This is a genomic window from Promicromonospora sp. NPDC050262 (assembly GCF_040655935.1).
GTDB lineage: Bacteria > Actinomycetota > Actinomycetes > Actinomycetales > Cellulomonadaceae > Promicromonospora.
Map to the genome: position 1 here is coordinate 170,574 of NZ_JBFAKX010000001.1, position 115,343 is coordinate 285,916.

96 protein-coding genes (2 of these 96 cut by a window edge) are annotated in these 115,343 nt (G+C 73.3%); 39 read left to right on the forward strand and 57 right to left on the reverse strand.

Annotated elements, in window-relative coordinates; translation table 11 throughout:
- The 4 genes from AB0I29_RS00790 to dut form a co-directional block, all read right to left on the reverse strand.
- Positions 1–110, reverse strand: partial view of a DUF3159 domain-containing protein gene (locus tag AB0I29_RS00790; protein WP_285103588.1) — the 5' end (the start) only. Its footprint begins 658 nt before the window's first position; the window shows 110 of its 768 coding nt (coding positions 1–110); the start codon lies at positions 108–110; the stop codon falls past the left edge of the window.
- Positions 111–115: 5 nt separating this feature from the next.
- On the reverse strand, positions 116–502 hold the full coding sequence (locus AB0I29_RS00795) for an OB-fold nucleic acid binding domain-containing protein (RefSeq protein WP_357476834.1): 387 nt from the start codon (positions 500–502) through the stop codon (positions 116–118).
- A gap of 15 nt (positions 503–517) precedes the next feature.
- Positions 518–1,243, reverse strand: coding sequence for a DUF3710 domain-containing protein (locus AB0I29_RS00800; protein WP_285103586.1), 726 nt, complete (start codon positions 1,241–1,243; stop codon positions 518–520).
- Between the two features lie 125 nt (positions 1,244–1,368).
- Positions 1,369–1,845: a dUTP diphosphatase gene (dut, locus tag AB0I29_RS00805; RefSeq protein WP_285103584.1), complete on the reverse strand. Its 477-nt coding sequence runs from the start codon at positions 1,843–1,845 to the stop codon at positions 1,369–1,371.
- A gap of 77 nt (positions 1,846–1,922) precedes the next feature.
- Here dut and AB0I29_RS00810 point away from each other — a divergent pair, with 77 nt between their 5' ends.
- Positions 1,923–2,366 carry a DUF3093 domain-containing protein gene (locus tag AB0I29_RS00810; RefSeq protein WP_285103582.1) on the forward strand — a complete coding sequence of 148 codons (444 nt, stop codon included), beginning with the start codon at positions 1,923–1,925 and terminating at the stop codon, positions 2,364–2,366.
- 95 nt (positions 2,367–2,461) lie between these two features.
- Here AB0I29_RS00810 and AB0I29_RS00815 read toward each other — a convergent pair whose 3' ends face one another.
- On the reverse strand, positions 2,462–2,761 hold the full coding sequence (locus tag AB0I29_RS00815) for a DUF4193 domain-containing protein (RefSeq protein WP_020014531.1): 300 nt from the start codon (positions 2,759–2,761) through the stop codon (positions 2,462–2,464).
- 310 nt (positions 2,762–3,071) lie between these two features.
- Positions 3,072–3,935: an inositol monophosphatase family protein gene (locus AB0I29_RS00820; RefSeq protein ID WP_357476840.1), complete on the reverse strand. Its 864-nt coding sequence runs from the start codon at positions 3,933–3,935 to the stop codon at positions 3,072–3,074.
- Between the two features lie 120 nt (positions 3,936–4,055).
- Between AB0I29_RS00820 and sepH the strand changes: the two genes are divergently transcribed.
- Complete coding sequence (gene sepH, locus AB0I29_RS00825) at positions 4,056–5,225, forward strand: septation protein SepH (protein ID WP_357476843.1); 1,170 nt, start codon at positions 4,056–4,058, stop codon at positions 5,223–5,225.
- Between the two features lie 13 nt (positions 5,226–5,238).
- Here sepH and AB0I29_RS00830 read toward each other — a convergent pair whose 3' ends face one another.
- The 5 genes from AB0I29_RS00830 to AB0I29_RS00850 all read right to left on the reverse strand — a co-directional run bounded on the left by AB0I29_RS00830 (position 5,239) and on the right by AB0I29_RS00850 (position 11,050).
- The gene (locus AB0I29_RS00830) at positions 5,239–5,871 is read right to left on the reverse strand and encodes a thymidine kinase (protein ID WP_285103576.1); all 633 of its coding nucleotides are present in this window, start codon (positions 5,869–5,871) and stop codon (positions 5,239–5,241) included.
- A gap of 9 nt (positions 5,872–5,880) precedes the next feature.
- A complete protein-coding gene (locus AB0I29_RS00835; protein WP_357476846.1) occupies positions 5,881–7,086 on the reverse strand; it encodes a nucleotide pyrophosphatase/phosphodiesterase family protein in 1,206 nt (401 codons plus the stop codon).
- On the reverse strand, positions 7,083–7,661 hold the full coding sequence (locus tag AB0I29_RS00840) for a DUF5998 family protein (RefSeq protein WP_357476849.1): 579 nt from the start codon (positions 7,659–7,661) through the stop codon (positions 7,083–7,085). The genes AB0I29_RS00835 and AB0I29_RS00840 overlap by 4 nt, the downstream gene beginning before the upstream one ends.
- Before the next feature lie 34 nt (positions 7,662–7,695).
- Positions 7,696–10,512 carry a GNAT family N-acetyltransferase gene (locus AB0I29_RS00845; RefSeq protein WP_357476852.1) on the reverse strand — a complete coding sequence of 939 codons (2,817 nt, stop codon included), beginning with the start codon at positions 10,510–10,512 and terminating at the stop codon, positions 7,696–7,698.
- Positions 10,513–10,594: 82 nt separating this feature from the next.
- Positions 10,595–11,050, reverse strand: coding sequence for a hypothetical protein (locus AB0I29_RS00850; protein WP_357476855.1), 456 nt, complete (start codon positions 11,048–11,050; stop codon positions 10,595–10,597).
- 175 nt (positions 11,051–11,225) lie between these two features.
- On the opposite strand from AB0I29_RS00850, the gene AB0I29_RS00855 reads away from it, so the two are divergent.
- The 5 genes from AB0I29_RS00855 (at position 11,226) to AB0I29_RS00875 (ending at position 16,478) form a co-directional block, all read left to right on the forward strand.
- Positions 11,226–13,703 carry a DNA topoisomerase IV subunit A gene (locus tag AB0I29_RS00855; RefSeq protein WP_357476858.1) on the forward strand — a complete coding sequence of 826 codons (2,478 nt, stop codon included), beginning with the start codon at positions 11,226–11,228 and terminating at the stop codon, positions 13,701–13,703.
- 90 nt (positions 13,704–13,793) lie between these two features.
- Positions 13,794–14,174, forward strand: a complete 381-nt coding sequence (locus AB0I29_RS00860; protein ID WP_357476861.1) for a hypothetical protein — start codon at positions 13,794–13,796, stop codon at positions 14,172–14,174.
- Positions 14,175–15,413 (forward strand): DUF6596 domain-containing protein, encoded by a 1,239-nt coding sequence (locus AB0I29_RS00865; protein ID WP_357476864.1) that lies wholly within the window; start codon positions 14,175–14,177, stop codon positions 15,411–15,413.
- Between the two features lie 76 nt (positions 15,414–15,489).
- On the forward strand, positions 15,490–15,957 hold the full coding sequence (locus tag AB0I29_RS00870; protein WP_357476867.1) for a GNAT family N-acetyltransferase: 468 nt from the start codon (positions 15,490–15,492) through the stop codon (positions 15,955–15,957).
- The gene (locus AB0I29_RS00875) at positions 15,954–16,478 is read left to right on the forward strand and encodes an O-acetyl-ADP-ribose deacetylase (RefSeq protein ID WP_357476870.1); all 525 of its coding nucleotides are present in this window, start codon (positions 15,954–15,956) and stop codon (positions 16,476–16,478) included. The genes AB0I29_RS00870 and AB0I29_RS00875 overlap by 4 nt, the downstream gene beginning before the upstream one ends.
- On the opposite strand, the gene AB0I29_RS00880 is transcribed toward AB0I29_RS00875, so the two are convergent.
- The 3 genes from AB0I29_RS00880 to AB0I29_RS00890 are packed head-to-tail and all read right to left on the reverse strand — an operon-like array spanning position 16,468 to position 19,186.
- The gene (locus AB0I29_RS00880) at positions 16,468–17,157 is read right to left on the reverse strand and encodes an HAD hydrolase-like protein (protein ID WP_357476873.1); all 690 of its coding nucleotides are present in this window, start codon (positions 17,155–17,157) and stop codon (positions 16,468–16,470) included. The two genes, AB0I29_RS00875 and AB0I29_RS00880, sit on opposite strands and share 11 nt — an antisense overlap.
- Positions 17,158–17,177: 20 nt before the next feature.
- On the reverse strand, positions 17,178–18,767 hold the full coding sequence (locus AB0I29_RS00885) for a multicopper oxidase domain-containing protein (protein WP_357476876.1): 1,590 nt from the start codon (positions 18,765–18,767) through the stop codon (positions 17,178–17,180).
- The gene (locus AB0I29_RS00890; protein ID WP_357476879.1) at positions 18,764–19,186 is read right to left on the reverse strand and encodes a hypothetical protein; all 423 of its coding nucleotides are present in this window, start codon (positions 19,184–19,186) and stop codon (positions 18,764–18,766) included. The genes AB0I29_RS00885 and AB0I29_RS00890 overlap by 4 nt, the downstream gene beginning before the upstream one ends.
- Before the next feature lie 131 nt (positions 19,187–19,317).
- Between AB0I29_RS00890 and AB0I29_RS00895 the strand changes: the two genes are divergently transcribed.
- Complete coding sequence (locus tag AB0I29_RS00895) at positions 19,318–20,511, forward strand: sensor histidine kinase (protein ID WP_357476882.1); 1,194 nt, start codon at positions 19,318–19,320, stop codon at positions 20,509–20,511.
- Positions 20,512–20,520: 9 nt separating this feature from the next.
- Positions 20,521–21,180: a response regulator transcription factor gene (locus tag AB0I29_RS00900; RefSeq protein WP_285103550.1), complete on the forward strand. Its 660-nt coding sequence runs from the start codon at positions 20,521–20,523 to the stop codon at positions 21,178–21,180.
- Positions 21,181–21,223: 43 nt separating this feature from the next.
- On the opposite strand, the gene fgd is transcribed toward AB0I29_RS00900, so the two are convergent.
- The 4 genes from fgd to AB0I29_RS00920 all read right to left on the reverse strand — a co-directional run bounded on the left by fgd (position 21,224) and on the right by AB0I29_RS00920 (position 26,801).
- Positions 21,224–22,225 (reverse strand): glucose-6-phosphate dehydrogenase (coenzyme-F420), encoded by a 1,002-nt coding sequence (fgd, locus tag AB0I29_RS00905; RefSeq protein WP_285103548.1) that lies wholly within the window; start codon positions 22,223–22,225, stop codon positions 21,224–21,226.
- 103 nt (positions 22,226–22,328) lie between these two features.
- Positions 22,329–23,285: a hydroxymethylglutaryl-CoA lyase gene (locus AB0I29_RS00910; RefSeq protein ID WP_357476886.1), complete on the reverse strand. Its 957-nt coding sequence runs from the start codon at positions 23,283–23,285 to the stop codon at positions 22,329–22,331.
- Entirely contained in the window at positions 23,278–25,242 is a 1,965-nt protein-coding gene (locus AB0I29_RS00915; RefSeq protein ID WP_357476889.1) for a biotin carboxylase N-terminal domain-containing protein, read from the reverse strand. The genes AB0I29_RS00910 and AB0I29_RS00915 overlap by 8 nt, the downstream gene beginning before the upstream one ends.
- Positions 25,242–26,801, reverse strand: a complete 1,560-nt coding sequence (locus tag AB0I29_RS00920; protein ID WP_357476892.1) for a carboxyl transferase domain-containing protein — start codon at positions 26,799–26,801, stop codon at positions 25,242–25,244. The genes AB0I29_RS00915 and AB0I29_RS00920 overlap by 1 nt, the downstream gene beginning before the upstream one ends.
- Positions 26,802–26,873: 72 nt before the next feature.
- Here AB0I29_RS00920 and AB0I29_RS00925 point away from each other — a divergent pair, with 72 nt between their 5' ends.
- Positions 26,874–27,479, forward strand: coding sequence for a TetR/AcrR family transcriptional regulator (locus AB0I29_RS00925; RefSeq protein ID WP_357476895.1), 606 nt, complete (start codon positions 26,874–26,876; stop codon positions 27,477–27,479).
- Here the strand turns inward: AB0I29_RS00925 and AB0I29_RS00930 are convergent.
- The gene (locus AB0I29_RS00930) at positions 27,445–28,623 is read right to left on the reverse strand and encodes an acyl-CoA dehydrogenase family protein (RefSeq protein ID WP_285103539.1); all 1,179 of its coding nucleotides are present in this window, start codon (positions 28,621–28,623) and stop codon (positions 27,445–27,447) included. The genes AB0I29_RS00925 and AB0I29_RS00930 overlap by 35 nt on opposite strands.
- A 60-nt stretch (positions 28,624–28,683) precedes the next feature.
- On the opposite strand from AB0I29_RS00930, the gene AB0I29_RS00935 reads away from it, so the two are divergent.
- Both AB0I29_RS00935 and AB0I29_RS00940 read left to right on the forward strand, forming a co-directional pair.
- Complete coding sequence (locus AB0I29_RS00935; protein WP_357476898.1) at positions 28,684–29,454, forward strand: enoyl-CoA hydratase-related protein; 771 nt, start codon at positions 28,684–28,686, stop codon at positions 29,452–29,454.
- A gap of 42 nt (positions 29,455–29,496) precedes the next feature.
- Complete coding sequence (locus tag AB0I29_RS00940) at positions 29,497–30,312, forward strand: TrmH family RNA methyltransferase (RefSeq protein ID WP_285103535.1); 816 nt, start codon at positions 29,497–29,499, stop codon at positions 30,310–30,312.
- Between the two features lie 22 nt (positions 30,313–30,334).
- Here AB0I29_RS00940 and AB0I29_RS00945 read toward each other — a convergent pair whose 3' ends face one another.
- The 3 genes from AB0I29_RS00945 to AB0I29_RS00955 are packed head-to-tail and all read right to left on the reverse strand — an operon-like array spanning position 30,335 to position 33,537.
- Complete coding sequence (locus AB0I29_RS00945; protein WP_357476901.1) at positions 30,335–31,465, reverse strand: GNAT family N-acetyltransferase; 1,131 nt, start codon at positions 31,463–31,465, stop codon at positions 30,335–30,337.
- A gap of 26 nt (positions 31,466–31,491) precedes the next feature.
- Positions 31,492–32,592 carry a GNAT family N-acetyltransferase gene (locus AB0I29_RS00950; RefSeq protein ID WP_357476904.1) on the reverse strand — a complete coding sequence of 367 codons (1,101 nt, stop codon included), beginning with the start codon at positions 32,590–32,592 and terminating at the stop codon, positions 31,492–31,494.
- 9 nt (positions 32,593–32,601) lie between these two features.
- Positions 32,602–33,537, reverse strand: a complete 936-nt coding sequence (locus AB0I29_RS00955; protein ID WP_357476907.1) for a helix-turn-helix transcriptional regulator — start codon at positions 33,535–33,537, stop codon at positions 32,602–32,604.
- Between the two features lie 48 nt (positions 33,538–33,585).
- Here AB0I29_RS00955 and AB0I29_RS00960 point away from each other — a divergent pair, with 48 nt between their 5' ends.
- Entirely contained in the window at positions 33,586–34,269 is a 684-nt protein-coding gene (locus AB0I29_RS00960) for an SDR family NAD(P)-dependent oxidoreductase (RefSeq protein WP_285103528.1), read from the forward strand.
- Positions 34,270–34,282: 13 nt separating this feature from the next.
- Here the strand turns inward: AB0I29_RS00960 and AB0I29_RS00965 are convergent, their stop codons facing one another.
- From AB0I29_RS00965 to AB0I29_RS00985, 5 genes are read right to left on the reverse strand one after another with little or no spacing between them, the layout of a single operon-like run.
- The gene (locus AB0I29_RS00965; protein ID WP_285103527.1) at positions 34,283–35,341 is read right to left on the reverse strand and encodes a hypothetical protein; all 1,059 of its coding nucleotides are present in this window, start codon (positions 35,339–35,341) and stop codon (positions 34,283–34,285) included.
- A 47-nt stretch (positions 35,342–35,388) separates the two neighbouring features.
- A complete protein-coding gene (locus AB0I29_RS00970; protein WP_357476910.1) occupies positions 35,389–36,462 on the reverse strand; it encodes an extracellular solute-binding protein in 1,074 nt (357 codons plus the stop codon).
- The gene (locus AB0I29_RS00975) at positions 36,459–37,526 is read right to left on the reverse strand and encodes an ABC transporter ATP-binding protein (RefSeq protein WP_357476913.1); all 1,068 of its coding nucleotides are present in this window, start codon (positions 37,524–37,526) and stop codon (positions 36,459–36,461) included. The genes AB0I29_RS00970 and AB0I29_RS00975 overlap by 4 nt, the downstream gene beginning before the upstream one ends.
- Positions 37,523–38,359: an ABC transporter permease subunit gene (locus AB0I29_RS00980; RefSeq protein ID WP_357476916.1), complete on the reverse strand. Its 837-nt coding sequence runs from the start codon at positions 38,357–38,359 to the stop codon at positions 37,523–37,525. The genes AB0I29_RS00975 and AB0I29_RS00980 overlap by 4 nt, the downstream gene beginning before the upstream one ends.
- A complete protein-coding gene (locus AB0I29_RS00985; RefSeq protein WP_357476919.1) occupies positions 38,356–39,177 on the reverse strand; it encodes an ABC transporter permease in 822 nt (273 codons plus the stop codon). The genes AB0I29_RS00980 and AB0I29_RS00985 overlap by 4 nt, the downstream gene beginning before the upstream one ends.
- A 160-nt stretch (positions 39,178–39,337) precedes the next feature.
- On the opposite strand from AB0I29_RS00985, the gene AB0I29_RS00990 reads away from it, so the two are divergent.
- Positions 39,338–40,279, forward strand: a complete 942-nt coding sequence (locus tag AB0I29_RS00990; RefSeq protein ID WP_285103521.1) for a LacI family DNA-binding transcriptional regulator — start codon at positions 39,338–39,340, stop codon at positions 40,277–40,279.
- 49 nt (positions 40,280–40,328) lie between these two features.
- Here the strand turns inward: AB0I29_RS00990 and AB0I29_RS00995 are convergent, their stop codons facing one another.
- Together AB0I29_RS00995 and AB0I29_RS01000 are read right to left on the reverse strand one after the other, a co-directional pair.
- Complete coding sequence (locus tag AB0I29_RS00995) at positions 40,329–41,156, reverse strand: DUF554 domain-containing protein (RefSeq protein ID WP_357476923.1); 828 nt, start codon at positions 41,154–41,156, stop codon at positions 40,329–40,331.
- 200 nt (positions 41,157–41,356) lie between these two features.
- Positions 41,357–42,136, reverse strand: a complete 780-nt coding sequence (locus tag AB0I29_RS01000) for an SDR family oxidoreductase (protein WP_357476926.1) — start codon at positions 42,134–42,136, stop codon at positions 41,357–41,359.
- A gap of 144 nt (positions 42,137–42,280) precedes the next feature.
- Here AB0I29_RS01000 and metH point away from each other — a divergent pair, with 144 nt between their 5' ends.
- Positions 42,281–45,823, forward strand: a complete 3,543-nt coding sequence (gene metH, locus AB0I29_RS01005) for a methionine synthase (protein WP_357478084.1) — start codon at positions 42,281–42,283, stop codon at positions 45,821–45,823.
- Between the two features lie 158 nt (positions 45,824–45,981).
- Complete coding sequence (locus tag AB0I29_RS01010; RefSeq protein WP_357476929.1) at positions 45,982–46,830, forward strand: alpha/beta fold hydrolase; 849 nt, start codon at positions 45,982–45,984, stop codon at positions 46,828–46,830.
- A 23-nt stretch (positions 46,831–46,853) separates the two neighbouring features.
- Here AB0I29_RS01010 and AB0I29_RS01015 read toward each other — a convergent pair whose 3' ends face one another.
- The gene (locus tag AB0I29_RS01015) at positions 46,854–49,634 is read right to left on the reverse strand and encodes an AAA family ATPase (protein WP_357476932.1); all 2,781 of its coding nucleotides are present in this window, start codon (positions 49,632–49,634) and stop codon (positions 46,854–46,856) included.
- A gap of 424 nt (positions 49,635–50,058) precedes the next feature.
- Between AB0I29_RS01015 and AB0I29_RS01020 the strand changes: the two genes are divergently transcribed.
- Positions 50,059–50,772 carry a sigma factor-like helix-turn-helix DNA-binding protein gene (locus AB0I29_RS01020; protein ID WP_357476935.1) on the forward strand — a complete coding sequence of 238 codons (714 nt, stop codon included), beginning with the start codon at positions 50,059–50,061 and terminating at the stop codon, positions 50,770–50,772.
- Here AB0I29_RS01020 and AB0I29_RS01025 read toward each other — a convergent pair.
- Positions 50,763–51,032 carry a hypothetical protein gene (locus AB0I29_RS01025; RefSeq protein WP_357478087.1) on the reverse strand — a complete coding sequence of 90 codons (270 nt, stop codon included), beginning with the start codon at positions 51,030–51,032 and terminating at the stop codon, positions 50,763–50,765. The genes AB0I29_RS01020 and AB0I29_RS01025 overlap by 10 nt on opposite strands.
- 265 nt (positions 51,033–51,297) lie before the next feature.
- On the opposite strand from AB0I29_RS01025, the gene AB0I29_RS01030 reads away from it, so the two are divergent.
- Positions 51,298–51,828 carry a DUF1269 domain-containing protein gene (locus AB0I29_RS01030; RefSeq protein ID WP_285103508.1) on the forward strand — a complete coding sequence of 177 codons (531 nt, stop codon included), beginning with the start codon at positions 51,298–51,300 and terminating at the stop codon, positions 51,826–51,828.
- Between the two features lie 124 nt (positions 51,829–51,952).
- The gene (locus tag AB0I29_RS01035; RefSeq protein ID WP_357476938.1) at positions 51,953–53,023 is read left to right on the forward strand and encodes a hypothetical protein; all 1,071 of its coding nucleotides are present in this window, start codon (positions 51,953–51,955) and stop codon (positions 53,021–53,023) included.
- A gap of 148 nt (positions 53,024–53,171) precedes the next feature.
- On the opposite strand, the gene AB0I29_RS01040 is transcribed toward AB0I29_RS01035, so the two are convergent.
- Positions 53,172–54,368 (reverse strand): Gfo/Idh/MocA family oxidoreductase, encoded by a 1,197-nt coding sequence (locus tag AB0I29_RS01040; protein WP_357476941.1) that lies wholly within the window; start codon positions 54,366–54,368, stop codon positions 53,172–53,174.
- A 154-nt stretch (positions 54,369–54,522) separates the two neighbouring features.
- Here AB0I29_RS01040 and AB0I29_RS01045 point away from each other — a divergent pair, with 154 nt between their 5' ends.
- Positions 54,523–55,383: a helix-turn-helix domain-containing protein gene (locus AB0I29_RS01045; RefSeq protein ID WP_357476944.1), complete on the forward strand. Its 861-nt coding sequence runs from the start codon at positions 54,523–54,525 to the stop codon at positions 55,381–55,383.
- Here the strand turns inward: AB0I29_RS01045 and AB0I29_RS01050 are convergent.
- The 6 genes from AB0I29_RS01050 to AB0I29_RS01075 all read right to left on the reverse strand — a co-directional run bounded on the left by AB0I29_RS01050 (position 55,364) and on the right by AB0I29_RS01075 (position 62,067).
- Entirely contained in the window at positions 55,364–56,692 is a 1,329-nt protein-coding gene (locus tag AB0I29_RS01050) for a sugar ABC transporter substrate-binding protein (RefSeq protein WP_357476947.1), read from the reverse strand. The genes AB0I29_RS01045 and AB0I29_RS01050 overlap by 20 nt on opposite strands.
- A gap of 20 nt (positions 56,693–56,712) precedes the next feature.
- Positions 56,713–57,594, reverse strand: coding sequence for a carbohydrate ABC transporter permease (locus AB0I29_RS01055; RefSeq protein WP_357476950.1), 882 nt, complete (start codon positions 57,592–57,594; stop codon positions 56,713–56,715).
- A gap of 11 nt (positions 57,595–57,605) precedes the next feature.
- The gene (locus AB0I29_RS01060; RefSeq protein ID WP_357478090.1) at positions 57,606–58,442 is read right to left on the reverse strand and encodes a sugar ABC transporter permease; all 837 of its coding nucleotides are present in this window, start codon (positions 58,440–58,442) and stop codon (positions 57,606–57,608) included.
- A 104-nt stretch (positions 58,443–58,546) separates the two neighbouring features.
- The gene (locus AB0I29_RS01065; protein ID WP_357478093.1) at positions 58,547–59,716 is read right to left on the reverse strand and encodes a hypothetical protein; all 1,170 of its coding nucleotides are present in this window, start codon (positions 59,714–59,716) and stop codon (positions 58,547–58,549) included.
- Positions 59,667–61,250, reverse strand: a complete 1,584-nt coding sequence (locus AB0I29_RS01070; protein WP_357476953.1) for a carbohydrate-binding protein — start codon at positions 61,248–61,250, stop codon at positions 59,667–59,669. Before AB0I29_RS01070 ends, AB0I29_RS01065 begins: the two co-directional genes overlap by 50 nt.
- 76 nt (positions 61,251–61,326) lie before the next feature.
- Positions 61,327–62,067: a YdcF family protein gene (locus tag AB0I29_RS01075; protein WP_357476956.1), complete on the reverse strand. Its 741-nt coding sequence runs from the start codon at positions 62,065–62,067 to the stop codon at positions 61,327–61,329.
- A 134-nt stretch (positions 62,068–62,201) separates the two neighbouring features.
- Between AB0I29_RS01075 and AB0I29_RS01080 the strand changes: the two genes are divergently transcribed.
- Both AB0I29_RS01080 and AB0I29_RS01085 read left to right on the forward strand, forming a co-directional pair.
- On the forward strand, positions 62,202–63,083 hold the full coding sequence (locus AB0I29_RS01080; protein ID WP_357476958.1) for an NlpC/P60 family protein: 882 nt from the start codon (positions 62,202–62,204) through the stop codon (positions 63,081–63,083).
- Between the two features lie 21 nt (positions 63,084–63,104).
- Positions 63,105–66,341 carry a BTAD domain-containing putative transcriptional regulator gene (locus tag AB0I29_RS01085; RefSeq protein ID WP_357476961.1) on the forward strand — a complete coding sequence of 1,079 codons (3,237 nt, stop codon included), beginning with the start codon at positions 63,105–63,107 and terminating at the stop codon, positions 66,339–66,341.
- Between the two features lie 27 nt (positions 66,342–66,368).
- Here AB0I29_RS01085 and recD read toward each other — a convergent pair whose 3' ends face one another.
- The 6 genes from recD to AB0I29_RS01115 all read right to left on the reverse strand — a co-directional run bounded on the left by recD (position 66,369) and on the right by AB0I29_RS01115 (position 76,568).
- Positions 66,369–68,201, reverse strand: a complete 1,833-nt coding sequence (recD, locus tag AB0I29_RS01090) for an exodeoxyribonuclease V subunit alpha (protein WP_357476965.1) — start codon at positions 68,199–68,201, stop codon at positions 66,369–66,371.
- Positions 68,198–71,593, reverse strand: coding sequence for a UvrD-helicase domain-containing protein (locus AB0I29_RS01095; RefSeq protein WP_357476967.1), 3,396 nt, complete (start codon positions 71,591–71,593; stop codon positions 68,198–68,200). The genes recD and AB0I29_RS01095 overlap by 4 nt, the downstream gene beginning before the upstream one ends.
- Positions 71,593–75,000: an exodeoxyribonuclease V subunit gamma gene (recC, locus tag AB0I29_RS01100; protein ID WP_357476970.1), complete on the reverse strand. Its 3,408-nt coding sequence runs from the start codon at positions 74,998–75,000 to the stop codon at positions 71,593–71,595. Before recC ends, AB0I29_RS01095 begins: the two co-directional genes overlap by 1 nt.
- 75 nt (positions 75,001–75,075) lie before the next feature.
- Positions 75,076–75,315: a hypothetical protein gene (locus AB0I29_RS01105; protein WP_285103487.1), complete on the reverse strand. Its 240-nt coding sequence runs from the start codon at positions 75,313–75,315 to the stop codon at positions 75,076–75,078.
- A 57-nt stretch (positions 75,316–75,372) separates the two neighbouring features.
- Positions 75,373–76,239, reverse strand: a complete 867-nt coding sequence (locus AB0I29_RS01110) for an aminoglycoside phosphotransferase family protein (protein WP_357476974.1) — start codon at positions 76,237–76,239, stop codon at positions 75,373–75,375.
- 89 nt (positions 76,240–76,328) lie between these two features.
- Positions 76,329–76,568 carry a hypothetical protein gene (locus tag AB0I29_RS01115; protein WP_357476976.1) on the reverse strand — a complete coding sequence of 80 codons (240 nt, stop codon included), beginning with the start codon at positions 76,566–76,568 and terminating at the stop codon, positions 76,329–76,331.
- 114 nt (positions 76,569–76,682) lie between these two features.
- Between AB0I29_RS01115 and AB0I29_RS01120 the strand changes: the two genes are divergently transcribed.
- The 3 genes from AB0I29_RS01120 (at position 76,683) to AB0I29_RS01130 (ending at position 81,796) form a co-directional block, all read left to right on the forward strand.
- Positions 76,683–76,928, forward strand: a complete 246-nt coding sequence (locus AB0I29_RS01120; protein WP_182617375.1) for a hypothetical protein — start codon at positions 76,683–76,685, stop codon at positions 76,926–76,928.
- Between the two features lie 192 nt (positions 76,929–77,120).
- Positions 77,121–80,969, forward strand: coding sequence for a S8 family serine peptidase (locus tag AB0I29_RS01125; RefSeq protein WP_357476979.1), 3,849 nt, complete (start codon positions 77,121–77,123; stop codon positions 80,967–80,969).
- A 257-nt stretch (positions 80,970–81,226) separates the two neighbouring features.
- A complete protein-coding gene (locus AB0I29_RS01130; protein WP_357476981.1) occupies positions 81,227–81,796 on the forward strand; it encodes a hypothetical protein in 570 nt (189 codons plus the stop codon).
- Here the strand turns inward: AB0I29_RS01130 and AB0I29_RS01135 are convergent.
- The 5 genes from AB0I29_RS01135 to AB0I29_RS01155 form a co-directional block, all read right to left on the reverse strand.
- Positions 81,769–82,839: a Gfo/Idh/MocA family oxidoreductase gene (locus AB0I29_RS01135; RefSeq protein WP_357478096.1), complete on the reverse strand. Its 1,071-nt coding sequence runs from the start codon at positions 82,837–82,839 to the stop codon at positions 81,769–81,771. The genes AB0I29_RS01130 and AB0I29_RS01135 overlap by 28 nt on opposite strands.
- Positions 82,840–82,894: 55 nt before the next feature.
- The gene (locus AB0I29_RS01140) at positions 82,895–83,725 is read right to left on the reverse strand and encodes an ABC transporter ATP-binding protein (protein WP_357476984.1); all 831 of its coding nucleotides are present in this window, start codon (positions 83,723–83,725) and stop codon (positions 82,895–82,897) included.
- The gene (locus tag AB0I29_RS01145) at positions 83,722–84,789 is read right to left on the reverse strand and encodes an ABC transporter substrate-binding protein (RefSeq protein ID WP_357476987.1); all 1,068 of its coding nucleotides are present in this window, start codon (positions 84,787–84,789) and stop codon (positions 83,722–83,724) included. Before AB0I29_RS01145 ends, AB0I29_RS01140 begins: the two co-directional genes overlap by 4 nt.
- A 66-nt stretch (positions 84,790–84,855) precedes the next feature.
- Positions 84,856–85,728: an ABC transporter permease gene (locus AB0I29_RS01150; protein WP_357476990.1), complete on the reverse strand. Its 873-nt coding sequence runs from the start codon at positions 85,726–85,728 to the stop codon at positions 84,856–84,858.
- Between the two features lie 266 nt (positions 85,729–85,994).
- Complete coding sequence (locus AB0I29_RS01155) at positions 85,995–86,309, reverse strand: hypothetical protein (RefSeq protein ID WP_285103471.1); 315 nt, start codon at positions 86,307–86,309, stop codon at positions 85,995–85,997.
- A gap of 137 nt (positions 86,310–86,446) precedes the next feature.
- On the opposite strand from AB0I29_RS01155, the gene AB0I29_RS01160 reads away from it, so the two are divergent.
- From AB0I29_RS01160 to AB0I29_RS01175, 4 genes are all read left to right on the forward strand, one after another.
- Entirely contained in the window at positions 86,447–87,475 is a 1,029-nt protein-coding gene (locus AB0I29_RS01160; RefSeq protein WP_357476993.1) for a LacI family DNA-binding transcriptional regulator, read from the forward strand.
- A gap of 272 nt (positions 87,476–87,747) precedes the next feature.
- The gene (locus tag AB0I29_RS01165) at positions 87,748–91,092 is read left to right on the forward strand and encodes a family 16 glycoside hydrolase (RefSeq protein ID WP_357476996.1); all 3,345 of its coding nucleotides are present in this window, start codon (positions 87,748–87,750) and stop codon (positions 91,090–91,092) included.
- A gap of 38 nt (positions 91,093–91,130) precedes the next feature.
- Entirely contained in the window at positions 91,131–92,303 is a 1,173-nt protein-coding gene (locus AB0I29_RS01170) for a sugar phosphate isomerase/epimerase (protein ID WP_357477000.1), read from the forward strand.
- Positions 92,304–92,366: 63 nt separating this feature from the next.
- Entirely contained in the window at positions 92,367–95,138 is a 2,772-nt protein-coding gene (locus AB0I29_RS01175) for a PKD domain-containing protein (RefSeq protein ID WP_357477003.1), read from the forward strand.
- A gap of 76 nt (positions 95,139–95,214) precedes the next feature.
- Here AB0I29_RS01175 and AB0I29_RS01180 read toward each other — a convergent pair whose 3' ends face one another.
- Positions 95,215–96,618: a sugar ABC transporter substrate-binding protein gene (locus AB0I29_RS01180; RefSeq protein WP_357477006.1), complete on the reverse strand. Its 1,404-nt coding sequence runs from the start codon at positions 96,616–96,618 to the stop codon at positions 95,215–95,217.
- A 274-nt stretch (positions 96,619–96,892) separates the two neighbouring features.
- Between AB0I29_RS01180 and AB0I29_RS01185 the strand changes: the two genes are divergently transcribed.
- Positions 96,893–98,872, forward strand: a complete 1,980-nt coding sequence (locus tag AB0I29_RS01185) for a chorismate-binding protein (RefSeq protein ID WP_357477008.1) — start codon at positions 96,893–96,895, stop codon at positions 98,870–98,872.
- A gap of 29 nt (positions 98,873–98,901) precedes the next feature.
- On the opposite strand, the gene AB0I29_RS01190 is transcribed toward AB0I29_RS01185, so the two are convergent.
- Positions 98,902–100,119 (reverse strand): M20 family metallopeptidase, encoded by a 1,218-nt coding sequence (locus AB0I29_RS01190; protein ID WP_285103458.1) that lies wholly within the window; start codon positions 100,117–100,119, stop codon positions 98,902–98,904.
- Between the two features lie 123 nt (positions 100,120–100,242).
- Here AB0I29_RS01190 and AB0I29_RS01195 point away from each other — a divergent pair, with 123 nt between their 5' ends.
- Complete coding sequence (locus AB0I29_RS01195) at positions 100,243–100,794, forward strand: hypothetical protein (protein ID WP_357477012.1); 552 nt, start codon at positions 100,243–100,245, stop codon at positions 100,792–100,794.
- Positions 100,795–101,028: 234 nt separating this feature from the next.
- Positions 101,029–101,733 (forward strand): class I SAM-dependent methyltransferase, encoded by a 705-nt coding sequence (locus AB0I29_RS01200; RefSeq protein ID WP_357477015.1) that lies wholly within the window; start codon positions 101,029–101,031, stop codon positions 101,731–101,733.
- Positions 101,734–102,080: 347 nt separating this feature from the next.
- Here AB0I29_RS01200 and AB0I29_RS01205 read toward each other — a convergent pair whose 3' ends face one another.
- From AB0I29_RS01205 to AB0I29_RS01220, 4 genes are all read right to left on the reverse strand, one after another.
- Positions 102,081–103,808: a DUF222 domain-containing protein gene (locus AB0I29_RS01205; protein WP_357478099.1), complete on the reverse strand. Its 1,728-nt coding sequence runs from the start codon at positions 103,806–103,808 to the stop codon at positions 102,081–102,083.
- 416 nt (positions 103,809–104,224) lie between these two features.
- Positions 104,225–104,851 (reverse strand): LysE family transporter, encoded by a 627-nt coding sequence (locus AB0I29_RS01210; protein ID WP_357477018.1) that lies wholly within the window; start codon positions 104,849–104,851, stop codon positions 104,225–104,227.
- Between the two features lie 518 nt (positions 104,852–105,369).
- Positions 105,370–105,855 (reverse strand): DUF1269 domain-containing protein, encoded by a 486-nt coding sequence (locus AB0I29_RS01215; RefSeq protein ID WP_285101438.1) that lies wholly within the window; start codon positions 105,853–105,855, stop codon positions 105,370–105,372.
- A gap of 124 nt (positions 105,856–105,979) precedes the next feature.
- Positions 105,980–106,813 carry a mechanosensitive ion channel domain-containing protein gene (locus AB0I29_RS01220; RefSeq protein WP_357477022.1) on the reverse strand — a complete coding sequence of 278 codons (834 nt, stop codon included), beginning with the start codon at positions 106,811–106,813 and terminating at the stop codon, positions 105,980–105,982.
- 208 nt (positions 106,814–107,021) lie between these two features.
- Between AB0I29_RS01220 and AB0I29_RS01225 the strand changes: the two genes are divergently transcribed.
- Complete coding sequence (locus AB0I29_RS01225; RefSeq protein WP_357477025.1) at positions 107,022–108,878, forward strand: LamG-like jellyroll fold domain-containing protein; 1,857 nt, start codon at positions 107,022–107,024, stop codon at positions 108,876–108,878.
- Between the two features lie 39 nt (positions 108,879–108,917).
- A complete protein-coding gene (locus tag AB0I29_RS01230) occupies positions 108,918–109,109 on the forward strand; it encodes a hypothetical protein (protein ID WP_357477028.1) in 192 nt (63 codons plus the stop codon).
- A 52-nt stretch (positions 109,110–109,161) separates the two neighbouring features.
- Here the strand turns inward: AB0I29_RS01230 and AB0I29_RS01235 are convergent, their stop codons facing one another.
- Positions 109,162–109,659: an NUDIX domain-containing protein gene (locus tag AB0I29_RS01235; protein ID WP_285101432.1), complete on the reverse strand. Its 498-nt coding sequence runs from the start codon at positions 109,657–109,659 to the stop codon at positions 109,162–109,164.
- A 39-nt stretch (positions 109,660–109,698) separates the two neighbouring features.
- Between AB0I29_RS01235 and AB0I29_RS01240 the strand changes: the two genes are divergently transcribed.
- Both AB0I29_RS01240 and AB0I29_RS01245 read left to right on the forward strand, forming a co-directional pair.
- Positions 109,699–109,821 carry a hypothetical protein gene (locus AB0I29_RS01240; protein ID WP_357477033.1) on the forward strand — a complete coding sequence of 41 codons (123 nt, stop codon included), beginning with the start codon at positions 109,699–109,701 and terminating at the stop codon, positions 109,819–109,821.
- An 11-nt stretch (positions 109,822–109,832) separates the two neighbouring features.
- Positions 109,833–110,237 (forward strand): DUF664 domain-containing protein, encoded by a 405-nt coding sequence (locus AB0I29_RS01245; RefSeq protein ID WP_357478102.1) that lies wholly within the window; start codon positions 109,833–109,835, stop codon positions 110,235–110,237.
- A 37-nt stretch (positions 110,238–110,274) separates the two neighbouring features.
- On the opposite strand, the gene AB0I29_RS01250 is transcribed toward AB0I29_RS01245, so the two are convergent.
- Entirely contained in the window at positions 110,275–110,940 is a 666-nt protein-coding gene (locus tag AB0I29_RS01250) for a DUF4333 domain-containing protein (protein WP_357477036.1), read from the reverse strand.
- Between the two features lie 228 nt (positions 110,941–111,168).
- On the opposite strand from AB0I29_RS01250, the gene arfB reads away from it, so the two are divergent.
- From arfB to AB0I29_RS01265, 3 genes are all read left to right on the forward strand, one after another.
- A complete protein-coding gene (gene arfB, locus AB0I29_RS01255) occupies positions 111,169–111,615 on the forward strand; it encodes an alternative ribosome rescue aminoacyl-tRNA hydrolase ArfB (RefSeq protein WP_357477039.1) in 447 nt (148 codons plus the stop codon).
- Positions 111,616–111,749: 134 nt separating this feature from the next.
- Positions 111,750–114,071 (forward strand): helix-turn-helix domain-containing protein, encoded by a 2,322-nt coding sequence (locus AB0I29_RS01260; RefSeq protein WP_357477042.1) that lies wholly within the window; start codon positions 111,750–111,752, stop codon positions 114,069–114,071.
- Positions 114,068–115,343: the 5' portion of a helix-turn-helix domain-containing protein gene (locus AB0I29_RS01265; RefSeq protein WP_357477045.1), read on the forward strand. It continues 902 nt past the right edge of the window; 1,276 of the gene's 2,178 nt are visible here — the first part of the coding sequence; it begins with the start codon at positions 114,068–114,070; its stop codon lies beyond the right edge, outside the window. Before AB0I29_RS01260 ends, AB0I29_RS01265 begins: the two co-directional genes overlap by 4 nt.

The following is a 115,343-nucleotide window of genomic DNA, read 5'->3' on the forward strand; positions in this document are numbered from 1 at the left end:
TCGTCGCCGGTGAGGGCACGCATACCGCGCGCGGGGGTCTCTGCGGGCTGTGCCGCGGACTGCGCCACGGGCTGCTCCGGGGGCACGTCAGGACGTGCGGGATCGCTCATGGGGGCTATTGTGCCTCGCCCGGCCGGGGCCTCAGCTCGTACCGCGGGTTGAACATGGTGCGCCGCCCGTCGACGTCGCAGACCATGCCCTCGACCCGGATCCGGCGGCCCGGCTCGATGCCCTCGATGGTGCGGCGGCCGAGCCACACGAGGTCGAGGGCGCCGGAGCCGTCGAACAGCTCCGCCTCCAGGGTCGGCACGCCCTCGCGCGGGCGCAGCACGACCGAGCGGAGTACGCCCGCGACCTTGCCGCGGGAGCGGGTGGGCACGGACGTGACCGCCGCACAACCGATGTTCTTGGACGCGTCGGCGCGCTCCGCGGTGTCGCTGACCTCCTCGTTCGAGGCCAGCGTCGCCGCGATGCGCGAGGCGAGTGCCGAACGGAGACCCATCAGTGGTTCACCTCGTCAGCCGATCTGGGTGATCTCAGGGCCGCGGCGCAACGGGTTGAAGTCCGACATCTGCGGTGCGGCGCCCTGCGGACCGGCCGGCTCCTGCGCCGGCTGTGCACCATCCTTGCGCGCCGACTTCGGCAGCGCCAGGGGCAGCAGGTCGCGCGGTGGGCGCGGGCTCTGGTCCCGCACCACGACGATGTTCGCGAACACGGACTCCAGCGGCTTGGCCGCCTCGGCGTCCAGCGCCGCCCGGCCCGCGAGCACGCCGCGGATGAACCAGCGGGGCCCGTCCACGCCCACGAACCGCGCCGGCCGCTGGCCGGACTGCCCGTCGGGGCCCGTCACGGGCATGCGGACCAGCAGCTCGCGGCCGAACACGCCGGGCACGTCGTCCACGATGCCGCCCTGCCCGCTCACGGACTGCGCGATCTCGTGCCGGATCTCGTCCCAGATGCCCTCGGTGCGCGGCGCGGCGAACGCCTGGATCTGGAGGTTGGACCCCTCCAGCGCGGCCGTCACCCCGGTGACCTTCTGCGTCTTCTTGTCGATCTCCATGCGGAGCTCGAGCCCGGGCATCACGGGCAGCCAGATGGCGCCGAGGTCGACCCGCGGGCCCATCTCGTCCACCTGGGACCGGTCGAAGGGTCCGTGGGGCCGCTTCTGCTGCTCGGCCTCCACCGACGCCCACTCGACCGAGGCGGCCTCATTCGCCGTGCCTCGTCGGCTGAACAGACCCACAGCCACACTCCTTCGTCGTTCGTCCGTTGCTCGCCTCACCCGGGCGCGCGCTTTGCTCCGCCGGGCGGCGTTATCCGCTCGTTACTTACAGCCTAGACCTGTCCGGCGCCCAGCTGGACACGCGTTCAGCGCCCGGCGAAACCGCCGCTGGAGCCGAAGCCGCCGTCACCCCGGTGCGAGCCGGGCAGGGTCTGCGCGGGCAGGAACCGCGCGCGCTCGACCTTCTGGATCACGAGCTGCGCCACACGGTCGCCCCGGACCAGCTTCACGGGCTCGGTCGTGTCGGTGTTGAGCAGCGTGACCTTGATCTCGCCGCGGTAGCCCGCGTCCACGGTGCCCGGCGCGTTCACGATGGTCACGCCGTGCTTCGTCGCGAGGCCCGACCGCGGGTGCACGAACGCCGCGTAGCCGTCCGGCAGCGCGATCGAGATGCCGGTGGGCACCAGCACCCGCCCCTGCGGCGGGATCTCGACGTCGACCGTGGTCACCAGGTCGGCGCCGGCGTCGCCGGGATGCGCGTACGAGGGGACGGGAACGTCGTCCAGGAGGCGGATGAGCACGTCGACCGTGCTGCCGTCGTGAGCTGGCTCAGGGGTGGGCACGCCGGAAGAGTACGCCACCTCGGCCCGCGTCGCCGCAAGAGTGCCGAGGCAGTGTCCAGGACTGGGATGATGTGTCCATGACGGCGACCACCCTCACCTTCCACGAGCGTCTCCTGCCCGGGCCCGGTGGCTGGCTCGGCACGGTCGGTCTGGGCGCCATCGCGGCGATCGCGCTGTGGCCCGTGCACGCGGCCACGGCGGTCGCCGTCGGGCTGCTGGTGTGCGTGGGGTCGGCGGTCGCCCTGGCGGTGACGTCGCCCGTCGTCGAGGTGTCCGACGGCGTCCTGCGCGCCGGGAGCGCCCGGATCCCGGTCGCGCTGCTCGGCACGGCGCAGGCCCTGGACGTGGCCGCCATGCGGCACGAGCTGGGCCCCGGCCTCGACGCGCGCGCCTACGTCTGCCTGCGCGCGTGGGCGCGGACCGGGGTGCGGGTCGCGCTCGACGACCCGGCCGACCCCACCCCCTACTGGCTGGTCTCCACGCGCCGCCCGGAGCTGCTGGTGCAGGCCCTGGCTGACTGAGCCCTCCCAGGCCTCTCCCGGGCCCGGACACGACGAAGGCTGCCATGCTCCGCATGACAGCCCGGTCGTGTCGTCAGTGCCGAAGGCCTGGTGGATCAGGCGGCGCACTCCGTGCAGATCATCTGGCCGGCCTTCTCGTAGGCCAGCTGGCTGCGGTGGTGCACCAGGAAGCAGCTCGAACACGTGAACTCGTCCGCCTGACGCGGCAGCACCCGTACAGCGAGCTCCTCGCCCGACAGGTCGGCGCCCGGGAGCTCGAAGCCCTCGGCCGCTTCTGTCTCGTCCTCGTCCACAACGCCCGAGGACTTGTCGGAACGACGTGCCTGCAGCTCCTGGATCGAGTCCTGCTCGACATCCTCGTCGTTCTTACGCGGGGCGTCGTAGTCAGTTGCCATGTGGTGTTCTCCGTCGGTAGGTGGTCGCGCCGGAAGGGTTCGGGACATCCGGGGTTCGACGCCGCCCCGGCCGGGACACCGCAAGCACCGTCGAACAGCGACCGCAAGCGGGTGTACGCGCAGATAATGCACACGGCCCCGGTTTTGTTCCCGAGTCGGCCCACGGATTGTGCACCATTTCTGTCAGGCGCGCTACATCTACCGGTGTAACCCCCGTCACGTACGCTCTGACCTGCAACAACGGCCCGTTTTCGGCCTTTTGGACCTGGTCAGCAGTGACCAGCCTTGCGGGGGTGTGTCATAAAAAAGATCACCCGAGATCTACGCCGCCGGCCCCGTCCGCGTCGGCCTCCTCCAGGATCCCGGCGAGCTGCGCGACGAGCTCCGCCGGCCCCGCGACCGTCATCGCGTTCCCGGCGGGCCGGCCCCGCAGACCGGTCACCACGGCGCCCGCCTCGGTGGCCACGATCACGCCCGCCGCCATGTCCCACGGGTTCAGGCCGCGCTCGTAGTACAGGTCGAGCGAGCCGTCCGCGAGCAGGCACAGGTCGATCGCGGCGGAGCCGAGCCGGCGGATGTCCCGGATCCGCGGCAGCACCTGCGCCAGCACCTGGGCCTGCTCGGCACGGCGTGCGGCGTCGTACCCGAAGCCCGTGCCCACCAGGGACGTGCTCAGGGACGCCGGCGCACCCGCGTGGACGGGCACGCCGTCGCGCGTGGCGCCCTCGCCCAGCCCGGCCGACCAGGTCCGCCCGTCGGCGATGCTGTGCACGCACCCGGCCAGCACGGTCCACGACGCCGGCTCGGGCGGCCCCGCCACCACCGCCACCGACACGGCCCAGGACGCCACCCCGTACAGGTAGTTCACCGTGCCGTCGATCGGGTCGAGCACCCAGGTCAGCCCGCTGGTGCCGGGCACGTCGTCGCCCTCCTCGCCCAGGATCGCGTCGTCCGGGCGCTCCGCGGCGATCATCTCGCGCAGCAGGTCCTCCGAGGCGCGGTCCATGACCGTGACCGGGTCCACGTCGCTCGACTTGGTCGCGGCCACCTCGACCCGCTCCGGTCTGCCCTCGCGCACGAGGGTCCCGGCCGCCGTCGCGAGGCGGACGGCGAGGTCGCGGAGGGTGGTGACGGTGACGCCGTCGGGCAGCTCGTGCGGTGCGGGTGAGATCACGCGCCCATCCTGCCCCACCCGCCGGCGGGCTACGATCCGGCGGCACACCGACGCGCCTGCGCCGCGCCGCCCCCGCTCGGTGGCAGGCTCGGCACACAGGACTACCCCGGGAGGACTGGCATGGACGAGCTGGAGCTGGTGAGGCTGCACGAGGACGGTGAACGCCTCGTCCTCGCCGCACGCGACGGCACCCAGAGCACCCTGCCGATCACCGACGCCCTGCGCGCCGCCCTCCGGGGTGACCGGCCGCGCCTGGAGTCGATCCGCGCCCAGGAGGAGTCCACCCTGCGTCCGCGCGAGATCCAGGCGCGCCTGCGCGCGGGCGAGACGTGCGAGGACCTCGCCGAGGCCTCGGGCCTGCCCGTGGAGCACGTGCGGCGCTTCGAGTACCCCGTCATCTCCGAGCGCGAGCACGCGATCTCCCGGGTGCGCGCCAAGGCCGTGCTGAACGACGACGACACCGCCACCACGCTCGGCGAGGTCGCCGACGAGCGGCTGCGCTCGCGCGGCGTGCGGCCCGACGACGCGCGGTGGACCGCCACCCGGGAGGGCACCCACCCCTGGATCGTCCAGGTCGAGTTCACCGCGGGCGAGCGGGCGCGGGAGGCCCGCTGGTCCCTCGAGCCGCGCGGCGGCTTCGTCACGGCGCTCGACGACGAGGCCCGCTGGCTCGGCCTCCCGGAGGACGACGGTGGCCCGGCGCTCGCCGGCGTCGCCACGCTGCCGCCGCAGCGGCTCGGCCAGCGCGGCTCCCGGCCGGCACCGCCCGAGCCGGACGACACGGACCTGCTCCTGGACAACCTCTCCGAGAGGCGCGGCCAGCGGCCCTCGCGGCGCTCCGCACCCGACGTCGGGCCGCCCGACCTGCTGGAGCTCGACCACCTGGACGGGGGACCGGCAGGCCCGGGCCCCGGGTCGGCGGCGAGCCCGGACGAGCCCGACGAGTCCACGCCGGAGCCGGCCGCGGCCGTCGTCGACATCGGCGCGCGGCGGGGCGGGTCGCGGCCGAGGATGCCGTCCGTCAAGGTGCCGGACTCTCCCGCCGACCTGGAGTGGGAGGGGCCGAGCCAGTGGGAGATCCCGGGGCCCGTACCGGCCACGCCCCCGCCGTCGGACCAGGAGGCGAAGCCCGAGGCGGAGCCTGCGCCCGCCCCGGTCCCGGAGCCGGCGAACGTGCCGGACAAGGAGCCGGCGGCCGCCAAGCGGCCCGCGCCCAAGCGCGGCCGCAAGTCGCGCGCGCAGGTACCGAGCTGGGACGAGATCGTGTTCGGCTCGCGCCCGGAGGTCTAGCCCCAGGGTCTCGCTAGCCCCAGAGGGACTCGTCCGCCGACCGGCGGCGGGCGGTGAGCGCGGTCATGCGGCGCATGTGGTGGCGGCGGCACAGCACCTCGTACGCGACCTCGGCGAGACCGACGTCGCCGATCACCACCTGCTCCCCCTCGGTGACCATGATCCCGTCCACGGTGCGCGCGTTGTGCGTGGCGCGCGCACCGCACCAGCACAGCGACTGCACCTGGAGCAGCTCGACACGGTCGGCGAGCTCGATGAGGCGGGCGGAGCCGGGGAAGAGCCGGGTGCGGAAGTCGGTGGTGATGCCGAAGGCGAAGATGTCGATCTCCGTCTCGTCGACCAGCCGGGCGAGCTGCTCCACCTGCGCGGGCGAGTAGAACTGCGCCTCGTCGCACACGAGGTAGTCGACGGCCTCGCCGCCGGCGCGCCGGCCGCTGATCTCGACCCAGAAGTCGGTGTCGTCGGTCACCTCGACCGCCGCGACCTCCAGGCCCAGCCGGCTGGAGACCCGGTCCGCGCCCGCCCGGTCGCCCCGGCTGAAGATGAGCCCCTCGCGCCCGCGGGCGCGGAAGTTGTGGTCGGTCTGCAGGGCGAGCGTGGACTTGCCGGAGTCCATGGTCCCGGAGAAGAAGACGAGCTGGGCCACGAGAGCTTCCTAGGAGAGGGCGGTCAGGAACGGCACGAGCATCTCGTGCGGCGTGAGGGAGCCGTGCACGCCGGGCAGTGCCCGCGCGTTCGCGGAGTGCACCCGGGAGTCGACGACGGTGGCGGCGCCGGTCATCGCCACGACCACGTCCCCGATCGCGGGCAGCACGTGCTCGGCTACCGGCCCGAACCAGCCGTCGGCCACGGCCCGCTCCCGCAGCACGACCAGGGCGTGGTCGCCCAGCCGCTCGGTCCACCGAGCCGCGACGTCGGCCGGGTCGGTGCCCGGCTCGGTGTAGACGTGCAGGGCGCGCGGCTCACCGCCCACCATCGCCACGCCGGGGTGCAGGGCCGGGTCGGTCGCGACGTCCCACTGGGTGGTCAGGTCGGCCGTGATCTGGCCGTGGTCGGCCGTGACCAGCACCAGGGTGCCGCGCGGCACGCTGCGCAGCAGGCGGCGCAGCTCCCGGTCGGTGGCCTCCAGCGCGTCGCCCCACTGCCAGGAGTCCCAGCCGAAGCCGTGGCCGGTCTTGTCGACGTCGCCCTGGTACAGGTACACCAGGCTCTGCCCGGTGCCGGCCGGGTCGGCCGGCCGGCGCAGCGCCGCGACGGTGGCGTCCACGCGCTGCTCGAACGTCTCGGCGGCCACGTGGGCGGGGCCGCGCAGCGCGGCCTGGCTCATGCCGGAACCCGCGAACTTCCGCGGGCCGGGGGCCACCACCCGCGTGCCGGCGGCGGCGAGCGTTTCCAGGACGGTGGGCTCGCGCTGCACGTCGGCGGGGTCGCCGAGGTCGCGCCACTGCACCACCGCGGCCAGCTTCCCGGTCTCCGGGTTGCGCTGCGTGTAGCCGAGCATGCCCGTGAGCCCCGGGGCGGTGCCGGTCCCGAGGATGCTCAGGCCCGCGGCCGTCGTGGACGGGAAGCTGGAGGTGAGCGTGGCGGCGTCCTCGCCCCGCTCGCGCAGGAGGCCGCGCAGGAACGGCGCGTGGCCCCCGCGCTCGGCGAGGTTGCGGATGCCGAGCCCGTCCACCAGCACGACGACCACGCGGTCGGCGTCGGGCAGGCCGAGGGCCGCGCGGCAGCCGGCCGCGGTCAGGCCCGTGGCCGTGGTGAGGTCGTGGCCCAGCGCGCCCGCCGCGGCGGGCAGCACCGCGGCGAGGCTCGCGGTGTCGTAGGACGGCGCGACGAGCCCCTCGGGGAGGTGCGGAGCGCTCACGCAGACGTGGCCCGGGACAGTGCCCGGGCGAAGTCGACGGCCGCCCGGACGGCGGCGTCGCCCTCGGCCTCGCCGGAGACGCGGACCACCACGTCGTCGGGCGTCACCTGGCCGGTCAGGCCGTGGTCGGCCGTGCAGTTCGGGTCCACGCAGGAGGCCGGCTCCAGGTCGACGCGCGAGACCGCGCCCCAGCCCACGGCGAGCGTGACCTCGCGCGTGGCCCCGCGCTGCGGGTACTGCGCCGGGTCCGCGATCACGTGGGTGAGCGCCACGGAGCGGATCTCGCGCACCGGCACCACCTCGGTGGTGGCGGACGCCGAGCCGGACCGGGCCGGGTCCTCCCCCGTGTGGTCGTCGACGTGCGCGGTGACCAGGCGGGTCGGGGTCAGCACCAGGACCGTGAGGTGGCGGCGCACCTCCGAGTCGAAGGTGGTCTCGGCCTGCACGAGGTGGGCCACCACCTCCTCGCCGGCCAGGGCCACGTCGAGCACGTCCGCGACGAGCTCCGGGTAGTAGCCGGCCCGGTGCAGGTGGGCGGTCAGGTCGTCACGGGCATCGGTAGGGGCATGGGGCACGAGGGGAATCATCCCATGAGAGGGGCTCTCGCCGTTAGCCCGGCAGCGCCCTGCGCAGGGCGTCCGTGCGGCGTTCGGCGGGGCGCAGCCGGATCGTGGCGTGCAGCACGGAGGCGCCCCGCTCCGCGACGGCCACGGGGTACAGCTCCACGGACGCGAGCTCGGGCAGGTCGTCGGCCATGACCGAGACGCGGGCCAGCACGTCCTCCAGCGCCGCGACGTCGGCGGCGGGCGCGCCCTGGTACCCGAACAGGCGGGGCGCGGCGCGCACGCCGCGCACCATCCGGGCCACGTCCACGTCGGTCAGCGGCGGCACGCCGTGGGTCACGTCGTCGAGCAGGTCGACGGCGTCGCCCGCCACGCCGAACGAGACCACGGGCCCGAACAGCTCGTCCTCCACCGACCGCACCACGCACGCCACGCCCGTGGGGGCCATGGCCTGCACCTCCAGCACCGGGTCGGGTGCAGGCAGCAGGGCCGACGCCGCGGCGAGCATGCGCTCGGCGTCCTCGGTCAGGTCCTCGGCGTCGGCGATGTCGAGCCGCACGCCGCCCAGGTCGGCGCGGTGCCGCAGCGCGGGCGAGGCGATCTTGAGCGCCACCGGCCAGCCCAGCTCCTGCGCGGCGGCCACCGCCTCCTGCGGCGTGCGCACGCTCCGGGAGCCCCACAGGGACAGGCCGTAGCAGGCCAGCAGCTCGGTCGCCTCCTCCTGGTCCAGGACCGTCCCGTCGGGGTGCCGGCCGAGCAGCGACTCGACGAGGGTACGCGCCTGGGTGCGGGCCACGCCGTCGGACACGCCCTCCCGCAGGGCCGGGCGGACCGGGCTGCCGTGGTCCTGGGTGCGCCACCGCGCGTAGCGCACCACCTCCCCGAGGGCCCAGACGGCGTCCTCGGGCGTGGAGAAGGCGGGCAGGCGGACCTCGCGCCCGTCGTGGCTCGCCGCGAGCTCGTCGGGCATGCCGTGCAGGCCCAGCGCGCTGACCACGGTGGTGCGGCCCGTGCGGGCCGCGGCCGCGGCCACGGCGCGGGCCATCGCCTCGGTGCGCGGCAGCACCACGGGCACGGAGACCATGACGACGGCGTCGCACGCGTCCGGCGCGTAGAGGGCGTCGACGGCGGCGGCGATCTCGTCGTCGGGCGCCCCGGCCGACAGCGACTCCGGCGGCCCGACGACGGTCAGGCCCGCCGCCGCGACGGCGTCGGCCACGAGCGCGGCGAGCGACGGCGAGCTGGCAAGGATGCCCACCCGGCCGCCCGCCGGCAGCGGCTGGTGCGCCAGCACCTGCGCGACGTCCATGAGCTGGTGCGTGTTCTCCGCGCGGATCACGCCGGACTGCCGCAGCACCTCGTCGAGCATCCGGCGCGGGGCGCGCGTGGCGCGCACGGTGTGCCCGGGCGGCACCACGCTGCCGTGGCGCCCCGCCACGACCACGACCACGGGCTTGACGAGCGCGAGGCGGCGGGCGATGCGCGAGAACTTGCGCGGGTTGCCGAGCGTCTCCAGGTACAGGCACACGACGTCGGTGTGGGGGTCGTCCTGCCAGTACTGCATGACGTCGTTGCCGGACACGTCCGCCCGGTGCCCCGCCGACACCAGCGTGGACAGACCCAGGCCGCGCCGCTTGACGGTCTCGGCCGCCGTCACGGCGGTCGGCGCGCTCTGGCTGAACAGGCCCACCCGCCCGGCGCGCGGAGCGGTCAGGGCGAGGCTGGCGCGCAGACGCGCGCCCGGCACGTTGGTGAGCAGGCCGTAGCTCGCCGGGCCCACCACGCGCATCCCCTCGCCGTGCGCGGTGCGCAGCAGCTCCCGGCGGCGGGCCACGCCGGCCGGCCCGGCCTCGGCCCAGCCCGCCGACAGCACGACCACGCCGTGAGCGCCCGTGCCGCGCAGGCGGCGGACGGCGTCGATCACCTCGTCGGGCGGGGCGGCGACGACGGCGAGGTCGATGCCGTGGGGGGTGTCGGGGCCGGTGCTGCCGCCGCTGGTGCCGCCGTTGCTGCTCTCCGGGGCGAGGTCCGCCCAGGTCACGTCGTCGCCGAGCACGAGGAGCTCGGTGTCGCCGGGGTCGGCGGCGTGGGCCTCGCGGACGCGGGCGACGAGCAGGTGGTCGATGTCCGGGGCGTCGGCGGTGCCGGCGTCGGCAGGGCCGACCAGGAGCACCCGCCGCGCCGAGAGCAGGCCCTGCATGGAGCGGGCCTCGGTACGGTGCTCGCGGTCGGCCATCACCTCCCGGGACCGGTCGGTCGGGTCGAGGTCGACCGAGACGCTCACCACGCCGTCGTCCAGGTGCTGCTCGACGTCGTAGCCCGCCTCGCGGAACACGCCCAGCATCGCGCGGTTCTGGGGCAGCACCTCGGCGATGAACCGGTGCACGCCCCGCTCGCGCGCCGCCGCGGCGATGTGCTCCAGGAGGACCGAGCCGAGGCCCTGGCCCTGGAGCGCGTCCGCGATGTTGAACGCGACCTCGGCGGTGCGCCGCCCCGGCTGGTCGTCGGTCACGTCGTAGCGCGTGACGCCGACGATGTCCTCGCGGCCGGCGCCGTCGTCGTCCGTACCCGGCCGGACCGCGACGAGCGCCGCGCGGCGTACGTGGTCCACCGTGACGAGCTGGGTGAGCAGCCGCTCCGGGATGCGCTGCAGCGCGGCGAAGAACCTCAGGTAGGTGGAGCGCTCGGACTGGGCCATCTGGAAGCGCTGGAGCGCGTCGGCGTCCTCGGGGCGGATGGGGCGCACGTGCGCGGTCGAGCCGTCGCGCAGCACCACGTCGGCCTCCCACTCGACGGGGTAGCCGGTCGCGTAGGGCGAGCGCACCGTGCCCACCTTCCGGTCGGCCCGTTCTGGCTGGTCCACGGGACAAGGCTAACGACCCCGCGGGAGGTGCCGCCGTACCGGGGCGGCAGCCCGCTGGTCAGCCCGCTGGTCTGCCCGTCGGTCAGCCCACCAGGACCATGCCCACGAGCAGCATCACGGCGAAGCCCACGAGCACGAGGCGCTGGCGCCGGTTGGGGCCCGACGCCGTCAGGATCGCCGCGACGGCGGGACCCGCCCCGAGCAGGAGCCATGCGCCGACGGCCGGCGCCACGTTCACGGCGACGGCGCCGACGGCGACGACCACCAGGCCGTGCACCACGCCGAGCCCGACCCGCATCGCGACCACGATGTGCAGCACCGCGGCGAGGATCGCCAGGCCGGCCCACACGGTGATGCCCTGCTCCAGGCAGCCCCACTCCTGCTCGGCGCACCGCCAGGACTGCATCCACCACGTGACCAGGGCGCCGAGCACCAGGACGGGCACCACGCTGAGCCCGACCACACCGTAGGCGAGGCCGATCCGGGCCAGCCAGCCCGGGACGGTCGTCGACCTGCTGACCAGCGGCAATTCGGGCATACCTGAATACTGCCAGGTGGGACGAGGTCTGTGCACACGGCTCGGCGATGACCTGGTGAGACGTCCGTGAAGAGCCTCCTGTGCGGAGGGCGTGTGCGCGACCTGGAGTGTGGGTGGCGCGAGGTACGGTTTGCCTGTCCCCGTCCAGCCCCAGAGCCCAGGAGCCCCACGAACCATGGCGCGCAAGCCGTCGCAGCCGCTCGACGAGAGCGAGATCCACGAGAAGGTCGTGGACATCGACGTCGCCTCGGAGATGGAGGCCTCGTTCCTCGAGTACGCCTACTCCGTCATCTACTCGCGGGCGCTCCCCGATGCGCGCGACGGCCTCAAGCCGGTGCAGCGACGCATCCTCTACATGATGTCGGACATGGGGCTGCGGCCCGACCGCGCGCACGTGAAGTCGTCGCGCGTGGTGGGCGAGGTCATGGGAAAGCTGCACCCGCACGGTGACGCCCCGATCTACGACGCGCTCGTGCGCCTGGCGCAGGACTTCTCGCTGCGGCTGCCGCTCGTGGACGGGCACGGCAACTTCGGCTCGCTCGACGACGGCCCCGCCGCCCCCCGGTACACCGAGGCGCGGCTCGCGGCGCCGTCGATGGCGATGACCACCGGGCTCGACGAGAACGTCGTGGACTTCGTGCCGAACTACGACAACAAGCTCACCCAGCCCGAGGTGCTGCCCGCCGCGATCCCGAACCTGCTGGTCAACGGCGCGTCCGGCATCGCGGTCGGCATGGCCACGAACATGGCGCCGCACAACCTCGTCGAGGTCGTCTCGGCGGCACAGCACCTGATCAAGAACCCCGAGGCCACGCTGGAGGACCTGCAGCGGTTCGTGCCCGGGCCGGACCTGCCCACGGGCGGCAAGATCGTCGGGCTGGAGGGCGTGCGCGACGGCTACCGCACCGGCCGCGGCAGTTTCCGCACCCGTGCCACCGCGCGGATCGAGAACGTGACCCCGCGCCGCAAGGGCATCGTCGTCACCGAGCTGCCGTACCTGGTGGGGCCGGAGAAGGTGATCGAGAAGATCGCCGACGGCGTCAAGGCCAAGCGCATCCAGGGCGTGGCCAACGTCCAGGACCTCACCGACCGCACGCACGGCCTGCGCCTCGTGATCGAGGTCAAGACCGGCTTCGACCCCGACGCCGTGCTGGAGCAGCTCTACCGCGTCACGCCGCTCGAGGACTCGTTCGGCATCAACAACGTGGCCCTGGTCGACGGCCAGCCGCGCACGCTCGGCCTGCTCGAGATGCTGCGGGTCTGGGTGGACCACCGCATCCTGGTGGTCCGCCGCCGCTCGCAGTACCGCCTGGACAAGCGCCTGGAGCGGCTGCACCTGGTGGACGGCCTGCTCATCGCGATCGTCGACATCGACGAGGTCATCCAGGTGATCCGCTCGTCCGACGACGCCGCCATCGCCCGCGACCGGCTGCGCGAGATCTTCGACCTGTCCGAGCCGCAGGCCTCCTACATCCTCGACCTGCAGCTGCGCCGGCTGACCAAGTTCTCCCGCATCGAGCTGGAGAAGGAGGCCGAGGAGCTGCGCCGCGAGATCGCGGAGCTGGAGCAGATCCTCGGCGACGAGAAGCTGCTGCGCCGCCTCGTGAGCACCGAGATGGGCGAGGTGGCCAAGACCTACGGCACGCCGCGCCGCACCGTGCTGCTCGACGCCGCGGGCGGGTCCGTCGGCTCGGTGGCCGTCGCCCCCGCGAACGGGCGCAAGAAGAACGTGGAGCCGATCGACCTGCAGATCAAGGACCAGCCCACCCGCGTGGTGCTGTCCGCCACCGGCCTGCTGGCCCGGCTCCCCGACGACGTCCCGGTGCCGCGCGAGGGCAACCGCGCCGCGCACGACGCCCTGCGGGGCGACGCCGCGGCGTCCACCCGCGGCCACGTGGGCCTCGTGACGTCCGCCGGCCGGATGCTGCGCATCTCCGTGCTCGACCTGCCCTCGCTCCCGCCGACGGACGGCGCGCCCTCGCTGTCCGGCGGCATCCCGGTCAGCGAGCTCGTGGAGCTGGAGCGCGGCGAGAGCGTGCTCGCGGTGACGGGGCTCGGCGCCGACGCGCCGACCGTCGCCGTCGGGACGGCACAGGGCGTCGTCAAGCGCGTCGCGCCGTCCGACGCCCCGGCCAAGGGCGACGAGTGGCCCGTCATCGGGCTCAAGGACGGCGACACCGTGGTCGGTGCCGCCGTCGTGGCCGACGACGACGAGCTGGTCTTCGTGGCCGACGACACCTCGCTGCTGCACTTCCCGGCGTCGTCCGTGCGCCCGCAGGGCCGCGCGGCCGGCGGCATGGCGGGCATCAAGCTCGCCGAGGGCGGGCGGGCCGTGTTCTTCGGCGCGGTCCCGGCCGGGGTCGACGCGACCGTCGTGACGATCGCCGGCGCCGGTGACGCGCTGCCCGGGATCGAGCCGGGCGCGGGCAAGGTGACGCCGTTCGCGCTGTACCCGGGCAAGGGCCGGGCGACCGGCGGCGTCCGGTCGCAGCGGCTCCTGAAGGGCGAGGACGGCCTGATCCTGGCCTGGGTCGGCGCCACTCCCCCGCGTGCGCTCGGCGCCGGCGGCCAGCCGGTCGACCTGCCCGAGGTGGACCAGCGCCGGGACGGCTCCGGGACGCCGATCGCGGTGCCGGTCGCGGTCATCGGGTGATCTCGGGAGAGTAGTTCTGTGGGAGGTGTCGATTCCGGCGCGGCTCGCCCGTCCAAGGCGTGTCAACATCCCACGAACGAGGAGCTTGTCATGACCGACACCTGGGTCTTCCTGATCCGCGAGAACGACTGGGACTCGGACGCGTACCTCCCCGAGAACATGGGGGGCCGCGACCTGTCCGAGGACGAGGACATGGCCGCGCACCAGCGCTTCGGCGACGCTGTGGCCGCGCTCGGGGCGAAGATCACCGGCAGCAACGCCCTGCAGAACGCCAAGTACGGCGGATGGGTCGCCGCCGGCGCGGGCGGCGGCGAGCCGGTGTACACCGATGCCCCGTTCACGGACACGAACGAGGTGATCACCGGTTACTACGAGATCGAGTGCGACGAGGCCACCGCCCGCAAGATCGCCGGGCTCGTGCCGAGCTCGAACACGGTCGAGTGGCGCAAGGTCGTGCGGTTCGGCTCCTGAGTGCCGATCGATCCCGCGGCGTTCCGCACCGCCTGGCCCCAGGTGGTGCGGTCGCTCGCGGTGACCACCCGCAGCCTGGACCACGGTGAGGAGTACGCCGCGGAGGCCTTCGCGCGCGCCGCCGCCCAGCCTGACGGCACCATCGACGACCTCGTGGGCTGGTGCGTGCAGGTCGGCCGCCGCACCTGGCTCGACGCGCTGCGCCACCAGGGGGTGTTCGATCGGATCCAGCCCCAGCTCGCTCGCCCGGAGGTGGCCGACGTGGACGCGCCGCACGCCCCGGGCGACGAGCTGGACGACCGCCTCGCGCTGCTCTTCGTCGCCTGCGACGACGCCCTCGCGCCCGGCGCACAGCTGGTGCTGGCGATGCGTGTGGTCTGCGGGCTCACGATCCGGCAGATCGCGGAACACCTCGGCGTCGCCGAGGCGACCGCGGCCGCCCGGCTCACCCGCGCCAAGTCCGCGCTGGCCCGGGCGCGGGACGAGTTCGCCGTGCCCGACGGGGCCGCGCGGGCAGTGCGGCTGCCCGTGGTGCTCGGGTGCGTGGCCGGACTGTTCACCGTGGGTCAGCGGGAAGAGCTGCAGCCCGAGGACGCGACGCGGGATCCGGCCCGTGACGCGCTGACGCTCGCCGAGGCACTGGTCGCGGAGTACCCGGACGACCCCGAGGTGCTCGGCCTGCGCGCGGTCTGCCGGCTCGGCCTGGCCCGGCGGCCCGGCCGGGTGCGCGACGGCGTGGCGCTCCCCCTCGACGAGGTGGACCGGTCGGCGTGGGACCGGCGGCTGCTGCGCACGGGGCTCGACGACGCCACGACCGCGCTCACGTGGTCGACGTCCCCCGGGGCACCCGAGTCGCCCGGCCGCTTCGTGCTGGAAGCCGCGATCTCCGGCGTGCACGCCACGGCACCGGACGCCGCCGGCACGGACTGGCCGCGGCTGGCACAGCTCTACGACGCGCTGGCGGGCACCTGGCCGTCCCCGGCGACGCGCGTCGCGCGGCTGGTGGTACTCGGCCGGCTGGCGCTGCGCGACGGCGGCGATCTCGTCCCGGTCGAGCGCGAGCTCGAGGCGCTGGTCGCGGACGGCCCGCCGTACGCCGCCCGCGACGCGAGCCTCACGCTCGCCGACCTGGCCCGCCGGACCGGCCGCACCGACGAGGCCGCCGGCCGGTACCGCGAGCTGCTCGACGTGGTGCCCGAGGGCCCGTTGCGCGAGTTCTGTCGCCGGTACGCGGGGTGACGGGGCGGCGACGGGCAGCGTCCGGAACCCGAAATCCCCTCAGCCGATGTCGGTGTCCGGTGGTTGACTCCAGCGCATGACCGACGACCTGACCTACGAGTTCTCCGCCGACCCCGCCCGCATCGACGCCACGCGCGTGCACGAGCTCGTCTCCCTGCACACCTACTGGGCGAAGGGCCGCCCGCGCGAGGTGATGGACGCCGCCATCGCGGGCTCCCGGCCCTACGGCGTCTACCGGCGGGACACGGGCGAGCAGGTCGGGTTCGCCCGCGTGGTGACCGACGGCGCGACGTTCGCGTGGCTCGCCGACGTCATCGTCGACCCGGACCTGCGCGGGCAGGGCATCGGAAAGCTGCTGGTCGCAGGCGTCGTCGCCGAGCTCGACCAGCTCAGCGGCCTGCGCCGGACGATCCTCGCGACGGCCGACGCCCACGGGCTGTACGAGCAGTTCGGCTGGACGCCGGTCACCGAGGAGTACACATGGATGGAACGCCCCGGCAGCGCCGCCGGCGCGCCGGCACCTCAACCAGGAGCAGCCACATGAGCCTGTCCGTCGAGATCGGTGACCTCACACGCGTCGAGGCCGACGCCGTCGTCAACGCCGCCAACGCCCTGCTCCTGGGTGGCGGCGGGGTCGACGGCGCGATCCACGCAGCCGCCGGACCCCGCCTCCTGGAGGCCTGCCGACGGCTCAGGAACACGACGCACCGCGATGGCCTGGCCGTGGGCGACGCCGTCGCCACCCCCGCGTTCGACCTGCCCGCGTCCTGGGTGATCCACACGGTCGGGCCGAACCTCCATCGCGGTCAGGACGACCCGGCCCTGCTCGCGTCGTGCTTCGCGCGGTCGCTCGACGTCGCCGCCGAGCTCGACCTGCGCTCGGTCGCCTTCCCGGCGGTGAGCGCAGGCGCCTACGGCTGGCCGGTGTCCGACGTCGCGCGCATCGCCGTGGTGACCACCCGGAACTGGCTCGCCGAGCACTCCGAGGCGGACCTGCAGGACGTGCGGTTCGTCGTGATCGACGAGCGCGTCCGGCGGGCGTTCGACGACGTGCTCAGCTCGTGAGCAGCTTGCGCAGCTCCTCCGGCGTCGTCGCGACCGCCGCCGCGCCCGCCGCCTCCAGCTCCCCGGGCGCGGCGTAGCCCCAGGTCACGCCCACGGTCGCGACGCCGTGGTGGGCGGCCGCGTGCACGTCGTGCTCGCGGTCGCCCACCATGACGACCTGCGCGACGTCGGCCCCGAGGGCCACCGCGTGCTCCACCGCCCGCTCCACCACGACCTCCTTGCCCTGCACCAGCCCGGCCGCCTCCGCGACGGCGCCGTGCACGCCGTCGAGCCCGCCCTCGAGGTAGCCGTCCAGCCCGAAGTGCTCCACGATCTGCCGCGCGTAGTGCTCGGGCTTGGCCGTCGCGACCAGGAGCGTCAGCCCGGCCTCCCGGAGCCCCGCGAGCGCCTCCGGGATGCCGGGGATCACCGAGTTGTCGAACATGCCGTGCACCTCGAAGTCGCTCCGGTAGGCGGCGATCACGGCGGTGGCGTCGGCGTCGGACAGGCCGATCCGGGTCATGCTCGCCCCCAGGGGCGGGCCCACGAAGGTGCGCAGGACCTCGTCGGAGGGGATGTCGAAGCCGGCGTTCGTGAAGCCGGTGCGCAGCGACGCGATGATGCCGGGCGCCGAGTCGGTGAGGGTGCCGTCGAGGTCGAGCAGGACGTGCGTGGTACGGGCGGGGAGCGAGAGAGTCACCCGGCGAGCGTGCCACAGGTTCAGTGGTGCCCGTGGTGCGCGTCCGCGCCGGGAGGCAGGTCCGGCCCGGTGCCCCCGACGTCGGGCTCCCCGCCGCCCTCGCCGGTCCCGTGAGCACCGTGCCCGGCGTCGCCGTCGTGGTCCGGCACCGTCCCCGGCTCCTGCCCCGGCTCGACGACGACGAACTGCCCCATCATCCCCTCGTCCTCGTGCAGCAGCATGTGGCAGTGGAACATGTAGGGCACGTCCGGGTCGGTGTAGTCCTCGAACCGCATGAGCAGCCGGTAGGTGCGGTTCGGTTCCAGGTAGACGGTGTCCTTGGGCCCGGCGAGCTCGGGGGGCGGCGGGTCGCCGTCGACGGACAGGACGCGGAACTGGACGTCGTGCACGTGGAAGCTGTGCGGCATCGGCACGATGCTGCGCACCTCCCACACCTCGGTGTCGCCGACGGTGGCGGCCTCGTCGATCCGTCCCATGTCCATGGTCTGCCCGTTGATGCGCCGGTCGTCGAGCTCGAAGGTGCGCGTCACGGCCACGTCCTCCTCGTGCAGCGCGTCCTGCGCGGCGTGGGCGGACGGCGTCCAGGCGGGCTCGGGCGACGGCGCGAGCCGGTCGGCGGCCCGCAGCTCCAGCACGTCGAACGCGTCGTTGCCGCCCATCGCGAACGGGACGACGACGCCGCCCAGGTCGGCCTCGAACGAGTGCAGGCGCGTGGACTCCCCCGGCGCCATGCGCACGACGACCTCGGCGCGCTCGCCGGGCGCGAGCCGCACCTGCTCCAGCCGGACCGGGGCGTCGAGCAGCCCTCCGTCGGTCGCGACCAGGTCCATCTCCCGGTCCGGGAAGCCGAGCTGGTAGGTGCGCGCCGTCGACCCGTTGAGCAGGCGCAGGCGCACCCGCTCCGTGGTCACCTCGTGGTACGCGCCCACGGTGCCGTTGGCCAGCACGATCCCGCCGAGCGTGCCGGGCTCGCTGCCGCTGTCGTCGAGCTCGAGCTGGCCGTCGTCGTCGAGGGTCTTGTCCTGCACGATGACGGGCACGTCGTCGACGCCGTACTCCTGGGGCAGGTCGGCGCCGCGGGACGCGTCGTCGTCCAGGAGGAACAGGCCTGCCAGGCCGCGGTAGACGTGCTTCTCCGTGGCGCCGTGCGGGTGCGGGTGGTACCAGAGCGTGGCGGCGGGCTGGTCGATCCGCCAGGTCGGGCGCCAGGTGGCGCCCGGCTCGACCTCCTGATGCGGCCCGCCGTCCATGGCGGCGGGCAGGTGCATGCCGTGCCAGTGCACGCTGGTCGGCTCGGCCAGGTCGTTGGTGACCTCGACGGCGACGCGTTCGCCGCGCTCGGCCCGCAGGGTCGGCCCCAGGTAGGAGCCGTCGAAACCCCAGGTGCGCGTCTCGACGCCGGGCAGGAGCTCGCTGGTGCCCTCCTGTGCCGTCAGGGAGAAGACACGCGTGCCGTCCACGACCCGCGACGGCGCCAGCGGCGGGATCGCGAGCTCGTTCGTGAACTCCACCTCGTCCACCGGGGTGACCGAGCCGGGAACCAGGGCGCAGCCCGCGAGCGCGAGCAGCGGTGCGGCGAGGGCTGCGAGCCCGGCGGCGCCGCGCCTCATCGGACACCCCCGCGCAGCCGCTGCACGCCCGCGGCGGCGAGGCCCGCGAGCGCGCCCCACATCGTGTCGAAGGCCAGGGCCGGGACGAGGGTCCACACCGGGCCGCCGCCCGGGCCGCCGAACCCCGAGAGCACCGGGACCATCGTGCCGATCGCCGTGGCGACCAGCCCGTAGGCCAGACCGGTCAGGGTCAGGGTGAGCACGGGGCGGGGCACGCGGCCCAGCCCGACGACGCCGATCCAGACGGCGGCGGTGATGCCGATGATCGCGAGCGCCCGGGGTCCGCCGCTGCCGAGCGCACCGGTCAGGCCGGTGAGGGGCCAGAGCAGGGCCAGCGTGGACAGGCCGGCGACGAGGGTCCACGAGACGGCGGCGGGTTCGGCGGGTACGGGCCGGCCGGGAAGGTGTGGTGAGGTCATGCCCCGACGGTGCCCGCCGGGCCCACCTCGCCACATCGGCCCGGGATCGTCTCCTGGTGTCGCCCGGAGGCGACACGACCCTGAGACCGTGGTCTGATGCCTCAGGGGCGGGCCGTCCGTAGGGTGTCGGTGTGCCCGAGCAGAGCGAGGTCCCGCGGACCGTCGACCCACGCGTGACCGTCGACCCGCGCGTCACCGACGTCGCCCTGGCGATCGCCATGGCGCTGGTGGTCGCCGTCGTCATCGCCGCGGACCCCGACGCCCCGGCGCACGCCGGGCCGGGGGCGTACCTGTTCGCGGTGGGTTTCGGGGCGCTGGTCCTGCTGCGGCGCCGGATACCGCGCACGATGGTCGTGCTCACGGTGCTGGGCGTCTTCGCCTACTACACGTTCCAGTTCGCGCCCATCGGCATGGCGCTGCCGGCGGTCGCGGCGCTGTACTCGGCCGCGGAGATGCGCCGTACCGGCTGGGCGATCGGCGGGGGCGCCGTGCTGGTCGCCGTCGCGACGTACTACCGGGTGACGGGCACCGCGGAGGAGTACCTGGCGCCGTACGACCTGGTCACGAACCTCGCGCTGGTCGCGGCGGCGATCGCGCTGGGCGTCGCGGTGCGCCTCTCGCGGGAGGCGCGCGTGCACGAGGCGCACGAGGCCGAGCAGCGGCTGCAGGCCGAGCGGCTGCGCATCGCGCGGGACCTGCACGACGTGGTGGGGCACAACCTGTCGGTGATCGCGCTGCACTCGGGTGTCGCCGCGGAGGCGGTGGGGCGGGACGACGACGCGGCCCGGGGCGCGCTCCACCACGTGCGGGAGGCGACGTCGGGCACGCTGCGCGAGCTGCGCTCGACGGTGCGGGTGTTGCGGGCGCCGCTGGACGCCACCGCAGGTCCGGCAGGCCGAGGCCCGGCCGCGCCCGACGCCGGGTCACCCGAGGTGACGCCGACCGGTCTGACGGGAGTGGAGGCCCTGGCGAGGTCGGCCCGGGCCACCGGCCTGTCGGTCGAGGTGACGCTCGACGTGCCGCCTGGCTCCCTCGACGGCTCGATCGACGCCGCCGCCTACCGGATCGTGCAGGAGTCCCTCACCAACGTGCTGCGGCACGCCGACGCCTCACGCGTGACCGTGTCCGCGCGGGTCACCGGCGCGCGCCTCGCGCTGCGCGTGTCCGACGACGGCCGGGGTGCCGGCCCGGACCTCGTCGCCGGCTCCGGGCTCTCCGGGATGCGCGAACGCGTCGCGCTGCTCGGTGGCACCCTGAGCGTGGGCGACGACCCGGACGGCGGGTTCCTCGTCGACGCCGACCTGCCCCTGCGACTGGAAGGTTGAGGCCGGCCCATGATCCGGATCGTGCTGGTGGACGACCAGGAGCTCGTGCGCGCGGGCCTGCGGGCCCTCGCGGAGAGCGACGGCGACATCACGGTGGTCGGCGAGGCCGCCGACGGGCTCGCGGGGGTCTCACGGGTGCGGGAGCTGCGCCCCGACGTCGTGCTGATGGACATCCGGATGCCCCGGCTGGACGGCCTGGCCGCGACCCGTGAGATCGTCGCGGACCCCGCGCTGGCGGGCACCCGTGTGCTGGTCCTGACCACGTTCGACGAGGACGAGCACGTCTTCGAGGCGGTCCGGTCGGGCGCGGCCGGCTACCTGCTCAAGGACGTGGCCCCGGCCGAGCTGCGCCGCGCCGTCCGCGTGGTCGCGGCGGGCGACGCGCTGCTCGACCCGGCCGTGACCGCCACGGTGCTGCGGGCCGTCGCCGCCGGCCCGGCGCCCCGCACCGGGGACGACGATCGCCTGGCCGCGCTCACGGAGCGCGAGCGCGAGGTGCTGCAGCAGCTCGGCCGCGGCCTGACGAACGACGAGATCGCCGCCGAGCTCTACCTCAGCCCGGCCACCGCGCGCACGTACGTGAGCCGGCTGCTCGCCAAGCTCGGCGCGCGGGACCGGGCGGCCCTGGTGATCCTCGCCTACGAGACGGGCCTGGTCAGGGCACCCTGACCAGGCCCGTCCGGGCCGACCGGGACCTCAGGGCGCCCGGGCCTCAGAGCGCCCGGAGCCGCGGCAGCACGTCCTCGCCGAACTGCGTGAGGAAGCGCTCCTGGTCGTGGCCGGGGCCGTGCACCACGAGGTGGTTGAGCCCGGCGTCGACGTAGGGCTTGATCATCGCGACGGCCTCGTCGGGGTCGGACGCGACGATCCAGCGCTTGGCGACCTGCTCGATCGGCAGCTCGTCCGCGAGCTGCTCCATTTCGGTGGCCGACGTGACGCTGTGCTTCTGCTCCGGCGTGAGCGACAGCGGCGCCCAGAACCGGGTGTTCTCCAGCGCGGCGGCGGGGTCGCGGTCGTAGGAGATCTTGATCTCGATCATCTTGTCGACCTGCGCGGCGTCGCGCTCCGCCTTGGCCGCGCCCTCGGCGACCGCGGGCAGCAGCTTCTCCGTGTACAGGTCCATGCCCTTGCCGGAGGTGCAGATGAAGCCGTCGCCCGCGCGGCCGGCGTACTTCGCCACGAGCGGCCCGCCGGCCGCGATGTACACGGGCACGGGGTTCTCGGGACGGTCGTAGATGTTGGCGCCGACCAGCTCGTAGTAGTCGCCCTTGAAGTCCACGGACTCCTCGGTCCACAGGGCCCGCATGAGCTGCACGGCCTCGCGCAGGCGCGCGAACCGCTCCTTGAACTCGGGCCACTCCATCCCGGAGACGGCCGTCTCGTTGAGGGCCTCGCCCGTGCCGACGCCGAGGATGACCCGGTTCTCGGTGAGCAGGGCCAGCGTGGCGAACTGCTGCGCGATCACCGCGGGGTTGTACCGGAACGTGGGGGTCAGCACGCTCGTGCCCAGCTGGATGCGGGAGGTGCGCTCCCCCGCGGCGGCGAGCCAGGCGAGGGCTGACGGCGCGTGTCCCCCCTCGTGCCGCCACGGCAGGAAGTGGTCGGAGACCATCGCGCTGTCCAGTCCCACCTCCTCGGCGCGTACTGCGAGCTCAACCAGCTCGCGCGGCCCGAACTGCTCGGCGGACGCCTTGTACCCGATCTTCAGAGTCACGGTTGCGACCCTACGCCGCATCGCCCGCGTGCGAGCCCGGTCGTCGCGCACATCACATCCGTGCTGCTCAGGGCAGAAGAACCCGACGGACCCGACGGCACGGTCACCGCAACGCCCGGTACGTCCGGCTCGTCAGCTCGTGGTCCAGGTGCGGCTCCAGCCACCCGCTGGTCTCCACCACCCGTGGCAGGGACACCCCCGTGGTGATCCCCAGCCCGTCCAGCATCCACAGCAGGTCCTCCGTGGCGAGGTTGCCCGTGGCCGACTCCGCGTACGGGCACCCGCCCAGGCCCCCTGCCGACGTGTCGAACGTCGTCACCCCGTGCCGCAGCGCGGCCGCGACATTGCCCAGCGCCTGCCCGTAGGTGTCGTGGGCGTGCAGGGCCAGCACGTCGTCGGGCAGGCCGGCGGCGTTCAGCGCGTCCAGCAGCGCGACGACGTGCCCCGGCGTCCCGACGCCGATCGTGTCGCCCAGGGAGAGCTGCTCCGCGCCCAGGTCCATCAGGCGCCGGGCCGCGGTGACCACCTGCTCCAGCGGCACGTCGCCCTCCCACGGGTCGCCGAAGCACATCGAGACGTACGCCCGCACCCGCATCCCCGCGGCGCGCGCCCGCGTCATGACCGGCTCGAACATCGCGTACTGCTCGTCCAGGGACCGGTTCAGGTTCCGGCGCGCGAACGAGTCGGTGGCGCTGGCGAAGACCGCGATGTGCCGCAGCCCCAGGTCGTAGGCGCGCTCCAGGCCGCGCTCGTTCGGCACGAGCACCGGCAGGTCGCGGGCGCGGTCGCCGAGCCGGTCCACCAGCGCGCCCAGCACCTCGGCGGCGTCGGCGAGCTGCGGCACCCAGCGCGGGTGCACCAGGCTCGTGGCCTCCACGTACGGCAGGCCGGCGTCGAGCAGCCGCTCGACCAGGTCGATCTTCACCGCGGTGGGGACCACCGCCTTCTCGTTCTGCAGCCCGTCGCGCGGGCCCACCTCGTAGACGGTCACGCGGTCCGGCAGGGCCGGGTCGCGCACCACCTGCGGACGGCGGTAATCCCGGGGCGCCTGATCAGGCATCGGCCACCTCCATGACGAACAGCACCTGCCGCGCCGCGACCTGCTCCCCGGCAGCGGCGCGGACCCGCACCACACCGTCGGACGGCGCCACGAGCGCCACCTCCATCTTCATCGCCTCCAGCACGCCGAGCGCCTGCCCGGCGGTCACCACCTCACCGTCGCGCACCTCGACCCGGGCCAGGGCGCCGGGCATCGCGGCCACCACGACGCCGTCGGACAGGTCGGTCTCTGCCGCGCGGGAGCCGCCCGGCCGGGCGAACCGGAAGGTGTGCCCGCGCGTGCTCACCTCCACGGACCGCGGCCGCACGTCCACCACGAACCGGGCGGTCACGCCGTCCAGCTCCAGCAGCGTCGCGCCGTCCCCGGCACCCTCCACGGCACCACCCACGGCCCGGCACGACGTCGGCGGCTCGCCGCCGCGCCGCACCTCGCCCCGGGCGACGCTCACGCGGAGCACCGCGTCGTCGAGCTCGACCCACGTGTCCGCGGGCGGGCCGCCGAGCCGCCAGCCGTCGCCGCCGCCCTGCGCCGCGGCGGAGGCCACCGCCCAGGCGGCCGCCACGAGCGCGGGTCCCGGGTCCGGCGCGGGCAGCGGGTGGGTGTCCAGCCAGGCGGTGTGCACCTCGCCGTCGCGGAACGCGCCGGAGTCCGCGAGCGCCCGCACGAACCCGGTGTTGGTGACCAGGCCGCCGATCGCCGTGTCGTCGAGGGCGTCGACGAGGGCGTGCCGGGCGGCCTCGCGGTCGGGGCCGCGCGCGATGATCTTGCCGACCATGGGGTCGTAGGCGGCGGGGACGACGGTGCCGTCCTCCAGCCCGGCCTCGACGCGTACGGTGGTCGGGCCGGTCGAGACGGGCCAGCGCACGCGGGTGGCGGTGCCGGCCTGCGGCAGGAACCCGCCGAACGCGTCCTCGGCGTAGATCCGGGCCTCGATGGCGTGCCCGGTGACGGTGACGTCGTCCTGCGTGAAGCCGAGCGGTTCGCCGGCGGCGACGCGGAGCTGCTGCTCGACGAGGTCGATCCGTTCGCCGCGGACGCGCACGACCTCCTCGGTGATGGGGTGCTCGACCTGGAGCCGGGTGTTCATCTCGAGGAACCAGGCGCCTTCGATGCCCTGGCGGGTGTCGACCAGGAATTCCGCGGTGCCGGCGCCGGTGTAACCGACCTCGCGGGCCAGGTTCACGGCCCACAGGTGCAGCGCGTCGCGCACGGCCGGGTCGAGGTCGGGTGCGGGGGCTTCTTCCAGCACCTTCTGGTGGCGGCGCTGGGCGGAGCAGTCGCGTTCGTGCAGGTGGAGCACGTTCCCGTGCTCGTCGGCGAGGATCTGCACCTCGACGTGCCGCCCGTGCTCGACGTACCGCTCCAGCAGCAGCGTGTCGTCGCCGAACGCCGCGGCGGCCTCGCGGCCGGCGGCTGCGATGGCGGCGGCGAGCTCGTCCTCGCCGCGCACGACGCGCATGCCCTTGCCCCCGCCGCCGGCGGCGGCCTTGACCAGGAGCGGGTAGGTGCGGCTCCCCTGCATGGCGAACCATCCGCCGCCGCTGACGTTCCCGAGCGACCCCAGGACCGGCACGCCCGCCTTCCGGGCGATCTCGCGCGCGGTGTCCTTGCGGGCCATGGCGTCCATCGCCGCGGGCGGCGGTCCCACCCAGGTGAGCCCGGCGCCGAGGACGGCGCGGGCGAACTCGGCCTGCTCGGACAGGAACCCGTAGCCGGGGTGGACGGCGTCGGCGCCGGTCTCCTTCGCGGCGGCGAGCAGCGCGGGGATCGACAGGTAGGACTCGGCGGCCGGGGTGGGGCCGATGCGGACGGCGACGTCGGCGGCACGGGTGTGCGGGGCGCCGGTGTCGGCGTCGGAGTGGACGGCGACGGTGCGCAGCCCGAGCCGGCGGGCGGTGCGGATGATCCGCAGCGCGATCTCGCCGCGGTTGGCGATGAGCAGGGTGTGCATCGTCATCACATCCGGAAGATGCCGTAGGAGGGTTCGGGGATCGGGGCGCCGGCCGTGGCGGCCAGGCCGAGGGCCAGGACGCGGCGGGTGTCGGCGGGGTCGATCACGCCGTCGTCCCACAGGCGCGCCGTGGCGTAGTAGGGGTTGCCCTGGGTCTCGTACTGGGCGCGGATCGGGGCCTTGAACGCCTCGACGTCTTCCGTGGGGGCGTCGGCGAGGTCCTTGCGGACGGTGGCCAGGACGGAGGCCGCCTGCTCGCCGCCCATCACGGAGATGCGGGCGCCGGGCCACATCCACAGGAACCGGGGGTCGTAGGCGCGGCCGCTCATGCCGTAGTTGCCGGCGCCGAACGAGCCGCCGAGCACGACGGTGAACCGGGGCACGGAGGTGCAGGCCACGGCCGTGACGAGCTTGGCGCCGTCCTTGGCGATGCCCCGGTGCTCGTACTCCTTGCCGACCATGAACCCGGCGATGTTCTGCAGGAACACCAGCGGGATCCGCCGCTGGTCGCAGAGCTGCACGAAGTGCGCGCCCTTGAGCGCCGACTCCGAGAACAGGATGCCGTTGTTGGCCACGATCCCGACCTGGTAGCCGTCGATCCGCGCGAACCCGCACACGAGCGTCTCGCCGTAGCGGGCCTTGAACTCGGCGAGCTGGGAGCCGTCGACGATCCGCCGGATCACGTCGTGCACGTCGTACGGGGTGCGCGGGTCGGCGGGCACGTCGTAGAGCCCGTCGGGGTCCAGCTCGGGCTCCTCGGGCGGCACGCGGTCCAGCACCGGGGCGGCGGCCGGGGTGGTGGCGATGATCTCGCGCACGATGCGCAGGGCGTGGGCGTCGTCGTCGGCCAGGTGGTCCGCGACGCCGGAGGTGGTGGTGTGCACCACGCCGCCGCCCAGCTCCTCGGCCGTCACCACCTCGCCCGTGGCGGCCTGCACCAGGGGCGGGCCGCCGAGAAAGATCGTGCCCTGGTCCCGCACGATGACGGCCTCGTCGCTCATCGCCGGCACGTACGCGCCGCCCGCGGTGCAGGACCCCATGACGGCGGCGACCTGCGGGATGCCCCGGGCGGACAGGTTGGCCTGGTTGTAGAAGATGCGCCCGAAGTGCTCCCGGTCGGGGAACACCTCGTCCTGCATGGGCAGGTAGGCGCCGCCGGAGTCCACGAGGTAGACGCACGGCAGGTGGTTCTCGGCCGCGACCTGCTGCGCGCGCAGGTGCTTCTTGACCGTGACCGGGTAGTACGTGCCGCCCTTGACGGTCGCGTCGTTGGCGACGACGACGCACTGCCGCCCCGCGATGCGCCCGATCCCGGTGACGATGCCCGCGCTGGGCACCGCCCACTCGCCCCCGTACATGTCGTAGGCCGCCAGGGCTCCGATCTCCAGGAACGCCGCTCCCGGGTCGAGCAGCCGGTCCACCCGGTCGCGGGCGAGCAGCTTGCCGCGCCCGGTGTGGCGGGCGCGCGCCTCGGGCGAGCCGCCCTGGCGCACGCGCACCAGCCGCTCGCGCAGCTGCGCGGTCAGGGTGCGCAGATCCGGTCCAACGCCGACGTCGGTGGTCATGTGCCGCAGCATAGCCCGCTGGTTAATGATCGTTAACCCCTCGTTCCGGCAGGTCGCTCCTAGACTGCTCCGGTGACCCCGCGCAGGCAGCAGATCCTGAGCACGGCGGCCGACCTGTTCGCCGCCCGTGGCTTCCACGGCGTCTCCATGGGAGACATCGGCGCGGCCGTCGGTGTGTCCGGCCCCGCCCTCTACAAGCACTTCGCGGGCAAGGAGGACATCCTCGGCCAGTGCCTCCTGCACGCCTCCGACCAGCTCCTGGCAGGGGCGCGGGAGCTGCTGTCCGACGACGGCGTGCCCGCCGCCGGACCGCACGAACCGAGCGGACCCGACGGCGCCCTCGCCGCCCTGATCGCCCGGCACGCCGACTTCGCGCTCGACAACCCCGCCCTCATCGTGATCCAGGAACGGGAGTGGGGCGCGCTGGGCGCCGACGCCCGCGCGCAGGTGCGGGAGCACCAGCTCGCGTACATCGACGTCTGGACCGACGCGCTGCGCCCCCTGCGCCCCGACCTCGGCGGCACCGAGGCCCGGGCCGCCGTGCAGGCCGCCTTCGGCCTGCTCAACTCGACGCCGCACAGCGCGCGCATCGGACGCGCGGCCATGCGGGCCCTCCTGACCCGCATGGCACGCGCCGCCCTGCTCACTCCACCGGCAGGCCCAGCCCTCGCGCGATGAGCATGCGCTGCAGCTCGGACGTCCCCTCGCCGATCTCCAGCACCTTCGCGTCCCGGTAGAAGCGGGCGATCGGCCCGTCCTCCATGACGCCGTAGCCGCCGAAGACCTGCGCCGCGATGCGCGTGGCCGTCACGGCGGACTCCGTGGCGTAGAGCTTGGCGACCGAGGAGGCCCGCCGGAACTCGTCGAGCGGCGCCCCCGAGTCCTTCAGCGCGGCGGCCCGGTAGGTGAGCGCACGGCTCGCCTGGAGCATGACCTCGACGTCGGCGATCTGGAACGCGACGCCCTGCTTGCGGCCGATCGGCCCGCCGAACGTGGGGCGCACGCCGGCGTGCTCCACCGCGAGCTCCAGCATGGCCTGGATGCAGCCGGTCGCGAGCGCCGCGACGGCCACCCGCCCCGTGTTCAGGCAGATCATGAGCTGCTTGAACCCGTTGCCGCGCTCCCCCAGGAGGTTGGCCTCGGGCACGCGCACGTCCTCGAACCGCAGCGCGTGGGTGTCGCAGGAGCGCCAGCTCATCTTGTCGTGCAGGGGTTCGACGACGTACCCCGGGGTGTCGGTGGGAACGATGATGGCGCTGAGCTCCGGGCTGCCGTCCGGCCGGGTGCCGGTGCGCGCCGCGACGGTGCAGACGCTGGTGATGGGCGTGCCGGAGTTGGTGATGAACTGCTTGGCGCCGTTGACGACCCACTGGCCGTCGCGCAGCTCCGCGGTGGTGGTCATGGCGTTGGCGTCGCTGCCCGCGCCGGGTTCGGTCAGGCCGAACGCGCCCAGCCGCCGTCCGGCGACCAGGTCGGGCAGCCAGGTCTTCTTCTGCTCCTCGGTGCCGTAGCCCAGCAGCGTGCCGACGCCGAGGCCGACGCCGGCCCCGAGCGTGATACCGACGGACTGGTCCACGCGGCCGATCTCCTCGACGGCGATGCAGAGCCCGGTGAGCCCGAGCCCGGACCCTCCGTACTCCTCCGGGGCGGTCAGGCCGAACAGGCCCAGCTCTCCCATCTGGTGCACCACCTCGACGGGCAGGCGACTCTCCCTGTCCCATCGGGCGATGTGGGGCGCGATCTCGCGGTCGGCGTAGTCACGTACCGCGTCCCGGAGCTTGGTGAGCTCCGGGTTCTCTGGTGGGGTATGCATGTTGCGCATGTCACAGAGGTTAACCACCATTAACCTCACAGCGCCAGGCCCCACCCGGAGGACTTCTCGATGACCACCCCCAGTCAGGTCGCCTACGACGTCGTAGCGCTCGACCGACCCGACGCGCCGCCCGTCCCGTACGCCCGGATCACGCTCGACGCGCCCCGGCGGCGCAACGCCCTGTCCCTCGCCCTGCTCGACGAGCTGCGGGCCGCCCTGGACCGCGCCGCGCACGACGACGTGCGCGCCGTCGTGCTGGCGGCCAGCGGCAGCGCGTTCTGCTCGGGGGCCGACCTCACCGAGGCCCTGGCCCAGGGCATGACCGTCTCCGCGCGCCGGCTCGCCGACGTGCTGCGCGACCTGCTGGCCCTGCCCAAGCCCGTCGTGGCGCGCGTGCACGGGCCGGTGCGGGCCGGCGGGATCGGGCTGGTCGCCGCGTGCGACGTCGCCGTCAGCGCCGACCAGATCACCTACGCCTTCACCGAGGCCCGCCTCGCGCTCGCGCCCGCCGTCATCTCGCTCGCGGTGCTGCCGCGGATGACGCCGCGCGCGGCGTCGCACACGTTCCTCACCGGGGCGCCGTTCACCGCGGCCGAGGCCGCGGCCTGGGGCCTGGTGACCAGCACGGTCCCGCTCGCCGACCTCGACACGGAGGTCGACGCCGTGCTGGCCGGCCTCGCGGCGGGCGACCCGCAGGGGCTGGCCGCCACCAAGGAGCTGCTCAACGCGGACACCCTGGCCCGCTTCGACACGCACGTGGACCACGCCGTGGCGCTCTCGGCGGAGCTGTTCGGCTCCGAGCGCGCCCGGGCGGCGATGGAGCGGCTGCTGGCCCGCTGACCGGATGAGGCCTGAGGGGGCGAGGGCTGATTGGATGGGGGCGTGGCCACCCGGATCTCCCAGCGCAACGCACGCTTCCAGCAGCTCCAGACTCTCGTGACGAACCGCAACAAGCGGCACCGCGCCGGCGAGTTCCTGGTGCAGGGCGTGCGGCCCGTCAGCATGGCCGTCGAGCACGGCTGGGAGGTGCGCGCCCTGCTGTACGACGCCGAGCGCCGGCTCTCGCAGTGGGCCCGGGACCTGCTCGCGGCCCACCCGCACACCGAGCACGTCAAGATGGCGCCCGACCTGCTGGCGGAGCTCGCCGAGAAGGAGGACCCCGAGCTGCTCGCCGTGCTGGCGATGCGGCCCGACGACCTCGATCGCATCGAGGCCGGCCCGGACTTCCTCGGGGTCGTGTTCGACCGGCCCACCCAGCCGGGCAACATCGGCGCGATCGTGCGGTCGGCCGACGCGTTCGGCGCTCACGGCGTGATCACCACGGGACACGCCGCCGACGCCTACGACCCCAAGTCCGTGCGGGCGAGCACGGGGTCCTTCTTCGCGACACCGGTCGTGCGGGCCCCCTCCACGGCGGAGGTCATGGACTGGGTCCAGCAGCGCCGTGCGGCCGGCCTGCCCGTGGTCGTGGTGGCCACGGACGAGCACGGCGACGCCGACGTCTCCGCCTACGACCTCACCCAGCCGGTGCTGCTGCTGGTCGGCAACGAGACCACGGGCCTGACCCAGGCGTGGCGCGACGCCGCCGACGTGACGCTGGGCATCCCGATGACGGGCTCGGCGAGCTCGCTCAACGCCGCGAACGCGGCCACGGTCGTGCTGTACGAGGCCCGGCGCCAGCGGCTGGCCGCCCGCTGACGCCGGACCGCGGCGCCGGTCGTCAGAGCTCGATCGAGAGCATCCGCGAGCCCGTCGTGCGCACGTAGCCCAGGCTCGCGTACAGGCCGTGGGCCCCGCTCGGGTTGGCCGTGTCGACGTCGAGCACCGCGTACTGCATGCCCTCGGCCGCGAAGGCCCGCATCCCGGCCGCCAGCGCCGCGAGCGCCGCCTTGCGGCCGCGGTAGGCGCGGCGCGCGCCGAGGATGTCGGTGTAGCCGAACGTGTAGCCGCGCACCTCGAAGTCCTCGGTGTACCGGCCCGCGAGCTCGTAGCCCACCACGAGCGGCTCGCCGGCCCGCAGCGCGGCGGCGGTGTCGGGGTCGGTGTCGGGCGAGGCGAGCAGGGCGTCGACGTCGGGGGCGTCGTCGAGCACGAGGAACGACCACTCCGGGGCGAAGCCGGCCCGCTGGGCCCACTGCTCGCGGGTCTGCGGCTGGCTGCCCCAGTGGTCGCGGAACGCGTCGTTGTGCGCCAGACGGGCGGCCTCGGCCAGGTCCTCGGACCACGGCACCAGGCGCAGCGAGCCGGTCAGCTCGACGTCGGGCACCGGCGGCACGTCGGGGCCGGTCAGGGGCCGCGCCAGGTCGGAGTAGTACCGGCGCGGCTCGAGGCCGGCCCGCTCGTAGAGGCGCACCTTGGTGGCGGGCGAGTTGTCCTCGGCGAACACGGCGACGCGGGCGGGCACGTCCTTGCCCGACGCCGCGAGCTTCTGCCGGGCGCGCCCGGTCTCCCAGGCGAAGAGCTGCCGGCCGATGCCCTCGCCGCGCCGGTCGGGGTGCACGCCGCCCCAGCAGAAGGTGCGCACCTCGGTCACGTCACCGGGCGGGCTGTCCACCAGCGCCCAGGCCACGAGCGCCCCGTCTCCGTCGAACCCGAGCAGGGAGTCGGCGGCCATGTCGCGCCAGGCGCCGTCGAACAGCTCGTCGATCTCCTCGGCGGTCTCGACGTACGGCTCGGCGTCGGCGCGGGCGATGTGGTTGCGCAGGGCGAGCCACACGGGCACGTCATCGCGGGTGGCGGGGCGCCAGGTCAGGCCGCCCGCCGTGGGCAGGGTCAGGGTCGCCGGGGCGGCGGCCCGCTCCGCGATCGGGGCGAGGGCGGCCGGCGCGGGGCCTTCGGTCTCGGTGGTCATGGTGCGTCCTTCAGGTTCGGTGTGGTTCAGAGCTCGATGGCGTACAGGGTCGAGCCGTCGCTCTTGGCGTAGCCCAGCCGGGCGTACAGGGCGGGCGCGCCCGTGGGGTTGTCGGTGTCGACGTCGAGCTCGGCGTGCTGCATGCCGTCGCCCGCGTAGACGCGCATGGCGTGCGTGAGCAGGGCGACGCCGATGCGGCGGCCGCGGTAGGCGCGGCGCACGCCCAGCAGGTCGGTGTAGCCGGCGGTGTAGCCCTGCGTCGCCCAGTCGTGCTCGTGCCGCCCGGCGCGGTGCAGCCCCACGACGTACGGGGTTCCGGGCGCGACCGTCGTGTCCCCCGGCTGCTCGTGCTCGGAGCCCGGGTAGCGCACGGACTCGTCGACCACGAGGAACGACCAGTGCGGCGCGAACGAGCTGCGGTGCGCCCGCCAGGACTCGGGCGTGCGCGGCTGGCTGCCCCAGTGGTCCCGGAACGCGTCGTTGCGGGCCAGCCGGGCGGCGTCCTCCAGGGCGTCGGTCCACGGCACCAGGCGCAGCGGGGGTTCGAGGCCGACGGCCGGCACGGGCGCGCTCAGGTCGCGCAGCAGGTTGGCGTAGTAGCGCACGGGCTCGAATCCGCCCGCGCGCAGCAGGTCGCGCCGCTCGGCCGGGTCGGTGTCCACGAGGTCCACGGCGATCCGCGCGGGCAGCCCGGCCAGCCGCGGGTCGCCGTCGTGGGCCGCGAGCGCCTGCCGCGCGCGGCCCACGGCCCAGGCGAACAGCTCGGTGCCGATGCCCTCGCCGCGGCGGCTCGGGTGCACGCCACCGAGGAGCCAGGCCCGCAGGACGGTGGCGCCCTCGGTGGGGAACTGCTCGGCGTAGGCGTACGCGAGCGGCGTGCCGTCGGCGTCGAGGCCGAGGAGCGTGTCCGCCGGGTCGTACGCGGGGGCGTCGAGGCTCTCGGCGACCTCGTCGGCCGGCGTGAACCAGTCGCGGCCGTCGGCCTCCTGGACGGCGCGCACGAGCTCTGCCAGCGCGGGCACGTCCGCCCGCGTCCAGGGACGCCAGGTGAGGCCGCCCGCGGTCGGGTGCGTCAGGACGGCCGGCGCGGCGGCGCGGTCGGCGATGGTGGCGCGCACGGGTGACATGCCGCCACGCTAGGCGACCCGGGCGCCGTCTTCCACGGGATTTGCGGTCGCCGACGCGGGATGCGCGCTCGCGGACGCGAGGAGGGCCAGCTTGCCGGCGTCGTCGGACCCGCTGTCGGGGTGGTAGACGACGAGCATCAGGTGCTCGGCGCCGCCGATACCGAGCCGTTCCCGGTTCACGGTCAGCTCCCCGACCTGCGGGTGGTCGATCCGCAGCGGGGTGCCGCGCTGCCCGCGCACCTCGTGGCGCGCCCAGAGGTCGCGGAACCTCGCGCTGGCGGAGAGCTGCCCGACGAGCTCGACGAACCGCGGGTCGTCCACGTCGGTGCCCGCCGACTGCCGCAGGCTGGCCACGAAGCACTCGGTGACGTTCTCCCACTCCGGGTAGAGCGCCTGGGCGGACGGGTCGAGGAACAGGTCGCGGAGCTGGTTGCCGCCCACGTCCAGGCGCGGGTCGACCGCGCGGGCCAGGGCGTTCGAGGCCACGACGTCGAAGTACCGGCCCTCGACGAACGCCGGCTGCACCAGGGAGTCCAGGAGCTTGCGCGCGCCGTCGGGCAGGGTCTCCTCGCCACGCCCGCGCTGCCGGGCACGCTGCCCGGGGGCGTCGGCGACGAGCGTCAGCAGGTGGGCGAAGTGGTCGTCGTCGAGGTGGAGCACGCGGGCGAGGGACTCCAGCACCTGCACCGACGGGTTGCGGTCGCGCCCGCGCTCCAGGCGCAGGTAGTAGTCGGCGCTGATGCCCGCGAGCATCGCGACCTCCTCCTCGCGGCGCAGCCCTGGCACGCGCCGGGTGCCCGCCTCCGGGAGGCCCGCCTGCCGGGGCGTGACCAGCTCGCGCCGGGCACGCAGGTACGCGCCCAGCGGGTTGGTCTGCTCGCGGAGAGGGGGTCCTGCCGCACCCCTGTCCCAGGAGGGCTCTGGTTCGCCGGTGTGACCGCTCATAGCGTTCCCAACGGCCCGGTCGGGCCGCATATTTCGGAAGGAACACGGATGACCGTCACGCTGATCACCGGTGCCAACAAGGGCATCGGCTACGAGACCGCCCGGCAGCTCCTGGAGCGGGGCCACGACGTCTGGCTCGGCGCCCGCGACGCCGAGCGGGGTGCGCGGGCCGCCGCGACGCTGGGCGCCAGGTTCGTCCAGCTGGACGTGACCGACGACGCGTCGGTCGCCGCCGCGCTGGCGACGATCGACGCGGCCGAGGGCCGGCTCGACGTCCTGGTGCACAACGCGGGCGTCCTGGACACCACGCTGGACGGCCCCACCGCGCTGCGGTCCTTCGACACCAACGCGGTGGGGATCGTGCGCGTCACCGAGGCGGCGCTCCCCCTGCTGCGCCGGTCCGCGAGCCCGAACGTGGTGACCGTCTCCAGCAGCGCCGGCTCGTTCTGGGCCGTGACCCACCCCGAGCGGCCGGAGCACGGCCTGCCGATCGCCCTGTACGCGGCGTCCAAGGCGGCGGCCACCATGCTGACCGTCCAGTACGCCAAGGCGCATCCCGGCATCCGGTTCAACGCCCTGGAGCCCGGCACCACCGCCACCGACATGACCGCGTCGTTCGGCATCGGCCGGTCGCCCGCCGAGTCCGCCGCCGTCGTCGTGCGACTGGCGACCCTCGGCGCGGACGGGCCGACCGGGACCCTCCAGGACGAGAACGGGCCGCTGCCGTTCTAGACACCCCGGGCGCTCAGGCCAGGTCCGCGAGCTCCTTCTCGAACCGGGTGCGCAGCGCCGCCTTCTCGGCGGGCGGCAGCCACGCGGCCTCGACGCCGGCCAGCGCCATGGTGCGCAGCCGGTCGTCGGGCACCGCGAGGTCGTCGGCCAGGATGCGGTACTCGCCGGCCAGGGTCGTGGGGAACATGCCCGGGTCGTCGGACGCCGGGATCACGTTGAGCCCCGCGTCCAGCATCGCGGCGATGGAGGCCCGCCGCCACGGCCGCCACGAGCGGCGCGACGTCGTGGAGATCACCGTGAACGGCACCTGCTCGTCGCGCACGCGCGCCACGACGTCGTCGTCCTGCAGGACGAAGTAGCCGTGGTCGATGCGGTCGCAGCCGAGCACGTCCAGGCAGGTGATGGTGTTGACCGCGACCGGGGCGTGCTCGGAGGAGTGCGCCGTGCGGCCGAGACCCGCCTCGCCGGCGAGCCGGTAGGCCGCCGCGAACCGCTCCGGCGGGCCCGCCGTCTCCAGGTTGTCCAGGCCGATCCCCGCGACGTACTCGTGCGGGTGGTCGACGACGGTGCGCACGCGCTCCAGCGCGTCCTCGCCGGAGCCGGACCGGTCGATCGCGGCGATCAGCCGGCCCGACATGCCGAAGTCGCGCTCGGCCATCCGGATGCCCTCGGCGTACGCCTCGACCGACCCGAGGTAGCCGAGGGCGGCCAGGTGCTCGGGCACGGCGTCGAACGACACCTCGAGGTGGCGCGTCGCGCTCGTGCGGTGCGCCGCCTCGAAGGCCTCGTAGGTGATCCGGGTCAGGTCGTCGGCGTCGCGCAGCACCTGCGTGACCCAGCGGGAGGCCTGGAACAGCGAGTACGAGACCTCCGGCTCGTCGGCGCCACGGCCCTGCGGCACCGGGATGCGGGTGTCGCGGTACAGGTCGGGGTCCGGCGGCAGGGAGTTGATGTCCGCGTAGACGCGCTCGGGCTCGGCGGGCAGGTCGAGGCCCTCCCGCCGGGCCAGCTCGGCGAACGTGCTGGCCCGGACGGTGCCGATGAGGTGGCAGTGCAGGTCGACCTTGGGCATGCGGTCCAGGGTCGTGTGGTTCGTGTGCGTCATGGTGTCGGGCCCGGTCAGCCGGCCGTCACCTCACGGGCGAACCGGTCCACCCACTCGCCGCGCGTGGGCACGAGCTCCGCCGGGTCGAGCGTCGAGTAGCCGGCCTCGACCGGGTCGGCCGCGATGTCCCCCACGACCGCCGCGATGGAGTCCGGCACCGTGGCGGAGGGGTTGACCGGCAGGTCGCCCACGAGCTCGGCGGACTTCGTCTGCGCCTCGGCCGAGAGCAGGTAGTCGATGAACTGGTGCGCGCCGTCCACGTTCGGGGCGCCGGCCGGGATCATGGCGCGGTTGGTGGCCATGTACCGTCCGGTGGCGGGCGGCGTCCACGCGTAGGGCTCACCCGAGGCGACCAGGTCGGTCGCGAAGCCGCTCAGGGAGTCGGCGGCGACGATCTCGCCCTGCGTCAGCAGGTTCGTGACCTCGGTGGACGACGAGTAGAACTGCAGGATCCCGGGGGCCCAGCCGCCGAGGGTGCCCAGCGCGGTGTCGATGTCGTACGGCCCGTCACCGTAGGTCTCCCCCACGCCCGAGACCATGAGCTGCCCGGCCGTGACCGAGATGTCCGGCAGCGCGAGGCGGCCCGCGAGCTGGTCGTCCCCGTACAGGTCCCACTGCGCGGCCTCCTGCGCCGACAGCGCCTCGGTCGAGTAGATGGTCCCGTTGAGCTGGTAGCTGTAGGCGGGACCGGCGTAGCCGTCCTCGAGCGCGAAGTCGGCCACCTCGTCCAGGGACGGCACCTTCGCGGCGTCGACCTCCTGGAACAGGTCGCTCTCCTGGCCGAGCGCGGCGTAGTAGTCCGAGATCAGCATGACGTCGATGCCGGAGTCGTCGCCCGCCACCTGGAGCTGCGAGAGCCGGTCGGCGTTCGAGCCGGTCTCCACCTCGACCTTGATCCCGGTCTCGGCGGTGAACGGGTCGATGACCGCCTCCTGGAACTCCTCCACGCCGAACGGGAACGTGGAGACGACGATCGTGTCCTCGGCCGCGGCGTCGTCCCCGGCGGAGCAGCCGGAGACCAGCAGGGCGGTGGCCGCGAGGCCGGAGGCGAGGGCCGCGGCGCGGCGGGCAGGCACAGCGTGGGTCATGACAGTCCTTCGGTTGCGGGTTCGGCGGTCAGGAGGGCCAGGCGCGCCCGGGGCGCGAGCAGGCGGACGCGGTCGCCGGCCGACGGCGTCGGCCCGGTCGCGGCGTCGGAGTGGTCGGACCGGTGGTCGGCCCTGTGGTCGGCGACGAGGCGCACGGGCGCGCCGGCCGGGTCGGTGGCGTCGAGGGTCACGAGCAGGTCGACGCCGCGGTAGGCGACGTCGGCCACGACGGCGTCGAGCACGACGGCGCCGTCCGCCGCCCCGTCCAGGGGCGCGCCCGCGGGGACGATCCGCAGGTGCTCGGGGCGGACGGCGGCCTCGCGGCCGTCGGCCAGCGTCAGGAAGTTCTCATAGCCGAGGAACTCGGCGACGAACCGGTCGGCCGGCGCGGGAAAGACGTCGCGGGGCGCGCCGGTCTGCACGACCTTGCCGGCGCGCATGAGCACCATCTCGTCGGACATCTCCAGGGCCTCGTCCTGGTCGTGCGTCACGAGCACGACGGTCAGCCCGGTCTCCGACTGGATGCGGCGGATCTCGGCGCGCATCTGCACGCGCAGCCGCGCGTCCAGGTTGGACAGCGGCTCGTCGAGCAGCAGCAGGCGCGGGCGGATGGCGATGGCGCGGGCCAGCGCGACACGCTGCTGCTGGCCGCCGGAGAGCTGCTTGGGCCTGCGGTCGCCCAGGTGCCCCAGGCCCACGAGCTCCAGGGCCTCCCCGGCCCGGCGCCGCCGCTCGGGCGCGGGCACCTTGCGCATCGTCAGGCCGTAGGCCACGTTGTCGGCGACCGTCAGGTGCGGGAACAGCGCGTAGGACTGGAAGACCATGCCCAGGTCGCGCTTCTCCGGCGGGGTGCGGGTCGCGTCCTGGCCGTCGATCAGGATGCGGCCCGACGTCGGCGAGGCGTACCCGGCGAGCATGCGCAGCGTCGTCGTCTTGCCGCAGCCGCTGGGGCCCAGCAGCGTGGTCAGGCGGCCGCGCGGGATCCGCAGGTCGATCGAGTCGACGGCGGTGAAGCTGCCGAACCGCTGGGAGACGCCGACGAGCTCGGCGGCGGGGGTGGTCATCGGTTGATTCCTCCGAAGATCTTGGCGAAGCCGACCGTGCGCTCGGCGACGACGGCCACCACGACGGTCGCGGCCAGCACGAGGGTGGACGCGGCGGCGACCATCGGGTCGTAGCTCTGCTGGACGTAGTCGAGCATCGTGACGGGCAGCGTCCGGAAGTCGCGGGTCTGCAGCAGCAGCGACAGCGGCACGTTGTTGAACGAGGTGACGAAGCCGAGCAGGCCCGCCGAGATGAGGCCCGGGCGCAGCATCGGGAGCGTGACGGTGACGAACGCGCGCAACGGCGAGGCGCCCAGGCCGCGCGCCGCCTCCTCCAGGGCCGGGTCGGCCAGTGCCAGGGACGCCCCGGTGACGCGCACGGCGTAGGGCAGCAGCAGCGCCGTGTGGCCCAGCAGCAGGGTGGTGAAGTTGTCCAGGTGCAGGCCGATCATGAGCTGCTGGTACAGCGCGAGGCCCACCACCAGCTCCGGCACCACGAGCGGCGACAGGAACAGGCCCTCCAGCAGTCCCTTGCCCGGGATCCGGCCGCGGTGGATCGCGAGCGTCACCGGCACGCCCAGCACCAGGGCCAGCGCGGTGGCGAGCACCGCGAGCTCCAGGCTGGAGACCACGGCCTCCGTGAACGGCGAGTACGCCACCGCCTCGCCGAACCACTTCAGCGAGAGTCCCTCGGGTGGGAAGCGCAGCGTGCTGCCGGCGGTGAACGCCGTGGCCACGACGAACAGGATGGGCACGATCATGATCACGTAGCCCGCCACGGCGAGCGTGCCGGCCACGGGGTGGCGCAACCGCAGGGAGCGGCCCGCTCCCTGGTCCAGGGTCTGGCCGGTCATGAGGTGGCTCCCTTCCGGCCCACCAGGGCCGAGATCCCGGAGACCAGGAAGACCAGCACCGTCATCACGATCGCCGTGGCCGACGCCGCCGCCCAGTCGACCGTGACGCTCGCGTAGGAGAAGAGCTGGGTCGAGAGCATGCGCTGGCTGGACCCGCCGAGCAGGTACGGGGTGGTGTACGCGGTCACGGAGCCGGCGAACACGAGCGTGGCCGCGACCACGATGCCGGGCAGCGAGAGCGGCACCAGGATGGTCCAGAAGGACCGGGTGCGGCTGGCGCCCAGGCCCCGGGCCGCCTCGTCGAGGCCGGGGTCGACCTGCGCGACGGCGGAGTAGCAGGTGATGACGGCCAGCGGCAGGAAGAGCTGGACCAGGCCCAGCACGATCGCCAGCTCGGTGTACAGGAGCTGGGGCGCCTTCTCCACGATGCCCAGGCCCGTCAGGAGCTGGCCGATGACGCCGTTCGATCCGAGCACCACGAGCCAGCCGAAGGTGCGCACCACGTTGCTCAGCAGCAGCGGGAAGATCGCCAGCGCGAGCAGCACGCCCGCCCACCGGGACTGCGACCGGGCCAGCAGCGAGGCGATCGGGAACCCGAGCGCCACGCACAGGGCGGTGACGATCAGGCCGATGCGCACGGTGCGCCAGATGATCCCGAGGTCGTAGGGGTCGGTGAGCATCACGCCCATGCGCTCGATCACCTGGGCGAACGTCACGCCGGGCGGGGCGAAGAGCATCGCGACCGCCGGCAGCAGGAAGCCGACGAGCAGGAACGCCAGCCCCGGCAGGAGCAGCAGAAGTGTGGAACGTGCTCGCACGAGCCGTCTTTCGTTGATGGAACCGGTTCCATCGGACCCTAAGGCATGTGTGGCCGAGCTCCTGCAATCCCGCGTTAACTTCCTGTTACGCGCACGGGCAGAGTGGGCGGAAACGGTTGCATCGGCCGTCTAGAGTGTGCGCAACGACCAAGGAGGTACGGTGCCTGATCTGTCCGACGTCGCCGCGGTGGCCGGCGTCTCCAAGGCGACCGCGTCGCGCGCGCTGAACGGGAGCGGCCTGGTGGCCCCCGAGACCGCGGTGCGCGTGGTGGCCGCGGCCGCCCGGCTCGGCTACGTGCCCAACCGCGCGGCCCGCGAGCTCGCCCGTGGGCGTACCGGCATCATCGCCATCGTCGTCCCCACCCTGGACAACACCTTCTTCACCCCGATCATCGCCGGCGCCCAGGCGCGCGCCGAGGAGGCGGGCCTCCAGCTCACGGTGGCGGTGCACGCCCTGGACTCCGCGGACGCCGTCGAGCGGCTGTCCCGGCAGGTCGACGGGTTCCTCGTCGTCGCGCCGCGCGGCACCGACACGCTCGTGGCCGGGGTCGGCGCGACCAAGCCCGCCGTCCTGGTGGACCGCGAGATCGACGGGATGACGTCGGTCGTGGCCGACACCGCCACGGCCTTCGGCGCCCTGACCACCCGGCTGGCCGCCGAGGGACATCCGCGCATCGTCTACGTGGGCGGCCCCGAGGGGTCCTGGCAGGACCGGCAGCGCACCGCCGCCGTGCGGGACGCCGCGCAGCGGGCCGGCGCCGAGCTCACCGTGCTCGGCCCGCGCCCGGCCACGTTCGTCGCGGGCGTCGAGGTGACGCCGTCGGTGCTGGAGACCGGCGCCACCGCCGTCGTGCCGTACGCGACGTCCATCGGGCTGGGGCTGCTGCTGGCGCTGGGCACGCGCGGCGTCGAGGTGCCGCGCGACCTGGTGGTGAGCACGGAGCCCACGGTCATCGAGGCGCTCGGCCTGGAGCACACGCCCGCCATCGACGTGGACGGCGAGGAGCTGGGCCGCACCGCGATGGACCTGCTGGCGCGGCAGCTCGACGGACAGGACGAGCCGGGACGTCAGGTGCGGCTGCCGGTGCCCGTGCGGGGCTGACGCCGGGTGCCCGGCGCCCGGCGCCCGGTACCCGGGCCCGGGCGCGCGCTCAGCGCAGCACGATCACGAGCTGGGTGAGCAGCGGCGCCACCACGAGGGCCGGCAGCAGGTCGCCGACCGGGATCTGCTTGAGGTGCAGCAGCCGCAGCCCGATACCCACCAGCATGAGACCGCCCGTGGCCGTGAGCGCGGCGATGTGCGCGTCGGGCAGCACGGACCCGAGCAGCACCCCCGCCAGCGTGACGAGACCCTGGACCACACCGACCGACACCGCGGAGAGCAGCACCCCGACGCCGAACGACGACGCGAACGCCAGCGCCGCGAAACCGTCGAGCACCGACTTGAGCAGGAGCTGGTCGATGCCGCGGCCCAGCCCGTCGGACAGCGACCCCAGGATCGCGAGCGGCCCGACGCAGAACAGCAGCGACGCGGTGAGCCAGCCCTCGATGAAGCGCTCGCGCGCCGCGTGGTCCTGGCCGGTCTCGGTCGCGTCGATCAGCACGGGACGGTGCGAGGCGCGCCGGCCGCTCGAGCGCCGGGCGTCGGTGCGCCGGGCCAGCCAGCCCTGGATGGTGCCGGCCAGTCCCTCCAGGCGGTCCTCGATCCGCAGCAGCGAGCCGGCGATGCCGCCGATCAGCAGGGAGCCGAGCACGATCAGCACGGGCGCGCCCGAGCCCGTGGCAGCGACGAACGCGGCGTCGGTGACCGCGACCGCCGACAGCGCGGCGACCAGCAGGGTCACGAGGCCGAGGATGTCGGTCACCACCGCGTGGGTGCGCTGGGGAAGCCGGTGCCCCACCGCCATGCCGAGGAGCGACCCGACGACGAACGTCCCGACGTTGACGAGAGTGCCCAGGCCCGGGAAGTCGACGTTCACCGAGCGAGCCTACTGCGGCGCGCGGCGTCGACGGCGCCGCGGCAGCCGCACACCGCCCAGGGAGAGAGCCTTCGCAGCGGGAAGGGTAACGAGCACGTAGCAGTGCTACCTCTCCGTTACCCCTCCGGCCGAGTAGGCCTTGCCCCCCACCCGCCGCGACGGCACGACCGACACCGCGACTGCACGACCGCGCCGCGCGCTCAGTGCACCGAGAAGCCGCCGTCCACGAACAGCGAGTGGCCCGTGACGTAGCCCGAGGCGGCGCTGGCGAGGAAGACGGCGGCGCCCGCGAAGTCCTCGGGCACGCCGTTGCGGCCGACGGTGGTGCGAGCGGCGAGGGCCGTGACCTTCTCGGCGTCGTCCTGCAGGTGCTGGTTCAGGGGCGTGAGGACGAACCCGGGCACGAGGGTGTTGGCGGTGACGCCGCGCGCGGACCAGGCCTCGGACTGGGAGCGGGCGAGCGACTCGAGGGCGCCCTTGGAGACGCCGTAGACACCGCTGTCGACGAACGACCGGTGGGCCTGCTGCGAGGAGATGTGGATGAGGCGGCCGAAGCCGCGGGCTGCCATGCCGGGCGCGAACCGCTGCCCGAGCATGAACGGCGCCTCCAGGTTGACCGTCATCGTGACCTCCCAGGTCTCCTGGTCGACCTGGCCGAGGTGGGGGCGCAGGTTGATGCCCGCGCTGTTGACGAGGATGTCGGGCTCCCCGGTGGCCGCGACGATCCCGTCGGCGGCGGCGCGGATGCCGTCGCGGCTGGAGAGGTCGGCGACGACGGTCTCCACGGCGCAGCCCCGTTCGCGCAGGCCGGCGGCGACCTCGTCGAGCCGGTCGGCGCCGCGCGCCAGGAGCACGGTGCGCGCCCCGGCCTGCGCGAGCGCCTCGGCGATGGCCCGTCCGATGCCGGAGCTGCCGCCGGTCACCACGGCGGTGCGGCCCTCCAGGGAGAACAAGGAGTCCAGGTAGTCGTGCGTCGTCATGGCGGGGACGATACTCGCGGTGAGAGACCGCCTGCCGGGCACGCACGGCGTCGTCGTCCGGCCAAGGCTTACGCTGCCCGGGTGACCGCGCTGCCCGCCGCCCTGCCCACGCTCGCCGAGCGTTCCGCCGCCCTGCTGGAGGCGATGCGCACGCGCGTGGTCGTGGCCGACGGCGCGATGGGCACGATGATCCAGGAGGCGAACCCGACCCTGGACGACTACCAGGGCCTGGAGGGCTGCAACGAGATCCTGACGGTCTCGCGGCCCGACCTCATCGCCGGGGTGCACGACGCGTTCCTCGAGGTGGGCGTCGACGCGATCGAGTCGAACACGTTCGGGGCCAACTGGTCGAACCTGTCGGACTACGGCATCGACGACCGCATCCGCGAGCTGGCCCGCGAGGGCGCCCGGATCGCGCGCGAGCGCGCCGACGCCCACGCGACGCCGGACCGGCCGCGCTGGGTGCTGGGCTCGATGGGCCCCGGCACCAAGCTGCCGTCGCTGGGACACACCACGTACGAGCACCTGCGCGACACCTTCGCGGAGCAGGCGGCGGGCCTGATCGAGGGCGGCGCCGACGCGCTGCTGATCGAGACCAGCCAGGACCTGCTGCAGGCCAAGGCCGCGGTGACGGGCTGCCGGCAGGCGATGGCGGAGACCGGCCGACGGGTGGCGGTCATCGTGTCGGTGACGGTGGAGACCACCGGGACCATGCTGATGGGCTCCGAGATCGGCGCGGCGCTGGTGGCGCTGCAGGCGCTGGACATCGACGCGATCGGCATGAACTGCGCCACGGGTCCGGAGCAGATGAGCGAGCACCTGCGGCACCTGTCGCAGCACGCCCAGATGCCGGTGGCGTGCATGCCGAACGCGGGCCTGCCGGTGCTCGGGCCGCACGGCGCCTCCTACCCGCTGACGCCGCAGGAGCTGGCCGCCGCGCACACGCAGTTCGCGCGCGAGTTCGGCCTGGGCCTGGTGGGCGGCTGCTGCGGCACCACGCCGGAGCACATGCGCCTGGTGGTCGAGGCCGTCGGCGGGCAGCCCGTGGCCGCGCGCGAGCCGGTGCGGGAGAACGCCGTCGCCTCGCTGTACTCGGCCACGGACCTGCGGCAGGAGACGAGCTTCCTGGCGATCGGCGAGCGCACCAACGCCAACGGCTCCAAGGCGTTCCGCGAGGCGATGCTGGAGGCCCGCTGGGACGACGTCGTGGACATCGCCCGCGCCCAGACCCGCGACGGCGCGCACCTGCTGGACGTGTGCGTGGACTACGTGGGGCGCGACGGCGTCGCGGACGTGCGGGACGTCGTCTCCCGCCTCGCGTCGGCGAGCACGCTGCCGCTGGTGATCGACTCCACGGAGCCCGCCGTGATCCGCGCGGGCCTGGAGCTGCTGGGCGGCCGCGGCGTGGTCAACTCGGTGAACTTCGAGGACGGCGACGGGCCGACGTCGCGGTTCGGGCGGATCATGCCGGCCGTCGTCGAGCACGGCGCCGCCGTCGTCGCCCTGACGATCGACGAGGAGGGGCAGGCCCGGACCGCCGACGGCAAGGTGGCCATCGCGTCGCGGCTGATCGACACCCTGGTGGGCGACTGGGGCATGCGGGTGGACGACATCATCGTCGACGCCCTGACCTTCCCGATCGCCACGGGCCAGGAGGAGACGCGGCGCGACGCGATCGAGACCATCGAGGCGATCCGGCGCATCACGCGCAAGTACCCCGGCGTGCACACCACGCTCGGCGTCTCGAACGTGTCGTTCGGCCTGAACCCGGCGGCGCGCGCGGTGCTGAACTCGGTGTTCCTGCACGAGGCGACCGAGGCGGGGCTGGACTCGGCGATCGTGCACGCGGCGAAGATCCTGCCGCTGTCCTCCATCCCCGACGAGCAGCGCCGGACGGCGCTCGACCTGGTGTGGGACCGGCGCGAGTGGGACGCCGACGGGAACCTGACCTACGACCCCCTGTCCAAGCTGCTGGACCTGTTCGAGGGCGTGGACGCCGCGGCGATCCGCGACCAGCGCGCCGCGGAGCTGGCGGCGCTGCCGACCGGCGAGCGGCTGGCGCGGCGCATCGTGGACGGCGCCCGCAAGGGCCTGGAGGCGGACCTCGACCTGGCGCTGGGCGAGGGCATGAAGGCCCTGGACATCGTCAACGACCACCTGCTGGAGGGCATGAAGGTGGTCGGCGACCTGTTCGGGCGGGGCGAGATGCAGCTCCCGTTCGTGCTCCAGTCGGCCGAGGTGATGAAGGCCGCCGTCGCGCTGCTGGAGCCGCACATGGAGCGCCTGGAGGGCGACTCCGGGTCCAAGGGGACCATCGTGCTGGCCACGGTGCGCGGCGACGTGCACGACATCGGCAAGAACCTCGTGGACATCATCCTGACGAACAACGGCTACACGGTGGTGAACATCGGCATCAAGCAGCCGGTGAGCGCGATGATCGACGCCGCGATCGAGCACGACGCCGACGTGATCGGCATGTCGGGGCTGCTCGTGAAGTCGACGGTGGTGATGAAGGAGAACCTGGAGGAGCTGGCCTCCCGCGGGTTCGAGAAGCGCTGGCCGGTGCTGCTGGGCGGGGCCGCCCTGACCCGCACGTACGTCGAGGACGACCTCGCCGGCGCCTTCCCCGGCACCGTCCGGTACGCGAAGGACGCGTTCGAGGGCCTGCGGCTCATGGAGCCCCTGGTGCGGGTCGCGCGCGGCGCCTCGCCGGACGACGTCGGCCTGCCGGCGCTGCGCAAGCGCCGCCACAACGTGGTGACGGTGACGCAGACGGCGCCCGAGGACCTGCCCGCCCGCTCGGACGTGGCCACCGACAACCCCGTGCCGGAGCCGCCGTTCTGGGGCACGCGGATCGTCAAGGGCGTGCAGCTCTCGGAGTACGCGGCGTTCCTGGACGAGCGCGCGACGTTCATGGGCCAGTGGGGTCTCAAGCCCGGCCGCGCCTCTGCTTCCGGTCCGGCCGGTGCTTCTTACGAGGAGCTGGTCGAGACCGAGGGCCGCCCACGGCTCGCCGAGTGGATGGACCGCATCCGCACCGACCAGATCATGGACCCGACCGTGGTGTACGGGTACTTCCCGGTGTGGTCCGAGGGGGACGACGTCGTCGTCGCGCACCACGGGGACCTCAACGGGACCGGAGCGCCCGACGGCGGTTCCGGGGGCGAGGTCGGGACCGAGCGGCTGCGGTTCCACTTCCCGCGGCAGCGGCGTGACCGGCACCTGTGCCTGGCGGACTTCGTCCGGCCGCGGTCCTTCGTCGAGGAGACCGGGCGGTTCGACGTGCTGCCGGTGCAGCTCGTGACCGTGGGCGACACGGTGTCCGCGCACACCGCCAAGCTGTTCGAGGCGAACAAGTACCGCGAGTACATGGAGCTGCACGGGCTGTCGGTGCAGCTCACGGAGGCGCTGGCGGAGTTCTGGCACTCCCGGGTGCGCTCGGAGCTGGGCTTCGGGGACGAGGACCCGAAGAGCGTGGAGGGCATGTTCAAGCTGGAGTACCGCGGGGCGCGGATGTCGCTCGGGTATCCGGCGTGCCCCGACATGGAGGACCGGCACAAGGTGGTGGAGCTGCTGCGGCCGGAGCGGGTCGGCGTGACGCTGTCGGACGAGCTGCAGCTGCACCCGGAGCAGTCCACCGATGCCTTCGTGTTCCACCACCCGGAGGCGAAGTACTTCTCGGTGTGACTTCTGGGGTGGTGGCCGTCCGACCAGGTCAAGCCTGTTCTGGCTGGTCAGAGCCCCGGATGTCACGTTCGGCCGGCAGACCCGGTCAGTCAGGGCGACGGCATCCGTCGTCCCGCGCGGGTGGGAACTCGGCGGTCCAGCGAAGCAGGAGACCAACCATGAACGTGAACAAGCGCGCCCACCGGCGCCGAGCAGGACGCCGCGCCGGCTCAGCCCTGCTACTGGGCCTGATCGTCCTCGCTTCCGCCGTCTCCGCCCCGGCAGCGACGGGTGCCCCGGCCACCCGCCCCGGGCCGCAGCCCACGATCGTGCTGGTGCACGGCGCCTGGGCCGATGCCTCGAGCTGGTCCGGTGTGGTCCGCCAGCTCCAGGCCGATGGTCAGCACGTCATCGCCACCGCCAACCCGCTGCGCTCGCTCGCGGGTGATACCGACTATCTCAAGACGCTGCTCGGCACCATCGACGGCCCCGTGGTTCTCGTCGGCCACTCCTACGGAGCCGCCGTGATCACCAACGCGGCCACCGGCGACCCCGACGTCAAGGCGCTGGTCTTCGTGAACGGCTCGGTTCCCGCGGAAGGGGAGACCGTCGCGGAGCTCGCGGGCCCCGACTCGGCACTCGCGGCCGACCCGACCACGATCTTCGACTTCGCGCCCGCGACGCTGCCGCCCACGCCCGAGACCGACGTCTACCTGAAGTCCTCGACGTTCCTGGAGTCGTTCGCCACGGGACTCAGCCGGGACCGTGCGTTCACCCTGTGGGCGACTCAACGTCCGATCACCTTCGGAGCTCTGAACGAGCCGTCGGGCGAGCCCGCCTGGAAGTCCATCCCGAGCTGGTACCTCATCGGCACCAGGGACCTGGTCATTCCGGCCAGCGCCCAGCAGGGAATGGCTGAGAAGGCCGGTTCGACCGTCATCCGGTTCCGCGCCGGCCACCTCGGCCTTCTGACCGATCCGACGACGGTCACGCGGACCATCACCACCGCTGTCCGCGCGACGCGCTGACCTGCGGTCCGGCGGGTGAGGACTCACCTGCCGGACCGCAGCGCGGCACCCAGCTGCCTTCTTGAGGAGACACCGGTCTTCGTGAAGACCTTCCTGAGATGCCATTCGACGGTGTGCGGGCTGAGGAACAGCTGCGCGCCGATCTCACGGTTGGTGAGACCGTCGCCGGCGAGGTGAGCGATCCTGCTCTCCTGGGCCGTGAGCCCGCTGTCCGCCGGCGCGGGTCTCCTCGGTGCCTTCTCGCCGGTCGCCTGGAGCTCCCGCCGGGCCCGGTCGGCGAAGGCCTGGGCCCCCATCCGGGTGAATCTGTCGTATGCGCCCCTGAGCTGGTCCCGGGCCTGGGTGCGGCGGTTCTCGCGGCGCAACCACTCCCCGTAGGTCAGGTGTGCCCGTGCGAGCTGGACGGCCGCCCTGCTCCGGCTCAGGTGCTCGATCGACTTCCGGTAGAGACGATCGGCCTCCCGTCCCTCGCTGAGCAGCGCCTGTGAGCGGGCCAGGACCCCTTGAGCCCAGCCGGTGTCGGACGACCGAGTCCGCTCGTCCAGCTGGCGGAGCGCTGTCTCGGCGTCGCTCCGGGCACCGCACCGGACGGCGGACTCGACGAGCTCGGCCAGCGAGGAGCCGTAGAACCCGAGGTCCTCGTACTCGCACGCCGACCGTGCGGACTCGAGGGCGGCGTCGTAATGGCCGAGACCGTTGTGCAGGACGGCTGCCGCGTATTCCGCAAGTCCCAGTGCACGGCCCTCTCCGCGGGTGGTCGCTTGGTGGACGGCGGAGCTGATCGCCCGTCGAGCGGTCAGCTCGTCGCCCTGATGGGCGAGGAGCAGCAGGGAGGTGTAGAGCGGCGGCGCGGCGGCGGTCGCCGCCGCGATCGATGCCGCTTCATCGAGAAGTGCCGCCGCGGCAGCGAGCTCGCCGGTGTGCACGCTCACGCCCGCCTGGTATCCCATGGCGAACGGCAGGATCGACAGGGCACCTGCGGTGCGAGCTAGCCGCACGGCGCGGGTCGCGAGGAGGTACCACGCCTCGTCGTCCCACAGATCGGGGGCGATCGGCTCCGGCGCCACGGGACAGGCGAGCCACATCCAGCTCATCTCGGACTCGCCGGCGGCGCCCGACTCGACTCGGAAGGATTCCAGGGCCTCGACGAGCGGCAGCTGGCCGGCCGCGTGGCCCGCTGTGATCCGCGTGGCGACCCCGGTCAGGAGGAGGTCGGTAGGCCGGTGCGGGAGCGGTCCGGGTGGTGCCGCCCGAGCGGCGGCGGCAGCAGCCTGGAGATCGTTCGGGTCGCCGAGCCGGCCGGTGAACATGGCGGCAGCCACTGCTTCGAGATAGGCCTCCCTCGCCGCTGGAGGATCGAGACGCTCCAGCTTCCGCCCGGCGTCCAGGAGGAGCGGCAGCGAAGCGCCGGCGCCCTGGCTGACGAACGCGAGGTGCGCGCGCATGCGTGCGATCTGGGCGCGTTGGAGGTCGTCGGGATGTCCCGCGGCCGCCGTCTCGAGGAGCGACCTGGCAGCGTCCGGAGCGCCGGCACGGAGCTTCTCCTGGGCAGCGGCGAGCGCGCGTCGGACACCGCCTCCACCGGGACGTGTCAGCTCGGTCGCCCGTTCGAGGAACGCGGCCGCCGCCGTCACCCCGCCGCGCCCGCGCGCTCTGTGAGCAGCCCGCTCGAGCTCGTCCGCGACGGCGTCGTCGAACCCGTCCGCGGCTTGCGCGAGATGCCATGCCCGGCGGTCGGGATCCGTGTCCTGCGCGGTCGCCGCGCCCAGGGCCTGATGGGTCTCGCGGCGGGCTCGGGCGTCCGCGGCGCGGTAGACGGCGGAGCGCACGAGCGGGTGGCGGAAGCGGACGCTCGCGCCGATCTCGATGAGGCCCGCTGCCTCGGCGGGCGCCGCCGCGTCGAGGCTGACCCCTAGCCGGTCCGCCGCTCGGCCGAGCACCGACGGGTCCCCGACGGGCTCGGCCGCCGCGAGGACCAGGAGTTGCCGGGTCGTGGCGGGCAGCGACCGGATGATCCGCAAGAACCCGTTCTCCAGCTGTCCTGCGAGGGGGCGGGTGTCCGGCCGTTCGAAGCCTCCCGCCAGCTCCGCCGTGGTCAGAGCGCGGGGCAGCTCCAGGAGGGCGAGCGGATTGCCTCCCGTCTCGGCGACGATCCGATCGCGTACCCGGGTGTCGAGCCGGCTGGGGAATGCCGAGTCGAGCAGGGCGCGGGCGTCGGCCTCCGCCAGCCCGTCGACCGTGATCTCCGGGAGGCCGCGCAGCTCGTGCGGGAGATCCGGCTCGCGTACCGCGAAGACCATGGCGACGGGATCGGCACCGAGGCGCCGTGCGACGAACGCGAGCGTCTGCAAGGAGACCTCGTCGAGCCACTGCGCGTCGTCGACGACGCACACCAGCGGCAGGTCCGCGCCGACGTCGGCGAGAAGGCTGAGCGCGGCGAGCGCGACGAGGAACCGATCGGGAGGCGGGCCCGCACTGAGGCCGAACGCCGTGGTCAGCGCGTCGCGCTGCGGGACGGGGAGGTGATCGAGGCGATCCAGGAACGGCAGGCAGAGGTGGTGCAGGCCGGCGAAGGCGAGCTCCATCTCGGACTCCATGCCGGCGACGTCGGTGACTCGGCACCGCGCAGCCCGCCCCACCAGGTGGTCGAGGAGCGCGGTCTTCCCGACGCCCGCCTCGCCTCGCAGCACCAGCACCGCGCCCAGGCCACCCTGGACGGTCGTCAGGACCTCGTCGAGCGCCTCGCAGTGGCGGGTCCGGCCCCGCAGGGCCTCCCTGGCTCCCCTCGCGGACAGTCTCGCCACATCGTGGAGCCTACCCCGCGCGTCACATCTGCCTGGAGTGCCCGGTCGAAGATGCGTCAGAGGTGGTCGAGTCGCAGGTAAGGACGAGTCTCACCGGGTTTCACCGGGGCGGCGTGGGCCGCTATGCCGGAAGCAGAGAGCGACTGGACCCGCTCGTCACCGACCCTCTGACCGCACTGGCCTCTTCCCCCGGCCAGTCGGCGAGGTTCCGGCACGTGCGCAACGCCGTGCCGGAACCTCGCCGGTCCGGAGCCCCGCTGTGTCCTCGGCTGTGTCGTCGGCTGTGTCCGTGGTCCGGTGGCTGGCTACCCCCACGGACACGGCCACGCACCGGACCACGGACTTGCGCGGCGCGACGGGACGTAGCGCGGACGAAAGGTGGATACGCCCGCATGGAGGGCGGCACTCACCAGAGGAGTCCGAGATGTATGCGAAGGATCGAGACCACGCGAGAACGACGGGTAACGCCTATGGGGAAACAGACCCGGTCGTCGCCAGGGAGCTGCACCGGACGGTCGCCTTCTTCGTCACGCAGCGCCCCGTCCTGTTCCGCGTCGCACTTCGCGTCACGGGCGGTGACACCTCGAGCGCCGAGGACGTCGTCCAGGAGGCCTGGATCAGATGGCAGCGCACGAACCGGGGGCAGGTCAGGAACCCCGAGGCGTTCCTGACCACCACGACGACCCGCTTGGCGATCAACGTCGTCCAGTCCGCGTCTCATCGCCATGAGCGACCGAGCCTGTCCCTCGCGCACGGTGTCCACGACGGCCGGCACGACCCCGCCGCCCTGACGGACCGGACTGCAGAAGTCGCCGAGGCGATCGGTCTCCTCCTGGCCAGGCTGAGCGGCAATGAGCGTGCGGCCTATCTGCTGAGGAAGATCTTCGACTACCCGTATGCCGAGATCGCCCGGCTGCTGCGCACGAGCCCCGTCAACACGCGACAGCTGGTCCGCAGGGCGCGTGCCCGTGTCGCGGACGGTGTTGCGCGGTCCGTCGTCGGACCCGAGGTGCACCAGCAGTTCGTATCGGCCTTCTTGGCCGCGGCCCGCGGTGGGGAGCTTCATGCGCTCGAGAGTCTGCTGACGCGGCACGTCCGAACGGCCGGGGCCGAGCCGTCGATCGAGTGTCACCGGTAATCGCTCACCTGACGAGCGATCTGCAGCAATGTTCGCTGGTCGCTCCCTGTGCCGCGATGCGGACCGGCGGACGCACTGGTGCAGGTCAAGGCTGTGGCGGTCGACGGCAGTGAACTGAGGTAGATCATCAGGTGAGGTGCAGGCCGCCATCGACCGCGAGGACCTGGCCGGTGAGCCAGGTGGTGGCCGGGTCGGCGAGCCGTACTAGTGGGGCCGGGCGCCACCGCGTTGACGCGGACGCCGGCGGAGGCGAGCTCCAGCGCCCAGCTCCGCGTGAGCTGCTCGACGGCGCCCTTGGCAGGTCAGAAGCTGTTTACCCAGAAGCGAAGTACTTCTCCATGTGACTTCTGGGGTAGTGGCCGTCCGACCAGGTGACGAGACGCGCCTGCTCCGTCGCGGCCCGGCCCCGGGGAGCAGGTCACCCGAATCATGTGACTCGACGAGGCGCACCCCGGCCTAGCGTCACGGACGAACCATCGAACGAGTGCCCGCGGACGGCGGGCCACGCTATCGAGGAGAGACGACATGGCGCTCGACACCCTGGTGGCCTTCGCCGCCAGCTACGGCAGCGAGGACGACGCGGTGACCGACTACGAGGCCGTGAAGGAGTTCTACCAGGCCAGCGGTCTCATCGACACCTACGACGCGGCGGTGGTCTCGCGGCACGCCGACGGCAAGGTCAAGATCGTCAAGAAGCACGAGCAGCCGACCCGGCAGGGCGCCTGGGGCGGCCTGGGCCTCGGCCTGGCCGGGGGCGCGCTGGTGGCCCTCTTCCCGGCGATCGGTCTGGGTGGCGCCCTGCTCGCGGGCGGCGCCGGGGGCAGCGCCATCGGCGCGATCGCCGGGCACGTCGCCGGCGGGATGAGCCGCGGCGACCTGAAGGACCTGGGCGAGCTGCTCGACGAGGGCCAGAGCGGCCTGGTCGTCATCGCCGCGTCGGACGTGGCAGCACACGTGGAGAGCGCGATCGCCCGCGCGGCCAGGCTGGAGAAGAAGGAGCTGAAGGCCGACGAGAAGGCGCTGGAGGCGGCGATCGACGAGGCCACCGCCGGGTGAGTCCGTCGATCACCCCCGCGCCCGGAGGATGAAACCAGGAGGATCTTCGCGGCGCGGAAGGTACGATGCGGACGTTGCGCTCGACTCGGACCAGACGACGTCCCAGCGAGAGGAGGCGGTTGACGTGGCCGCCGTTCATCGCGACTGGGCGTGGGACCGTCCGGGTGACGTCCGTGCACTTCCGGCCGACGTCGACGTCGAGCGCCGCGGAGCCCTCGTCGTGCTGCGCGCAGCCATGCGCGACCTCGCGGACGCCGACCGCACGATCCTGGTCGGCCGCCACGTCCACGGCAGAACCACGACGAGCATCGCCGAGCAGCTCGGCCTCCACCCGCACGCCGTGCCCGGCCGGCTCCGCCGTGCCGAGGAGAACCTTGCCGCCGCACTGGCCGCCGCACACGCCCGGCACGTGGCCGAACCCGAGTGCCGCGCCGGCTGCGCGATCATGCACGACTACCTCGCCGGACACCTCCTGCCCCACAGCCAGCGGCGGCTGGAGGTCCACATGAACGACTGTGCCCGATGCACCCGCGCGTTCGTCGACGTGTGTGACGTCTCCTGGGCGCTCCGCGAAGCCGGGAGCGACGCCGTCGTCGAGGGTGCGCCGGCCGACGTCACCGCACGCCCTGCGCACATCGGCACCCGGGTGAACCGGAGAGAGACCGCCGTGGCCGCTGCCGCCCTCGTCGCGGTCACCGTCATCGGTGCGTCGACGTATGTCGCTGATCAGACCGGTGAACCCGCGGGCCAGGTGCTGGAGAGCGCCGACGTCGACGAGGGCGTCCCGGGAGTCGGCGACCCGGGGAACCGGGAAGCCCCGCCGCCGCCTTCGATCCGTCCCGCGAACCGACACCCCCGCCCGTCGACCACGGCGAAGTACGACGCCGCCGCAACCGTGCAGACCGTCGCGGCCGCCCGGACGACCCAGGCGGCCGCGACGGAGGCCGACACCGGGCTCACCGCCGCCGACCAGGGGGCCGACGCATCCTCCCGCTCGGAGTCCGCGGCCGGCACCAGCTCGGGCGCATCGGCGCTGGACCAGGGTGTCGAACATGCCAACGCGGCCGCGACGCAAGGGCTGACCGTCGCGGTTGCGGCGGCAGCCGCTGTGTCGGGCGCCTCCGCCGGCTCCAGCAACGGCGAGAGCCGGCGGGCCACCGCGACCACCGGCACTCCGGCCTCGGCCGACAGCTGACCCGATCTGGGGTCACGTCGTCCCACATCCGACCCGCACCTCCCATACGGTCGGGTCTGCCAGGTCCACGCGAACGGTCGCCTCAACCGGGCCTCCACACGGAGGCGATCTGAACGCTGCGCCGCGAGTCGCCGCAGTTCCCGCCCCGTCAGCCCTGCGGCGCGTCCCCGAAGTCGCGGATGTCCAGGCGGACGCCGCCCTTGAGCGCCGACTCGTGCGCGACGATGCCGGGCATCGTGTACCGCGCGGCGACCCAGGCGTTGACCGGCGGGAGGGCGCCGGTCGTGACGGCCGTGACGAAGTCGTCGGCCAGGAAGTGGTGGCTGCCCTCGTGGCCGTTGGACACGTTCGCGAACTCCTTCGGCAGCCGCGAGCGGTCGTGCACCGGCGCGGAGCCCGAGGTGAAGGCGTCCCGCAGCGCGGGCGAGACGTGCTCCAGCGACGGGTCGTCGGGTGACAGCGTCGGCTTGGGAGCCAGGTGCTCCGTGATGTCCACGACCTCTTGCTTGTCCTGCCAGAGGCTGACGTTGACGAGCTGCTCCATGCTGGCCTCGGTGCCGAAGAACCGGAACCGCGACTCGCGGACGTGCGAGGGGAACCCGACCCGGCGGAACTCGTTGATGCGGAACGCGCCGCCCCCGGCGGCCTCGAACAGCGCCGTGGCGTTGGAGAAGTCGTTGGCGAACTGGCTCACGTCCTTGTCGAACACCCCGTCCCCGCGGTCGTCGAGCACGCCGATCGCCGAGACGCTGGTCGCGTACGTCTGCCAGGCGCCGAGAATCCCGCCCAGGGAGTGCGTGGGGTACATCAGGGGCGGGTAGCTCGCGGTGGACCTCCAGTTCTCACCGCCGCTGTACTTGTACGCGTCGTAGAAGCCGAGGTCCATGTCGTGCAGGTAGTCGCCCTCGGCGTAGAACAGCCGGCCGAAGGCGCCCTTCGCGGCCTGGTCACGGGCGTGGACGGTCGCCGGGTTGTAGTAGCTCGTCTCGCCCATCATGTAGGTCAGCCCGGTCTCACGGACCGCCTCGACGATCGCCTCGATCTCCTCCTCGGAGATCGCCATCGGCACCGAGGAGTAGACGTGCTTGCCGGCGCGCAGCGCCTCGACCACCAGCGGCCCGTGCGTCCAGCGCTGCGTGAAGATCGCGACGGCGTCGACGTCGGAGGCGAGCAGGTCCTCGAAGGACGGGACGGTCCCGGCGAGGTCGTACTCGTCGACGAGCCGCTCGGCACGCTCGGGCAGCAGGTCGGTGACGTAGATGTCCCCGACCTCGGGGTGCAGGTTCCAGAGCTTGACGAACTGCCCGGCGAACTGCCCGGCTCCGACGATGCCAAGTGTGAACACGGAATCTCCTTGTCTTGGGCCGCGGCGATGCGGCCGGGGGCGACGACGGCCGGCGGCCGCGTTGACGGCCTCGACCCTACGTACCTACGATCAGCGAACTCTTCATGGATCCAAGCCGGTTCTTCCCGGATCAACAGATGCCGGGGGGTTTCAGATGACGTCGCAGATCGAGATCGAGCCGCCCGCCCTCGTGAGCTGGTCCGGCCGCCCCACCCTGATGGGCACCGCCCACCAGCACGACGACCTGGAGATCAACCTCGTCACCGAGGGCGGCACGATGCTCTACCTGTTCGGTGGCGCACCGGTCGAGATCGGCCCCGGGTCGGTGGCCGCGTTCTGGGCGGCGGTGCCCCACCAGCTCATCGCCAGCACGGCGACCCGGGCGCACTGGGTGCACGTGCCGTTCTCGACCTTCCTCGGCTGGGGACTGCCCACCGCCCTGGTCGGCCGCCTGCTGTCCGGCATGCCGCTGGTCTCACCGCCGGAGGTGGCGTTGACGACCGACCCGGCGAACTTCACGCAGTGGGCCGCCGACCTGTCGGGTGACCAGCCCGAGCTGCGTCGCATCGCGATGCTGGAGATCGAGGCCCGCGTGCGCCGGCTCGGGCTGGCCACACCGGGGCAGCCGGTGCGGCAGTTCACGGCCGGCGACCCGGCGCTGCGCCAGGTGCTGGCGATGGTGCGGCACATCGCCGAGCACTTCCGCGAACCGCTCACCGTCGCCGACGTCGCGCGGACCGTGCGGCTGCACCCCAACTACGCCATGGCCCAGTTCCGCAAGGTCGTGCGCACCACCATGGTCGACTACCTGACCCGGTGCCGGCTGGCCGAGGCGCGGCGGCTGCTGGTGACCACCGGCCTGCCGGTCGCCGACGTCGCGGCAGAGTCCGGCTTCAGCTCCGTGAGCCGGTTCTACACCGCGTTCGGCGACGTCTGCGGCATGCCCCCGGCGGCGTACCGGCGCGAGAACCAGCACGACCAGCCGCGCCTCCCGGTCAGTCGAACAGGGCGTTGACCTGCTCGTTGGCCTCGGTCAGCGAGCTGACGTCGGACTTGCCGCCCAGCACCTCGTCCATCGCCGGGGTCATGATCGCGTGCACGTCCGAGGCGTGGTCGGTCACCGGGAACAGGAACGTGGTGCCGTCCTCGACATGGGTGGTGAACGGCGAGACGTCGATGCCCTTCTCGGCGAACGCCTCCGTGGCGATCTCGGCCGAGCTGGTGATCGCCGGGAACACGACGCCGGCGGCGCCCACGAGGTCCTGGCAGTCGGTCGAGCCCAGGAACGCGACCCACTTGGCTGCCCCCTCCGGGTTGTCCGTCCCCGCCCAGACGGAGTCGGCCAGGCCGTTGAACATGCTCGCGCGCTTCCCGTTCGGACCGGTGGGCGTGGGCGCCAGGCCGACGTCGACGCCGTCGTAGCCGAAGTAGGTCGAGAGCATCCAGTCGCCACTGATGTTGATGGCGGACTTGCCCGCGCCGAAGTTGTCGTTCACCGACGCGCCGATCGTGGTCTCCAGCGGCGGGGCGTATCCCTTCTCGATCAGGGAGTACCACCAGGCGATGGTCTCCTGGAAGCGCGGGTCGTCGTAGTTGTAGTGCGTGCCCCAGGGGTTCTCGTCCGTGTGGGTCCAGCCCGTGGTGGCGGTGTACATGCTCCACTCGGTCTGGCCGTTCTCGTACCCGGCGCCGGGGATGCCCAGGCCGTAGACCGCGACGTTCTCCCTGTCGAAGCCCGGCTCGTCGCCGCGCACGCCGTTCGCGTCGACGGTCAGGCGCGCGATGGCCTCCTCGTAGCTGCCGCCGTCGTCCGGGTTCCAGTCGAGGTCCTGCATGTCCTTCTCGGTCAGCCCGGCGTCGGCGACCATCTTCTGGTTGTAGAAGATCGCGACCGTGTCCCAGTCCTTGGGCAGGCCGTACCGCTTGCCGTCCTGCGCGACCCACAGGTCCGCGAGCCCGGCCGAGTACTGGTCGAGGTCGACGTCGGCGAGGTGGTCGTCGAGGGCGAGAAGCTGCCCGTTCGCCACGAACTCGGGGTACTTGGACACGTGGTCGGTGAACACGTCCGGGCCGGTGCCCGACGAGAACGCGGTGGTCAGCGCCGACCAGTAGTCGTCCCACCCGCGCTGCGTGATCTTGACCGTCAGGTCGGGGTTGGCCTCGTGGAAGGCGTCGGCGCACTGCTGGTAGGCGGGCTGCTGGTTCGAGTCCCAGAGCCAGTAGTCGATCTGGCCCTCCGCCTCGGCGCCGGACGACCCGCCCGCGCAGGCGGTCAGGGACAGGGACGCGAGGGCGACGGCGCCCGCGAGCATCTTTCGCTTCATGGTGTTCCTTTCTGGCCCGGCTACTTGATGCCGGAGAAACCGATGGAGTTGATGACCCGGCGGCCGAAGACGGCGTACAGGATCACGATGGGCAGGGCCGCGACGAGGGACGCGGCCATGAGCCCGGCCCAGTCCGGCGCGCCCTGCGGCGTCTGCGAGCGGAAGACCCCCAGGGCCACGGTGAGCACCTTGGACTCCTCCGTCTGGCCCACCAGGAGCGGCCAGAAGTAGTCGTTCCAGGTGTTGATGAACGTGAGGATGCCGAGCGTGGTGACCGGCGCCGCCGAGATCGGCAGGATGATCCGGAAGAAGATGCGCCAGGGCCGGGCGCCGTCGATCATCGCCGCCTCGTCGATCTCCTTCGGGATGCCGAGGAAGAACTGCCGCATGAAGAAGATCGCGAACGGCGTCATGAACAGGCTCGGCAGCATGATCCCGGGCAGCGTGTTGAGCAGGCCGAGCGACTTGATCGTCAGGAAGTTCGGCAGCGAGGTGAAGATCGGCGGCACCAGGAGCGCCCCGAGGAAGACGGCGAACCAGGCGTCCCGCCCCGGCCAGCTGAGCCGGGCGAAGGCGTAGGCCGCCATCGAGGAGAACAGCACCTGGCCCACCGTCACGGCCGTGGCGACCACGAGCGAGTTGCGCAGGTAGAGCCAGAAGCTCAGCGACGCGCCGGAACCGCCCTCCGCGAGCGCCTCCTCGGGAGTGGCCAGGCCGAACACCCGCTTGAACGGGCCGAGCGTGAAGTCGGCGGGCAGCAGCGAGAAGGACTGGGCGGCGAGCGCCTGGTTGTCCGAGAACGCGGTGCGCAGCATCCAGTAGAACGGCAGCACGGTGGCCAGCACGAAGAGCCACAGCACGATCCAGGCGAGCGCCCGGCCCCAGGTGATCCGTGTACGCATGTGCGCTCCCATCAGGAGAGGTCGGACTCGCCGGCGCGCAGCAGTCGCATCTGCGCGAAGGCCGCCCCGGCGAGGATGAGGAACAGGACCACGGACATCGCCGACGCGTAGCCGAAGTGCCCGCGGGCGAACGCCTGCTCGTAGATGTAGAGCTGGAGCACGCGGAAGGCGTTGCCTGGCCCGCCGGCGGTGGTCACGGCCACCGTGTCGAAGACCTGGAAGGCCCCGGTGACGGTGATGACCAGCACGAGCACGAGCACCGGGCGCAACAGCGGCAGGGTGATGCGCCAGAAGGTGCGCCACTCACCCGCGCCGTCGACGGCGGCGGCCTCGTAGACGCTCGCCGGGATCATCTGCAGGCCGGCGAACACCAGGAGGGCTGTGTAGCCCAGGTGCCGCCAGGTGTTGACGCCCGCGATGGTCGCGACGGTCCATGCCTCGTCGCCGAAGAAGGCGACCTTGGGCAGCCCGACGGCGTCGATCACGGCGTTGACGATGCCGATGTTGTAGTCGAGCATCCAGAACCACAGCAGGGCCACGACGACGTTGGCGATGAGGTAGGGCAGCAGGAGGCTGCCGCGGATCAGCACCGACCTGGTGAGGCGGTGCATGAGCACCGCCAGCCCGACGGCGAGGACGGTCTGGAACCCGATGTTCAGCACCACGTACAGGAACGTGACGCGGACGGCGTTCCAGAAGACGTCGTCCTGGGCCATGTCGACGTAGTTCTGCAGGCCCACGAAGACGGGGCTGCCCAGCACGTTGTACTCGGTGAACGACAGGTAGGCGCCGCGCAGCGTCGGGTAGAGGTAGAAGACCAGGAACCCGAGGGCCGCGGGGGCGATCATGCCGAGGGCGGGCCAGAGCTGGTTGCGGGGGCGCCGGCGGGCCGGACCGGCCGGCACTCCCCCGCCGCCGGTCCGGCCGGCGGGGCGGTCGAGGGCGGTCGTGGTCATGAGCGCCGTCCCTTCGTGATGGCCCAGACCCGCACGTCCTCGCCCGGCACGACGGCGCGCAGCCGGCCCGCGGCGTGGCTCTCCTGGCCGGTCCACAGCTCGGTGACGTCGTACCGGCCGCCGCCCAGTCCCAGGTCGCGCAGCGGCAGGTCGGCGGTGCGCGGCGTCGCGCCGTAGTTGAACGCGGCGACGTAGGTGGTCCCGCCGTCGTGCAGCACGAACGTGTCGGCGGCGGTGAAGGCGTCGGCTCCGGCCCGCACGGGGGCGAAGGACCGGCCGAGCTCGGCGAGGTGGTTGATGCCGGGGTTCTGCAGCAGGTCGCGGGCCCGCTGCTTGATGACCGGGTGGCCGGTGGCGGTGAGGTCCTCGCTGACCTGGTAGATCCCCGTGATGGCGGCGGAGGTGACGCGTGCCCGGTTCTGCCCCTCGGGCCAGATGCTCGGGTAGGGGTCGTCCAGCAGGTAGGCGTTCGCGTTGCCGTCGTACTCGTAGTTGCCGAACTGGACGTGGTCGCCGTCGTTGAAGGCGTAGACCTCGTCGAGCCACCAGCCGTACGTCAGGGAGTTGAGCAGGTACTCGGTGCTCTTCTGGTAGCGGTCGGGCTGCGTGGGGTGCCAGTTGTTCAGGGCGCCGTGCACGTCGCACGAGATGCGCCGGGCGTGGGCGAACTCGGAGGCGAACAGGGGCGAGATGGCGAGGTCGACGAACATGTCGTCGCCGACGACGTCGACCACCTGCGCCATGCCCTGGCGGAACGCCTGCTGGCCGGTGTGCACGTCGGCGTCGTACCAGTCGTCGGCCTCGACGTAGCCGTGGGTCAGGAAGTCGAGCTTGACGTAGCGCACGCCGAGCTCGCGGAACTTGCCCAGGGCGATCCGGGCGCGGTTCTGCACGCCGGGGTTGGTCGGGTCGAGCGCCCAGGCTCCGTCGATGTTCACGGGGATGCCGTTCACCTTGAGCGCCATCTGGCGGTAGGTCTGGTTCTCGCAGGTGTCGCACAGCGCGGTCCCGCCGATGGGCTCGTCCAGGCCCTCGCGCCAGAAGTTGGCGAACGGCTGGAAGTACAGGGCCGGCTCCTGGCCGCGCGCCTTGACGTCGGCGACGTACTGTTCGAGCTCAACCCAGGAGGTGTTCGGGTCCTCGAACGCGTACTCGGGGGCGAGCATCTTGTCCCAGTAGGAGTCGACGCCCGCGTAGAGGCCCTTGGCCGAGTCGGCGTTCCGGAACCCGGGGGTCTCCTCGGCCAGGAACTCCGAGACCTCGTCCATGACGGCGGCGTCGCCACCGCGGGCGCCGAGGCCGCCCCAGCTGTTGAACCCGAAGGGCGTGCCCTCGTCCCAGGTGCGGGAGCGCGCGGCCGAAGGTCTCCATGCCCTCGCGCCAGTCCGGGAAGAGGCCCACGAACATGCGCGGGGAGCGCACCGTGGCGCCGCTGACCTCGGCGTGCGGCTTGAGCTCGCGGTTGAACTGGTACTTGTTCATGCCGTCGCCGTAGTCGTAGCTCCAGTCCGTCAGGCCGGCCGCGGCCTGCAGCCGGTCCAGGCCGCCGCGCGCGTTGCCGTCGGCCACCACGCCGGACTTCCACGTGTCGCGGTCCAGGGAGCCGACGACGAGGCCGCGGCGCGAGGTGTCGTCGATGAACGCGGTGACCTCGAAGCTGCGCCGGGCCGGCGTCACGTCCTTGATCGCCGGGGTCTCGTAGCGGACCCAGTGGTCGTTGTCGAAGGGCACGAGCACCATGCGGTTGTCGCCCGTGCGCCCGAGGTCGACCGAGCCGCGCCGGTCGGTCATGACCGGCACCATCATCGAGGTGGTGACCGGGCCGTCGGTGCCCGTCACGTCGAGCCGTACCGAGAACGAGTGGTCGCCGTCGAACGCGAAGACCTGCCGGAGCGTGGGCAGCCCGGGCTTGGCGCAGGTGACCGTGGTGCGGGCGGTGAGCCGGCAGCCGCCGTCGTACTGCTTGGTGGTGACGAACTCGTCGCCCAGGCGCACGCCGCTGTAGAAGCCGGTCACGGCCTCGCGGCCGCCCCAGCGGGCGTCTGCGGTGCCGCTGCGGAGCGAGTAGTCGATGACGACGTCACCGCCGCGGAGCACCGTCCGCTTGCCGCCCGGTGTGGCGCGGGTGGGGTCGACGGGCACCGGATCGGCCGCGTCGGGGTCGGTGAGCGTGTAGTCCTTCGCGGTCGCGCCGGCGACGTCGACCCGGTCGAGGTCGGGGCCGAGCGCGCCGGCCGGGGCGCTGAACGTCAGGCTGTTCTCGCCCGCGTGCAGGGGCAGGTCCACCGTGACGGTGCCGACGCGGTCCCAGCCGCCGGTCGAGGCGACCGGCACGGTGGCCATCGAGCCGCCGTCGGGCGTGATCGTGAGCGCACGCGAGTCGTCGCCGCTCAGGTAGTGCAGCGTCACCTCGTAGGTGCCGTCCTCGGGCGCGATGACGCCGGGGACCTTCGCCGTGGCGGACGGGTCGATGCTGCCGACCTTGCTCCCGCCCGAGCAGGTGGAACAGCCGCTGCGGCTCGCGCCGTCGAGGACCACCTGGGTGGCCTCGGCCTCGATGGTGGCCCCGCTCGGATCGGCCGCGGTGGCCGCGGGAGCGGGCGCCGCCCCGATGGTGACCACGACGCCGAGCGCCAGGCCGGCGGCGAGCCAGGCACGGTCGGCTCGCCGGACCTGGTCGGATGCGGATCTGACTGACATGAGTGCCCCTCCGGCGTCGTTGCTGGTGCGGACACTCAACCGTCTTTTTTTGTCACTGTCAATTAACTGTTGGTGATCACCGCCCCGTCAGGACGAACTTCGTGATCGCCAGGGATTCCCTGACGTAGTCGACGGGGATCTCGTACCACGGCGTGTCCGCGTGCACGTGAGTGCTGCCGATGCCCGCTTCCTCGGCGATCTCGCCGGCCCGGAACACGTGGTAGTCACTCGTGATGAAGGCCGTGGTGTAGTCCGCATCGAAGTGCGCGTCCAGGAGCCCCTTCGTGAGGACGAAGTTCTCATAGGTGCTGGTCGACCGGCTCTCCCGGATGATCCGGTCCTCCGAGACCCCGTGCGAGATCAGGTACCGCTCCATCGCGAGCGCCTCGGTGACGGACTCCCCAGGCCCTTGACCTCCGGCGACGACGATGACGGCGTCCGGGTTCGCGACGGAGTACCCGACGGCCGCGTCCAGCCGGGAGCGGAGCGACGGCGTCACGTCCTCGCCCTTCAGCGCGGCCCCGAGGACGATGACGGCGTCCTCCTGGTGCGAGACGGTGTCCGTCCTGCCGAGAGACGCGATGGATGCGAAGAGGACGAGCACCAGGGCAGTGGCGACCGGGACGAAGACCTTGACCCACCGGAACAGGCTTCTCCGTGTTCCCGCCCGGGTCCGGTCCCGGTGGAGACCGTGGAGCAGGTAGAGGACACCGAGCACGAACGTCGCGATGACGCCGGAGTTGAGGCTGCTCGTGAACGACACGATCACGGCATCGAGGATCAGGGCCGCTCCGACGACGATCCAGAGCAGGCTCACGGCGGAACGATAGCGGCGAACCAGCCCGAACGTACGGGCGGGGTACGGAAAGCCGGTTGTCGAGTCGGGTTCCTACCTTCATCGGTGTCAGAGGAACCGCGAGGAACCCACTCGAGAACCGGGACGGAAGAGCCATGCGCAGACTGGTGAGCGGGATCGTGGCCTTCGTGACCGCCTTCTGGTGCCTTGCTGCCGTCGCGCCGGCAGCGCAGGCGGCCGAGGCGGCGCCCTTCTCGGCCCCCGGTCAGGAGATCGTGGTCGGCTGCGGGAACGCCGAGGCGGCGATCCAGGTCACCTGGGGCGCGGACGGCGTGTCGCTCCGGTACCGGTTGCGCGACACCGCCGGCGACGGCCGGAGCCCGGTCCTGAAGATCTCCGCGGTGACCGGGAACGGCGTGACCGCCGACTACGTCTTCGACGACGGCACGGTCACCCACGCCCGCACGGCCGGCGAGGGCTTCAGCTCCTGGTACGGCGAGAACGACTGGAACCCGGGGACCATCGGTTCCATCAACCACCTGAACATCAAGGTCTCCAACGGCACGACGGCCGAGGGCACCCTGTGCACGCGGTACGCGAACCTGTACAACTGGTCCGGCCTCGGGCTCCGGAACGCGTTCGAGAAGGAAGGCGCACCGTTCTCCGGGACCGGCGGGGACGGCCCGGCCTACGACTGCTCGGGGCTCGTGTACGCGTCCTACGACGAGGTGGCCGACTTCCCCGGGTGGCCGGTGCGCTCGTCGCAGGCGATGTACGACTGGGCCCGGACGCACACCGGCCAGGACAGGATCTACGCCCAGCAGGTGCCCTACTCCGAGCTCAAGGAGGGTGACCTGATCTTCTACGACGCCGACGGCGAGTACACCGGCAACATCACGCACGTCGCGTTCTACGCCGGCGACGGGACCGTCTTCGACGCCCACCGGACGGGCACTCCGGTCGGCTTCCACGCCGACTGGGTGAACTCTCGCGTGGGCGCGTACCGCATCCTCGGTGCCGTGGGGTGGGCCGCCTGAGCCGTCGCCTATGATCACGGCGTGCCGTCGTCCGATGTCGAGAGGGTCCGGGACTCAGCAGGTGATCTGCTCCGCCGGCATCGAGAGGCCGGCGGGCTGACCCAGCGCGAGCTCGCCGGGGCTTCCGGGGTGAGTCTCGCCTCGGTCCGGGACATCGAGCAGGGGCGCAGCCGCCGTCCCCGACGGGAGTCCGTCGCCGCCCTGATCGCGGCCCTCGGGCTCGCCGGCCCGGAGGCAGACCGGCTGCGCGAGCGGTTCGACGAGGCGCTCGTACGGTCCCGGTCCGGTGGCACGACGGCGGGTCCCGGAACCGTGCACATCGGTGTTCTCGGGCCGTTGCTGCTGCATCGGGGTGAGGTACGGATCCCCCTGCGGTCCCGGATGCAGCAGGTGCTGCTCGCCGAGCTGGCGGTCGCCGCGGGGTCGCCCGTACCCCGCGAGGTGCTCGTCGCAGCGCTCTGGCCGGGCGAGACCTCGACCACGACAGCGGCCCTGAACATCCACCTGACACGCCTGCGTCGCCTGCTGGAGGACTCCGACGACCGGCAGCCCGTCGTGGAGCAGGACCGCGCCGGTATCCGGCTCCTCGTCCCGGCCGACCAGCTCGACCTGCTCACGTTCCGCGAGCTCGCCGGGCATGCGCAACGCTCGGGGGCGACGAGCGGCGCGAAGGAGGCCCTCGCTGCCGCCGTCTCGCTGTGGCGCGGTGGTCCGGACCCGGACCTCGTGACGTCACCGGACCGGATCGCGGCGATCGAGGAGGAGTACGTCGCGGCGCTGCTGTCGTACGCGAGGATCACCCGTGAGCTCGGCGTGCCGGAGGACGCCGTCGTGCCGCTCACGACCATGGCGGACCGGCGCCCGCTCGACGAGGTGGTCCAGTCGTCGCTGATCCAGACGCTCGCCGCGGCGGGACGCCAGGCGGAGGCGTTCGGCCGGTACGAGTCCACGCGGCGCGCACTCTCCACCGAGCTCGGCGTGGACCCCGGGGAGCGGCTGCGCACCGCGCACCTGGACGCGCTGCGGCAGCGCTGGACGGACGAGTCCGCCGCCGCGGCCTCGGTCCCCTGGCAGGTTCCCGCGGCTCCGCCGCGCCTGGTGGGACGCACGGACGAGCGTTCCGGCATCACGGCGGCGCTCGACCGCGGCCCTGAGGGCGGCAACGTGCCCGTCGTGGTCAGCGGCGCCGCAGGCGTCGGGAAGACCGCCCTGTGCCTGTCCGTGGCGCACGAGACGCACGACCGGTATCCCGACGGTCAGCTGTTCGCCGACCTGCAGGACGCCGCGGGTGTTCCCGTCCCGCCCCTGGAGATCCTGCAGCGCTTCCTGCGTGCCACGGGCCCCGGGACGCCGCCCGCGGACCTGCCCGAGGCGGCGTCACTGTTCCGCAGCCGGCTCGCGGACCGGAAGATGCTGATCGTGCTCGACAACGCCCGGGACGCGGCCCAGGTACGCCCGCTCATCCCGGGCCTCGGCGACAGCGACGTGCTCGTGACCAGCAGAAGTCTGCTGCCCGAGCTCGACAGCGCCGTCCTGGTCCGCCTGGACGTGCTCGACCGCACCGACTCGGTCCGTCTGCTGGCGGCCGCGACGACGACGTCGGACGGGGGCGACGCGGCGGTTCTCGACGAGCTGGCGCGCCTGTGCAGCGACCTCCCGCTCGCCCTGCAGATCACGGCCGCGCAGCTGCGGAGCCGGCGGCAGCTCGTGCCGGCGGACCTCGTCCACCGGCTCCAGAATGGCCAGGACCGTCTGGACCACCTCGCCGTGGGGACGTCGAGCCTCTGGAACAGCTTCGAGCTCAGCTACACGGAGCTCTCCCGCACGGCGCAACGCGTGTTCCGGATGTCGTCGCTCCACCCCGGCATCGACTTCGGCACGGAGGCGACGGAGGTGCTGGTGGGCGACGGGACGGCTGCCCGTGCGCTGGACGAGCTGCTCGACGCGAACATGCTGACCGAGCACGCCGCCGACCGGTTCCGCAGCCACGACCTGCTGCGGCTGTTCGCCCGGCGCAAGCTCACCACGGCCGACCGCGTCCCCGACGCCGAGAGCCGCCTCCGGCGCTGGTACCTCGACCGGGCCACCGCGGCCGTCGACTGGATCCACCCGCACCTGCTCCGGCTGACCGGCCACCCGGACCGCACCGCGGTGTTCGGCGACGAGGACGCCGCCATGAGATGGATGGACCTGGAGTACCCGTCGATGCTGGCCCTGGCGACCTCGTCGGCCGACGACCCCGATCGTGGTCCCGACGTCTGGCGGCTCGTCGACCAGCTCCGCGGATACCTCCTGCTCCGCCGGTTCGACAGCTGGGAGCACCTGGCCGAAGCCGGCCTCGGGGCGGCCGTCCGGACCGGCGACGACCAGGCACGTGCGGCGATGTACATCTCCCGCAGCTACGCCCACTGGGCGCACGGACGCATCGACGACTCGCACGCGGACACCGTCCGCGCGACCCGCCTCGCCGAGCTCTGCGGCTGGACCGACGCCGTCGCCTACCTGGCGCACAACGTGGGCTGGGAGCACTACGAGGCCGGCCGGCTCGTCGAGGCCACGGCCTGTTTCGAGCAGACGCTGTCCCAGACCGAGCCCGAGAGCCAGACCCGCGCCCTCGCCCTGAACGGGCTCGGCATGACCTACCTGGAACAGGGCGAGCTCGTCCGTTCCGCCGACTCGTTCCGCGCCGCGCTGCGCATCAGCGAGGGCAACAAGCGCGAGGTGGCCGACCTGACGATCCGCGGCAACCTCGCCAGTGCCCTGCGGCTCCTCGGCGACACCGGGACCGCGGAGGCCCAGCTCAACGACGTCCTCCGCGGATTCCGCCGACGCGGCCACACCCGCGGGGAGCTCTCCACGCTGGACGAGCTCGGCAGGCTCCTCGCCCAGACCGGCCGGCCCACCGAAGCAGTCGAGACCGCCCGCGAGGCACACGCCGCCGCATCCCGGCTGAACGACCCCAGGGCACAGGTCATCACCGGTGACGGCCTGGGCATGAGCCTCCTGGCGAGCGGGCACACCGCCGAGGCAGCAGCCATCCTGACCGACGCCGCAGCGCTGGCGACCGCACACGGCTACCGGTCGTGGGAGGCCCGGGCACGTGCCCACCTGGCGAGCGCGCACCTCCGGCTGGGCAAGACCCAGGAAGCGACGGACGAGGCCGCGCGCGCCGCCGTCCTCGCGGAGGCGTGCGACGCGACGTCCGTCGTCGTCGAGGCACGGCGGGTGCACGGGCTGGCCGTCCGGAAGCACGCCTGATCCTGCGCGGGGCCCTCCCCCGCGTGCCTACGCCGTCGGCGGGTCGCCCCGCAGCCGCACGGCCAGCCCGCTCGCCCGCCGTGCCCGCCGCGTCACCGCCGCCCGCACCGCCTCCGGCGTGCCGACCACCCGCACCCGACGGCGCGCCCGGGTCACCGCGGTGTAGAACAGCTCGCGCGTGAGCAGCGGCGACGTCTCGTCCGGCAGCAGCACCGTCACGGTCTCGGCCTGGCTGCCCTGACTCTTGTGCACCGTCATGGCGTGCAGCGTCTCGACGTCCCCGAGCCGGGAGACGGCGAACGACGCGCCGCCGGCGAGGTGGGCGCGCAGGTTCTCGCCGTCGGCGACCACCACCCCGGTGTCGCCGTTGAACAGGCCCAGGCCGTAGTCGTTCGCGGTGATCAGCACCGGCCGGCCCGCGTACCACTCGGCGCCCACCGCGGCGCCGAGGTAGGCGCCGGAGGCCTCGCCGAGCCGGCGCTCGACCTGCCGGTTCCAGTGCGCCGCGCCCCACGGGCCCTCCCGGTGGGCGCACAACAGCCGGTGCCGCTCGGCCAGATCGACCGCCCCGGCGGCGTCCCCGGCCAGCGCCAGGCCCCGCACGTCGAGCGCGTGCCGGGTCAGCTCGTCCTGGAGACCGGCCAGCGCCACCGCGTCGTCGGGGTGCACGAGCTCCACGACGCCGTCGCCCGCCGTCAGCGCCGCGAGCACCGCCTCCGGGTCGCCGTCCTGGATCGCGGCGGCCAGTCGCGTGATCGCCGCGCTCTCCGACCGGTGGTCGGTGAGCAGGGCCGTCACGACGCCGTCGTCGCGCTCCCCGAGCCCGGCCACCAGGTCGGCGAGCACGGCACCGGCCTCGATGGACGCGAGCTGGTCGGGGTCGCCCACGAGCACGAGCCGCGCGTCGGGGCGCACGGCCTCCAGCAGCCGGGCCATGAGCGTGAGCGAGACCATGGACGTCTCGTCGACCACCACGACGTCGTGCGGCAGGCGGTTGGCGCGGTCGTGCCGGAACCGGGTGGTCGAGCCGGGCCGCCACCCCAGCAGCCGGTGCAGGGTGCCCGCCTGGAGGCCGTCGAGCCGGCGCCGGTCGTCGGCGGTGAACCCGGGCCGCCCGGCCCCCGCACGCGCACCGGCCTTCGGCGGGGCGCCGAGCGCCTCGGCCACCGCCTCCTGCATCCGTGCGGCCGCCTTGCCGGTCGGGGCGGCGAGCGCGATGCGCGGGCGACGTCCGCCGGCGTGCTCGGCCTGCTCCGCCAGCAGGGCGAGCAGGCCGGCGACCGTCGTCGTCTTGCCGCGGCCCGGGCCGCCGGTGAGCACGGTGGTCAGGCGACGCGCGGTGGACAGCGCCGCCACGCGCTGCTCGGCGTACGCGTCGCCGGGGAACAGCCGCGCCGCGCTGTCCTCCAGGAGTGCGTCGTCGACGGCGGGCGCGGGCGCCACCAGCCGGGCGGCGAGGTCGTCGCGCACCTGCCGCTCCTCGCGCCAGTAGCGGTCGAGGTAGAGCAGGCCGAGGTCGGCCCGGACCACCGAACGCTCGGCCAGCGGGCTCGCGGCCACCCGGTCGAGCCAGCCGTCGGCCGCGGGCCAGGGCAGCGCCACCTCGTCGGGACCGTCGCCGAACCCGCCCAGGTCCACGCACACCGAGCCCTGCCGTACCGCGCGCACCGCGAGCGCGACGGCGAGCCGCACGGCCTCGTCGTCCTCGCCGACGACGTCGGCCGTGCGGCGCGCGACGTGCACGTCGGCGGCGGTGAGCACACCGGCGTCGTTGAAGGTGCGCAGCAGCCCGGTCGCGCCGAGCGCCCGGCGGGCGTCGTGCGGGTCCTCGCTGGTCCAGCGCTCGATCGCGGGCGTCATGCGGCCTCCGGATCCGCGACGCCGGCGAGCAGGTCCGACAGCCCGACCAGCAGCGCCGGCGGCGGCTGCCACGAGAACACGCCCGCGGGGCTGCCGACCGCGCCAGGAGCGCCGCCCGCGTCCGGGGTGTCCGGCCCGGCCATGCCGCGCACGAAGAGGTAGAGCACCCCGCCCAGGTGGGTGCCGGGGTCGTAGCCGGGCAGCCGCCAGCGCAGGTAGCGGTGCAGCACCGCGCCGTACAGCAGGGCCTGCAGCGGGTAGTGCGAGTGCAGCATGGCCTCGGCCATGCGGTCCCGCGAGTAGTCGGCGACGGCGGGGCCGAGAAAGTTCGTCTTGTAGTCGACGACGACGAACCGGCCGGTCGGCAGCCGCAGGACGACGTCGATCGAGCCGGTGAGGTAGCCGCGCAGCGTCTGGTCCCCCAGTGCGGGCTGGTCGAGCCGGTCGGCGTAGGCGGCGAGCGGGTCGTGGGCGGGCAGGTGTACGCGCAGCAGCGGCGCGAGGTCGCCCAGCCTCGGCTCGGCAGGGCCGCCGAGCCCACCACCGACGAGGTCACCCCCGTTCAGCGGCAGCTCGAACGTCAGCTCGCGGAGCCGGTCCGCCCGGCCGATCTCGCCCAGCGTCAGGCCACCGGCCAGCGGGCCGAGCGGCGTGCGGTGCAGCGGCAGGAGCCCGTCGGCGAGCGCCACCGGGTCGGCCTGCACGGGCCACCAGCGCAGCTGTTCGGTGACGTGTTCCAGCAGCTCGGCGCGCAGGTCGGCCGCGAACGGGTCGACGTGCTCCAGCACCGCGTGCACCAGGGACCCGAAGGCGGCGCCCGTGGGCAGGTCGGCCATGGGCGACGCCGCGGCGCCGTCGGGCGCGGCCGGCTCGTCGGCGTCGGTCTCGGGAGCGTCCGGCTCGTCGTCCGTGCCGGCGGCCTCGGGTTCGCTGCCCACCCCCGCGCCGGCACCCGCACCCGCACCCGCGACGGCCTCGCCGGCCGCGACGAGCCCGCTGTAGGAGGTGCGCCGCCATCCGGTGTCGACGGTGCGGTCGAAGGCCCGCGCCTCGTAGGGCGCGTGCCGGTCCGCGGGGACGGGGGCGGACGCCGCGGCGGGCACGGCGAGCTCGGCGGCGGGTCCGCCCAGCTCCTGGAGCAGCCCCAGCACCCGCGTGGCGTAGGTGTCGTCCTTGACCGGCTGCGTGGCCGGCACCTGCCGGGTGCCGGGGGTGCGGCCGAACAGGAGGCGGTGCAGCCCGCTGGTCGGGGTGCTCGACGTCGGCGCCCACCACGCCACGACCTGCGACTGCGCGCGGGTCAGGGCCACGTAGAGCTTGCGGAGCTCCTCGCCGTCCTCCTCGGCGCGGTGCGCGGCGCAGTGGGCGTCCCACGGCGCGCCGGAGCCGGAGACGTCGATCGTGCGCGCGCCGCGCTCGTCGTGGTAGAGCGCGATCTCGACCGGGCGCGCGTAGTTGTCATAGCCGAACGGCAGGTAGACCACCGGGTACTGCAGGCCCTTGCTGCCGTGCACGGTGACGATCTGCACGGCCGCGGCGTCCGAGTCCAGGCGGCGGGGCCGCTCGGCCGTGCCCGTGCGGCGCCGCTCGTCGCGGAACCAGGCCAGCAGGGCGGTCAGGCCGAGCGACTCGGCGACGCTCACCTCGTGCAGGAGCTGCCCCAGGTGGCGGACGTCGGTCAGCAGCCGTTCGCCCTCGGCCCGGGCCAGCACCCGGCTGCTCAGCCCGCGCTCCTCGGCGGCCTCCAGCAGGGCGGCCACGCCCCGGTGGCGGAGCAGGAGCGCCCAGCCGCGCAGGGTGTCGGCGTCGCGGGCGGTCAGGGCCTCACCACCCTCGTCACCGCCCGCGTCACCGCCCGCGCCGAGGTCGGCAGCCGTGCGGCCGAGGAACGGTGTGAGGGCGGCGGCCCGCACCAGGCCCGAGCGGTGCGGGGACTCCAGCGCCTCCAGCAGCGTCAGCCACTCGTCGGCGGCCGGTGTCTCGAACACGTCGCCGCCGGGCATGACCGCCGCCACGCCCCGCGCGGCGAGCGCGTCCTGCACGAGCCGGCCGTGCGTCCGCGCCGAGACCAGGACGGCGACGTCGCCGGGCACCAGGGGGCGCCCGTCCCACGTCGCGCCCGAGGCGAGCAGGCCGGCGACGTCCGCGGCGAGGTCCGTCGCGACGTGCTCGCGTGCCGGGGCGGCCTTGACGAGCCCCTTGTACTGGGGCAGCCCGTCGCGCAGCACCTGCCGCAACCGGAACGGCGCCGGGTGCGGCGCACCGGCCAGACGGCTGCCCCCGCCCTCCGCCGTGACCGGGTGCACCACGATCTCGTCGTGGCCGAGCGCCGCGTTGCCCAGCAGCACCCCCAGGGTGTCGACCAGCGGCGCGTCCGAGCGCCAGTTGCTGCCCAGCGTCGCGCGCGTGGTCGCGCCCCGGGCGGCATCGAGGTAGGCGACGACGTCGCCGCCGCGGAAGGCGTAGATGGCCTGCTTGGGATCGCCGACCAGCACCATGGCCTGCGTCCCCGGCTGCCCGGTACCGAACGCCCGCTCCAGCACCTGCCACTGCACGGGGTCGGTGTCCTGGAACTCGTCGACCAGCACCACCTTCCAGCGTTCGCGCATGCGTGCGCCGACGGCGGCGCCGCCGTCGGCCGCTGCCGGGTCCAGGGCGTCCGCGAGCCGGCCGAGCAGGTCGTCGTAGGACAGGATGCCGAGCCGCCGCTTGCGCCGCTCCATCTCCGCGCGCACCGCGCGGGCGAAGGAGACCCGTGCCGAGCCGACGGCGTCGTCGGGGTCCGCGTCGGCGAGCGCGGCGCGCGGGTCCTCGACGGCTGCCGTGGCGACCTTGAGGGCGCAGGCCCGGTCGAACGGTGGTGGCTCGGGGTCGCTGCCGTACCGGCGCAGGTAGAGGTCGTCGACCACCTCGACGGTGAGCTCGGTCAGGGACTCGACCAGCTCGGCGCCGGGCTCGGTGTCCCCGGCGACGCCGAGCGAGCGCAGCACGAGCTGGCAGAACTGGTGGATCGTGGCGATGGTGGCGTGGTCGAACGCGGCCAGGGCGTCGGCCAGCCGCCGGTGCCGGAGGGCCCGCTCGGCGCCGTCGACGTCGAGCAGCGCCGCGAGGACGGCGTCCACCGGGCCGGTGTCGCGGCCCGCCAGGGCGGCGGCGAAGGTGCGCTCGGCGCGCAGCAGGGCGCCGCGCACACGGTCGCGCAGCTCCTGGGTCGCGGCGCGGCCGAAGGTCACCACGAGCATCTGGTCGAGCGGCACGACGCCCTCGGCGACGTAGCGGGTCACGAGCGCGCCGATCGCGAAGGTCTTGCCGGTGCCCGCGCTGGCCTCCAGCAGCGCCGTGTCCCGCGGCAGCGGCCCGGCCAGGTCGAAGACGCCGTCGAAGCCGTCCATCACTCGCTGAACCTCTCGCTCTCCAGCAGCGGGCTCCAGACGCGCATCGCCAGCGCGCCGAAGCGGGTGGTCTCCCCCGGCTGCTCCTCGCCGGAGCGCGGTTCCTCGTCGGTCCCGGGCAGCGGGGCACCGAGGCCATGGACACGGACGTGCTCGGGTTCGGCGCCCTCGCCGTCGAGGCGCCCGCCCGGCCCCCGCTGCCCGGTCCAGGTCTGCCCGGCCCGGAACCGCGCCTCGGCGGGGTCGGCGCGGCTGCGGCGTGCCTCGGCGTAGAGCGCCGACGCCTTGACCGGCAGGGGCAGCGGCTCGGTGAGCCCGCGGTCACGCAGCGCGACGAGGTCACGCAGCAGGTCCACGGCCGTATGGTCCAGCGGCCCCAGCCGGGATCCCTGCCACCTCTGGCGCGAGCGCGGGTTGGTCGGCCGGCCGAGCGTGTAGCCGACCCAGGGCCGGTCGTCGTCGGACGCCGCGAGCGCCAGCAGCCGGATCCAGGTCTGCAGGCGCTGCCTACCGCCGAGCCGGGCGTACGACACCGCGACCAGGCGGTCGCCGTGCACACCGGGCACGGAGCCGCGCAGGCTGCGCCCGTCGCGCAGGTCGACGTCGACGTCCACGACGCGTGCGGGGCTCGCCCGCAGCCCCGAGGCGGCGTCGGCGAGCGGGCCCACCTCCTCGGCGACGCGGACCAGGGGGCGCCAACCGAGGCGGCCGGGCGGGAGCTGGCCGCGGCGCCACTCCTTCTGCACTGCGTCCTCCGGCGTCGTGCCGTGCAGCACGTCGCGCAGCACCCGCTCCCCCACGGCCCAGCGGCCCAGGCCGTCGAGCTCGACGGGCAGGCCGTCGTCGAGCGGTTCCTCGTCCCAGGAGCGGCCGACGTCGAGGCGCTGGACGAGGAACCCGCGTGCGGGCGAGCGGTAGAACGTGAGCAGGTCGTCGAGCGCGACGACGCCGTCGCCCGACCTGGTGAGCGCCGCCGGCGCGAGCGGCGCGGCGAGGAACGGCCCGGCCGGGGTGCGCGGACCGGCCGCGGCCCGGGCCCCCGCCAGGGCCGCGCGGTCGAAGGTGAAGGCGGTGCCGGGCACGAGGGCGCCGGGTTCGACGGTGCGCCGGTCGAACGGCTGCAGCGGGTGGCGCACGGTCACGGCTCGGGACACCGGGCGCCCGTCGGGCGTCCGGGCCGTCTCGTCGAGGGCGTCGAGCAGCTCGCCCAGCGGCACCGCGGGGGGCCGTTCCTGCCCCGAGTACTCGTCGGCGCCGCTGTAGGTCACCACGAGGGTCCCGGTCGCGGCAAGGACGGCGTCGAGGAACAGCTGCCGGTCCTCGCTGCGCGGGTCGCGCTCGCCCGTCCTCGGCTCGCGGGCCAGCACGTCGTCGCCGTCGGTGATGCCGACGCGCGGGAACACCCCGTCGTCGAGACCCAGCAGGGCGATGACGCGGTGCGGCACCGACCGCATCGGGACGAGCGTGGCCACGGTGAGCGTGCCGGTGCGGAAGTTGGAGCGGGTCGGGCGGCCGGCCACGCGGTCGGCGAGCAGCGCGCGCACGTCCGGCAGCCGCAGGAGCACCGCCGGGTCGGGTGCGTCGGCGCGCACGCGGGCCAGCTCGCGCCGCACCTGGGCGAGCTGCCACGCGTCGGCGGCCGACACGGTGGTGAGCGCCGCGACGCCGTCCTCGAGCGTGGTCAGCCAGTGCTCCAGCGGATGCCCGCCGACGAGCCCGTCGGTGACGTCCCGGAGCCGCTCCACGAGCTCGGTCAGGCGGCCGACGAGCTCGACCTGCCCGCTGCCGACGTCGTCCAGCGGCAGGACGCGCTCGAGCCAGGTGCCCGTGTCGTCCGACATCGCTACCCCGGTCAGCAGCCGGTCCAGGCCCTCCTGCCAGGTGCCGGACCCGTAGTCGGCCAGGCCGAGGTCCGCGCGGTGCGCGGCGTCGAACCCCCACCGCACACCGGTCTCGCGCGCCCAGCGGGCGAGCTGTTCCAGGTCGTCGTCGCGGAACCCGAAGCGGCGGCGCACGGGATCGGCGTGGGCCAGGTCCACGACGTCGCCGACGCCCGCCCGGCCGCCGGCGAGGTCCAGGAGACGGACCCCGATCGCGAGCAGCGGGTTGGTCCGGTCCAGCGCCCGGTCGGCGAGCCGTACCCGCAGGCCGTGCGCGGGGTGGCCGTGCGGCCCGACGACGTCGGCCAGGCCGAAGGCGGCGGTGACCAGGGGCGCGTAGGTCTCGATGTCGGGGCACATGACGAGCACGTCGCGCGGCTCGAGCGCCGGGTCGTCGGCCAGCAGGCCGAGCAGCACGTCGCGCAGCACCTCGACCTGCCGGGCCGGGCCGTGGCAGGCGTGCACCTGGACCGACCGGTCGGCGGGGTCCAGTAGCCGTGCGCCGGCGTCGCCCACGGCGTCGGCGCGCAGGTCGTGCTGCAGCATCCGCAGCAGGGTCGACGGCGGTTCCTCGTCGCCGGCGGTGCCGCCGTCGTCGTCCGCCGCGGCGACGGGTTCGTCGCGCAGCTCGATCGCGGACAGCGTGCGCTGCAGCTCGCGCGTGTCGCGGCCGAGCGTGGCCAGGAGCCGGTGTCCGGCGCGCTCGTGGGAACGGTCCCGCGCCCGGTCGACGGGGCCGCCGAGGTCCTCGAGCGCCGACCAGAGCGGCGCGGAGGGGTGCGGCAGCCACAGGTGCACGTCGCGGTGGGCGCCGAGCGCGCCGACCAGGTCCACCTCGCTCGCGGCCAGGCGGGTGTGGCCGAACAGGGACAGGCGCGGGGGCAGGTCGAAGGTCCCGGGTGCGGCGCGCAGCCGTTCGACGACGGCGGCGTGCCGCGCGTGCGGCGGTTCGGCGTCGACCCGCTCGGCCAGGGCGCGCCACAGCGGCGGCTGCCACGCGAGGTCGGCCGGGACCGCGCGCCCGCACCCGTCGGTGTCGCGGCCCGCGGCCCAGTCCGCGACCAGCGCCGGGCGCTGGGCGGCGTAACCCGCGAGGAGCCGCGCGAGCCGGCGGGCGACGGACAGCCGGCGGCCGCGCCGCAGGTCACCCTCCTCGCCCGGCATCCCGTGCCCGAGGTGCTGGGCGAGCAGCGCGGCCCACGGCTCGTCGAGGCTCGCGTCGATCGCCGCCAGCAGCGGCCAGGTCAGCGCGTCCGGCGCCCACGGGTCGTCGTCGCGCGTGCCCGTGACCTCGGCGAACAGCGAGCCCGGCGACCGCAGGTCCACGCCCGCGCACACACCGTCGTCCTGCCCGCGGGCGGCGCCGAGCCGGTGGCTGAGGCGCTGCGCGAGCCATCGCTCGACACCGCGGGCGGGCACCACGACGACCTCGGTCGCGAACGGGTCCTCCAGGGGCGTGGCCAGCAGGTCCCCCAGTGCCTCCGCGAGCAGGTCGGTGCGCGGAGCACGATGAAGGACGACCGCCATCACGCCAACGTATCTCTCCCGGTCGGCTTTGGGGCGCATCGAGCGTTGCGGCGGGTCCGCCGGCCCCGCCTGGCGCTAGCGAAGCCCGATGATCCGTTCGACGCGGTCGAAGTTGGCGGTCGACCGGGGGTCCCCGACGTCGCCCGCGGGATTGGTGTCCAGCGGAACGACCTGCCCGTCGCGCCGCAACCCCCAGGCCACCAACGGCGCGCGCATCTCGGTCTTTCCGTCCTTGTACACGGCCACCCATCCGTCGGCGGGGATGAGCTGCACGATCTGCTGGTCAAAGGTGTTCTCGCCCGGCGTCTCCGTCATGGTGGGCACGCTATCGGACCGGCCGGCCGACCCGGCGCCCGGCATGTGGCCTGCGGGCTACCGGCCGCCCAGCCGCTCGACCACCGTGTCGAGGGTCGGCCAGGGAGCACCCTCGCGCAGCACGCGCAGCAGCTCCTCCCCGAACAGCCTCCCCCGCGGGAACTGGTCGCCGACGTCCCACCGCCAGGCGGCGACCATCACGAGGACGAGCTGCCGGCACTCGTCCAGCAGCTCCCGGTCGACGCCCGGGTAGTGCTCGCAGACCGCCTCGGGAACGTGGGCGAGGTCGAACTCGACGGGTCCGCGGCAGCACGTCTCGAGATCGATGAACAACGGGCCGTTCCTCGTGCTGAGCACGTTGCCCGGGTGCGGCTCGCCGTGGAGCAGCTGCTCCACGGCGCCGCGCTCCTCGATCGCCCGCCGCAGGTCCGCGAGCCTGCCGCCGAGGAACACGCGGTCCGCGTCGGCGAGCTCGGGCGAGCGGGCCGGGTCGGCGACGATCACCTCCGCCTCCGTGACCCGGTCCGTGAACCGCGGGCTCGGCACGTCGACCGCGCGCATGCCGGCATGCAGCTCCTCCAGCGCCTTGGCGATGTCGGCCGGTGATGCGCCAGGTGCCACGGGCTCGTAGTAGGTCCACAACGTCACGGCGAAGCCGTCGCGTATGTGCACCCGCGGGTCCACCCGGGGCTCCAACCGGCCCACCGGTGATCCGACCTCGGCGAGCCGCTGAGCGAGGTCGACCTCGAACTGCGCGACCTCCTGCCCCACCGGGGCGACCCGGGCGAACACGTCGCACGGCGTCAGCCGCAGCGCGAGCTTGTTCGAGTCGTGCAGCACGACGGCGTCGTCGGCCGGGAGGTCGAGCGATGCGGCGACCGAGGTCGCAGCCGCGATCGCACGCGTGACGTCGGTGATCTCCACCGTCGCATCCTGGCACGGGCGGCAAGGGCAATTCCGACCGCCGGCGGATCACGTCGTACGGGACCGCGCAAGCCGGCGACGTCGGGCGGCTACCGCTTCTCGTCGTCGCCGGCCGTCTCGTCCTCGGACGCCGTGGTGCCCCGCATCATCGCGAACACCGGGAAGAACGCCACGCCGAGCGCGATGCCGATCGCGAGGTTGTCCAGCGCGATACCGAGCGCCAGCCCGATGCACAGGCCGACGGCGACGCCGGCGCCCCAGTTCCAGCCGGCGGTCGAGGTCGAGCCCGTGTCGTCCCCGCCCTGGTCGTCCGGTCCGGTGTGTGCCATGCCCCCAACGTAAGCAGGTACCGGCACGCGAGTCCTCCCCCCGGAGGCTGATCTTGCGCCGGACCAGAGGTGGACGCGGACGGGCGCTCCCCGCCGCTGAGGCATGCTGTACCCATGCCGAAGACCCTGCCCACCGGACCCACCGTGATCACCGACGACAGCGAGGTGCGCTTCGTCGCCGGGGCCGACCAGTTCGCACTCAAGCTCAAGGACGGGCACCTGCACGTGCGCGCGATCGACACCGACGGCGGCGAGGCGCAGGTCGTCGTCATCCCGACGTCGCGCAACACGCTCAACCTGGAGATCAAGCGCTCGGGCGCCCACGGGCCGGTGCCCGTGGAGGGGCCGACGCTGCGCTGAGCGTCCCCACCTGGGGCGTCCCCACCTGGGGCGTCCCCACCCGGCGGGACGAACCGGTCGATGACCGGAACATCCGGCTACATCGAAATCGTTACGACACACGCACGTCACACCAACGGCTCCCAGGCCTGTCAGCGTCTGCAGCGACTGTTCCACCCCTCCGTACCGCTGCGGAACCACTGGGAGATCGTTGTGAGAGCAAGAAGACTGGTCGTCGCGGCCACCGCCGCCGCACTCGTCGTGGGCGCCCTGCCCATGGCGGCAGCCGAAGGCTCCGCGCCGCCGGCCGCGGCCGCCACGCCGGAGGCCCCGCCCTCGGTCCCGGACACCGACGTCGTCCTCGTCACCGGTGACCGGGTCACCACCAGCACCGCCGGTGACGGAACACCGACCGTCGGGTTCGAGGCCGCGCCCCGGCCCGACGGGCGCCCGGTCAGCTACGCCGCCTTCGGCGACGCGGCGGGTCACTACTTCGTCGTCCCGTCGGACGTCGCCGACCTGGTGCCGGCGAGGCTGGACCTCCGGCTCTTCGACGTCACCGCCCTCGAGGCGGCGCAGGACGCGGACGCGGGCGAGGACACCGGCCTGCCGGTGATCGTGCAGACCACCACCGCCCGCGCGGCCCGGTCGGCGGAGCCGACCTGGCGGACGCTCGACCTCGACGTCGACCGGACCCTGGAGTCGATCGACGCGGTCGCGGGCGACGTCCCGGCGGACGGCGCCCGCGGGCTCGTGGACGCCGTCGAGGACGGCGGGACCGTGAGCAAGGTGTGGCTGGACGCCCCGCTCGAGGTGTCCGACGCCGACTCCACGCCCCAGATCGGTGCGACCGACGCCTGGAACCTCGGCATCGACGGCACAGGCGTGACGGTCGCGGTCCTCGATTCCGGGATCGACACCACCCACCCCGACCTGGACCAGGGCATCGTGGCCCTCGAACGGGACTTCACCGGCTCGGGCAGCACGCACGACGCCCTCGGCCACGGCACGCACGTCGCCTCGATCATCGCGGGCAGCGGCGAGGCGTCCGACGGCGAGAACCGCGGCGTCGCGCCCGGCGCCCGGCTGCTGAACGGCCGTGTCCTGAACGACGCGGGCGAGGGCGACGAGTCCTGGGCCATCGACGCCATGGAGTGGGCGGCCTCGAACGACGCGGACGTCATCAACATGAGCCTGGGCGTGCGGGGCGGGTACACCGACGGCACCGACCCCGCGGCCCTCGCCGTCGACTCGATCTCGGAGCGCTACGACACCCTCGTCACCATCGCGGCGGGCAACGAGGGCAACTGGGGCACCCCGTTCACGGTCACCACGCCCGGCACCGCGGACAGCGCCCTGACGGTCGGCGCGGTGACGGACTCCGACGACATCGCGTACTTCTCCTCGATGGGACCGCGGTCCGGCGACTACGCGATCAAGCCCGACATCGCGGCTCCCGGCGACGGGATCGTCGCCGCCCGCGCCGCCGGGACGACCCCCGACGTGCCGGTCGGCGACCACTACGCCGCCATGTCCGGCACGTCGATGGCCACCCCGCACGTGGCCGGAGCGGCCGCGCTCCTCAAGCAGGCACGGCCGGAGCTGGACGGCGAGGCCCTGAAGTCGGTGCTCATGGGCTCGGCCCAGCCCGCGGGGAACTCGGTGTTCGCCGAGGGCGCGGGCCGTGCCTGGGTGCCCGGGGCGATCGGCGAGGCGGTCTACGCGACGCCGGCCTCGCTCTCGTTCGGGCTGTTCGACTCGCCGCGCGCCGACCAGACGCCGCGCACGCAGACCGTCACGTACACGAACGACTCCGACACCGCCGTCGACGTGGACCTCACCCTCTCGGTCAACGCGGGCGACGGCGTGCCCGTCCCCGCGGGCGTGGCGTCCCTGTCCACGGACACCCTGACGATCCCCGCCCACGGCTCCGCGTCCGCGGACGTGACCATCGACCCGCGCTCCGACGAGCCCGACGTCTTCGCCGGGGTGCTCCGCGCGACCGGGGCCGGGTTCCCCGCCGTGCGGACCGTGCTGGCGTTCCAGATCGACCCGGACATGTACACGCTGCGCATCGAGGCGAGCCGCCTCGGCGGCGAGCCGGCCGACAACCCGGACGCGGGCTGGGTCCACGGCATCGACGACCCCGACGTGAACCAGTGGTTCCAGTTCACCGACGGCGTGGCCGAGGTGCGGCTGCCCGCCGGCCGCTACGCGGTCCAGGGTCAGCTCTTCGACGCGGTGTCGCCGTCGGCGGCCTACTTCGACGGCGTGGTCAGCTTCACGCGCGACGCCGACCTGACGGCCGGTGACGCCACCCTGACGCTGGACGGCAGCGCGGCGGTCCCGGTGCGCATGGAGACGCCCAAGAAGGTCGCGCCCCGCGCCCTGTCCTCGGACGTCGTCCGCGACCTGCCGGGCCGGAGCGGACCGGTGACCACGGGTACCTCGTTCAGCACCGGCGACTACACCGGCGGCATGGACCTCACCGCGTACGTGCTGCGCGACGGCGCCCCGCTCGCGGGCGAGACCACGGTGACATCGCGCTACCTGCTGGACCAGCCGCTGCTCGACGTGGCCGCCGTGGGCCGGGGCAGGACGCTCGACGTGTCGCGCGAGCTGGGCAACGCGGTCCGGTCCCCGCGGTACGCGGGCCGGATGGCGGCCCGGCTCGTGGACGCCGGGAGGGGTACCCCCGAGGAGCTGGCCGCCGTGCACGCGAACGGCGCCGTCGTGCTGGTCGAGGACACCGGCGACCTCACGCTGAACCCGCAGTCGCAGGCCGCGGCGGACGCGGGCGCCGTGGCGGTGATCGTGTACGGGGCCACCCCGGGCCCGTTCTACCACCAGGTGGACAACCGGACGATCAACACCATGAACGACCAGGCCGTACCCACGCTGACGCTGAAGCGCGACCTCGGTCTCGAGCTCGTCGAGGCCGCCCACCGGGGCGCGACGCTGCGGGGCGCGGGCCGCGCGACGCCGTCCTACCAGTACGCGCTGGGCTACAGCGAACAGGGGCGGACGGTCCCCCGGTCGCTCACCTACCGACCCTCGGCCAAGGACCTCGCGGCGGTCGAGACCGAGCTGCGCTCGTTCAAGCCGTTCGCGGCAGGACTCCGGAACGCCGAGCGGCTCACCATCACCAGCGGCAGCACGATGAGCGGGTGGCAGCAGTCCTGGACCACGGGCGCGGTGAGCGGGCGCACGGTGTACTACTCGACCCAGCCCGGCGTACGGTTCCAGCGTGGCTCCACCGCGGCCCAGGGCCTGAACGCCTGGCCGGCGTGGATCGACGGCGAGGCGGTGACCTACGAGCCCGGGCGGCAGCCGAAGGAGACCTACAACGCCCAGGTCCACCACGGCGGGTTCTGGGAGTCCCCGGCCGCCCCGCAGGACGCCGCGGTCTACCGTGACGGCAGCACCCTCGGGATCGACCTGCCCTACCGGGTCGACGGCGAGGGCCACGCCCAGGAGTGGGGCCCGGACGAGGCCTCCACGGGCCGGTTCCGGGTCTGGCAGGGCGACCGCCTGCTGACGGATGACACGAACGGCACGTACGCGACGCAGGACGTCGGCACCGGCAAGGAGCGGTTCCGCCTGCGGCTGGAGACGCACCGCGACACGCCCTGGTGGCCGCTGTCGACGGACGTGACGACCGAGTGGGGCTTCGTCTCGGGCAGCAGCAAGGCCCCGGAGGTGCTCCCGCTGCTCCAGCTCGACTACGGCGTGCAGGGCCTGGACGCGTACAACACGACGAGCCGGCGCTCCACGGCGCTGGACCTCCAGGTCTCGCACCAGGACGGCGCCGCCGGCGCCGCACCCGTCACGAGCCTGAAGCTGTGGTCCTCCACGGACGGCGGTGCGCACTGGACGCCCGTGCGCGTGACCCGGGCGTCGGGGCACGGCCCCGGGCACGACAGGTCCGGCACGTACTCCGCCACGGTCACGGCCCCGCCGGGGTCGACGACGGTCTCGCTGCGCTCCGAGGCGCGGGACGCGGCAGGGGCCACCTTCTCCGAGACGGTGATCGACGCGTTCGCGGTGAACGCCCGCCGCTGAGCGGTCCGGCACCGGTACAGCACCGGTACGGCACGAAGGTCCCCGCCTCGCGGCGGGGGCCTTCGTCGTACCTCCTCCGAAAGACCAACTGGCCCGCGATATCGAAGGGTGCCGGAGGCACGGGGACACATTCCATTCGGCCAGCACCGAATGTCACGCTCTTCCTTCGGTCGTGACCGAACGTGATGGAAACCATTTCTCCCGGGTGACAACCTCCAGGTGTGCTCGCCGAGCACAACGACAATGGAGGAGTTGACATGAGTAAGTTGCATACAGGGGCCGCCGCATTCACAGCAGCGGCCGCGGTCCTGCTGGGCCTCTTCGTCGCGGGCCCTGCCTCGGCCCAGACGCCTGAGCGCGCGAGCGGGGTGACAGAGCTCTCCGACACGCCTGGTGACGACCGGCTCTACCAGGCTCCGCCCGCTCCGCGCGACGCCGCGGCCGCCAGGACGGGCAGCGGAATCCAGGCAGTCTCGCCGACCATCACGCCGTCGGTGTCGTTCGAGCTCGTGCGGTCGGGCGGAACGTACAGCTGCGGCAACGGCACCCTCTGCACCGCCGTGTGGGACCCGGTCCACAGCGCGTGGAAGATCTTCAAGCTGTACGCGTGCAATGTCTATCAGGTGCACAACTGGCAGCTCGACGGATGGTACGTCGACAAGCAGACCTACGGTCAGACGTCGTATTTCAAGGGCCAGAGCTATTACAACAATCTCTGGTCCCACACGTCGACCTATAACCCGTACACCGGGTCAGGCGCACCGAGTATCACCGCGAACTGGAACCCCGTGTGGATGATTCACAACTGCGGTCCGGGTTGGGACTGACGGGTCCGGCCCAGGTCCGCCGGCCGGACCACCGCCCCGGTCGCCGCCGCCGTCTGGATCGCGCACAGCAGCCGGACGGTCTCCAGCGCGTCGTCGACGCCGACGGGCACCGGTGAGGACGTCTCCAGGGCGTCGACGATCCGGGTCCACTGGGCCAGGTGTCCCGCGTGCCCGATCGCGAGCGGGTCGGCCGCACCGCTCGCGATCGCGCCCGTCCCCGGCTCCGGCACCCCCGGCACGTCCCAGCGCCGCACCTCCCCCTGCCCGAGCTCGACCGAGCCCCGGGAGCCGAACAGGGCGATCGTCGCGGGGAACCCGGGCGGTGTCGCCGTCGTCGTGGTCACCACGCCGAGCGCACCCGAGGCGAACCGGAGGGTCGCCACGGTCGTGTCCTCGGCCTCGATCGCGTGCGCGAGCGTGCCGGACTGCGCCGTCACCGACTCGACCGGGCCGCACATCCAGCGCAGCAGGTCGACGTTGTGCACGCCCTGGTTCATCAGGGACCCGCCGCCCTGCGCCGCCGTGGACCGCCAGCCCGCCGCGCGGTAGTAGTCGCCGTCGCGGAACCAGTGCACGTGCGTCATCGCGAACCGCAGCTCGCCCAGCGCGCCGTCGTCGAGCGCCCGCTTGAGCGCGACGTGCTCGGCCTCCAGACGGCGCTGGGAGATCATCGAGACCGTCAGCCCGCGCTCGCGCGCCGCGTCCGCGACCCGCAGCGCGTCGCCGACGTCGAGCGCGAGCGGCTTCTCGACGACGACGTGCCGGCCGGCCTCCAGCGCCGCCAGCGCGAGCGCCGCGTGCGTGCCGCTCGGCGTACAGATCGCGACCACGTCGACGTCGGGACGGGCGATCACGTCGTGCGGTGCGAGCCGCACGGCGCCGCCCACCACATCCGCCGTCGCCCCGCCGCTGAACGCGACCAGGCGCGCCCGATCGCCGAGCTCGGCGAGCGCCCGGGCGTGCATCCGCCCGATGCCGCCCATCCCGACGATCCCCACGCCGAGGGGAACACTCCCCGACGTGTCAGACCCACAGGTCACCATGGGGATCTGTGGGTCTGACACGTCGGGCGGCGGCGCAGCCTCGTCGCCGGTCGGGTCACTCCGTCGCATGGCTCGCGCCGAGCAGCTCGCGCAGGCGCTCGGCCGCCGCGGTGAACCGCGGGTCGGCGAGCGTCGGGCCGTACTCGCGACGCTCCGGCAGGCCCGGTTCGAGGGTCTCCACGATCCGGCCCGGCCGCGGGCTCATGACGACGATCCTGCTGCCCAGGTACACCGCCTCCGGCACGGAGTGGGTCACCAGCACCACCGTGGTCCCGGTCTCGCGCCAGATCCGGTTCATCTCGATGTTCATCTGCTCGCGCGTGAGCGCGTCGAGCGCGCCGAACGGCTCGTCCATGAGCAGCACCCGGGGCTCGTGCAGCAGGGCGCGGCACAGCGCGACGCGCTGCTGCATGCCACCGGACAGCTCGTGCGGCAGGGCCCTCTCGAACCCGGTCAGGCCGGTGAGCTCGATGAGGTGGTCCGCGCGCTCCTCCGCCCGACGCCGGTCCATGCCGCGCATCTCGGCCTGGAGCAGGATGTTCTTGCGCACGCCCCGCCACTCCAGGAGGGCCGAGCGCTGGAAGGCGAAGCCGATCTCGCGCTGCGGCCCGGTCACCGGCCGCCCGTACAGGCGCACGTCGCCGTCCGTGGCGAGCGTCAGCCCCGCGATGATCTTGAGCAGCGTCGACTTGCCGCAGCCCGACGGCCCCGCGATCGTCACGAACTCCCCGGGCCGCACGGCGAGCGACACGTCGTCGAGCGCGACGGTCTCCGACCGCTTGGACGTGAAGCGCCGCGTGAGGTGCGCGACCTCGATGATCGGCTCGGCGTCGGTGCTCCCCGCGGACGTGCTCTGCTCGGTCGTGGGCCCGGTCGTGGCCGTCACAGGTCCTCCCCGAAGGTCGCGTCCCAGTAGGCGTCCGGGGTGGAATCGCCCTCGAACTCGGTGTTCTCCGTCAGGAACGTCAGCGTGTCGGTCCACTGCTCCTCGGTGTTCACGCCGGGAGCGGGGGCGGCCTCCAGGTTGAGCAGGCCGATGGTCGCCTCGAGCTGGGCCGCGAGCACGCTCTCCTCCGGCGCCTGCTCCGCGTCTGCGGCCATCGCGGCGACGGCGGCCTCCGGGTCCTCGGACGCCGCGAGGAACGACTTCGACGTCGCCCGCACCATCGCCTGGACCAGCTCGGGGTCGCTCTCGATCGTCGCCTCGTGCGCCAGGAGGCCGGTGCCGAGCATGTTCATGCCGAACTCCGAGAACGGCAGGGCCGAGACCTCCTTGCCGGTCTGGTTCTCGATGGTCGGCGCCTGGTCGTGGTAGAAGCCCTGGATGGCGTCGACCTTGCCCTCGATCAGCGCGGCGATCTTGCCCGCGGCGTCGACGTTGACCACGGTCACGTCATCCGGGTCCACGCCGTTGATCTCCAGCCACGCCGGGAAGGTGCCGTACATGGCGTCGCCGGGCGTGCCGCCCACCGTCTTGCCCACGAGGTCGGCGGGCTCGGTGATGCCCTGGTCGTCGAAGAACTCGACCGAGCTCGGGCCGGTCTGCAGGAAGACGCCGACGCTGCGCACCGGCATGCCGGAGCTGATCCCGTTCGCCAGCGGTGGGGTGTCCGCCCACCCGAAGTCGGTGTTGCGCTGCGCGACCTGCTGCACGGTGTTCCCGGACCCGTTGCCCGGCTGGATCGTCAGGTCGATTCCCTCGTCCTCGAAGATCCCCTCCGCCACGCCGTAGTAGAACGGCGCGTGCTCGCCGTACGGCACCCAGTTGAGCGTCACCGTGACCTCGCTCAGGCCCTCGGCGTTCTGCTCGCCCGACCCGCCCCCGGCGGTCTGCCCGCAGGCCGCGACCGTCGCCAGCGCGACGCCGGCCACGGCCAGCGACATCACGGTCTTGCGGCCACGGATCCTGCCGTCATGCTTGTTGCCACCACGCTTGTTGTCAGCACGCACGGGAGAGCCTTTCTGGTCGGGCCGCCACGGTGACGGCGGTAACGCGGGAGAGTGCGCGAGCCGTGGTCAGACCGTCGCGAGCGCGAGGTTGCCGCGCCGCGAGGCGTGCCACGGGATGAGGAGGCGTTCGAGCACCTCGACCAGCACGAAGAGGACCACGCCGATGAGCGACATGAGGATGAGGTCGGCGAAGAGCAGCGGTGCGTCGAGGTTGCCGCTGGCGAGCAGCAGCACGTACCCGAGGCCGCGGTCGGCGCCCACGAACTCGCCGACGACGGCGCCCACGACCGCCAGCGTGACCGCGACCTTCAGGCCGGACATGAGCTGCGGGAGCGCCCCGGGGAACCGGATCTTGCGGAAGGTCTTCCACCGCGACGCGCCCATCGTCGCGGACATCTCCAGCAGCTCCGGGTCTACCGAGCGCAGCCCCGCCACGGCCGAGACCACGACCGGGAAGAAGGCGATGAGGACGGCGAGGACGATCTTCGGCGTCATCCCGAACCCGAACCAGACCACCAGGATGGGCGCGATGGCGATCTTCGGGATCACCTGGGCGAAGAGGATCAGCGGGTACAGGGACTTCTCCGCCGTCCTGGAGTAGACCAGCAGCACGGCCGCCGCCACGCCGATCACGGCCGCGAGCACGAACCCGACGATCGTCTCCAGCGTGGTCACCCACGTGTGCTCCAGCAGCATCGCCCACTCGGCGACCATCGTCTCCGCGACCGCTCCGGGCGAGGGCACCAGGTAGGCGGGGACCAGCTCGCGCCAGGCCACGAACCACCAGAGCGCGAACAGCGCGAGCAGCACCGCCACCGGCCGCCACGACTCCGCGAGCAGCGTCAGCACCCGGCTCCCGGACGGTGTGCCGCCGACAGGCGGCGCCGTCGACCGTGACCTGGACGAACTCGTGGGGCGGGCCTCCTGGGTGGTCACCATGGCGTGATCCTCCATAGTTCGCTCTTTCCGTTTCGTCGCACGGGTCGACGTCGACACCGTGGGGCAGCGGGTCAGGGCACGCCGGACGTCGTCGTCCGGGAGGTGCCGGTCGGTAGAGCAGGTCAGCGGCCCCGGCCTGTGGGGCTGCTCGTCACCGGGGACACTATGAGCCGCGCCCGGGCCGGACAACGAGTTGCCACTTGTTGCCCCGCCACCGTGCGCACCCGGCGGCAGGCGGTTGCCATCGCGGCCCGGCCGGCCGTCGGTCAGCCGTCGCGCGGGTCGGTCGGGCCGTCCGTGGCGCCGTCCGTGACGGCCTCCAGGTCGACGGCCACCGACCGGAAGCCCGCGGACCGCACGGCCCGCAGCACCTCACCGCGCAGGGGCTCCGCCGCCAGGCTCGCGAGGTCGGCGTGCGGCGCCTCGAGCCGCGCCAGGTCTCCGTGGTGCCGCACGCGGATCTCCTCGAGGCCGAGGCGCCTGAGCTCGCTCTCCGCGGCCTCGACCTGGACCGCCTCGTCCGCGACGGGGTCGGACGACGCGTCGGACGGCACGTCGGGCAGGTCGGTAGGCAGGGTCATGGCGTCATTCGAGGCGGCCGCGCCAGGGGCGGTCAAGGTGTTGCCACCTCTTGCCGGGCGCGTCAGAACGTGCCACGGCCGGGCCCCAGACGGCAAATGGTTGCCGTCGCCGTCCGCTCGCCGTACGCTCCCCGCGCATGGGCGAAACTGGCGAAACAGGGAGCTCTCGGACCAGACCGACCATCTACGACGTCGCCAGGGCCGCCGGCGTCGCACCCTCGACCGTCTCGCGGGCGTTCTCCCGGCCGGGGCGCGTCAACGCGGAGACGGCGGACCGCATCCGCCGCGTCGCGCACGAGCTCGGCTACCGGACCAGCCCCATCGGGCGCGGCCTGCCGGACGGCCGGACCGCGCTGCTCGCGATCGTCGTGGCCGACCTGACCAACCCGTTCTTCTTCGAGATCATCCGTAGCGCCGAGAAGACCGCCATCGACTCCGGGTACACGCTCCTCGTGGTGGACGCGCACGAGTCGAGCGGGGCGGAGCGCCGGGCCCTGGAGCGCACGCTGCCCCTGGTGGAGGGGGTCGTCCTCGCCACGTCGCGGCTGTCGGACGCGGCGATCCGGGCCGTCGCCAAGCAGCGGCCGACCGTGGTGATGAACCGCGTCGTCACGGACGTCCCGAGCGTGGTGACCGACAACGCGCAGGGGATGCGGCGCGCCGTCGAGCACCTGGCAGGCCTCGGCCACGCCCGGCTGACGTACCTGGCCGGCCCCGAGGCCTCCTGGGCCGACGGCATGCGCTGGCGTGCCTTCCGCGAGGCGACCCGGGAGCTCGGCCTGCGGGCGTGGCGCCTCGGCCCGTTCGCGCCGACGCTCGCCGGCGGGCTCTCGGCCGCCCAGGCCCTGACCACCCACTCCGCGACCGCGACCGTCGCCTACAACGACCTCGTCGCGATCGGCACGATGCGCGGGCTGACGCGGCTGGGGGTCGAGATACCGCGCGACCTGAGCGTCGTCGGGTTCGACAACATCTTCGGCTCCGACTTCTGCACCCCGCCGCTGACGACGGTCGCCTCTCCCCTGCGCCACTTCGGGACGTTCGCCGTCCAGCGCCTCCTGAACCAGCTGCGCGCCCCGTCGTCCGGCGCGTCGCCCGGCCTGTCGGCCCCGGCGCTGCTCCCGGCGAAGCTCGTCGAACGCGGCTCGACGGCCCGCCGCGCCTGACGGGACCCGCTGCCCGATCCTTTCTCGCACTTGCAGTCGGACACTCGTTCACCAGGCGGTCTGCGGCCGTAACCCGGGCCTTCACGGTCTCGGATCGCCTGGTGAACGCCTGTCCACCTCCACATCACGCACCGTCGTCCGGCGAGGTGGTGCGCGCACCTCGGGAGGGGCAACAAGTGGCAACTCGTTGTCCGGGGTTACCGCTCACCGCATAGTGACGTGGCGTAGGCACGGTCCCAGCCAGGCAAGGTCCTCGATGGAGAGGCAGGCCCATGGAACGCAGATCGACCCACCGCACGCTCGCCGCGATGCTCGGCGTGCTCGTGCTGCCGCTCACGGTGCTCCCCGCGCAGGCGGACGTCCCGGCCACCGCGCAGGCCACCGCGCAGGCTTCCGCGCAAGCCGCGACGGACCCCACCCGGCCCCAGGAGCCCGGCGTCACCCTGCGGGTGTTCGACGTCCAGGTCCCGCTGGACGACTACTGCACGCTGAAGCCGGGCCAGACGCCGAACGTCGACAAGCTGATGCCGACGATCGACTGGACCACGGCGGCGGACTTCGGCCTCGCCGACCGGTTCGTCACCGAGGTCACGGGCTACCTGAACGTGCCGGCCGCCGGCACCTACGACTTCCGCGTCACCAGCGACGACGGCGCGCGCCTGCTGCTCGACGAGACGCTGGTGGTGGACCACCCCGGCAAGCACGGGGCCACGCCGAAGGACGGGTCGGCCGCGCTGGAGGCCGGGTACCACGCGCTGCGCGTCGACCACTTCGACGGCGACTTCGGCCAGCAGCTCACGCTGGAGTGGCGCCCGCCGGGCGCCACCGGCTTCGTACTGGTGCCGAGCTCGGTGCTGAGCACCGACGCCGAGGTCACGCGCGTCACCTCGCCGGGCCGCAAGGTCTGCGAGGGGGTCGACGAGGCCCCGGGCGACGGCCTGCCCCTGACCGAGGTGCACCCCGACTACACGCTGACGAACCTGCGCCCGGACGGCTTCGAGCCGCAGGTCACGGGCATGGACTGGCTGCCGGACGGGCGCATGGCCATCGCCACGTGGGGCGGCGACCGTGAGACGGTGCTCGGCGAGGTGTACCTGGTCGAGAACGTGACGGGCGACGGTGGCGCCGACGACGTCACGTACACCAAGATCGCCGAGGAGCTCCAGGAACCGATGGGGCTCAAGGTCGTCGACGGCCGCATCTACGTCTCCGAGAAGCACGGGCTGACCGAGCTGGTGGACACCGACGGCGACGAGGTCACCGACGAGTACCGCTCGGTCGCGACCTGGCCGTTCGGCGGCAACTACCACGAGTTCGCGTTCGGCCTGCTGTACGAGGACGGCTACTTCTACGTCTCCACGGGCATCGCGATGGTGCCCGGCGGCGCGACGCGCGACCCGCAGCTCGTCGAGAACCGCGGCTCCGTGCTGAAGATCGACGAGGACACCGGCGAGGTCGAGTACCTCGCGGGCGGCCTGCGCACCCCGAACGGCCTCGGTTTCGGGGCCGACGGCGGCATGTACGTCACCGACAACCAGGGCATGCACGTGCCGACGTCGAAGCTGGTGCGCATCGAGGAGGGCGCGTTCTACAACCACTACACGAACCCGGACGGCCCGTACGACGACCAGCCGGTGACCGAGCCCGTGGTGTGGATGCCGCACGGCGAGATCTCCAACTCGCCGAGCAACCCCGTGATCCTCACGGAGGGCGTGTTCGAGGGCCAGATGGCGATCGGCGACGTGACGTACGGCGGCCTGCAGCGCGTCTACCTGGAGGAGGTCGCCGGCCAGGAGCAGGGTGCCGTGTTCCGCATGACGCAGGGGCTGGAGTCCGGCGTCAGCAGGACGAGCGTGGGCCCGGACGGCTCGATCTACGTGGGCGGCATCGGCTGGTCGGGCAACTGGGGCCAGGCGGGCAAGCTCGGCTACGGCCTGCAGAAGCTCACCTTCGACGAGAGCCGGGCGTTCGACATGCTCGAGATGCGCGCCGTCGACGGCGGCTTCGAGATCGAGTACACGCAGCCGCTCTCGCAGGAGACCGCCGAGGACCTGGCCGACAAGTACGAGGCGGCGCAGTGGCGCTACGTCTCCACACCGCAGTACGGCGGGCCCAAGGTCGACGAGGAGGACCTGGAGGTCACCTCGGCCACGCTGTCGCCGGACCGCAGGACCGTGACCCTGGCGATCGACGGGCTCAAGCCCGGCCGGGTGGTCAACGTGCACTCCCCGCGGCCGTTCGCGGCCGAGGGCGGCGCGGAGCTGTGGAGCACCGAGGCCTGGTACACCCTGAACCGGCTGCCGGACGGCACCACTCCGCCGCCCGTCTACGAGGCCGAGGCCGCCGACATCTCCGGCGGCGCCGGCTGGAACACCAACCACGCCGGGTACTCCGGCGCCGGGTTCGTGGACCGCAACTGGGAACCCGGCGCGCGCACCACGTTCGCGATCGAGGCCGACGAGGCGGGCCCGCACGACCTGACGCTGCGCTACGCGAACGGCCAGAACTCCGACCCCAGCCCGGTGCCGCGGTCGATGAGCCTGTACGTCAACGGCGTCAAGCAGCGGCAGGTCTGGCTCGACAGCACCGTGAGCTGGTCCAGCTGGCAGACGCAGACCGAGACCGTCGAGCTCCAGGAGGGCGCGAACACGATCGCCTACGCGTACGACGCCGACGACGTGGGGCACGTGAACCTCGACAGCCTCACCGTCACCCCCACCGAACGCATCCCCCTGTTCGACGGCGGCGACCTCGACGCGTGGGAGAAGGCGAGCGGCGGGCCCGCGACGTGGCCGGTCGCGGACGGCACGATGGAGTCCTTCGGCGGCGACATCCGCACCAAGGAGAAGTTCGGCGACTTCCGGATGCACGCCGAGTGGTACCAGCCCCAGCACGCCGACGACGTCACGGGTCAGGCGCGCGGCAACAGCGGCGTCTACATCCAGGAGCGCTACGAGGTGCAGGTGCTGGAGTCCTTCGGCATCGACCCGCCGGCCACGAACGACGCCGGCTCGATCTACCTGAAGAAGGCCCCGGACGTGAACGCCGCGACCGCGATGGGCACCTGGCAGACGTACGACATCGTGTTCCGCGCCGCGCGGTTCGCCCCGGACGGGACCAAGACCGAGGACGCCCGCCTCTCGCTCTGGTGGAACGGCCAGCTCGTGCACGACGACGTGGCGATCGACGGCAAGACCGGCAACGGCAGGAACGAGGGGCCGACGCCGGGCCACATCAAGCTCCAGGACCACGGGGACGCCGGCCCGAACCCGCGGTTCCGCAACGTCTGGATCGAGCGCCTGGCCGAGCAGGAGAGCACCCGGCAGGGCCTGACGTCGGGGGTCTCGGCGCGGCTCACGCCGTCGAAGGTCCCGGCGGGCAGCGAGGCGCTGTCGGTGGTGCGGGTGCTCGGCGCGAAGGGTCGCCCGGCGCCGACGGGGACCGTCCGGGTCACCGTCGGGGACACGTCGGTCAAGGCCACGCTCGGCCGCGGCCCCGCCCGGCTCCGGCTCCCGACCACGGGTCTGGAGGCGGGGGTGCACCCGGTGACCGTGGCGTACCTCGGCGACACGGTCTACCGGCGGAGCACGACGACGGTCTACCTGACCGTCCGCTGATCTGGTCCTTCGACTCCCTCGACGGAGAGGTTCAACTGATGGAACGTACCGCCCGCAACTCTGCCCGCACCGCGAAGCCGTGGCTCGCCGCGGCCGTGGCCGCCGCACTCTCCCTGCCGGTCCTGGCCGCGCCCGCGGGAGCCGCCGAGACCGGCGCGCCGGCCGGGACCAGCGCGTGCGCCTACGGCTACACCAGCCAGGCCACGGTCTGGTTCGGCGCCGACGCCGACTCCGGCGTGCCCAACCGCGAGACCCGGTCCGGCTGCACCGTGATGGACGAGATCATGGCCGACGCGCCGTTCGCGACGCACGGCGCGTTCGTCCGGACGGTCGCCTCGGTGACCCGGGGCCTCGTCCGCGAGCGGGTCCTCACCGGCCGCGAGCGCCGGGACGTCGTCCACGCCGCCGCCGTCTCGGAGGTGGGCCGGCCCCATCCGGTCACGGGCGGACGCTCCGTCGACCTCTCCGCGATCGGCCTGGTCGGCTACACGGTCCGCGCGACCATGCCCACCGACGCGGCCGGGACGCTCGCGGCGCTGGCCGGGTGCGGCTTCCGGAACATCGAGCCCTCGGGCAGCGCCGGCAACTTCTACGGCTACTCCGCCGCGGGGCTGGCGCCGCTCACGGACGCGGCGGGACTGGAGGTGCCGTCGCTCGGCGTCAGCCTGTCGAACCTGCAGAACGACGTCGACCTGGTGGTCGCCGAGGCGCACGCGATCGGGGCGAGGTACGTGCGCGTCTCGGGATCCGGCTCGTGGACCCTCGCGGACTACTCCCGGACCGCCGCGATCCTCAACGAGGCGGGTGAGCGGCTGAGCGCCGAGGGCATCCGGGTCGCCTACCACAACCACGGGTTCGAGTTCGAGACCGCGGAGAACGGGGTCACCGGCTATGACGTGCTGGTCCGGGAGACGAACCCGGCGTTCGTCACGATGGAGCTCGACGTGTACTGGGCGGCCAGCACGGACACCGCCGCCACCGACCTGTTCGCGCGGTACCCGGGCCGGTTCGAGCTGCTGCACCTCAAGGACATCGCCGAGAACGGCTCCTTCGCCGACGTCGGCGCGGGCACCATCGACTTCGCCGAGATCTTCGCCGCCGCGCCGCTCGCCGGGGTCCGGTACGGCTTCACCGAGCACGACCAGCCCTCGCCGGACGGCGTGACCTCCGCGTGCACCAGCCTCGGCTACCTCGCCGGGCTGCGCTACTGACGCACCGCCCTTCCTCCCGGGAGGGCGCCCCCGCACCATCCGACCCAGCACGAGGGAGTGTTGATGTCCGCACCGCACCGCCGGGCACACCGCCGGGCACTGGCCGCGACGACCGGTCTGGTCGTCGCGCTCGGCGCCCTGGTCCCCGCCACGACCGCCGCCACCGCCCACGACCTCCCGCCTGGCTCCGAGCACGCCGGCTCCGACCACGCCGAGGCCACCGCGTTCGACAAGGTCCCCCTGGTCACCGAAGGGCTCGCCGACCCGTTCGAGCTCGACGTGGCCGACGACGGCCGCGTCGTCTACATCCAGCGCACCGGCCAGGTGGTGGTGCTGGACCAGGAGACGCTGCGCCAGACCACGGCCCTGGACCTGGACTACTCGCTCGACCTGCTCACGCAGTCCGACGGCCTCCTGGGCCTGACCCTCGACCCGGACTTCACGGAGAACGGGTGGCTGTACCTGCTCTGGAGCGACCCCGACGTGGCGAAGATGAACCTCTCGCGGTTCACCATGGGGCCGGACGACACGATCGACCCGGCGTCGGAGGAACGCCTGCTCGACTACACCATCTGGCGGGGCGAGGGCCGCGCCAACTCGCACATGGCCGGCTCGCTCGCGATGGGCCCCGACGGCGACCTGTATGTCGCCACCGGTGACAACTCCGACCCGTTCGACCAGCAGGGCTACACCCCGATCGACGAGCGTCCCGGCCGCCGCGGCTGGGACGCGCAGGGCACGTCCGCCAACACGAACGACCTGCGCGGCAAGGTGCTGCGCATCACCCCGGAGGACGACGGCACGTACTCGGTCCCGGACGGCAACCTGTTCGCGCCTGGCACCGAGGGCACTCGTCCGGAGATCTACGGGATGGGCTTCCGCAACCCGTTCCGGATCACCGTGGACCCCGGGACCGGTGCGGTGCTCATCGGGGACTACGGGCCCGACGCCCGCGTGGCCGACCCGCTGCGCGGACCCGACGGCCAGGTCGAGTTCATCCGGATGACCGAGCCGGGCAACCACGGCTGGCCGTACTGCCACGCCGACAACCAGGCGTACATCGACTACGACTTCGCCACCGGGGCCTCGGGCGAGCCGTTCGACTGCGCCAGCCCGGTGAACGACTCCCCCAACAACACGGGCCTGCGCGAGCTCCCGCCGTCGCAGGAGCCGCTCGTCTGGTACGGCTACGGACCGTCCGAGGAGTTCCCCGAGCTCGGCTCCGGCGGAACGGCCCCCATGGGCGGCCCGGTCTACCGCTACGACCCGGGGCTCGACGTCAAGACGAAGTTCCCCGAGAGCTTCGACGGGCACTGGTTCGTCTCCGAGTACGCCCGCAACTACTACAAGGTGCTCTCGCTGGACGAGGCCACCGGCGAGCTCGCCTCGATCGACCCGTTCCTCGAGGGCGAGACGTTCGTCGCCCCGTTCGAGGCCGAGTTCGGCCCCGACGGCTCGCTCTACATCATCGACTTCGGCCGCGGGTCAGGCGCCGGCCGCGGTAGCAGCAACACCGACGCCGGCATCTACCGCGTCGACTACGCGGCCGACGGCCGGCGACCGATCTCGCGGTTCACCGCCGACGTCGACTCCGGCCACGAACCGCTCACCGTCGCCTTCGACGGCGCCACCAGCGAGAGCCCCGACGGGCTCGACATCACGTACGCGTGGGACTTCGAGAACGACGGCGTCGTCGACTCCACCGAGGCCGACCCGACGCACACCTACACCGACCGCGGCCAGTTCAGCGCGCGCCTGACGGTCACGGACAGCGAGGGGTTCGCCGGTGTCTCCGTGCAGAAGATCACGGTCGGCAACACCCGGCCGGACGTCTCCTTCGGGGCGCCGTTCCACGGCGGCTTCGCCGAGCTCGGCGACACCGTCCCGTACTCCGTCGACGTGGCCGACGCCGAGGACGGCTCCACCGAGGCGGGCACCATCGACTGCGAGCAGGTCACGGTGAACACCCAGCTCGGCCACGACACCCACGCGCACCCCCTGGACAACTACACCGGGTGCTCCGGGTCGGTGTTCCTCGACCCGGCGGACCACGGGGTGGGGCAGAACGTCTACCCCGTGCTCGGGGCGGGCTACGAGGACCTCGGCGCCGACGGCGTCCCGGCGCTGGCCGGCCAGGACACCAACCGTCTGCAGGTGCGCGACAAGGAGGCCGAGTTCTACGCCGACAGCTCCGGCGTCACCGTGTCGGACGGCGCGGACGCCCGCGGCGGCCGGCTGGTGACCGACGTCGACCGCGGCGACTGGATCGCGTTCGGCCCGGTCGACCTGCGCGGCATCGACGCGCTGACGGTCGGCGCCGTCCGCGGCGCCGCCGACGCGACCGTCGAGGTGCGGGCCGGCAGCCCGACCGGGCGCAAGCTCGGCCAGGTCACGGTCGCCGCGGCCACCGGCGCCGCGCAGGTGGTCTCGCCCACGATCGACCTCCAGGAGGAGGGCGGCGCGACCACGCTCTACCTCGTCGCGAAGAGCAAGCGCGAGCCGGCCGACGGCGCGAACCTCGGTCTCGACTGGCTCGTCTTCCACGGGCGCGGCGTCGCCGACGCCACCGCCCCGGTCGTGACGGCCGAGGCCAGCCGTACCGGCGGCCGTGCGGGCCTCTCGGTGGACCTGTCCGGGTCCGCCGTGGCGCCCGAGGGGCGTGAGATCGCCGCCTACCAGTGGGACCTGGGCGACGGGACCACCGCGGCCGGGCAGACCGTCACGCACGTCTACGAGGAGCCGGGCCGGTACACGGCGCGGCTGATCGCGACGGACAGCGAGGGCACCCGCGACTGGACCACGGTCGAGCTGACGGTGCGAGGCACCCGGGGCTGAGCCCGCCCGGCACCAGCACGAAGGCCGGCCCGGACCACCGCACGGTGGTCCGGGCCGGCCTCTCCCCGCCGAGGACCTACTCCGCGAGGATCTCCCTGCTCAGCTCGTCCATCTCCGCGAAGACGTCGTCCTCGCGCTGCCCGGTGAAGTAGCCCTCCATCAGCGGGCTGATCGCCGAGCCCATCTTCTGGCCGCCGGCGAACACCGGCGTCTCGAAGAGCGTCCCGTCCACGAACTGCTGGGTGTAGGGCGTGACGTCGATCCCCTGGTCGAGCAGGGCGGCCTGCGTCTTCTCCATCGACGAGTCGATCGACGGGAAGAACGTGCCGTCGGCGCCGGCGACGTCCTGGCACTCGGGCGAGTTCATGTAGGCGACCCACTTGAACGCCGCCTCCGGGTGCTTGGTGCCCGCCCAGACGGAGTCCGCGTTCGAGTTGGAGAGCCCGGCGCGCTGCCCGTCCTCGCCCAGCACCGAGGGCGCGATCCCGACGTCGACGCCGTCGAGCGCGAAGAACGTCGTCGCGTACCAGGACCCGCCCGAGACCATGGCGACGCTCCCCGTGCCGAGCTGCTCGGCCGGGCCGAGCGTGAACTGCCCCTCCACCGGGGACAGGCCGCGCTCGCCGAGGCCGCGCAGGTACTTCGCCGTCTTCACGAACCGCTCGTCCTCGTACTGGAAGGTCGTGGGAAAGCTGTCCTTGTCGCCCAACTCCCAGCCGGTGGTCGACGCGAAGTTGGCCCAGGTGTCCTGGCCGTTGATCCCGTTGGACCCGAGGCTGTTGATCCCGTAGGTCGCCACGTTGTCCTTGTCGAAGCCCGGCTCGTCGCCCCGCACCCCGTTCTCGTCGACCGTGAGGCGGGCGACGACCTTCTCGAAGGTGCCGCCGTCGTCGGGGTTCCAGGTCATGTTCTGCACGTCGTCCTCGGTGAGGCCGGCCTCGGCGAGCTTCGCCTTGTCGTAGAAGAACCCGACCGTGGCCCAGTCCTTCGGCAGGCCGTAGGTGGCCCCGTCGCTGTACGTCCAGGTGTCGACGCCGACGCCGAGCTGCCCGACGTCGTAGCCCGACTCCTCGATCAGGTCGTCGAGCGCGAGCAGCTGCCCCTGGTCCACGAACTCGGGGTAGTTGGAGGTGTGGTCCATGAACGTGTCCGGGGCGTTGCCGGCCACGAAGCCCGCGGTGAGCTTGGTCCAGTAGTCGTCCCAGGCGTACTGCTGCACCTTGACCTCGATACCGGGGTTGGCCTGCTCGAACGGCTCGACGCACTTGCCCCACGACACCGCCTGCTTGTCGTCCCAGGTCCACCACTGGATCGTCCCGGTGGCGGCGTCGCCGTCCCCTGCCCCTCCCGCGCCGCACGCCGAGAGGGCGAGCAGCGTCGCCGCGCCCCCGAGCGCGAGGAGGGTACGTGCCGGTGTGTTCCTGCGGTGCGGCCGGGGCCTCGCGGTGGCGCTGGTCCGGTGCCGATCGACGGTGATCATGGTCCAGACCGTAGGGGCGGCCGCCGTCCTCCGGAATGGGGAGTTCTGCGGCGGGGCCTGGACGATTCGACGGCCCACCTGTGGACACCACCGCCTCGCCCGGCTAACGTTCCGGCCATGACGTCGCACCTGATCTCCCTCGACTGGTGGCCCGCCGACTAGGCGGGCTCGCGACGCATCCACACACGTCCACGACCGCCTCGCCCGAGGCGGTCGTTTCGTGTTTCCGCGAGACACCCGGTCCCGGGCGGGCACCCGAACCGAGAGGTCTCGCATGCCCCACACCGCTCGCCCCGCCCCCCAGCACCCCCTCCTCGACCGGGTCCTGGCCTCCGACGGGTCGCTCCCCTTCGCCCTCCTGCGCCGCCACGGCGGCACCGAGGTCGAGGTGCTGACCGGCGACGTCGTCGACGCCGACCTCCTGCGCGACATCCCGCTCGACGGCGCGCCCGTGCTCGCCGTCGTCCCCTACCGCCAGGCCCGCGAGCGCGGCTTCACCGTGCAGGACGACGGTGCACCGCTGCGCTGCCTCGTCGTGCGCGAGTCGGAACGCCTCGCCCTGTCCGACGCCGTCGCCGCGCTGCCGCCCGAGCCCGTGGCCGCCGGGCCGCTGGGCTTCGACATCCCCGACGACGAGTACGCGGGCATCGTGCGCCGCGTGATCGACGACGAGATCGGGCAGGGCGCGGGCGCCAACTTCGTGGTGATGCGCAGCTTCGAGGCCCGCACCGACGCCGGCCCCGTGCCCACGCTGGCCTCGTGGTTCCGCGCCCTGCTGACGCACGAGGTCGGCTCGTACTGGACGTTCGCGATCCACGCCCCGGCGCCCGCGGCCGCCGTCGGCCCGGCCGCGGGGGCGGTGTCCCTGGCGGGCGCCACCCCCGAGCGGCACCTGACCCTGCACGACGGCCTGGCCCGGATGAACCCGATCAGCGGCACCTACCGGCATCCGGCGTCGGGCCCGACGCGGGAGGGCGTGCTGGAGTTCCTGAGCGACACCAAGGAGAACGAGGAGCTCTTCATGGTGGTCGACGAGGAGATGAAGATGATGAGCGCGCTGTGCCCGGACGGCGGGCGCATCGTGGGCCCGTACCTCAAGCAGATGGCGCGGCTCAGCCACACCGAGTACCTGCTGGAGGGCCGCACCACCGTGGACCCGCGCGACGCGCTGCGCCTGACGATGTTCGCGCCGACCGTGACCGGGTCGCCCATGGAGAACGCCTGCACGGTCATCGCCCGGCACGAGACGCGCCCGCGCGGCTACTACTCGGGGTTCCTGGCCCTGTTCGAGCCGGAGGCCGCGGCCGAGGTCGAACTCGAACCCGGGGCCGCGGGCTACTCGCTCGACGCCCCGATCCTCATCCGCACCGCCTACCTGCACCCCGACGGCCGCGTGTCCGTGCCCGCCGGGGCCACCCTCGTGCGGCACTCCGTGCCGGAGCACGAGGTGGCCGAGACCCGCGCCAAGGCGGCGGGGGTGCTCGCCTCGCTCGGCCTGGTGGCGCGGGGTGCGGGGCCCGACGCCGTCGTCGACCTGAACGCGCAGCCCGGCGTCGCCGAGGCGCTGACGGCGCGCAACCACCAGCTCGCCGAGTTCTGGGTCCGGCCGCAGGAAGCCGGAGAGTCGCCGCTGGCCGGCCGGGACGTGCTCGTGGTCGACCACGAGGACCAGTTCACGACGATGCTCGCCCACCAGCTGGGCCACCTGGGCATGAACGCCCGCGTGGTCCGGTGGGACGCGGTGGAGGACGTGCTCGCCGACGACCTGGTCGTGCTCGGCCCGGGCCCGGGCGACCCGCGCGACCAGGAGGACCCCCGCATCGCCGCCCTCACCCGGCGGATCCTGGAGCGCGTCACCGCGGGCCGGCCGCTGCTCGCCGTCTGCCTCAGCCACCAGGTGCTCGCGGGCCTCGCCGGCTTCCCGCTGCGCGCGCTGCCCGCACCCCGGCAGGGCGTGCGGCTGGACGCCGACGTGTTCGGCACGACGGCCGCCATCGGCTACTACAACACCTTCGGCGCGCACCTGACGACGGTCTCCGCGGCCGCCGCCGACAACCCGGTGGCGCGGCTCGCGCTGGAGCCGTCCGTCGACACGGACGGCGTGCTGACGGCGCTGCGCGGGCCGGGGGTGGCGTCGGTCCAGGGTCACCTGGAGTCGGTGCTGTCGGCCGACGGCATCACCGTGCTCGACACCCTCGCGCGCCATGCCCTGGGCGTCCCGGGCCGGGTGGTCTCCGGCGGGCCGGCGCGGTGAGCGCGACGCCGTCCGGGTGACCGGCCGGGTCACGCGGGCGGCGTCGTCCCCAGCCTCGTCAGGGTGGTGACGGCCAGCTCCGCGAGCGCAGCCGCCTGCTCGCCGAGCACGGAGTCGTCGAACCGGACCTTGGCGGAGTGGTTGGAGGGCGCGGCGTCGGCGGGGACGTCGTCGGGCCGGGCGCCGAGCTGGATGAAGCAGCCGGGCACGCGCTGCAGCACGTAGGAGAAGTCCTCCGCGCCCATGATCGGCTCGGGCCGCTCGACGACCCGGTCGGGCCCGTAGAGGCCGGTCAGGACGGTGCGGGTGTGGTCCCACATGCCGGCGTCGTTGACCGTCACCGGGTACTCCGGTTCGAGGACGACGTCGGCAGTGCAGCCGTGGGCGGAGGCGATGCCCTGGACCAGCCGCGGGAGCTCGGCCGTGAGCTGGGCCAGCGACGCGTCCGACAGCGTGCGCACGGAGGCCGTGAGCTCGGCCGTGTCTGGGATGACGTTGGAGGCGGTGCCCGCGTGGAGCTGGCCCACGGTGATCACCACGGGGTCGAACACGCTGACGCGGCGGGTCACGTAGGACTGCAGCGCCAGCACGATCTCGGCCGCGACCGGCACGGGGTCCACGGACATCCAGGGCGACGAGCCGTGGCCGCCCCTGCCGTGCACGGTGATGTCCAGGATGTTGACGCCGGCCCAGGCGGGGCCCGGCCGGGAGACGAACAGGCCCTTGTCGTACAGGCCGGTGACGTGGATCCCGAAGGCGGCGTCCACGGGCGTGCCGGCCGCGTCAAGGACGCCCTCGGTGATCATCGGCAGCGCCCCGCCGGGGCCCTCCTCACCGGGCTGGAACATGAACACGACGTTGCCCGCGAGCTCGTGCTTCCTGGCACTGAGCAGGCGGGCCGCGCCGACCAGGCCGGCCACGTGCAGGTCGTGCCCGCACGCGTGCATCGCCCCGGTGGTGGAGGCGAACGGCTCGCCCGAGTCCTCGACGACCGGCAGGGCATCCATGTCGCCGCGCAGCAGCACCGTGGGCCCCTGCCCCGCGGGCTGGAGGTCCCCGCGCAGGACGGCGACCACGGAGCTGAGCCCCGTGCCGGTGGTGATCTCCAGCGGCAGCCCGTCCAGGGCTTCGAGCACGGCCGCCTGCGTTCCCGGCAGGTGGAGGCCGATCTCGGGGTGCTGATGGATGCGCCGTCGCAGGGCGACCAGGTCGGGTTGGATCAGTGCCGCGTCGTCGAGTAGGGCCACGGTGCCAGAGCCTACGCGGCGTGGTCGAGGGGTGAATTCCGCTCCGTGCCGCACCGCCGTGTGGCGCCCGCGCTCCGTGCGCAGTAGGCCTGATAGTGCCGACCATGGCACATGGAGGTAGTCATGCAGGAGAAGAAGCACCAGACGCGGCTCAGGCACTGGCTTGCAGCCCTTGCCGGCGCGTTCTCACTCGTCGGTGCGTCCGTGACCGCCGCGCCCGCGAGCGCCGCGGCGTGGGAGGACGACCTCGTCGTCACCGACACCTACTACATACCGGCGCAGGACCGCTACGTGCAGGCACGCTGCCGCGTGGATGTCCGTCCCATCGGGGCCAAGAATCTGCCTGGCTACGTGACCGTGAAGGGCAAGGTGCGATGCAACCACAAGCTGTTGGCGGGCGGTGACGTCGGGTTCAGCCTGGGAAGCCACGACGGGACGGCGGGTTCCTTCCACGCCGACCTGCGACGCATCCGCAAGGGCAGCAAGCCGGACAAGAACGCCACGTTCTCCGAGCGTGTCTACATCTTCCCGTCCGACTACTCCCGCGCCGGAGGACCAGGGACCTGGGCCGTCCGTGCCCTGGGGCTCGACGCCGACATCCGGACGGTCGACCGCGGACGGTGGTGGCTGTCGGGCAACGCGTCGAGGACCGTCGAGACCTTCCGGGCCTACTGAGGCCGGGAAGCACCGCTCGTGCCGCACGGACGGCTCTCGCGGGTCGACGTCCTGCACGTCCTCCGGCTCGGACGTGCCGGCAGTTCGGCACGGCCAGCAGCACCGTCGCGCGAGTGTGAGCGTGTCCGGGAGGAACCCGGTGCACCTGAGGGAGGGACCCCGTCACAAGGCCTTCAGGCCGATCCAGCCCGATAGCGTCGCGCGGGACATGGACCGTCCAGCGAAGGGGATCCGATGAAGGCCGACCACTACGACGAGTTCGCCGCCAGCTACGACGCCGAGAACGCCGGGAGCCTCCTCAACGCCTGGTACGAACGACCGGCCATGGTCCGCCTCGCCGGCGACGTGCGCGGTCGCAAGATCCTCGACGCGGGCTGCGGCTCCGGACCGCTGTCCGCGGAGCTGCGTGACCGCGGTGCCGACATGACCGGGTTCGACGGCAGCCCCGCGATGATCGAGCTCGCCCGCCGCAAGCTCGGTGACGACGTCCCGCTGACCGTCGCAGACCTCGGGGAGCCGCTGCCCTACGCGGATGACACCTTCGACGACGTCGTCTCCTCCCTCGTGCTGCACTACCTCGAGGACTGGGACTCGCCGCTCACCGAGCTGCGCCGGGTCCTCAAGCCCGGCGGCCGCCTCATCCTCTCCGTCAACCACCCGCTCGTGCGCCCCTTCTTGTTCCCGGAGGAGAACTACTTCGCCGTCCGCCAGTTCTCGGAGGAGTACGAGTTCGCGGGCCAACCGGGGACGCTGACCTTCTGGCACCGCCCCCTGCACGCGATGACCGACGCCTTCGCCGCCGCCGGGTTCAGCATCGCGTCCATGGCCGAACCCGCGCCGTCGCCGGACACGCCGCCCGAGCTCCTCCCGCCACGCATCGCGAGCGGTGAGCGGACCGCGTTCGTGTCCTTTCTCTTCTTCGTCCTCGAGGCCCGCTAGACCCCACGCGTCCTGACCGGCCGGGGCAGCTCCCGGCAACGGCCAGATCGGCCGCGAGCCAGCCGCTCGTGGTCCCGCAGTCGACGTACCGGCCGCGCACGGGTGTCGTGGTCCTTCGCGTACTCGCCGAGGGCATCCGTGGCCTGATACTCGCCTCGCCTACCGCAGGCCGGAGAAGGAGGGACCGGCTGATGTTGGCGTACGCCTCAGGGGCTCTGCCCCCAGCAGCGCCCATCTCGGGGTCATGGCTGCAGTAGTGACGGACCTGACGGCCGGCCTCGCCCGGGGCGACCACGAACGTATTGATGGGCTTCGCGAGCGGGTTCTTGTCGTCTCGTCAGTGGTCGTCAGGTGGGGTGGGTCCAGGAGAGGTCGGGGTGCCGGGACCGGGTGCGGGCTCGAGCAGGTGACCGGCTGGGTCGATTCGCCGGGCGTGGTTGGTGGGGTGGTGGGCTGGGTCGGTAGGCGATCGCGCTGTGGGTGGGGGTGGTGTGGCAGCCGATCTGGTAGCGGCTGCGTGGGGTGTGGCCGGGTGCGGGGCCGGTCATGCCGACGGCGGGGGTCCAGGCCGGGGTCGCCGCGGCGCGGTCTCGGGTCGGGGTGGTCTCCTGAGCGGCACCGGCTTGCCCGGTCGCAGAAGCGTCACGGGACCCCGTGACTTTCGTGGCGGCCTGGGCCCCCACCATTGTTCCCGCCCGACGAGCCGCCAGCGCAGGGTCACCGAGCGTGGCGGAACGTCCGACCTGGTCGGGAGTCCGGCCCGGCATCGCATCAGGGACCGCTGCCCTGCTACTGGTCCTGGCAGGTGTTGGTGGTGCGGGCGCGACCGAGACATACGTGTGCCCCGTGGGTGTGACCGTCTCGACCGCGTGCCGGCCGTCGAGCTGGGTAGTCTTCTGTCGCCAGCCCGATGCCTGCTTGGCGTGGTTGCACCTGGCGCACAAGCCCTGGCCGTTGTCGAGGCTGGTCGGGCCGCCTTCGGCGTGCGGGGTGACGTGGTCCGTGTGCCGGATCGGGGCGTCGCACCACGTGGTGGCGCAGATCCCCTGCTCCCGGGCACGCAACAGTGCGGCCAGGCCGTGGGGGTGGAACCGGGACGTCGACGTGGTCGCCAGCAGTCGGCCGTGCGGGTTGACGTAGATCGACCGGAGCCACGCGGTGTCGGTGTCGATCGCGTGTGCCGCCAGGTTCCGGGCGATCGGGGCCGGGACCGTGCCGACCCCTGCGGGGGTGCCTTCGAGGACTACGCCGGGCTGGTCACCACCGGCCAGCAGGGTCTCGTCGGAGACGAGCAGGTTGATCGTGACCGGCACATCACCCGCGTGTCCGGGGTCGCGTCCGGTAACCCGTTCGATCAGGGTGTCGGCCATGATCTGCCCGACCCCGCGCTCGTCCCCGCCCGCCTTGGTGGTCTCGGCGGTTGCCTTGAGCTGGGCGTAGGCCTGTACGCCCTGCGCCATGGGGACCAGGGCTGTCAGGTAGACCATCAGGTCGGGTGCCGGACGCACCGACACCCGCCGCTCCGACACCGCCCTCGCGTTCCGCTTCACACACGCGTGCACGTCCAGCCGGGCGGCGAGTTCCTTGATGCGGGCGACCAGACGGCGGGTGCCCATCTTCGCCAGCTCCGCCAGGTGCGCCGGGCCGCAGATCTCCTCGTCGATCAGGCCACGGTGCTCCACGGACAGGTGGGAGGTCTCGCGGACCAGGAGCGTGGCCCGCCACGACGACAACACCCCGGCCTGCAGGGCGGTGAAGGTGTGGGGCATCTGCGTGACCCACACCCGGGCCGTGCTCACGAACCCCGCACCGGCGTGCGGGCTCACCCGTAGCGCGGCACCGACCTGGTTCGGCACACCACGACCCTGCCGTTCGGTACGGATGCTCTGCCGGGCCTCCTCGGTCCGGGTCGCCTCGTCCAACGCGACCGTGAGCCGTGCTTGGGTCGCGGTGACCGTGTTCTTCACGGCCTCTAGCTCACCGAGCAGGTCGACCCACTCGGCCTGCACGGCCCGCGCATCCACGACGGAGTCAACAGCACCAGACCTGGTGTCAGTGGCTCCGGGCGCGATCATGCCTGCCAGTAGTTCCCGCACCGCCCGCACACCCGCCACGTCAACGACCCCGCCGGGCACAGACGCGAGCGCACCGGACGACACGGCACCACCGCGCGGCGGAGCACCACCGTGCTGCGGCGCGCCGTCGGGCAGCACAAAGCGAGCAGGCTGTACACCCGCCGCCGTCAGCACCTCACTCGTTCGCGTCATGCCATCAACATATGGCACACCCGTTCGCACCGCTCGCTGAACCAGCCCACTCTGCCAACAGCAGAATCGGCTGCGAATCTCGTGGACACAGCTTGGAACCCGGCGGCTAGCGGCCCAGACCTGCCACCCTCCGCCACAGCCCAGCCTGACCTGCTACGACCACCGACCCCATGGAATCAACCATCGGACCAGGCCGCCGCGCCGCGGCCAGAGCACACCGGAGTTCAGTGCATCACGGCGAGCAGCACGCCAACGCCCACGAACAGGCTGCCGAACACGCGGTTGACGACCCGCGACCCCGCCTCGCCCGCGGTCAGCCGGCCGAGCCCGCGAGCGGTCGTGGCGAAGAAGAACCACATGACCACGACGTCGATGACGACGACGGTCGCGGCGAGCACCGCGTACTGACCGAGCAGCGGGCGGTCCGGCTGCACGAACTGCGGGACGAACGCGAGGAAGAACACGACCGCCTTCGGGTTCATCAGGTTGACCAGGAGTCCGCGCCGGAACATCGACCCGGCGGGCTCGGGCGGCCGGGCGCCGCCGACGGCGTCCGCCCCGGGACCGGTCCGGGCCAGGAACTGCCGCACGCCGAGGTAGACCAGGTACGCCGCGCCGGCGTAGCGGATGGTGTCGAAGAGCCACGGCGTGCTCGCGACGAGCACGCCCACGCCCGCCGCCACGATCACGAGGTGTACGAGCAGCGCCGCCTGCTGGCCGAGGATCCCCCAGATCGAGCGCGCCCAGCCGGACGCCATGGCGTTCGACATGGTGTTGATCGCGCCCGCGCCGGGCGTGAGGGAGATCAGGACGCCCGCCCCGACGAGGGCGAGCCAGAGGGAGAACGGCACGGCGGTCAGCGTACGGGCACACCCGGCGCCGCCGGACGACGTTCCATGGCCGGCACGACCTGGACCCGCTCGTTAGCACAACGCTAACAATCTCGCGCTTTAAACACTAATATCCCATTCACGTTGCACTGTCCGTGTCGCCTACTTAACGTATGGAACGCGAACACTGTTCCGCTCACCGATATCGACCGGTGATTTCCCGTACCCATTGAAAGGAAGCTCTCATGAGCCTCGTTGACATCATCTCGACCCTGCTCGACAACCTGGGCCTGACCCTCGAGCAGATCCTGTGCCTGCTGGGTCTCTGACCTGGCGCTGAGCCGCTGATCCGGTGGGCCCCGACGCGGGCCGCCGGTCGCGTAGCTGGATTCACTCCCCCAGCAGACGAACTCCCCTCGCTGAATTCCGCGAGGGGAGTTCCTGCTTTTGCGTCGCACGCAACCATCATTGCGTCCACGCATTCTTTGACGTCCGGCTGGACAATTCATCAGCGCACACATAAAGGCGCCGAGAACAGGTCAGCTCCCGAACGTCTCCAGCAGCGTCGACCGCTCCGCCTCCGTGAGGTTGGTCGCGATCAGCTTGCCCCGCATGCCGTGGAACCGTTCGCCCACCCGGTCGATGTCGCCGTCCTGGGTCACGGCGAACAGCGCGGAGGTGCCGACCGTGACCTGCTCCCGGATCGTCTCGAGCTGGGTGCGGTCGATGCCCACCGCCTCGGTATGTTTCGCCAGCGCGCCGATCGCTGCACCCGCGGCCGCGCCGATGAGCGGCATGAAGAACAGCGTGCCCAGGAGCAGCCCCCAGAACGCGCCCCATCCGGTGCCTCGCCACTCGTTCTCGTGGGCCTGCTTGGTGGTGGGGGTCGCCTGCCCGACGGGCCAGGACACCACGGCGTGGTCGACCACCGTGATCAGCCCTTCCGACGCGGCCTGCTTGAGGTTCCCCGCCGCGGCCTGCGCGCCGTCGGGGTCGTCGAACTTCCACACGGTGAACGTGGTCATCGTTGATCCTCATCCTCCTGGCACCATCGAGGCCCCCGCCTCTCGATCGTCGCACCGGGGTGCCTGCCGCGCCTGCCGAACCGCGACGTGGCCCGAGCACGCGCACGGAGACCGCGACCGCACGTCACACGGCGGGCGGCGGGACCCGTCGCTCGACGTTCGCGGGCGGAGGAGCGTCCACCGCCCAGGCGGCAGCGCGCGGGCGGAGCGCGGCGCCCAGGGCGGCGACGGTCGCCGACGACACGGCGGCGCCCTCCGTCGGACCGTGCCAGAACCGCAGCCGGAGCGTCGTGCGGGCCGGGTCGGCGGCGACGTACAGCAGGTCCGGCGGCGGAGCGGGCAGCACGCCGGGCACGGCCGACACGGCCAGCAGCACACCGTCGGTCTCGTCGTCGCGCAGGTCCGCGAGCCGCACCTCGACCTCGCTGCGGCGGGCTCCCGGCGCGGACCCGTTCACGAGCGGCTCGGCGATCACCAGGGAGTTGGGGACGTGCACCTGCACGCCGTCGTACGTCTCCAGGACCACGGTGCGGTTGTTGAGCTCCTTGACGGTGCCCACCCACGAGCCGAACGCCATCTCGTCGCCCACCACGACCGGCATCCTGGTCTGCAGCACGATCCCGGCGCCGAAGTTGTCGGCCAGGCCCCGCGCGGTCAGGACCACCACGATGCCGACCACGACCGCCACGGTGAGGATCGGCTGGGTCTGCGCGCCGAGGAACCCGAGCGCCACCCCGATGCCCGCCAGCAGCACGAGATAGTGCACGGCACGCACCACCGCGTCCCGGACCTGCGGGTGCAGCCCCTTGATCCGCGCCGTCGCCGCGAGCGCCGCGCGGCGCGCGTACCGGGTCGCCAGCCAGGTGGCCAGCAGGGTCAGGACGGCCAGGAGGACGTCCCAGCCGTCCAGGTCGTCCGTCGAGAAGAACTGCGCGATCGCGTCGCCCACGGCAGTCATCGGTGGGCTCCCGAGCCGTTGTCCGTCGCCACGCGCGCTCCCGTCGTCGGGTGGGCCGAACGTGCTCAGAGGCTACGTTCGGCGGGTGGTCGCCGCGCGCGGAACCCGCGCGGCCCGCCTACGGGCCGGGGACCGGTCAGCCCAATGGTCAGCCGCCGTTCGGCCCCGCGTCACCCCGGGGCCAACAAGCGCGGCCACGATCGGCCCCGTGGAAAACAAGCTCTCTCGCCGCTCCCTGCTCCAGGCGGCCGCGGCCGTCCCGGTCCTCTCGGCGGCCGCCGCGGCCGCCGGCACGACGTCGGCGGCGGCCGCGCCGTCGTCGGCCTCCTCGAACGGCGGCCGCCCCGACGCGGCCGCCGCGCGGTTCACGATCGCCGTCCTGCCCGACACGCAGTACCTGCTTGACGACGGCGGCTCCGACGCCGAGCCCGTCCGCGCGACGCTGCGGCACCTGGTGCGCGAGCGCGCGCAGGACAACATCGTGTTCATGACCCAGCTCGGCGACGTGACGGAGCACGGCACGGCCACCGAGATGCGCGCGGCGAGCCGCGCGTTCGACGCCGCCGGCCGGCTGCCGTACAGCGTGCTGGCCGGCAACCACGACGTCAGCGGTGACGACCAGCGCGGCGACTCCCCGTACCTGCGTACGTTCGGGCCGCAGCGCTTCTCCCGGATGGAGACCTACGGCGGCTCCTCCCCCGACGGCTACAACAGCTACCACGTGGTCCGCGGCGGCGGGCGGGAGTGGCTGGTCCTGGCGCTGGACTGGCGCCTGTCCGACGCCGGGCTCGCCTGGACCCAGGGCGTCCTGGACGAGCACCGCGAGCTGCCCACGATCCTCACCACCCACGACCTCGTCTGGGCCGAGGACGACGGCCTGGCCCACCTCTCCGACAACGGCCGGCGCCTGTGGGACCGTCTCATCAAGGGCAACGACCAGATCTTCCTCGCGCTCGGCGGGCACTACTGGCCGTCCGGCCGCACCACGCTCACGAACGACGCGGGCAACCCCGTGCACCTGCACATCACCAACTACCAGGACCGCTACTACGGCGGCGCCGGCATGGTGCGGTACTACAGCTTCGACCTGGTGCGCGGCGTGATCGACGTCGACACGTTCTCGCCCTGGCTGCTCGCCAAGAACGACCCCACGCCCCTGGAGGCGGAGCACGTCGAGCTCAGCGGCGACGTGGACCGGTTCACCGTCGAGATCGACTTCGACGAGCGCTTCGCCGCGTTCGCGCCGCCGGTGCTGCCCGCGCCGCTGCCGCCGTCGGCCGTGATGCCGCGCGGCACGGTCGCGTACTGGCGGTTCGACGCCGCCGGCCTCGCCGCCGCGGGGTCGGACGGCGCCCCGGTCGCGCCCGGCACCGTGGCCCGCGACCTCACGGGCAACGGCAACGACCTGACCTCCGAGCTCCTGCACTCCAGCGCCCCGGAGGCGCTGACCTGGTCGGCCGAGCACCACGACGCCCAGCCGGCCCGGGCGAGCCTGCGGTTCGACGGCGGCAAGGGGCCCGACCGGGGCGCCGTGCTGCGCACCGGCCCGAACGCGCCGGTCAACAGCGCGACGTTCGAGTCCGGCTACACGATCGAGACGTTCCTCAAGCTGCCGGAGCCCTTCGAGGGCGACCACTCCTGGATGGGCATCCTCAGCTGGGAGGGCCGCGCGGGCGACGCCGGCAAGCACAGCGGCTGGTCCGACGACGAGCCGACGTGCAGCCTGAACCTGTCCGGCGAGCGCTTCCTGCAGTTCGTCGTCTACCCCGTGCCGGTCGACGCCGACCCGACGTCCTGGAGCCACGCCGTGCCGGTGGGCCGCTGGATGCACGTCGCGCTCGTCAACGACGGCCGGCACACGGTGATGTACGTGGACGGCTCGAAGATCGTGCGCAACGCCGCCGAGGAGTCGCGCGGCATCTCGACGCTCGGCAAGCCGTTCGCGATCGGCGGCACGCAGTCGGCGGAGAAGTACGGCCAGGGGTTCTACGGCTGGATCGGCGACACCCGGATCGTGTCGCGCGCGCTGCGGCCGGACCAGTTCCTCACGGCGCGGAGCCGCTGAGGCGCGCCCGGACCGCCGTGAACACGCACGGGGGCACTGATGTCCGGAAAGGCCGTGCTCACGGCCGCGCAGACCGAGCACTGGGGCGCCCCGGGCGTCGAGACGATCGACTTCCAGGTCTTCGCCGAGTCGGAGAGCACCGGCGTCGTCAGCCGGTTCATGGGCGAGCTGCCCCCGGGCGAGGAGGGCCAGTTCCTCCTGGACAACTTCGTCCCCACGATCGAACCCTGATCCCCGGTTGAGCTGAGGAGAGGCGGGTCCCGGCGCGGTGCCGGGGCCCGCCTCACCCCGTGCCCGTCTCGCCCGCGAGCGCCCCCACCAACCGGTCGACGAACGCCGCCTGCGCGCTGACGACGACGCGCCGCGCGTCGTCGGGCGCGAACCAGGCGACGCGGTCGATCTCGGGGATCTCAAGGCGCTTGCCGGACCGCGGCGGCCACTCGATCTCGACCGTGTTGCTGCTGATCACGGACAGGTCGGGTCCGGGATCGGGCCACTCGCGCGCCCAGGCGTGGACCACCTTGCCGGCGCGCTGCCGCACCTCCCCGAGCGCGAGGTCCGGGCCCGACGACGGCGGCAGCTCCAGCCCGAGCTCCTCCCCCGCCTCGCGCAGGGCCGCCGCGTGGGGCTCCTCACCGGGTTCGAGCTCGCCCTTGAGCAGCGACCACGATCCCGCATCCTTGCGGGCCCAGAACGGTCCGCCCATGTGGCCGAGCAGCACCTCGACACCGCCGTCGGGCAGCCGCCGGAAGGGCAGGAGTCCCGCGCTCGTCGTCGCCATGGGGTCCAGTCTGCTTCCTGACGTCGCTACGGTTCCAGGATGACGACGATCACCGACCCCGCGGACCGCTTCGACATCCCGTTCACCGCCGACGAGAAGCAGACCCTCCTCGGGATCCTCGCGTTCCAGCGCGACCGCTGCGCTGGAAGGTCTCGGGGCTGAGCAGCACGCTGCTGGCCTACCGGCATGCGCCGAGCACCCTGTCGCTCGGCGGTCTGCTCAAGCACCTCGCCGTCATCGAGGCGGCCTGGGTGAACGTGACGTTCGCGGGGACGGTCGAGACGCCCACCTGGTACGCCCAGTACAAGGAGCAGGAGGGACGGAACGACTGGACCTTCAGCACCGCCGCGGACGACTCGCCCGAGCAGCTGCTGGCCTGGCTCGACGAGGCCCAGCGCACCACGGAGCAGATCGTCGCCGAGACGGCAGACCTCGACACGATCGCGCAGGAGAAGTTCTGGGACGGCCAGGAGGCCACGCTGCGGTGGATCCTGCTCCACCTGATCCAGGAGTACGCCCGGCACCTGGGCCACGCGGACCTGCTCCGCGAGGCGATCGACGGGTCGGTCGGTATCTAGCGCGGACGAGAACGCCCCGTCAGCCCGTCGGTACTCGTCACCTCGTCGGCCTCCGCCACGACATCTCCCCCAGCCACGACTCCAGGGTGACGGTGACGGTCTCCGGCGCCTCGCCGACCACCCCGGTCTCGCAGTCGAAGGTCTCGCCGACCCGGACGACGAGCGGGTCCGGGCAGCTCACCTGGACCGGAATGCTGCTCTCGTAGAGCGAGGTGCCGTCCCCGGTCGAGTACGAACCCTCGATCGAGGACTCGACATCGGTGGGCTCCAGCTCGACGCCGCCCGCGTATCCCACGAGCGGCGTCGCCAGGACGGAGGCGACGATCACCCCGATCCACCCCACCAGGGGCCACCAGCTCGTCCTCGTCAGCCGGATCCGAAAGACGAGGTAGAGCGGCGCGAGCAGCAGCCCGCAGACGTAGAGGTGGACGGGCACGCGGTAACCGGCCTGGCGCAGGAGGGTCACGTCGGCGACGAAACAGGCCAGGTTGAGGACACCACCCACGGCCAGGATCCCTCCGGTCGACGGCGTACCAGACCTCAGGAGCACGATGTCGACGAGGACCAGGACGACCTGCACGGCCGTGAACGCCCAGAGGGCAAGGCTGCTCGGCGTGTCGAACTCCGAGGCGCCGTGGTGCTCCGGGACCCACGGCCCCTCGACAGGGTGTCCCTCGTCGTCGGTCCAGAACGACCAGTCCACGGGGGCTGCCGGCCAGTCGGGCTGGGGCCGCCAGCCGGCTGCCGGCGACCAGTCCTCCGGGGGCGTTGGCCAGCCAGGCGGTGAGCTGAAACGCATGGGGTGATGCCCTCGCAGATCGTCGGGTTAGACCATGACGCCGCTGAGTATGGCAGCGCGGAGGCCCTGGTCACGCCGTCGTCGACCCGGGAGGAGAGCGGGCCACGCCCCCGCGTGCGAGACCATGGGCACATGCCCTCCCCCGTCCGCCCCGGCCTGGCCGTCAGTCCCGCGCTGACCATCCCCCGCGCCGAGCTCACCGAGCGGTTCTCCCGCTCCTCCGGCCCGGGCGGTCAGGGCGTGAACACCACCGACTCGCGCGTCGAGCTGTCCTGGGACGTGGCCCGGTCCGCCGTCCTGAACGACACGCAGCGCCAGCGCCTCCTGGAGCGACTCGCGGGCCGGTTGGTCGACGGGGTCCTCACCGTCGTCGCCTCGGAGCACCGGGAACAGCGCCGCAACCGCGACGCGGCCGCCACGCGCCTGGCCGCCGTCGTCGACGACGGACTGGCGCCCGGCCCGCGGAGCCGCCGCGCCACCCGCGCCACCCGCGGGTCGCAGGAGCGGCGGCTGACGGCCAAGAAGCAGCGGTCGGCCACCAAGAAGCTGCGCTCGTCGCGGCCCCGGCGCGACGACTGACGCCGCCCACGGGTGACTTGCGCGGGGCACGCCGATGTTTCACCACGGGTGCCGATCGCCACGTGGACGGCAGGTTGTCAACGATGCCGATCGGGCCATCATGACCTCAGACCGGACACCCCGAGGGAGGCTGAATGGCCAGTTCGTTCGGCCCGCTCCTGCGCGGCCTGCGGCAGTCCACCGGACTGACGATCGGGGAGCTCTCGCACGCCTCGGGCGTGAGCGTGCGTGCCATCGGCGACATGGAGCGCGGCGTCAGCCGCGGCCCGCAGCGCCGCACCGTCGAGGCACTGGCCGACGCGCTGGGGCTCGACGACGAGCAGCGAGCAGAACTCGCCGACACCGCCAGGGCCGGACGGCCGCGGACAGCCGACCCCGCGCCCGAGCAGCCAGGTTCGAACGCGCTGCCGCGCAGCCTCGGCGACTTCGTGGGCCGGACGGCGGAGCTGGAGCTGCTGGACGAACGGGCGCGGACCGCCTCCGCGGACGGCCCCACCCCGGTCGTCGTGGTGCACGGCGCGGCGGGACTGGGCAAGACGGCGTGCGCGGTGCGGGCGGCCGAGCTGTTGCACGAGAGGTTCCCCGACGGCGGGCTCTACGTGGACCTGCGCGGCGTCGACCCCGCGCCGATGGCGACCACGGACGCGCTGCGCCGACTGCTGCTGGCGTCGGGGCTGGATGCCCGCGCGATCGCCGAGGACCAGCACGAACGCGCAGGTCAGCTCAGGGCCATCCTGGCGGACCGGCGGTCTCTGGTGCTGCTGGACAACGCCGCGGACGAGGCCCAGGTGCGGCCCCTGCTGCCTGCGCACGGCGCGGGCATGGTGATCGTGACCAGCCGCCGCACGCTGGCCGGGCTGGAGGGAGTGACCCGGGTCCCCCTGGCGCCGTTCTCACCGCAGGAGTCCGCGGAGCTGTTGGAGGCCCTCTCCAACCGGACCGCCGACGGGAACGCGGTGGAGACGGAGACGGCAGCGGAGACGGCGCGGGTGTCCGAGCTGTGCGGACGCCTGCCGCTTGCCCTGCGGATCGCCGGCACCCGCCTGGCTTCCCAGCCGGAGTGGACCATGCGGCACCTGGCCGAGCGCCTGTCGGACGAGGACCGCCGGCTGGCGAACCTCGCGGTGGGCGACGTCGGGGTGGAGGCGGCGTTCGCGCTGTCCTACGTGGCGCTGCCCGAGCAGGCCAAGGAGTGCTTCCGGCGGCTGGCGCTCGTCCCCGCCGTCGACTTCGGGGCACCGATCGCCGCGGTGCTGACCGAGGCAGACCGCTACGACGCCGAGGACCAGCTCGACGAGCTGGTCGAGCTGGGCCTCCTCCAGCACGAGGGCACGGACCGCTACCGCTTTCACGACCTGATCCGGCTGTACGCGAACCATCGCCTGCACGAGGAGGAGTCCGACGCGGCCCGGGCGACGGCCGAGCGCCGTATGACGGACTGGCTGCTGGAGACCGCGACGGCGGCCGGCCGGTGGTTCGACGGCGACTCCCCACCGGCGGGCGACGAGGGTCACGTCCGGTTCACCTCGCCGGAGGAAGCCCGGGTCTGGCTGCTGGTCAAGAAGGAGTCCTGGCTGGCTGCGCTGCGGCTCGCGGCCGTCGCGGGGCGGGACGCGCAGGTGGCCCGGTTCGGTGAGGCGATGAACTGGATCGCCAACGAGACCCAGGTGTGGGCGACCGACTGGCTGGAGGTGTTCGGGCTCACCCGCTCCGCCGCCGCGCGGCTGCCCGACCGCCGCGGGGAGCTCTGGCACACGATCCGTCATGTCTGGGCACGCCTCACCGTCGCCGCGCAGCGACGTGACGACAAGGCGTTGCGGGAGGCCGCGGAGCAGGCGATGGAGGCCTACCAGCTCGCCGAGGGCCTCGGGGCGGTCAGGGAACAGGCGGAGGCGGTCTGCAACGCGGCCGAGGCCTGGCGACTCGCGCACGACGACGACCGGTCGCTCTGGGCCTACACCCGCGGGCGAGAGCTGGCCGAGACCGCCGGCGACCAGAGCACCTACTTCTGGGCGAGTGGCGGCCTCGTGGTGGGGCTCGCCCAGGCCGGCAGGTACGACGACGCCCTCAAGGCCTTCCGCTCCATGCTCAGGACGATCGAGGAGCTCCCGGCACCGACGGCCGCGGCCGAGAACACCCGATGGTTCGCCCTGGCCCGCTTGTCCACGCTCCTCGCCGACGCGGGGCGCTACGGCGACGTCGTCGAGATCGCGAGGACGTCCGCGGCGGCCCTCCTCGAGGAGGGCAACAACTGGGCACCGCTGACGCACCGGGCGGTCGGCCGGGCGTATCTCGGGCTCGGCGCGAACGACAAGGCCCGCGAGCACCTCACTCTGGCAATCGGGCGGGGAGAGGCCCGGGGAAGGTGGCAGCCGCGGCCCGCGTTCGTCGACGAGGTGAATGCCCTGATCGCAGCTCTCGACGATGAGGCCGGAGCCCCTGAGGAGATCAGATGACCGCCCCCTTCGGACCGTACCTGCGGAGCCTGCGGCAGTCCGCGGGCCTGACGATCGAGGAGCTCTCCCACACCTCGGGCGTGAGCGTGCGCGCCATCGGCGACATGGAGCGCGGTGTCAGCCGGGGTCCGCAACGGCGCACGGTCCAGGCCCTCGCCGAGGCGCTGGGGCTCGACGCCGAGCAGCAGGCCGAGCTCGCCGACGCCGCCCGGGCGGGCCGGCCGCGCACGGCGGATCAGCCGTCGCGACGCCCGAGCTCGTACGGGCTGCCGCGCGGCCTCACCGACTTCGTGGGCAGAGCGCCCGAGCTGGGGGCGCTGTGCGACCTGGCGCGGACGGCTTCCGCGGACGGTCCCGTGCCGGTCGCGGTGGTGCACGGGGCGGCGGGGCTGGGCAAGACGTCGTGCGCGGTGCGGGCAGCCGAGCTGCTGGCCGAGGAGTTTCCCGACGGGCAGGTCTACGTGGACCTGCGCGGTGTCGACCCCGAGCCCATGGCGGCCACGGAGGCGCTGCGCAGGCTGCTGCTCGCCATCGGCCTGGACCCGCGGGCGATCGCCGACGACGAGCAGGAACGAGCGGGACAGCTCCGCGCCGCCCTCTCCGAACGGCGCTTCCTCGTCGTGCTGGACAACGCCGCGGACGAGGCCCAGGTGCGGCCGCTGCTGCCCGGCGAGGGTGCGGGCATGACGATCGTGACCAGCCGTCGCGCCCTGGGCGGACTGGACGACGTCGCGAGGATCGCCCTCGCGCCCTTGTCGCGGGAGGAGTCCGCGGAGCTGCTGCGCGCCGTCTCCGGGGACGTCCGTACGGAGGCCGCCCCTGGCGACTCGGTGGAGGCGGTGCGGGTGGCACAGCTGTGCGGGCACCTGCCGCTGGCGCTGCGGATCGCCGGCACCCGGCTGGCGTCCCGCTCCGGCTGGACGATGCGACACCTCGCCGAGCGCCTGTCGGACGAGGACCGCCGGCTCGCGAACCTGGCGGTCGGGGACGTCGGGGTGGAGGCGGCCTTCGCCCTGTCCTACCTGGCGCTGTCGGAGCGGGACAAGAGGTGCTTCCGGCGGCTGGCGCTCGTACCCGCCGTGGACCTCGGGGTGCCGGTCGCCGCGGTGCTGACCGAGGCAGACCCGTACGACGCCGAGGACGAGCTCGACCACCTGGTCGAGCTGGGCCTGCTGCAGCACGAGGGTGTCGACCGCTACCGGTTCCACGACCTGATCCGGCTGTACGCGGGTCAGCGCCTGCGCGAGGAGGAGACCGCCGGGGACCGGGCGG

Excerpts from the sequence above, each read along its gene's own strand:
- AB0I29_RS00970 (WP_357476910.1), bottom strand. The coding sequence starts at position 36,462 with ATGACCCACGCTGTGCCTGCCCGCCGCGCCGCGGCCCTCGCCTCCGGC.
- AB0I29_RS00950 (WP_357476904.1), bottom strand. The coding sequence starts at position 32,592 with ATGTCACCCGTGCGCGCCACCATCGCCGACCGCGCCGCCGCGCCGGCC.
- AB0I29_RS01050 (WP_357476947.1), bottom strand. The coding sequence starts at position 56,692 with ATGAAGCGAAAGATGCTCGCGGGCGCCGTCGCCCTCGCGTCCCTGTCC.
- AB0I29_RS01030 (WP_285103508.1), top strand. The coding sequence starts at position 51,298 with ATGGCGCTCGACACCCTGGTGGCCTTCGCCGCCAGCTACGGCAGCGAG.
- AB0I29_RS00945 (WP_357476901.1), bottom strand. The coding sequence starts at position 31,465 with ATGACCACCGAGACCGAAGGCCCCGCGCCGGCCGCCCTCGCCCCGATC.
- AB0I29_RS01220 (WP_357477022.1), bottom strand. The coding sequence starts at position 106,813 with ATGACTGCCGTGGGCGACGCGATCGCGCAGTTCTTCTCGACGGACGAC.
- AB0I29_RS01155 (WP_285103471.1), bottom strand. The coding sequence starts at position 86,309 with ATGACCCTGCCTACCGACCTGCCCGACGTGCCGTCCGACGCGTCGTCC.
- AB0I29_RS01105 (WP_285103487.1), bottom strand. The coding sequence starts at position 75,315 with ATGACGGAGACGCCGGGCGAGAACACCTTTGACCAGCAGATCGTGCAG.
- AB0I29_RS00920 (WP_357476892.1), bottom strand. The coding sequence starts at position 26,801 with ATGACCACCGACGTCGGCGTTGGACCGGATCTGCGCACCCTGACCGCG.
- AB0I29_RS01120 (WP_182617375.1), top strand. The coding sequence starts at position 76,683 with ATGCCGAAGACCCTGCCCACCGGACCCACCGTGATCACCGACGACAGC.
- AB0I29_RS01165 (WP_357476996.1), top strand. The coding sequence starts at position 87,748 with ATGGAACGCAGATCGACCCACCGCACGCTCGCCGCGATGCTCGGCGTG.
- AB0I29_RS01130 (WP_357476981.1), top strand. The coding sequence starts at position 81,227 with ATGAGTAAGTTGCATACAGGGGCCGCCGCATTCACAGCAGCGGCCGCG.
- arfB (WP_357477039.1), top strand. The coding sequence starts at position 111,169 with ATGCCCTCCCCCGTCCGCCCCGGCCTGGCCGTCAGTCCCGCGCTGACC.
- AB0I29_RS01235 (WP_285101432.1), bottom strand. The coding sequence starts at position 109,659 with ATGGCGACGACGAGCGCGGGACTCCTGCCCTTCCGGCGGCTGCCCGAC.
- AB0I29_RS00795 (WP_357476834.1), bottom strand. The coding sequence starts at position 502 with ATGGGTCTCCGTTCGGCACTCGCCTCGCGCATCGCGGCGACGCTGGCC.
- AB0I29_RS00900 (WP_285103550.1), top strand. The coding sequence starts at position 20,521 with ATGATCCGGATCGTGCTGGTGGACGACCAGGAGCTCGTGCGCGCGGGC.
- AB0I29_RS00810 (WP_285103582.1), top strand. The coding sequence starts at position 1,923 with ATGACGGCGACCACCCTCACCTTCCACGAGCGTCTCCTGCCCGGGCCC.
- recD (WP_357476965.1), bottom strand. The coding sequence starts at position 68,201 with ATGACGCCCGCGATCGAGCGCTGGACCAGCGAGGACCCGCACGACGCC.
- AB0I29_RS01215 (WP_285101438.1), bottom strand. The coding sequence starts at position 105,855 with ATGACCACGTTCACCGTGTGGAAGTTCGACGACCCCGACGGCGCGCAG.
- AB0I29_RS01175 (WP_357477003.1), top strand. The coding sequence starts at position 92,367 with ATGTCCGCACCGCACCGCCGGGCACACCGCCGGGCACTGGCCGCGACG.
- AB0I29_RS01240 (WP_357477033.1), top strand. The coding sequence starts at position 109,699 with ATGACGACGATCACCGACCCCGCGGACCGCTTCGACATCCCGTTCACC.
- AB0I29_RS01095 (WP_357476967.1), bottom strand. The coding sequence starts at position 71,593 with ATGGACGGCTTCGACGGCGTCTTCGACCTGGCCGGGCCGCTGCCGCGG.
- AB0I29_RS01020 (WP_357476935.1), top strand. The coding sequence starts at position 50,059 with ATGTATGCGAAGGATCGAGACCACGCGAGAACGACGGGTAACGCCTAT.
- AB0I29_RS00850 (WP_357476855.1), bottom strand. The coding sequence starts at position 11,050 with ATGCCCGAATTGCCGCTGGTCAGCAGGTCGACGACCGTCCCGGGCTGG.
- AB0I29_RS01205 (WP_357478099.1), bottom strand. The coding sequence starts at position 103,808 with ATGATCGCGCCCGGAGCCACTGACACCAGGTCTGGTGCTGTTGACTCC.
- AB0I29_RS01185 (WP_357477008.1), top strand. The coding sequence starts at position 96,893 with ATGCCCCACACCGCTCGCCCCGCCCCCCAGCACCCCCTCCTCGACCGG.
- AB0I29_RS00955 (WP_357476907.1), bottom strand. The coding sequence starts at position 33,537 with ATGAGCGGTCACACCGGCGAACCAGAGCCCTCCTGGGACAGGGGTGCG.
- AB0I29_RS01070 (WP_357476953.1), bottom strand. The coding sequence starts at position 61,250 with ATGTCAGTCAGATCCGCATCCGACCAGGTCCGGCGAGCCGACCGTGCC.
- AB0I29_RS01195 (WP_357477012.1), top strand. The coding sequence starts at position 100,243 with ATGCAGGAGAAGAAGCACCAGACGCGGCTCAGGCACTGGCTTGCAGCC.
- AB0I29_RS01010 (WP_357476929.1), top strand. The coding sequence starts at position 45,982 with ATGAACGTGAACAAGCGCGCCCACCGGCGCCGAGCAGGACGCCGCGCC.
- AB0I29_RS01115 (WP_357476976.1), bottom strand. The coding sequence starts at position 76,568 with ATGGCACACACCGGACCGGACGACCAGGGCGGGGACGACACGGGCTCG.
- AB0I29_RS00960 (WP_285103528.1), top strand. The coding sequence starts at position 33,586 with ATGACCGTCACGCTGATCACCGGTGCCAACAAGGGCATCGGCTACGAG.
- AB0I29_RS01065 (WP_357478093.1), bottom strand. The coding sequence starts at position 59,716 with ATGCTCGCCCCCGAGTACGCGTTCGAGGACCCGAACACCTCCTGGGTT.
- AB0I29_RS00875 (WP_357476870.1), top strand. The coding sequence starts at position 15,954 with ATGAGCCTGTCCGTCGAGATCGGTGACCTCACACGCGTCGAGGCCGAC.
- AB0I29_RS01180 (WP_357477006.1), bottom strand. The coding sequence starts at position 96,618 with ATGATCACCGTCGATCGGCACCGGACCAGCGCCACCGCGAGGCCCCGG.
- AB0I29_RS00860 (WP_357476861.1), top strand. The coding sequence starts at position 13,794 with ATGACCGACACCTGGGTCTTCCTGATCCGCGAGAACGACTGGGACTCG.
- AB0I29_RS00935 (WP_357476898.1), top strand. The coding sequence starts at position 28,684 with ATGACCACCCCCAGTCAGGTCGCCTACGACGTCGTAGCGCTCGACCGA.
- AB0I29_RS00870 (WP_357476867.1), top strand. The coding sequence starts at position 15,490 with ATGACCGACGACCTGACCTACGAGTTCTCCGCCGACCCCGCCCGCATC.
- AB0I29_RS00975 (WP_357476913.1), bottom strand. The coding sequence starts at position 37,526 with ATGACCACCCCCGCCGCCGAGCTCGTCGGCGTCTCCCAGCGGTTCGGC.
- AB0I29_RS00980 (WP_357476916.1), bottom strand. The coding sequence starts at position 38,359 with ATGACCGGCCAGACCCTGGACCAGGGAGCGGGCCGCTCCCTGCGGTTG.
- AB0I29_RS01200 (WP_357477015.1), top strand. The coding sequence starts at position 101,029 with ATGAAGGCCGACCACTACGACGAGTTCGCCGCCAGCTACGACGCCGAG.
- AB0I29_RS01170 (WP_357477000.1), top strand. The coding sequence starts at position 91,131 with ATGGAACGTACCGCCCGCAACTCTGCCCGCACCGCGAAGCCGTGGCTC.
- recC (WP_357476970.1), bottom strand. The coding sequence starts at position 75,000 with ATGGCGGTCGTCCTTCATCGTGCTCCGCGCACCGACCTGCTCGCGGAG.
- AB0I29_RS01000 (WP_357476926.1), bottom strand. The coding sequence starts at position 42,136 with ATGACGACGCACGACTACCTGGACTCCTTGTTCTCCCTGGAGGGCCGC.
- AB0I29_RS01150 (WP_357476990.1), bottom strand. The coding sequence starts at position 85,728 with ATGGTGACCACCCAGGAGGCCCGCCCCACGAGTTCGTCCAGGTCACGG.
- AB0I29_RS01080 (WP_357476958.1), top strand. The coding sequence starts at position 62,202 with ATGCGCAGACTGGTGAGCGGGATCGTGGCCTTCGTGACCGCCTTCTGG.
- metH (WP_357478084.1), top strand. The coding sequence starts at position 42,281 with ATGCGCACGCGCGTGGTCGTGGCCGACGGCGCGATGGGCACGATGATC.
- AB0I29_RS00930 (WP_285103539.1), bottom strand. The coding sequence starts at position 28,623 with ATGCGCAACATGCATACCCCACCAGAGAACCCGGAGCTCACCAAGCTC.
- AB0I29_RS01230 (WP_357477028.1), top strand. The coding sequence starts at position 108,918 with ATGTCCGGAAAGGCCGTGCTCACGGCCGCGCAGACCGAGCACTGGGGC.
- AB0I29_RS00890 (WP_357476879.1), bottom strand. The coding sequence starts at position 19,186 with ATGACCTCACCACACCTTCCCGGCCGGCCCGTACCCGCCGAACCCGCC.
- AB0I29_RS00915 (WP_357476889.1), bottom strand. The coding sequence starts at position 25,242 with ATGACGATGCACACCCTGCTCATCGCCAACCGCGGCGAGATCGCGCTG.
- AB0I29_RS00815 (WP_020014531.1), bottom strand. The coding sequence starts at position 2,761 with ATGGCAACTGACTACGACGCCCCGCGTAAGAACGACGAGGATGTCGAG.
- sepH (WP_357476843.1), top strand. The coding sequence starts at position 4,056 with ATGGACGAGCTGGAGCTGGTGAGGCTGCACGAGGACGGTGAACGCCTC.
- AB0I29_RS01045 (WP_357476944.1), top strand. The coding sequence starts at position 54,523 with ATGACGTCGCAGATCGAGATCGAGCCGCCCGCCCTCGTGAGCTGGTCC.
- AB0I29_RS00855 (WP_357476858.1), top strand. The coding sequence starts at position 11,226 with ATGGCGCGCAAGCCGTCGCAGCCGCTCGACGAGAGCGAGATCCACGAG.
- AB0I29_RS01060 (WP_357478090.1), bottom strand. The coding sequence starts at position 58,442 with ATGATCGCCCCCGCGGCCCTCGGGTTCCTGGTCTTCTACCTCTACCCG.
- AB0I29_RS01160 (WP_357476993.1), top strand. The coding sequence starts at position 86,447 with ATGGGCGAAACTGGCGAAACAGGGAGCTCTCGGACCAGACCGACCATC.
- AB0I29_RS01260 (WP_357477042.1), top strand. The coding sequence starts at position 111,750 with ATGGCCAGTTCGTTCGGCCCGCTCCTGCGCGGCCTGCGGCAGTCCACC.
- AB0I29_RS00885 (WP_357476876.1), bottom strand. The coding sequence starts at position 18,767 with ATGAGGCGCGGCGCCGCCGGGCTCGCAGCCCTCGCCGCACCGCTGCTC.
- AB0I29_RS01135 (WP_357478096.1), bottom strand. The coding sequence starts at position 82,839 with ATGGTGACCTGTGGGTCTGACACGTCGGGGAGTGTTCCCCTCGGCGTG.
- AB0I29_RS00965 (WP_285103527.1), bottom strand. The coding sequence starts at position 35,341 with ATGCCCAAGGTCGACCTGCACTGCCACCTCATCGGCACCGTCCGGGCC.
- AB0I29_RS01055 (WP_357476950.1), bottom strand. The coding sequence starts at position 57,594 with ATGCGTACACGGATCACCTGGGGCCGGGCGCTCGCCTGGATCGTGCTG.
- AB0I29_RS00910 (WP_357476886.1), bottom strand. The coding sequence starts at position 23,285 with ATGCCTGATCAGGCGCCCCGGGATTACCGCCGTCCGCAGGTGGTGCGC.